This is a genomic window from Stenotrophomonas sp. RIT309 (assembly GCF_000632045.1).
In the GTDB taxonomy this organism is placed as follows: Bacteria; Pseudomonadota; Gammaproteobacteria; order Xanthomonadales; family Xanthomonadaceae; genus Stenotrophomonas; species Stenotrophomonas indicatrix.
In genome coordinates this window covers 1-113,256 of the sequence record NZ_JFYS01000001.1, presented here as the reverse complement: position 1 = coordinate 113,256, position 113,256 = coordinate 1, and the positions used below count along the sequence as shown (strand labels likewise).

Annotated in this window: 103 protein-coding genes and 2 pseudogenes (1 of these 105 only partly in view); 39 read left to right on the top strand and 66 right to left on the bottom strand. The window is 66.9% G+C overall.

Annotated features, from left to right (window positions below):
• Together BW38_RS0120370 and BW38_RS19860 are read left to right on the top strand one after the other, a co-directional pair.
• Window positions 1–346 carry the 3' portion of a hypothetical protein gene (locus BW38_RS0120370; RefSeq protein ID WP_032974634.1) on the top strand. Its footprint begins 236 nt before the window's first position, so the window shows 346 of its 582 coding nt (coding positions 237–582); its start codon lies beyond the left edge, outside the window; the stop codon is at window positions 344–346.
• Window positions 343–1,698: an AMP-binding protein gene (locus tag BW38_RS19860; protein ID WP_032974633.1), complete on the top strand. Its 1,356-nt coding sequence runs from the start codon at window positions 343–345 to the stop codon at window positions 1,696–1,698. Before BW38_RS0120370 ends, BW38_RS19860 begins: the two co-directional genes overlap by 4 nt.
• Before the next feature lie 10 nt (window positions 1,699–1,708).
• Here the strand turns inward: BW38_RS19860 and BW38_RS19865 are convergent, their stop codons facing one another.
• Complete coding sequence (locus BW38_RS19865; protein WP_051584830.1) at window positions 1,709–2,380, bottom strand: TraX family protein; 672 nt, start codon at window positions 2,378–2,380, stop codon at window positions 1,709–1,711.
• A 147-nt stretch (window positions 2,381–2,527) separates the two neighbouring features.
• Here BW38_RS19865 and pip point away from each other — a divergent pair, with 147 nt between their 5' ends.
• The 7 genes from pip to BW38_RS19900 all read left to right on the top strand — a co-directional run bounded on the left by pip (window position 2,528) and on the right by BW38_RS19900 (window position 9,989).
• Window positions 2,528–3,475, top strand: coding sequence for a prolyl aminopeptidase (gene pip, locus BW38_RS19870; protein ID WP_032974631.1), 948 nt, complete (start codon window positions 2,528–2,530; stop codon window positions 3,473–3,475).
• A gap of 265 nt (window positions 3,476–3,740) precedes the next feature.
• On the top strand, window positions 3,741–4,040 hold the full coding sequence (locus BW38_RS19875; protein ID WP_032974628.1) for a hypothetical protein: 300 nt from the start codon (window positions 3,741–3,743) through the stop codon (window positions 4,038–4,040).
• A 59-nt stretch (window positions 4,041–4,099) separates the two neighbouring features.
• On the top strand, window positions 4,100–6,859 hold the full coding sequence (mgtA, locus tag BW38_RS19880; protein WP_032974627.1) for a magnesium-translocating P-type ATPase: 2,760 nt from the start codon (window positions 4,100–4,102) through the stop codon (window positions 6,857–6,859).
• A gap of 25 nt (window positions 6,860–6,884) precedes the next feature.
• The gene (locus BW38_RS19885) at window positions 6,885–7,622 is read left to right on the top strand and encodes an MgtC/SapB family protein (protein ID WP_032974625.1); all 738 of its coding nucleotides are present in this window, start codon (window positions 6,885–6,887) and stop codon (window positions 7,620–7,622) included.
• Between the two features lie 162 nt (window positions 7,623–7,784).
• Window positions 7,785–8,843 carry an ATP-binding protein gene (locus BW38_RS19890; protein ID WP_032974624.1) on the top strand — a complete coding sequence of 353 codons (1,059 nt, stop codon included), beginning with the start codon at window positions 7,785–7,787 and terminating at the stop codon, window positions 8,841–8,843.
• The gene (locus BW38_RS19895) at window positions 8,836–9,477 is read left to right on the top strand and encodes a response regulator transcription factor (protein ID WP_032974623.1); all 642 of its coding nucleotides are present in this window, start codon (window positions 8,836–8,838) and stop codon (window positions 9,475–9,477) included. The genes BW38_RS19890 and BW38_RS19895 overlap by 8 nt, the downstream gene beginning before the upstream one ends.
• Window positions 9,474–9,989 (top strand): DUF1697 domain-containing protein, encoded by a 516-nt coding sequence (locus BW38_RS19900; RefSeq protein ID WP_032974622.1) that lies wholly within the window; start codon window positions 9,474–9,476, stop codon window positions 9,987–9,989. The genes BW38_RS19895 and BW38_RS19900 overlap by 4 nt, the downstream gene beginning before the upstream one ends.
• 23 nt (window positions 9,990–10,012) lie before the next feature.
• Here the strand turns inward: BW38_RS19900 and BW38_RS19905 are convergent, their stop codons facing one another.
• Window positions 10,013–11,191: a low temperature requirement protein A gene (locus BW38_RS19905; RefSeq protein ID WP_032974620.1), complete on the bottom strand. Its 1,179-nt coding sequence runs from the start codon at window positions 11,189–11,191 to the stop codon at window positions 10,013–10,015.
• A 14-nt stretch (window positions 11,192–11,205) separates the two neighbouring features.
• A complete protein-coding gene (locus BW38_RS19910; RefSeq protein ID WP_032974619.1) occupies window positions 11,206–11,472 on the bottom strand; it encodes a hypothetical protein in 267 nt (88 codons plus the stop codon).
• A 206-nt stretch (window positions 11,473–11,678) separates the two neighbouring features.
• Here BW38_RS19910 and BW38_RS19915 point away from each other — a divergent pair, with 206 nt between their 5' ends.
• The 3 genes from BW38_RS19915 to blaL1 all read left to right on the top strand — a co-directional run bounded on the left by BW38_RS19915 (window position 11,679) and on the right by blaL1 (window position 16,243).
• Window positions 11,679–12,212, top strand: a complete 534-nt coding sequence (locus BW38_RS19915; RefSeq protein ID WP_032974616.1) for an RNA polymerase sigma factor — start codon at window positions 11,679–11,681, stop codon at window positions 12,210–12,212.
• The gene (locus BW38_RS0120365; RefSeq protein ID WP_161763218.1) at window positions 12,209–15,280 is read left to right on the top strand and encodes a TonB-dependent receptor; all 3,072 of its coding nucleotides are present in this window, start codon (window positions 12,209–12,211) and stop codon (window positions 15,278–15,280) included. Before BW38_RS19915 ends, BW38_RS0120365 begins: the two co-directional genes overlap by 4 nt.
• A gap of 93 nt (window positions 15,281–15,373) precedes the next feature.
• Window positions 15,374–16,243: a L1 family subclass B3 metallo-beta-lactamase gene (gene blaL1 / locus BW38_RS19920; protein ID WP_032974614.1), complete on the top strand. Its 870-nt coding sequence runs from the start codon at window positions 15,374–15,376 to the stop codon at window positions 16,241–16,243.
• Between the two features lie 42 nt (window positions 16,244–16,285).
• On the opposite strand, the gene BW38_RS0120360 is transcribed toward blaL1, so the two are convergent.
• Complete coding sequence (locus BW38_RS0120360) at window positions 16,286–16,828, bottom strand: DUF411 domain-containing protein (protein ID WP_081794500.1); 543 nt, start codon at window positions 16,826–16,828, stop codon at window positions 16,286–16,288.
• Window positions 16,829–16,945: 117 nt separating this feature from the next.
• Entirely contained in the window at window positions 16,946–17,269 is a 324-nt protein-coding gene (locus BW38_RS0120355; protein ID WP_152543252.1) for a hypothetical protein, read from the bottom strand.
• Between the two features lie 110 nt (window positions 17,270–17,379).
• On the opposite strand from BW38_RS0120355, the gene BW38_RS19925 reads away from it, so the two are divergent.
• Window positions 17,380–17,814, top strand: a complete 435-nt coding sequence (locus BW38_RS19925; protein ID WP_032974609.1) for a hypothetical protein — start codon at window positions 17,380–17,382, stop codon at window positions 17,812–17,814.
• Between the two features lie 10 nt (window positions 17,815–17,824).
• On the opposite strand, the gene BW38_RS19930 is transcribed toward BW38_RS19925, so the two are convergent.
• Complete coding sequence (locus BW38_RS19930) at window positions 17,825–20,110, bottom strand: FdhF/YdeP family oxidoreductase (protein WP_032974608.1); 2,286 nt, start codon at window positions 20,108–20,110, stop codon at window positions 17,825–17,827.
• Between the two features lie 212 nt (window positions 20,111–20,322).
• Here BW38_RS19930 and fdhD point away from each other — a divergent pair, with 212 nt between their 5' ends.
• Complete coding sequence (gene fdhD, locus BW38_RS19935) at window positions 20,323–21,180, top strand: formate dehydrogenase accessory sulfurtransferase FdhD (protein ID WP_032974856.1); 858 nt, start codon at window positions 20,323–20,325, stop codon at window positions 21,178–21,180.
• Between the two features lie 28 nt (window positions 21,181–21,208).
• Here fdhD and BW38_RS19940 read toward each other — a convergent pair whose 3' ends face one another.
• The 8 genes from BW38_RS19940 to BW38_RS19970 form a co-directional block, all read right to left on the bottom strand.
• On the bottom strand, window positions 21,209–21,769 hold the full coding sequence (locus BW38_RS19940; protein ID WP_032974606.1) for a TetR family transcriptional regulator: 561 nt from the start codon (window positions 21,767–21,769) through the stop codon (window positions 21,209–21,211).
• Between the two features lie 4 nt (window positions 21,770–21,773).
• Window positions 21,774–23,306, bottom strand: coding sequence for an MFS transporter (locus BW38_RS19945; RefSeq protein WP_032974605.1), 1,533 nt, complete (start codon window positions 23,304–23,306; stop codon window positions 21,774–21,776).
• A gap of 125 nt (window positions 23,307–23,431) precedes the next feature.
• Window positions 23,432–24,154: a hypothetical protein gene (locus BW38_RS19950; RefSeq protein ID WP_032974855.1), complete on the bottom strand. Its 723-nt coding sequence runs from the start codon at window positions 24,152–24,154 to the stop codon at window positions 23,432–23,434.
• A 46-nt stretch (window positions 24,155–24,200) separates the two neighbouring features.
• Window positions 24,201–24,830, bottom strand: coding sequence for a DUF3299 domain-containing protein (locus BW38_RS0120350; protein ID WP_032974604.1), 630 nt, complete (start codon window positions 24,828–24,830; stop codon window positions 24,201–24,203).
• A complete protein-coding gene (locus tag BW38_RS19955) occupies window positions 24,820–25,362 on the bottom strand; it encodes a DUF3299 domain-containing protein (RefSeq protein ID WP_032974854.1) in 543 nt (180 codons plus the stop codon). The genes BW38_RS0120350 and BW38_RS19955 overlap by 11 nt, the downstream gene beginning before the upstream one ends.
• Before the next feature lie 8 nt (window positions 25,363–25,370).
• Window positions 25,371–26,624, bottom strand: a complete 1,254-nt coding sequence (locus tag BW38_RS19960) for an ABC transporter permease (RefSeq protein WP_081794499.1) — start codon at window positions 26,622–26,624, stop codon at window positions 25,371–25,373.
• Complete coding sequence (locus BW38_RS19965) at window positions 26,617–27,312, bottom strand: ATP-binding cassette domain-containing protein (RefSeq protein WP_032974602.1); 696 nt, start codon at window positions 27,310–27,312, stop codon at window positions 26,617–26,619. The genes BW38_RS19960 and BW38_RS19965 overlap by 8 nt, the downstream gene beginning before the upstream one ends.
• Window positions 27,309–27,842: a DUF2796 domain-containing protein gene (locus BW38_RS19970; RefSeq protein WP_032974601.1), complete on the bottom strand. Its 534-nt coding sequence runs from the start codon at window positions 27,840–27,842 to the stop codon at window positions 27,309–27,311. Before BW38_RS19970 ends, BW38_RS19965 begins: the two co-directional genes overlap by 4 nt.
• 32 nt (window positions 27,843–27,874) lie before the next feature.
• On the opposite strand from BW38_RS19970, the gene BW38_RS19975 reads away from it, so the two are divergent.
• Window positions 27,875–28,351 (top strand): MerC domain-containing protein, encoded by a 477-nt coding sequence (locus BW38_RS19975; protein WP_032974600.1) that lies wholly within the window; start codon window positions 27,875–27,877, stop codon window positions 28,349–28,351.
• A 53-nt stretch (window positions 28,352–28,404) separates the two neighbouring features.
• Here BW38_RS19975 and BW38_RS19980 read toward each other — a convergent pair whose 3' ends face one another.
• A complete protein-coding gene (locus BW38_RS19980; protein WP_032974599.1) occupies window positions 28,405–29,307 on the bottom strand; it encodes a LysR substrate-binding domain-containing protein in 903 nt (300 codons plus the stop codon).
• A 112-nt stretch (window positions 29,308–29,419) separates the two neighbouring features.
• Here BW38_RS19980 and dkgB point away from each other — a divergent pair, with 112 nt between their 5' ends.
• From dkgB to BW38_RS20005, 5 genes are read left to right on the top strand one after another with little or no spacing between them, the layout of a single operon-like run.
• Complete coding sequence (gene dkgB / locus BW38_RS19985; protein WP_032974598.1) at window positions 29,420–30,223, top strand: 2,5-didehydrogluconate reductase DkgB; 804 nt, start codon at window positions 29,420–29,422, stop codon at window positions 30,221–30,223.
• Between the two features lie 13 nt (window positions 30,224–30,236).
• A complete protein-coding gene (locus BW38_RS19990) occupies window positions 30,237–31,166 on the top strand; it encodes a TIGR03571 family LLM class oxidoreductase (protein WP_025874409.1) in 930 nt (309 codons plus the stop codon).
• Window positions 31,167–31,185: 19 nt separating this feature from the next.
• Complete coding sequence (locus tag BW38_RS19995; RefSeq protein WP_032974597.1) at window positions 31,186–32,124, top strand: cyclase family protein; 939 nt, start codon at window positions 31,186–31,188, stop codon at window positions 32,122–32,124.
• Entirely contained in the window at window positions 32,121–32,450 is a 330-nt protein-coding gene (locus BW38_RS20000) for a phenolic acid decarboxylase (RefSeq protein WP_032974596.1), read from the top strand. The genes BW38_RS19995 and BW38_RS20000 overlap by 4 nt, the downstream gene beginning before the upstream one ends.
• Window positions 32,451–32,474: 24 nt before the next feature.
• On the top strand, window positions 32,475–33,476 hold the full coding sequence (locus tag BW38_RS20005) for an aldo/keto reductase (protein WP_032974595.1): 1,002 nt from the start codon (window positions 32,475–32,477) through the stop codon (window positions 33,474–33,476).
• 14 nt (window positions 33,477–33,490) lie between these two features.
• Here the strand turns inward: BW38_RS20005 and BW38_RS20010 are convergent, their stop codons facing one another.
• The gene (locus BW38_RS20010) at window positions 33,491–34,384 is read right to left on the bottom strand and encodes a LysR family transcriptional regulator (RefSeq protein ID WP_032974594.1); all 894 of its coding nucleotides are present in this window, start codon (window positions 34,382–34,384) and stop codon (window positions 33,491–33,493) included.
• Between the two features lie 106 nt (window positions 34,385–34,490).
• Here BW38_RS20010 and BW38_RS20015 point away from each other — a divergent pair, with 106 nt between their 5' ends.
• On the top strand, window positions 34,491–35,234 hold the full coding sequence (locus BW38_RS20015; RefSeq protein ID WP_032974593.1) for an SDR family oxidoreductase: 744 nt from the start codon (window positions 34,491–34,493) through the stop codon (window positions 35,232–35,234).
• A 407-nt stretch (window positions 35,235–35,641) separates the two neighbouring features.
• Here the strand turns inward: BW38_RS20015 and BW38_RS20020 are convergent, their stop codons facing one another.
• Window positions 35,642–37,993 (bottom strand): GH92 family glycosyl hydrolase, encoded by a 2,352-nt coding sequence (locus BW38_RS20020; protein ID WP_032974592.1) that lies wholly within the window; start codon window positions 37,991–37,993, stop codon window positions 35,642–35,644.
• Window positions 37,994–38,455: 462 nt separating this feature from the next.
• On the opposite strand from BW38_RS20020, the gene BW38_RS20025 reads away from it, so the two are divergent.
• Entirely contained in the window at window positions 38,456–38,704 is a 249-nt protein-coding gene (locus BW38_RS20025) for a hypothetical protein (protein ID WP_025874402.1), read from the top strand.
• Between the two features lie 66 nt (window positions 38,705–38,770).
• Here the strand turns inward: BW38_RS20025 and BW38_RS20030 are convergent, their stop codons facing one another.
• Together BW38_RS20030 and BW38_RS20035 are read right to left on the bottom strand one after the other, a co-directional pair.
• A complete protein-coding gene (locus BW38_RS20030) occupies window positions 38,771–39,094 on the bottom strand; it encodes a thioredoxin family protein (RefSeq protein ID WP_025874401.1) in 324 nt (107 codons plus the stop codon).
• 5 nt (window positions 39,095–39,099) lie between these two features.
• The gene (locus BW38_RS20035; protein ID WP_032974590.1) at window positions 39,100–39,516 is read right to left on the bottom strand and encodes a host attachment family protein; all 417 of its coding nucleotides are present in this window, start codon (window positions 39,514–39,516) and stop codon (window positions 39,100–39,102) included.
• Window positions 39,517–40,103: 587 nt separating this feature from the next.
• Between BW38_RS20035 and proP the strand changes: the two genes are divergently transcribed.
• Complete coding sequence (gene proP / locus BW38_RS20040) at window positions 40,104–41,591, top strand: glycine betaine/L-proline transporter ProP (protein WP_032974589.1); 1,488 nt, start codon at window positions 40,104–40,106, stop codon at window positions 41,589–41,591.
• A gap of 49 nt (window positions 41,592–41,640) precedes the next feature.
• Here proP and BW38_RS20045 read toward each other — a convergent pair whose 3' ends face one another.
• From BW38_RS20045 to BW38_RS20085, 9 genes are all read right to left on the bottom strand, one after another.
• Complete coding sequence (locus BW38_RS20045) at window positions 41,641–42,261, bottom strand: hypothetical protein (protein ID WP_025874398.1); 621 nt, start codon at window positions 42,259–42,261, stop codon at window positions 41,641–41,643.
• A gap of 35 nt (window positions 42,262–42,296) precedes the next feature.
• Window positions 42,297–42,950: a hypothetical protein gene (locus BW38_RS20050; RefSeq protein WP_025874397.1), complete on the bottom strand. Its 654-nt coding sequence runs from the start codon at window positions 42,948–42,950 to the stop codon at window positions 42,297–42,299.
• A 3-nt stretch (window positions 42,951–42,953) separates the two neighbouring features.
• Window positions 42,954–43,295, bottom strand: a complete 342-nt coding sequence (locus tag BW38_RS20055; protein ID WP_025874396.1) for a type II toxin-antitoxin system prevent-host-death family antitoxin — start codon at window positions 43,293–43,295, stop codon at window positions 42,954–42,956.
• A 97-nt stretch (window positions 43,296–43,392) separates the two neighbouring features.
• Window positions 43,393–44,853, bottom strand: coding sequence for a porin family protein (locus tag BW38_RS20060; protein ID WP_032974588.1), 1,461 nt, complete (start codon window positions 44,851–44,853; stop codon window positions 43,393–43,395).
• A 90-nt stretch (window positions 44,854–44,943) separates the two neighbouring features.
• Complete coding sequence (locus BW38_RS20065) at window positions 44,944–45,708, bottom strand: Slam-dependent surface lipoprotein (RefSeq protein WP_025874394.1); 765 nt, start codon at window positions 45,706–45,708, stop codon at window positions 44,944–44,946.
• A gap of 56 nt (window positions 45,709–45,764) precedes the next feature.
• Window positions 45,765–48,875: a TonB-dependent receptor gene (locus BW38_RS20070; protein ID WP_032974587.1), complete on the bottom strand. Its 3,111-nt coding sequence runs from the start codon at window positions 48,873–48,875 to the stop codon at window positions 45,765–45,767.
• Window positions 48,876–49,149: 274 nt separating this feature from the next.
• Complete coding sequence (locus BW38_RS20075; protein ID WP_032974853.1) at window positions 49,150–50,103, bottom strand: FecR domain-containing protein; 954 nt, start codon at window positions 50,101–50,103, stop codon at window positions 49,150–49,152.
• An 82-nt stretch (window positions 50,104–50,185) separates the two neighbouring features.
• Window positions 50,186–50,689: an RNA polymerase sigma factor gene (locus BW38_RS20080; RefSeq protein WP_032974584.1), complete on the bottom strand. Its 504-nt coding sequence runs from the start codon at window positions 50,687–50,689 to the stop codon at window positions 50,186–50,188.
• 122 nt (window positions 50,690–50,811) lie between these two features.
• Window positions 50,812–51,738 carry a LysR family transcriptional regulator gene (locus BW38_RS20085; RefSeq protein ID WP_032974583.1) on the bottom strand — a complete coding sequence of 309 codons (927 nt, stop codon included), beginning with the start codon at window positions 51,736–51,738 and terminating at the stop codon, window positions 50,812–50,814.
• A gap of 150 nt (window positions 51,739–51,888) precedes the next feature.
• On the opposite strand from BW38_RS20085, the gene BW38_RS20090 reads away from it, so the two are divergent.
• From BW38_RS20090 to BW38_RS21065, 4 genes and pseudogenes are all read left to right on the top strand, one after another.
• Complete coding sequence (locus BW38_RS20090; RefSeq protein WP_032974582.1) at window positions 51,889–52,755, top strand: pirin family protein; 867 nt, start codon at window positions 51,889–51,891, stop codon at window positions 52,753–52,755.
• Window positions 52,756–52,824: 69 nt separating this feature from the next.
• Window positions 52,825–53,505 carry a hydrolase gene (locus tag BW38_RS20095; protein WP_032974581.1) on the top strand — a complete coding sequence of 227 codons (681 nt, stop codon included), beginning with the start codon at window positions 52,825–52,827 and terminating at the stop codon, window positions 53,503–53,505.
• A gap of 79 nt (window positions 53,506–53,584) precedes the next feature.
• Window positions 53,585–54,226: a hydrolase gene (locus tag BW38_RS20100; protein ID WP_032974580.1), complete on the top strand. Its 642-nt coding sequence runs from the start codon at window positions 53,585–53,587 to the stop codon at window positions 54,224–54,226.
• 80 nt (window positions 54,227–54,306) lie between these two features.
• Window positions 54,307–54,706, top strand: a pseudogene (locus BW38_RS21065) (OsmC family protein).
• Window positions 54,707–54,784: 78 nt separating this feature from the next.
• On the opposite strand, the gene BW38_RS20110 reads toward BW38_RS21065, so the two are convergent.
• From BW38_RS20110 to BW38_RS20135, 6 genes are all read right to left on the bottom strand, one after another.
• Window positions 54,785–55,114, bottom strand: coding sequence for a hypothetical protein (locus BW38_RS20110; RefSeq protein WP_032974578.1), 330 nt, complete (start codon window positions 55,112–55,114; stop codon window positions 54,785–54,787).
• Between the two features lie 96 nt (window positions 55,115–55,210).
• The gene (locus BW38_RS20115; RefSeq protein WP_032974577.1) at window positions 55,211–56,950 is read right to left on the bottom strand and encodes a putative porin; all 1,740 of its coding nucleotides are present in this window, start codon (window positions 56,948–56,950) and stop codon (window positions 55,211–55,213) included.
• A 42-nt stretch (window positions 56,951–56,992) separates the two neighbouring features.
• Entirely contained in the window at window positions 56,993–57,694 is a 702-nt protein-coding gene (locus BW38_RS20120) for a cell envelope integrity protein TolA (protein WP_051501606.1), read from the bottom strand.
• A 3-nt stretch (window positions 57,695–57,697) separates the two neighbouring features.
• A complete protein-coding gene (locus BW38_RS20125) occupies window positions 57,698–58,111 on the bottom strand; it encodes a biopolymer transporter ExbD (protein ID WP_025874382.1) in 414 nt (137 codons plus the stop codon).
• A gap of 10 nt (window positions 58,112–58,121) precedes the next feature.
• The gene (locus tag BW38_RS20130) at window positions 58,122–59,906 is read right to left on the bottom strand and encodes a MotA/TolQ/ExbB proton channel family protein (protein WP_032974576.1); all 1,785 of its coding nucleotides are present in this window, start codon (window positions 59,904–59,906) and stop codon (window positions 58,122–58,124) included.
• 37 nt (window positions 59,907–59,943) lie between these two features.
• Entirely contained in the window at window positions 59,944–61,566 is a 1,623-nt protein-coding gene (locus BW38_RS20135) for a ShlB/FhaC/HecB family hemolysin secretion/activation protein (RefSeq protein ID WP_032974575.1), read from the bottom strand.
• Window positions 61,567–61,767: 201 nt separating this feature from the next.
• Between BW38_RS20135 and BW38_RS20140 the strand changes: the two genes are divergently transcribed.
• Window positions 61,768–62,109, top strand: a complete 342-nt coding sequence (locus BW38_RS20140; protein WP_032974574.1) for a hypothetical protein — start codon at window positions 61,768–61,770, stop codon at window positions 62,107–62,109.
• Between the two features lie 7 nt (window positions 62,110–62,116).
• On the opposite strand, the gene BW38_RS20145 is transcribed toward BW38_RS20140, so the two are convergent.
• Entirely contained in the window at window positions 62,117–62,575 is a 459-nt protein-coding gene (locus BW38_RS20145; protein WP_032974572.1) for a general secretion pathway protein, read from the bottom strand.
• Window positions 62,576–62,691: 116 nt separating this feature from the next.
• Here BW38_RS20145 and gspH point away from each other — a divergent pair, with 116 nt between their 5' ends.
• Genes gspH through BW38_RS20160 form a run of 3 tightly spaced genes read left to right on the top strand, consistent with a single transcriptional unit; the run spans window position 62,692 to window position 64,108 of the window.
• Complete coding sequence (gene gspH, locus BW38_RS20150; RefSeq protein WP_032974571.1) at window positions 62,692–63,138, top strand: type II secretion system minor pseudopilin GspH; 447 nt, start codon at window positions 62,692–62,694, stop codon at window positions 63,136–63,138.
• Window positions 63,135–63,497 carry a type II secretion system minor pseudopilin GspI gene (gspI, locus tag BW38_RS20155; RefSeq protein WP_032974570.1) on the top strand — a complete coding sequence of 121 codons (363 nt, stop codon included), beginning with the start codon at window positions 63,135–63,137 and terminating at the stop codon, window positions 63,495–63,497. The genes gspH and gspI overlap by 4 nt, the downstream gene beginning before the upstream one ends.
• Window positions 63,494–64,108, top strand: coding sequence for a prepilin-type N-terminal cleavage/methylation domain-containing protein (locus BW38_RS20160; RefSeq protein WP_032974851.1), 615 nt, complete (start codon window positions 63,494–63,496; stop codon window positions 64,106–64,108). The genes gspI and BW38_RS20160 overlap by 4 nt, the downstream gene beginning before the upstream one ends.
• 371 nt (window positions 64,109–64,479) lie before the next feature.
• Here BW38_RS20160 and BW38_RS0120345 read toward each other — a convergent pair whose 3' ends face one another.
• The 15 genes from BW38_RS0120345 to BW38_RS20230 form a co-directional block, all read right to left on the bottom strand.
• Window positions 64,480–76,887 (bottom strand): filamentous haemagglutinin family protein, encoded by a 12,408-nt coding sequence (locus tag BW38_RS0120345; protein ID WP_032974567.1) that lies wholly within the window; start codon window positions 76,885–76,887, stop codon window positions 64,480–64,482.
• A 196-nt stretch (window positions 76,888–77,083) separates the two neighbouring features.
• Entirely contained in the window at window positions 77,084–78,277 is a 1,194-nt protein-coding gene (locus BW38_RS20165) for a substrate-binding domain-containing protein (RefSeq protein WP_025874374.1), read from the bottom strand.
• A 255-nt stretch (window positions 78,278–78,532) separates the two neighbouring features.
• A complete protein-coding gene (gene gspF / locus BW38_RS20170) occupies window positions 78,533–79,732 on the bottom strand; it encodes a type II secretion system inner membrane protein GspF (protein ID WP_032974565.1) in 1,200 nt (399 codons plus the stop codon).
• A gap of 7 nt (window positions 79,733–79,739) precedes the next feature.
• Window positions 79,740–81,182 carry a type II secretion system ATPase GspE gene (gspE, locus tag BW38_RS20175; RefSeq protein WP_032974563.1) on the bottom strand — a complete coding sequence of 481 codons (1,443 nt, stop codon included), beginning with the start codon at window positions 81,180–81,182 and terminating at the stop codon, window positions 79,740–79,742.
• A complete protein-coding gene (gene gspD / locus BW38_RS20180; protein WP_032974562.1) occupies window positions 81,179–83,554 on the bottom strand; it encodes a type II secretion system secretin GspD in 2,376 nt (791 codons plus the stop codon). Before gspD ends, gspE begins: the two co-directional genes overlap by 4 nt.
• The gene (gspM, locus tag BW38_RS20185) at window positions 83,551–84,045 is read right to left on the bottom strand and encodes a type II secretion system protein GspM (RefSeq protein ID WP_235189866.1); all 495 of its coding nucleotides are present in this window, start codon (window positions 84,043–84,045) and stop codon (window positions 83,551–83,553) included. The genes gspD and gspM overlap by 4 nt, the downstream gene beginning before the upstream one ends.
• Window positions 84,046–84,074: 29 nt before the next feature.
• On the bottom strand, window positions 84,075–85,241 hold the full coding sequence (gene gspL, locus BW38_RS20190) for a type II secretion system protein GspL (protein ID WP_032974560.1): 1,167 nt from the start codon (window positions 85,239–85,241) through the stop codon (window positions 84,075–84,077).
• Window positions 85,238–86,098: a type II secretion system minor pseudopilin GspK gene (gene gspK / locus BW38_RS20195; RefSeq protein WP_152543261.1), complete on the bottom strand. Its 861-nt coding sequence runs from the start codon at window positions 86,096–86,098 to the stop codon at window positions 85,238–85,240. Before gspK ends, gspL begins: the two co-directional genes overlap by 4 nt.
• Before the next feature lie 54 nt (window positions 86,099–86,152).
• Window positions 86,153–86,590 carry a type II secretion system major pseudopilin GspG gene (gene gspG, locus BW38_RS20200; RefSeq protein ID WP_032974557.1) on the bottom strand — a complete coding sequence of 146 codons (438 nt, stop codon included), beginning with the start codon at window positions 86,588–86,590 and terminating at the stop codon, window positions 86,153–86,155.
• A 57-nt stretch (window positions 86,591–86,647) separates the two neighbouring features.
• Complete coding sequence (locus BW38_RS20205; RefSeq protein WP_032974555.1) at window positions 86,648–87,232, bottom strand: hypothetical protein; 585 nt, start codon at window positions 87,230–87,232, stop codon at window positions 86,648–86,650.
• Window positions 87,233–87,351: 119 nt separating this feature from the next.
• A complete protein-coding gene (locus tag BW38_RS20210; RefSeq protein WP_032974553.1) occupies window positions 87,352–87,903 on the bottom strand; it encodes a hypothetical protein in 552 nt (183 codons plus the stop codon).
• A gap of 53 nt (window positions 87,904–87,956) precedes the next feature.
• The gene (locus BW38_RS20215; RefSeq protein ID WP_032974552.1) at window positions 87,957–88,937 is read right to left on the bottom strand and encodes a DUF4880 domain-containing protein; all 981 of its coding nucleotides are present in this window, start codon (window positions 88,935–88,937) and stop codon (window positions 87,957–87,959) included.
• A gap of 69 nt (window positions 88,938–89,006) precedes the next feature.
• A complete protein-coding gene (locus BW38_RS20220; protein ID WP_025874363.1) occupies window positions 89,007–89,537 on the bottom strand; it encodes a sigma-70 family RNA polymerase sigma factor in 531 nt (176 codons plus the stop codon).
• A 16-nt stretch (window positions 89,538–89,553) separates the two neighbouring features.
• Window positions 89,554–90,234, bottom strand: a complete 681-nt coding sequence (locus BW38_RS20225) for an STN domain-containing protein (protein ID WP_032974850.1) — start codon at window positions 90,232–90,234, stop codon at window positions 89,554–89,556.
• A gap of 148 nt (window positions 90,235–90,382) precedes the next feature.
• The gene (locus BW38_RS20230; RefSeq protein WP_025874361.1) at window positions 90,383–90,847 is read right to left on the bottom strand and encodes an Lrp/AsnC family transcriptional regulator; all 465 of its coding nucleotides are present in this window, start codon (window positions 90,845–90,847) and stop codon (window positions 90,383–90,385) included.
• 124 nt (window positions 90,848–90,971) lie between these two features.
• Here BW38_RS20230 and BW38_RS20235 point away from each other — a divergent pair, with 124 nt between their 5' ends.
• The 5 genes from BW38_RS20235 to BW38_RS20255 all read left to right on the top strand — a co-directional run bounded on the left by BW38_RS20235 (window position 90,972) and on the right by BW38_RS20255 (window position 95,063).
• Window positions 90,972–91,706 carry an AzlC family ABC transporter permease gene (locus tag BW38_RS20235; protein ID WP_032974550.1) on the top strand — a complete coding sequence of 245 codons (735 nt, stop codon included), beginning with the start codon at window positions 90,972–90,974 and terminating at the stop codon, window positions 91,704–91,706.
• Window positions 91,703–92,017 (top strand): AzlD family protein, encoded by a 315-nt coding sequence (locus BW38_RS20240; protein WP_032951659.1) that lies wholly within the window; start codon window positions 91,703–91,705, stop codon window positions 92,015–92,017. Before BW38_RS20235 ends, BW38_RS20240 begins: the two co-directional genes overlap by 4 nt.
• Window positions 92,018–92,134: 117 nt before the next feature.
• A complete protein-coding gene (locus tag BW38_RS20245; protein WP_032974549.1) occupies window positions 92,135–92,962 on the top strand; it encodes a hypothetical protein in 828 nt (275 codons plus the stop codon).
• Window positions 92,963–93,102: 140 nt separating this feature from the next.
• A complete protein-coding gene (locus BW38_RS20250; RefSeq protein ID WP_005409905.1) occupies window positions 93,103–93,531 on the top strand; it encodes a PAS sensor domain-containing protein in 429 nt (142 codons plus the stop codon).
• Window positions 93,528–95,063: a sulfite reductase flavoprotein subunit alpha gene (locus BW38_RS20255; RefSeq protein WP_032974548.1), complete on the top strand. Its 1,536-nt coding sequence runs from the start codon at window positions 93,528–93,530 to the stop codon at window positions 95,061–95,063. The genes BW38_RS20250 and BW38_RS20255 overlap by 4 nt, the downstream gene beginning before the upstream one ends.
• Window positions 95,064–95,562: 499 nt before the next feature.
• Here the strand turns inward: BW38_RS20255 and BW38_RS20260 are convergent, their stop codons facing one another.
• The 11 genes from BW38_RS20260 to moaA all read right to left on the bottom strand — a co-directional run bounded on the left by BW38_RS20260 (window position 95,563) and on the right by moaA (window position 103,669).
• Window positions 95,563–96,231 (bottom strand): ATP-binding cassette domain-containing protein, encoded by a 669-nt coding sequence (locus BW38_RS20260; protein ID WP_032974546.1) that lies wholly within the window; start codon window positions 96,229–96,231, stop codon window positions 95,563–95,565.
• The gene (modB, locus tag BW38_RS20265) at window positions 96,221–96,904 is read right to left on the bottom strand and encodes a molybdate ABC transporter permease subunit (RefSeq protein WP_025874355.1); all 684 of its coding nucleotides are present in this window, start codon (window positions 96,902–96,904) and stop codon (window positions 96,221–96,223) included. Before modB ends, BW38_RS20260 begins: the two co-directional genes overlap by 11 nt.
• A 3-nt stretch (window positions 96,905–96,907) precedes the next feature.
• Window positions 96,908–97,651 carry a molybdate ABC transporter substrate-binding protein gene (gene modA / locus BW38_RS20270; protein ID WP_032974545.1) on the bottom strand — a complete coding sequence of 248 codons (744 nt, stop codon included), beginning with the start codon at window positions 97,649–97,651 and terminating at the stop codon, window positions 96,908–96,910.
• Between the two features lie 19 nt (window positions 97,652–97,670).
• Window positions 97,671–98,447, bottom strand: coding sequence for a helix-turn-helix domain-containing protein (locus BW38_RS20275; protein ID WP_032974543.1), 777 nt, complete (start codon window positions 98,445–98,447; stop codon window positions 97,671–97,673).
• 69 nt (window positions 98,448–98,516) lie between these two features.
• On the bottom strand, window positions 98,517–98,882 hold the full coding sequence (locus tag BW38_RS20280) for a hypothetical protein (protein ID WP_032974542.1): 366 nt from the start codon (window positions 98,880–98,882) through the stop codon (window positions 98,517–98,519).
• On the bottom strand, window positions 98,879–99,376 hold the full coding sequence (locus tag BW38_RS20285) for a molybdenum cofactor guanylyltransferase (RefSeq protein WP_051584863.1): 498 nt from the start codon (window positions 99,374–99,376) through the stop codon (window positions 98,879–98,881). Before BW38_RS20285 ends, BW38_RS20280 begins: the two co-directional genes overlap by 4 nt.
• A gap of 312 nt (window positions 99,377–99,688) precedes the next feature.
• Complete coding sequence (locus tag BW38_RS20290; RefSeq protein WP_032974540.1) at window positions 99,689–100,168, bottom strand: molybdenum cofactor biosynthesis protein MoaE; 480 nt, start codon at window positions 100,166–100,168, stop codon at window positions 99,689–99,691.
• Between the two features lie 3 nt (window positions 100,169–100,171).
• Window positions 100,172–100,432: a MoaD/ThiS family protein gene (locus tag BW38_RS20295; protein ID WP_025874341.1), complete on the bottom strand. Its 261-nt coding sequence runs from the start codon at window positions 100,430–100,432 to the stop codon at window positions 100,172–100,174.
• Between the two features lie 2 nt (window positions 100,433–100,434).
• Complete coding sequence (gene glp / locus BW38_RS20300) at window positions 100,435–101,685, bottom strand: gephyrin-like molybdotransferase Glp (protein WP_032974539.1); 1,251 nt, start codon at window positions 101,683–101,685, stop codon at window positions 100,435–100,437.
• On the bottom strand, window positions 101,682–102,680 hold the full coding sequence (gene moaCB / locus BW38_RS20305) for a bifunctional molybdenum cofactor biosynthesis protein MoaC/MoaB (RefSeq protein WP_032974538.1): 999 nt from the start codon (window positions 102,678–102,680) through the stop codon (window positions 101,682–101,684). Before moaCB ends, glp begins: the two co-directional genes overlap by 4 nt.
• A gap of 8 nt (window positions 102,681–102,688) precedes the next feature.
• The gene (gene moaA, locus BW38_RS20310) at window positions 102,689–103,669 is read right to left on the bottom strand and encodes a GTP 3',8-cyclase MoaA (RefSeq protein ID WP_032974537.1); all 981 of its coding nucleotides are present in this window, start codon (window positions 103,667–103,669) and stop codon (window positions 102,689–102,691) included.
• A gap of 575 nt (window positions 103,670–104,244) precedes the next feature.
• Here moaA and BW38_RS20315 point away from each other — a divergent pair.
• The gene (locus BW38_RS20315; protein WP_032974535.1) at window positions 104,245–104,616 is read left to right on the top strand and encodes a hypothetical protein; all 372 of its coding nucleotides are present in this window, start codon (window positions 104,245–104,247) and stop codon (window positions 104,614–104,616) included.
• Window positions 104,617–104,750: 134 nt separating this feature from the next.
• Here BW38_RS20315 and BW38_RS0120340 read toward each other — a convergent pair whose 3' ends face one another.
• The 4 genes from BW38_RS0120340 to BW38_RS20320 all read right to left on the bottom strand — a co-directional run bounded on the left by BW38_RS0120340 (window position 104,751) and on the right by BW38_RS20320 (window position 111,277).
• Window positions 104,751–105,062, bottom strand: coding sequence for a hypothetical protein (locus tag BW38_RS0120340; RefSeq protein WP_032974534.1), 312 nt, complete (start codon window positions 105,060–105,062; stop codon window positions 104,751–104,753).
• 308 nt (window positions 105,063–105,370) lie between these two features.
• Complete coding sequence (locus BW38_RS21665; RefSeq protein ID WP_152543251.1) at window positions 105,371–105,673, bottom strand: hypothetical protein; 303 nt, start codon at window positions 105,671–105,673, stop codon at window positions 105,371–105,373.
• A gap of 667 nt (window positions 105,674–106,340) precedes the next feature.
• A complete protein-coding gene (locus tag BW38_RS0120335) occupies window positions 106,341–106,568 on the bottom strand; it encodes a hypothetical protein (RefSeq protein WP_032974533.1) in 228 nt (75 codons plus the stop codon).
• The gene (locus BW38_RS20320; RefSeq protein ID WP_032974532.1) at window positions 106,565–111,277 is read right to left on the bottom strand and encodes an RHS repeat-associated core domain-containing protein; all 4,713 of its coding nucleotides are present in this window, start codon (window positions 111,275–111,277) and stop codon (window positions 106,565–106,567) included. Before BW38_RS20320 ends, BW38_RS0120335 begins: the two co-directional genes overlap by 4 nt.
• A gap of 336 nt (window positions 111,278–111,613) precedes the next feature.
• On the opposite strand from BW38_RS20320, the gene BW38_RS20325 reads away from it, so the two are divergent.
• Window positions 111,614–112,045 (top strand): hypothetical protein, encoded by a 432-nt coding sequence (locus BW38_RS20325; RefSeq protein WP_032974849.1) that lies wholly within the window; start codon window positions 111,614–111,616, stop codon window positions 112,043–112,045.
• Window positions 112,046–112,083: 38 nt separating this feature from the next.
• A pseudogene (locus tag BW38_RS22185) lies at window positions 112,084–112,227 on the top strand (nuclear transport factor 2 family protein); the annotation flags it as partial.
• Window positions 112,228–112,347: 120 nt separating this feature from the next.
• Here BW38_RS22185 and BW38_RS20330 read toward each other — a convergent pair.
• Window positions 112,348–113,163: a helix-turn-helix transcriptional regulator gene (locus tag BW38_RS20330; RefSeq protein ID WP_032974530.1), complete on the bottom strand. Its 816-nt coding sequence runs from the start codon at window positions 113,161–113,163 to the stop codon at window positions 112,348–112,350.
• Window positions 113,164–113,256: the final 93 nt, after the last annotated feature.

Below are 113,256 nucleotides of genomic sequence, written 5' to 3'. Positions count from 1 at the left end.
GATGGCAGATGCGTACTGGAATGCACTGGATATCGCCCCGGAGGCGTGGATGCCCCTGTTCGCCGAAGCAGTGCCAGCGCTGGCGGCCAGTACCAGCGCAGACCGGTTCGTCTTCGATCCAGAGCGCCGCGAAGAACTGGTGCGCACCGTGGTGGCCCGGCTGGGCCTGCTGCCGCAGGGTGAAACAGCGGCCCAGGCGACCGATCGACTGGCCCGGGTCAGCGGCGTGGAACGGCAGCGCCTGCTCGATGCCAGCCGCGCCGCTGAAGCGCGCGCGCGTGCCATCCGCGAGGCCTTGGCGCGCAAGGCGGCCGAAGAGTCTGCGGACAAGTGGACCCGCGAGTGAGCCGCGAGCCGACCGATGCCGATCGCTATCCCACGCTGAGCGCGGCGGGCTTGGCGATGCTGCAGCAGATGCGCGAGCACCCGGCGGCGCCGATCTTCCGCAATGCCAGCGGCAACCGCCTGCTTGCCGATGAGGTGACGGCATTGCGTGGCTACGAACGGGAGATCATCTGCGCGCGCTTCGAGTGGACGCCAGGTCAACCGCCACCGTGGCTGCAGGCGCATGTGACCGAGGTGTTTGCGCAGGTGCCGTATTACCGCACGCAGGCGATGCCAGCCGCCTTCACCGACATTGCACCGGTCCACCGTGGCGACCTCGCAGCGGACATCGCCCGTTTCGTGCCAGACCCGGTCCCGCTGGAGCGGATGATCAATTTCCGCACCACCGGCACCACCGGCCATCCACTGGTACTGCCATCGCATCCGGTGGTGGCGGCACGCTATCTGGCCCATCACAAGCGCGCCTTGCAGCGCTTCGGCATCACCCTGGCGCACGGCCGCGGCCAGATGGGGGTGATGTTGCTGGGCATGCAGCAGCGGTGCTTCACCTATGTTTCGGTGACACCGACGATGGACGAATCCGGCCTGGCCAAGATCAACCTGCATCCCGATGACTGGCGCCATCCTGAGGACCGCGCACGCTACATCGACCAGATGCAGCCGGAAGTGATCGCCGGCGACCCGATTTCCTTCGCAGCGCTGCTGGAATTGCCCGTGCGACACCGGCCGCAGGCGCTGCTGTCGGTATCGATGGCGCTGTCTACGGGCCTGCGCCAGGCCCTGGCCGCGCGCTTTGGCTGCGCGGTGCTCGATCTGTATTCAATGAACGAAGCGGGCCCGCTGGCCGTGTATGACGATGCTGCCGGCGGCCACGTACTGCTGCAGCCGCGCATGTATGTGGAAATTCTCGGGCCCGACGGGACGCCGTTGCCGCCCGGGGAGACCGGTGAGATCACGCTCAGCGGCGGATTCAACTTCTGCCTGCCGCTGCTGCGCTACCGCACCGGCGACCGCGGCGCGCTGGCCATGGCCGGCGATACGCCGATGATCGTCGGCCTGCAGGGGCGACGTCCGGTACGCTATCTGACCGCCGACCAGCAGTGGATCAACAACATCGACCTGACCCATGCGCTGGCTGCGCTGCCGTTGTCACGATACGTGGTGCATCAGCACAGCGATGGCCGCGTTGCATTGTCGTTGCCACCTGCAGAGCTGGGCTACTCCGCCGAGGCGATCCGCTGCCTGCGCGCGGTGTTGCGAGGACAGCCGGTGGATGTCATTGCGCTGCAGCGCGAAGACAAGGTTCTGCAGTACTCCAGCGACGTAGCCGGGAGCAGTCCGCCGCCGCGATGAGTGCCGTGCGTCAGCGCAGCCATTGCGCATAGGCGGCCAGCACCGCCAGGTGCGCCACGTAATAAACGTAGAACGCCCAGCGCCATCGTGGCAGCCGCCACTGCACGCGCGCGGCCGCCAGCGCCAGCGGGATGGCCAGCAATGCCCATCCATTGCCATTGACCCAGCACAGCCCACCGAATCCGAACGCCAGCAGCCAGTAGGCCCGGTGGCGGAATGCGATCCAGCCCAGCATCACGAATGCCACGCCCACCCATTGGTAATCCGCGAAGAACGGCAGCAGCCCACCCGCCACCAGCAGCAACAGCTGCCGGTTATTGGCCAGCGCGTGCACCGCTACAGCGGCCAGGCCGAAGGTCAACAGGATGTTCAGCGGCAACCAGTGGCCGAAGGCCAGCATATGCAGGGGTTGCGCAACCAGGCCCCAAGCGGACAGGCGCCGTATCGACTTGCCCAGATCCGCCCCGGGCTGTGCCAGGTTGCAGGCCATCACCAGTGCGAACAGCGGGAAGGCGATGCGCCCCAGCTCGCTGACCACCGGTACATAGCCGCCGAAAACCACTTTGGCGACATGATCGCCGGTCATCGACAGCAGCGCGAGCCACTTCAGCAGCTCGCGGGCGCCGCTGCCGAGGGCGCTGCGCGCCGGGGAGTATCGTGCAGCGACGTCCTGCGCGCTCATGCCACCATCCTCTGCGTCCTGCAGGGTCGATATCGCCAGGAATCGGCGGCCTTACCCCTTGAACGCAAAGAATACTTGAACCTGGGGCGGATGACGCTGGTCGATGTGCCCCGCTATCCTTGTACTCCCTGCTTGTGAGGCACCGCCATGCGCACGCTGTACCCGCCGATTACCCCGTACCGCGAACACACGCTGCCCGTGGATGCACTGCACACCCTGCATGTCGAGGAGTGCGGCACGCCCGATGGCATTCCGGTGGTGTACCTGCACGGCGGCCCGGGCGCTGGCATCTCGCCCACCCACCGCCGCTTCTTCGACCCCAGGCGCTACCGCATCGTGCTGATCGATCAGCGCGGCAGCGGCCGCTCCACGCCCTTCGGCGAGCTTCGCGACAACACCACGCAGCATCTGGTGGCCGACATCGAGAAGGTCCGCCAACACCTGGGCATCGAGCGCTGGCTGGTCTACGGCGGGTCCTGGGGTTCGACCCTGTCGCTGGCCTATGCACAGGCGCATCCCGACCGCGCCACCGGGCTGATCGTGCGCGGCGTGTTCCTGGGGCGAGAGGAAGAGAACCGCTGGTTCGCCGAGCTCAACGGCGGTGCGCGCTGGATCTTCCCGGAGCGCTGGGATCGCTACCAGGCGCACATTCCGGAAAGCGAGCGCGGCAACATGCTCGACGCGTACTGGAAACGCCTGGACCACGCCGACGAAGCCATCCGCATCGCCGCGGCACAAGCGTGGCTGGGCTGGGAAGACAATGCCGCCACGCTGCTGCACGACGTCGACGCGGTGTCCGCTACCGATCCGCTCGATACGCTGGCCAAGGCACGCATCGAGGCCCACTACTTCCGCCACAACACTTTCCTCGAGCACGGCCAGCTGCTGCGCGACATTGATCGCATCCGCCATCTGCCGGGGGTCATCGTGCAGGGGCGCTACGACATCATCTGTCCGCCGCGCAGTGCCTGGGACCTGGCACAGGCGTGGCCGGAAGCCCGGCTGGAGATGGTCATCGCCGGCCACAGCGCCAACGAAGCGGCCACGACCGATGCCCTGGTGCGGGCCACCGACGCTTTCGCGGACCGCAGCTGAACAAAAGGGGCCAACGGCCCCTTTTTCTATACCAAGGTATAGCCGGGCTAACCCACGGGCCTCTAGGCCTGCTGAATACGAGAGCGGACAATAGCGCCACTGGCCAGTGACTGGCCGCCCCACGCGGAGACGTAGATGGATCCCGACCCTGCCGGGCGCAACGCGCGCCCCTGCCTGCCTACTTGTTCACTGCTGGCGACTGACGGCTGGTTCCTGTCCGTGTAAGCGATGGGAGCCCCGGGCAGCGCCTGCCCGGAGGAATCCCATGTCCTACAAGATTCTCTACATCACCGTGCGCCGCCTGATCGGTGAGCGTGATGTTTCCGGCCTGCGCAGCCTGCTGCTGCAGCACGGCCCTGTCCTGTTCGCCCGTTCGCTGGCCCTCGGCTCGCCACGGGTGGTGGCCGACGCACTGTCGCTGCTGCCGATCAGCGAGCGCATCAACGTGCTGCGCCACCTGCCCTACCCGCTGCGCGATGCGATGAAGCCGCTGTGCATCGGCGGCAGCCAACGCTTGCGCATGCAGCCCTGGTCGCCATCGGTGCTGGCCATGCGCCACGCCTGATACCCCCCTTCCGCTCCACGCGCCGGCTGCGCCCGGCGCCGCTCCAAGAGGACCTTCCCATGAGCCTGCTCAACGCCTGGTTCAACGCCTTCCTGCGCAGCCGTCGCGCGGGCAACCTGTTCGGTCGTCGCGCGATGCCCGAAGCCGGGTACGGCCTTGGCAGCACGCAGGCCGCGCCCACCGCGCTCACTGCTGGACTGCTCGCGCTTGCACAGGGCAGCGAAGCCGATGCGCTGGCCACCCTGCAGTCACATGTCGATGGTCTCAGCCCGCACGAGGCCGAAGAGCGCCTGCTGCGCTTTGGCCCCAACGAGGTCGATCACGAGAAGCCACTGCCGTGGTGGCGCCATCTGTGGCAGTGCTATCGCAACCCGTTCAACCTGCTGCTGACGGTGCTGGCGGCCGTGTCCTGGCTGACCGAAGACGCCAAGGCGACGGTGGTGATCGGTGCGATGGTGGTGCTGTCCACCCTGATCCGCTTCGTGCAGGAGGGGCGTTCCAACCGCGCTGCCGAACGGCTGAAGGCGCTGGTAGGCAACACCGCCCGCGTGCTGCGCCGCGCTGCGGGCACCGAGGCGGCGGAGGTGGCCGACCAGTATTTCGGCGCGCAGCTGCACAGCCGTCGGCCGGCACGGCTGCTGGACCTGCCGATCCGCGCTCTGGTACCGGGTGACCATATCGTGCTGTCGGCAGGCGACATGATCCCGGCCGACTGCCGCGTGCTCGCCGCCAAGGATCTGTTTGTCGCACAGGCGGCGATGACCGGCGAATCGCTGCCGGTGGAGAAGTTCGTGCAGCCGGGCAACGCCGACGCCGGCCTGATAGAACAGGCCAACCTGTTGTTCATGGGTACCAATGTGGTGTCCGGCACGGCAACAGCACTGGTGCTGGCCACCGGCAACACCAGCTATTTCGGCACCCTCGCCCAGCGCAGCAGTGCCAGCGATCGCGCGCCGACAGCGTTCCAGGCCGGGGTCAACAGTGTCAGCTGGCTGCTGATCCGCTTTGCCCTGGTGATGGTGCCGTTCGTGCTGCTGGTCAATGGCTGGACCAAGGGCGACTGGACCGAAGCATTCCTGTTCGCGCTGTCGGTGGCGGTCGGCCTGACCCCGGAAATGCTGCCGATGATCGTCACCTCCACCCTGGCCAAGGGCGCGGTGCTGCTGTCGCGGCGCAAGGTGATCGTCAAGCGCCTGGACGCGATCCAGAACTTCGGTGCGATGGAAGTGCTGTGTACCGACAAGACCGGCACCCTCACCCAGGACAAGATCGCGCTGGAGCGGCACACCGATGTGTTCGGGCAGGATTCGGAGGAGGTGCTGACCTTCGCCTACCTCAACAGCCACTTCCAGACCGGCCTGATCAACCTGCTGGATCGTGCGGTGCTGGAGCATGTGGAGCTGCAGAGCTCGCTGCGCCTGTCGCAGGACTACCGCAAGGTCGATGAGATTCCGTTCGACTTCGAGCGCCGTCGGATGTCGGTGGTGGTCTCCGAGCGCGAGGACCATCACGAATTGATCTGCAAGGGTGCGGTGGAGGAGATGCTGGCGGTGTGCAGCACCGTGCGCGAGAACGGCCGGGACATGCCGCTGGACGCGCAGCGCCTGGCCCGGGTGCGGCAGACCACCGAGGAACTGAACGAACAGGGCCTGCGCGTGGTGGCGGTGGCGATGAAAGAAACCGCCGCCAGCCAGACGGTCTACTCCCAGGCCGACGAACGGGATCTGACCCTGGTGGGTTATGTGGCCTTCCTCGATCCGCCGAAGGAATCCGCTGCTCACGCACTGCAGGCGCTGGCCGCGCATGGTGTCGAAGTGAAGGTGTTCACCGGCGACAACGAACTGGTCACCGCCCGGATCTGCGCCCAGGTCGGCCTGGACGCCGACACGATCGTGACCGGCCCGCAGATCGAGCGCATGGACGACGCTGCCGTGGCGCGTGCACTGCAGGAGCACCGCGTGTTCGCCCGCCTCACGCCCCTGCACAAGGAACGGCTGGTGCGCGAGCTGCGCGCGCAGGGCAAGGTGGTCGGCTTTCTCGGTGATGGCATCAACGATGCTCCCGCACTGCGCGCCGCCGATATCGGCATCAGCGTGGACAGTGCGGTGGACATCGCTAAGGAGGCCGCCGACATCATCCTGCTGGAAAAGAACCTGATGGTGCTGGAGGAAGGTGTCATCCAGGGGCGGCGCACCTTCAGCAACATGCTCAAGTACATCCGCATGACCGCCAGTTCCAATTTCGGCAACGTGTTCTCGGTGCTGGTGGCCTCGGCGTTCCTGCCCTTCCTGCCGATGTTGCCGCTGCAGCTGCTGGTGCAGAACCTGCTGTATGACATCTCGCAGATCGCCATTCCCTTCGACAACGTGGATGAGGAGCTGGTGCGCAGGCCGCTGAAGTGGAACCCGGCGGACATCGGCCGCTTCATGGTGTTCTTCGGTCCGATCAGCTCGATCTTCGACCTCAGCTGCTTCGCCCTGATGTGGTACGTGTTCGATGCACGCACGCCGGCCGATCAGGGCCTGTTCCAGTCGGGCTGGTTCGTGGTCGGGCTGCTGACCCAGACGCTGATCGTGCACATGATCCGCACGCCCAAGGTACCGTTCCTGCAGAGCATCGCCGCACCGCCGCTGCTGCTGATGACCGGGGCGATCATGGCCATCGGCGTGATCCTGCCGATGAGCCCGTTGGCCGGCTACTTCAAGCTGCAGGCACTGCCGGCCGGTTACTGGCCGTTCCTGGTGGCGATCCTGTTCGGCTATGCGGTGCTGACCACCGCGCTGAAGAAGCTCTACATCCGCCGCTACGGCTGGCAGTAAACGCACCGGCGCAGGGAGAACCCTCATGGACTTCAACCCCCACCTGCCCGCTTTCAACGCGGGCGCCACCCTCAGCTCGCTGATCAGCCTGTCCGTCGCCTTCGTGCTGGGTGCGCTGATCGGCCTGGAGCGGCAGTTCCGCCAGCGCACCGCCGGACTGCGCACCAATACGCTGGTAGCGGTGGGTGCAGCGGTGTTCGTCGACCTGGCCGTGCGCTTCCACGACCTGTACGGCGGGCCGCCGTCGCCACTGCACGTGGTGGCCTACGTGATCTCCGGCGTCGGCTTCCTCGGTGCCGGCGCGATCATGAAGGATGGCGCCCAGGTGTCGGGCCTGAACACCGCCGCCACCCTGTGGGGTTCGGCTGCGGTCGGCGCCTGTGCCGGCATCAAGCTGCTGCCTGAAGCGGTACTGGCTGCGGTGTTCGTGCTGGCTGCCAATACCCTGCTGCGGCCGGTGGTGAACCGCATCCAGCGGCAGCCGCTGCCGGAAGCGTTCAGCGAGGCCACCTATGCCATCAACGTGGTCTGCCAGCGTGAGCAGCAGGCCGAGGTGCTGGACCGGCTGCTGCTGTTGCTGGAGCAGGCGCAGTACCCGGTACGCGCGGTCGACCAGCGGCCGTTCGGCGAGCGCGATGTCGAGATCGAAGCGGTGCTGTACGCCACCACGGTCGATGGCGCTGAACTGGATGCGGTGCTGGCAACGCTGGCCGCCACGCCGGGCATGCTGCAGGGATTCTGGAACGCCAGCCTGGAGGAGTAGTGCCGGCCGCTGGCCGGCAACCTCATGAACTGCGGGAACACCCTGCAGGTGCCGGCCAGCGGCCGGCACTACCCTGCATCTCTCTGGCGCATGCCGACCAAGGTCGGCATCTGCTGAACAGCGCTTTGCTATCCTTTCCACCCACGCCAGGGAGCTATCCCGATGCCATCGCTGTCGCCCCGCCGCCCCCTGGTCGTGCTGGCCCTGATCATCGTGATGGCGGCCATCTTCCTGGTCGATACGGTTACCGACTACGCCGTTGCCGCTGCCTGCTTCTACGCTGCCGTCATCCTCGCAGCGTCACGGCGGCTGCCCGCACGCGGGCTCATCGCCCTTGCGGCGGTCTGCATCGGGTTGACCGGCCTCAGCTTCTTCCTGACCCGCTTCGGCACGTACCGTATCGGCCTGGTCAATTCAGCGATCGGCATGCTGGTGATCGGCATCACCACCTACCTGGCATTGAAGATGGAAGCGGCCAAGGCCGCGGTGCAGGATGCACAGGCGCGCCTGCTGCGGGTGGCCCGCGCCTCCACCGTCGGCGAGCTGACCACCTCCATCGCACATGAAGTGAACCAGCCGCTGGCGGCCATCGCCAGCAGCGCCGAAGCCAGCCAGCGCTGGTTGGCCCAGGAACCGCCGAACCTGGACAAGGCGCGCCAGACCATCGCCCGCATCGTCGCCGACGCCCACCGTGCCAGTGACGTGATTGCCCGCATCCGCGGCCTGACTCAAGGCGCCGCGCCAGAGCGCCAGGCCTTCGACCTCAACCTGGCCGTGGAGGAAATGCTGGCACTCTCGCGCAGCGAACTGGAGCAGCATGGTGTGACCGTGGCGCTGGTGCTGGGCAGCGACCTGCCACCCGCCCACGCCGATCGCGTGCAGGTGCAGCAGGTGATCGGCAACCTCATCCTCAACGCCGTCGATGCGATGTCGGACACGCCCGTAAGCGAGCGCAGGCTGTCCCTGCTGACGGCGTACGATGGCCGCAGCCACATCAGCCTGAGCGTGCGCGATCGTGGTGTCGGCCTGCCCTCGGAGCAGACTGCCCGCGTGTTCGATGCATTCTGGACCACCAAGGCGAACGGCCTCGGCCTGGGCCTCAGCCTGAGCCGCTCGATGATCGAAGCCAACGGCGGCCATATCCGCGCGGAACGACCGCCCGGTGGCGGCGCCTGCTTCATCTTCGAGCTGCCCACGGCCACGGAGGCTGCGCATGCGTAAAGCCACCACAGCACCTATGGAACCGTCACCGATCGTCTATGTGATCGACGACGACGCCTCGGTGCGCGCCGCGCTGGAGGACCTGCTGGCCTCGATGGGCCTGCAGGTGCGGGCCTTCGCCTCCACCGGGGAATTCCTTGCCCACCCGCGGGACGACGCTCCGTCATGCCTGGTGCTGGACGTGCGCATGCCTGGGCAGAGCGGACTGGATTTCCATCGCAACATGGCCAGCCACGATCTGCACCTGCCGGTCGTGTTCATCACCGGCCACGGCGACATCGCCATGGGCGTCAATGCGATCAAGGACGGCGCCATCGAATTCCTGACCAAGCCGTTCCGCGACCAGGAACTGCTGGACGCGATCCACAGGGGCATCGGGATCGATCGCCAGCGGCGCCGCGAGGGTGATGCGCTGGGCGCGTTGCAGCTGCGCTGGGGCACCTTGAACGCCGGCGAACGCGAGGTGGTTGCCGGCGTGGTGCGCGGTCGCCTGAACAAGCAGATCGCCGCCGACCTGGGTGTCAGCGAGATCACCGTGAAGGTGCGTCGCGCGCAGGTCATGCGCAAGATGGAAGCACGCACGCTGGTCGATCTGGTGCGCATGTATGACCGGCTGCAGGCCGCTGCGCCATGACCGCCTACGTGGCCCTGCTGCGCGCGGTCAATGTCGGCGGCACCGGCAAGCTACCGATGACCGAGCTGGTGCGGATGTGCGAGAACGCCGGATTCCGGGACGTCCGCACCTATATCGCCAGCGGCAATGCCGTGTTCAGCAGTACGCTCGACGAGGCGGGTGTGCGCGGCAGTTTGGCGAAAAGTCTGCATGCTTATGCGGGCAAGCCGGTCGGCGTGCTGGTGCGTACCGCTGCTGAGATGGCCGAAGTGGTCGCCCACAACCCGTTCAAGGACGCCGCCGGCAACCGTGTCGTCGCCCTGTTCATCGATGCAGCGCTGCCGAAGGACCCGCTGCAGGGCGTGACGGGTATTGGCGAAGAACAGCTCGCTCTCGGCAAGCGCGAGCTGTTCATCCACTACGGCGATGGCATGGCCGGTTCGCGCCTGCGCGTCCCCTTCGCAGCAAACGGAACCGGCCGCAACATCAACACCGTGAGCCGACTGGCGGCGATGGCTGCGGAGCTGCGCTGAGCTCAGGCCTGCCGGGCAGCCCCCTAACGGCGCGTCGCTGCAATGCTTCGCTTCAACCGTGTATCGGCCAGCCCCACCGCCAGCAGCACGATGCTGGTCAGCCACCCTGCCGCCAGCAGGTGCATCCATGGCAGCACGAAGCCGAGCACGACCAGAACCCCTGCCCCCACCAGGTGCGAGCGCGGCACGCGGCCGTAGACCGCCCGCTTGTACAGTGCGCTGCCCAGCAGGTAGATGAGCGGCCCTGCTGCCAGCATCGCGGCATACGCCAGGGTCACCGTCGCCTCCGGTTCGTCCATCACCAGGTCGTTGCCGACGGCGGTGGCGATGATGCCGGCGATCAGCAGCGCGTGCACGTAGTGGAAGTAGGCGCCGATGCGGCCCGGGTCGTCGGAACGGGTGATGGTGTCGGTGGCGTCGCGGCTGGAGATGCCGAAATACAGCCACCACATTGCGATCGTACCGGCAAAGGTCGCCAGCACTGCCGACACCACTGCGCCACTCCAGTGCTCCACCTCGCTCAGCACGCCGCCGGTTGCCAGCAACGTCTCACCCAATGCGACGATCACGAACAACTGGCAGCGCTCGGCCAGGTGCCCACCTTCGATGGTCCACTCACGGGTACGCGAACGGCCAAGGCCCGGAAACGCGAAACCGAACATCGGTGAGATGTACTCGCAGGCGACAGCCACCGCCCACAATGCCAGCCGCGCATTGCCCTCGACCGATGCACCGGCCAGCCAGAAACAGGCCGAAACGCTGACCCAGGCCAGCATGCGCCTGAAGTTGGCGGCCAGCGGGTGCGAGCGCCCTACTTCCAGCAGCACAAACAGCGTCCGCCCTACCTGCATCGTGGCGTAGGCACCGGCGAACATCCAGGCGCGACCGGCAAAGGCTTCCGGGATGGACGAAGACATCAGCAACGCCAGCAGCATCGTGACGAACAACAGGCCACGGATACGCGGCGCCTCCGGGTCGAACCAGTTGCTGACCCAGCACGCGTACTGCCAGCCAAGCCAGACCGCAAACCACAACACCAGCGTCTGCAGCACGCCCAGCAGGCCCAGGTGGTGCAGCAGGTGGTGGCTGAGCTGGGTGACCGCGAACACATAGACCAGGTCGAAGAACAGTTCTTCGTAGGTCACCCGTGCATGATGGCCGTCGCGACGACGCAGGGCAGGAAGACGGGGCGTTGCCGGCATCACGGATCCTCGGTTCAGCGGCCCAGCCGCCAGAAGATGGCACCGGCCACCAGCGCCGGCACGGCAAACACCAGCAGCAGGATCGGCAACTCCTCGCGCACCGTATAGCCTGCCCGGCTGACCCCCACCCACATGTTGGCCACCGATACCAGCAGCCAGGTGCCGATGAAGGCCAGCAGCGCCGTTGGCAGCTGAGGGCTGCTTGTGCTCCAGAGCCTGCCGAACAGCGCGAAGACGGCCAGCAGCAGGAACCCGCCGACGATCACCAGAAGCACGTGCATGGTCACTCTCCCCGATGGCTGCCATGCAGCCTATCTGCGGCCGAGTGTGCGCTGCAGAGGGTGATCGTGGATTCACTTTCCGGGCACCGCGAACAATCCCGTCGTCGCTCATCCGATAGCAAATGCGAACAGTTCCCATTACTATCGTGGCACCGCGCAGGGCTGGCCCTGCCTGGCACCCCTTCCTGCCTGCGCCGCTTTCCCGGATGTCCACGCCACCGCACCCCCCGCCACCTGTGCTGCCGTTGGTGTCCTCGCTGGTGCGCCACTACGACGATCTGGTGGATTACCTGCGCCGTCGCTTCGCCTCACCCGGGCTGGCCCGCGAGGTGGTGCACGACGTCTGCGTACGCCTGCTGGAGCGCCCCGAACCGGCCGGCGTGCGCCAGCCGATGGCGCTGCTGCGACGGATGGCGCATGACGCTGCGGTTGATCGTTGCCGTGCTGAAGACCTGCGTCGCCAGTGGGTGGAACCGCGTGCCGAACTGCCCGATGCGGCCTGCGAAGGTGCCGGCCCGGCCAGACAGGCCGTTGCCGCGCAGGAACTGGCACGGCTTGTCGACGTCATCCGTGCGATGCCCTGTCGACGCCGCCAGGTCTTCATCCTGCACAAGATCCATGACGTTCCGCAGGCTGCGGTTGCCCGCCGCATGGGGATCGGCCTGAAGGCGGTCGAGCGGCATCTGCGGTTGGCGATGGTCGATTGCCGGCAGGCGCTGCCGGTGAGGGCGCTGACGTGACAGCGCCCCCTCGCCCGCGCCCTCCACTCCCGGACAAGGCCGGCACGCCTTCGCCTGATCGTCTGCTGGAGCAACATCGGGACACCCTCAAGGCACTGTTCCCGGTACCCGATCCGGCGCAACTGTATCGCCCCCACCGCAGCCGGCAGATCGGCGGGGCTGCGCTCGGCCTGCTGCTGGTGGCTGGACTGGGCGGGCTTTACGCTGTCGATCCCGGCTGGCAACAGCACGATTACCGGACGGTCATCGGCCAACGTCGCAACGTGCTGCTGGCCGATGGCAGCCGTATCCAGCTGGATGCGGGCAGCCATCTGCAGGTGCGCAGCCATCTGCGTTCGCGCCGCGCGGTGCTGGTCTCCGGACGCGCCCGCTTCGACGTGGCGCCCTCGCGCTGGCGCCGGTTCCAGGTCGATGCCGGGCCCGTGCAGGTGCGCAACTACGGCACGGTGTTCGACGTGGAGCGACGCGGTGACCGCAGTGAAGTCCGCCTGTGGCGAGGCAAGGTCGGCGTGCGCGTTGCTGGCCGTGACGGCGAGCAGCACCTGCAGCCTGGCCAGCAGCTGCTGGCAGGGACAGGGCCGGTCCAGCTGCCGCAGCCGATCGCCACTGGCAGCGGGGAATGGACGCAGGGCCGACTGCAGTTCGCGCAGGCCCCGCTGGGCGAGGTGGTACGCAGCCTGACGCCTGCCCTGCTGGCCGTCAGCCTGTGCGCCGCCCTTCCGGCGGCGGCGCAGTCCACCCCCACGGCGGTGGACGTCCATCTTCCGGCCGCCCCGCTGCAACAGTCACTCAATGCGGTGGCCAGGCAGAGCGGCATCCAGCTGCTGTTCGCTGCAGACAGCGTTGCCGGCCGCCAGGCGCCAGCGCTGGACGGCCGCTATGCCCCGCGCGAAGCACTGCAACGGCTGATTGCCGGCCAGGGACTGAGCGTCGAGGAACGCTCGCCGGGCGTGTTCGTGATCCGCAGCGCGCTCGCTACGGCAGCTGCGGCGGCAAACACGGACCGCCCGCGCACTGCGCCAGCGCCGGCAGCCGCAACCTCGCTTGGCAGAGTGACTGTGTCGGCGTCCACCGCGCGCATGCCGCAGGGCGAGACCGCCATGCCAAACACCATCACCGTGCTCACCCGTGAGGACGTCCAGCAGCAGCTGGCATTGGGCTCGGATGTGTCACGCGTGCTGTCCTCGCAGATCCCGGCCTTCGCTCCGGCACGCGAGAAGATGTCCAACTATGGCGAAAGCATGCGCGGGCGCGGCATCCTGTACATGGTCGACGGCGTGCCGCAGTCAACCCCGTTGCGCGACGGCTCGCGTGATTCGCATACCATCGATCCGGCGATGATCGAACGCATCGAAGTGATCCACGGTGCCAACGCGCTGCAGGGCATCGGCGGCACCGGCGGCATCGTCAACATCATCACCCGCAGTGCGCCGAGCGAACCGGGTGCTTTCCTGCTGGACAGCAGCCTTTCGCTCACCGCCGCCTCGCCGCGCCGGCGCGATGATGACGGCCAGCGCGCTTCGGCACTGGTGGGCATCCGCGGCGAACAGTTCGACCTCGTGGCCGGCCTCGCCCATGAACGGCAGGGCCTGTACTACGACGGCGACGGCCGTGCGATCGGCACCAACGCGCAGGGCGAACTGATGGATTCGACCTCGACCAACATCTTCGCCAAGCTTGGCTGGAACATCGCCGAAGGCCAGCGCGTGCAGTTGATGGCCAATCGCTACGAACTGCGTGGCCTGGACAATTACCTGCCTGTGGATGGCAACTTCCGCACCGGTCGCCCGGCCACGTCGGTGCCCGGCGATACGCCGCTCGATCCGCCGATGAACCGCTCACGCTCGCTGACCCTGGACTACGGCAATGCCGATCTGTTCGGCGGCCAGTTCCTGGCACAGGCCTTCGCGGTCGATTTCGAAGGGCGTTACGGCGCCAGCCAGTGGGACCCTTGGGGCAACACGGGTGCCAACGCCGCCTGGGACCAGACCCAGAATGAATCAGACAAACGCGGCTTCAAGCTGACCCAGAGCTGGCGTCGCATCGGCGACACCTCGCTGGACGTGACCCTCGGGCTGGATGGCTTGCGCGATCGCACCCATCAGGTGCTGCTGGCCAGCGGCCTGAACTGGGTACCGCTGACCACCTATCAGAGCCTGTCGCCGCTGTTGCAGCTGCAGTGGTGGCCCACCGACCACGTCATGCTGTCCGCAGGCCTGCGTTACGAAAAGGGCGAGCTGGAGGTGGGCGACTACACCACCCTGCCCCGCTACGGCGCACGCAAGGTGGCCGGCGGCAAACCGACAATGAGCGAGGCGCTGCCGAACTTCGGCGCGGTCTGGTACATCAATGACCGTCTCAATGCCTACGCGTCGTATTCGGAAGGCTACACCGTTGCCGATGTTGGCCGCGTGCTGCGCGCGATCAATCGCGATGGCCAGCGCGTGGACAACCTGGTCGACCTGTCGCCAGTGGTGTCGGACAACCGCGAAATCGGGCTGGAGTATGACGACGGCCGCTTCAGCGGCGATATCGCGTACTACACCTCCGAATCCAAGCTGGGTTCGGTACTGGTCTATGACGCCGGCATCGATGCCTACAACGTGCAGCGCCAGGCCACGCGGGTGGAAGGCTTCGAGACCAACCTGCGCCTGCGCCTGGGTGACAGCCACCTCGGCATGGGCTATGCCCGCGCCAATGGCCGCTACGACGCCGACCTGGATGGTCGTCTGGAAAGCGACCTGGCAGGCGTCAACATCGCCCCGAACCGTCTGACCGCGTTCTGGGAACAGGGCTGGACCTCGCAACTCAGCACCCGTCTGCAGGCCAGCCATGCCTTCGATCGCGACTTCGACCTGCGCGGCGTGCCGGTGGCCAGCTTCAAGGGCTACACCACGGTCGACCTGGTCGCCCGCTATGCGTTGGGCAAGAGCAGTTTCACCCTGGGCGTGCAGAACCTCGCCAACAAGCAGTACATCACCTACTACTCGCAGACCACGCCATCCAACCCGAGCTATTTCGCCGGGCGTGGGCGAGTGCTTACGCTGGGGTGGCAGTATCGCTACTGAGACATGGCGCCTTATGGGTGCCATGAATTCTATGCGTGACGCGATGAAGGAGGCCCATGCTAGTTTCTGGGCCTCCTACATCGGTGCCCTCCCATGCGCTTGCAGACCCTCGCCATCACGCTCGCTGCCCTGCTTCCCGCTGCGGCCTCTGCCGCCGAACCGACGCTGCCGCAACTGCGTGCCTACACCGTTGATGCCTCCTGGCTGCAGCCGATGGCGCCGCTGCAGATTGCCGATCACACCTGGCAGATCGGCACCGAAGACCTGACCGCGCTGCTGGTGCAGACGCCGCAGGGCGCGGTGCTGCTCGATGGCGGCATGCCGCAGATGGCCGACCACCTGCTGCGCAACATGAAAGCGCGCGGCGTTGCGCCGCAGGATCTGCGCCTGATCCTGCTCAGTCATGCCCACGCCGATCACGCCGGCCCGGTTGCTGCGCTCAAGCGCAGTACCGCTGCGCAGATCGTCGCAAATGCCGAATCTGCGGTGCTGCTGGCACGTGGCGGCAGCAACGACCTGCACTTCGGCGACGACATCACCTATCCGCCGGCAACGGCGGACAGGATCATCATGGATGGCGAGGTGGTCTCGCTCGGTGGCGTCGACTTCACCGCGCACTTCGTGCCCGGCCATACCCCGGGCAGCACCGCCTGGACCTGGACCGACACCCGGGGCGGCAAACCGGTGCGCATGGTCTATGCCGACAGCCTGAGTGCGCCGGGCTATCAGCTGCAGGCCAACCCGCGCTACCCGCACCTGATCGAGGACTATCGCCGCAGCTTCGCCACGGTGCGCGCCCTGCCCTGCGACGTCCTGCTGACTCCGCATCCCGGCGCCAGCGGCTGGAACTACGCAGCGGGCACATCGGCAGGAGCCAAGGCAATGGCCTGCCAGGACTACGCCGACTCGGCCGAACGCAATTTCGACGCGCAGTTGAAGAAGCAACGCGAAAAGCAGCGTTGACCAGGCGCGGCGGCGATCCGCCGCCGCGCCCGCTACACCTTGTCAGCCACCCTGCCCGTGCTGTGCGAAAGGCTGGGTGCTGCCATCGGCCAGCACCAGCTCCACGGTATACGGCTGCACATGGCCATCAGGCATTTCCATGCCCGGTGATCCAGCCGGCATCCCCGGCAGCACCAGGCCACGTGCCGTCGGCCTTTCCTTCAGCAGGCGCTTGATGTCGCTGGCCGGAATATGGCCTTCCACCACGTAGCCACCGATCTCGGCGGTATGGCAGGACGCCTTGCCGGCCGGTACGCCGAGCCGTTGCTTGACCGGATGCATGTCATCGGTATCGCGTATCTCAACCGCGAAGCCGGCAGCCTTCAGGTGGTCGGCCCACACGCCACAGCAGCCGCAACTGGCCGTCTTGTGCACGATGGCCAACGGAAGCTCCCGGTCGATCGTCGCTCCGGCCGTCGCCTCGACCGCCGAGGCGGTTGCGGTTGCGGTTGCGGGCGCGGACACGGCCTCTTCGGAGGCACGCGCGCAGGCGGTGGCCAGCAGAATGGGGGTGAGCAACAGGCTCAGGGAAAGAATGCGGTTCATGAATCAGGTTTTCCTTTGCAATCGCAGGCGCGAGCGCCTGCCATCCACGCGACGGATGCGCGTGGGTCAAGTAGATGAGGGGTACTGCAGGACGGCAGGTACGCAACCTGCGCGCGATCAGGCGATCGGCGGACGAATCAGGTGAGGCAGCGCAGGCGCGGGATGAGCCGGCGCCAGCGCGTCGCCGGGCACTGCACGCAGCGGCCATGCAGCGAGGCTTGCCGATGTCGGCAGCATGGCCACACTCGTCGGCACACACTCGCAACCCTCGCTGCTGCACGCGGCTGCCTTCCTTTCATCGCAGCAGGCGGGCGTGACAGAGATCGCAGCGTCGGCGATCTCGTGGGGGCCATCGCAATGACCGCCGCCGGACTGACCGTTGATGCCGCCCGAGGCAAGCGCCAGCGCCGGTGCATTCAGCACCAGGGTCAGGAGCAGCATCAGTCGCAGCAGCAGGCCGGATATATCCACGGGATGATGATAGCCGACGCACGACGCGCCCGTCGCCGCTGCCTGCTGTCATCATGCATGACGTTCATTGGAGCTTTTCCATGCCTGCCCGCTGCGCCTCTGCTGCCCTCCTGCTGTCCGCGTTGCTGAGCCTTCCGGCCATGGCAGGCGAACGCCAATGGACCGTGCTTTCCAGCGGCGATGGTGACCACACCCATGAGCGCTGGCAGGTAAGCGGGACGCGGTTGCGAACGCTTCCCGCGTTCGACCCGGCACGCGCCGAGCCGCCGCTGTCGGTGCATCAAGCTGCGGCGGCAGCACTGGCCCACGCGCGCCTACGTTATCCCGGCGATGACTTCGTGGTCTCCGAGGTAAGCCTGCAGCGGTTCGCCGCCGGCGCTGCGCCGCAGAGCGAGGACGCAGCGCGCGGCTGGGTGTACCTGGTCAGCCTCGACTACAACGCCAAGGGCTGGACCCAGATGGTGCCGGTGCTGCTGGATGGCAGCATCGTGCTGAGCGACAACGAGCAATTGTAGGATCGGGGCCTCATGCGGGCACGTCGATCTGCGCGCGCATCCGTACCGGAATGGATTTCGCCGCTGGCGTACCGCTGATCCGATCGTAGTAGTCCAGCGGCAGCAGGGGGTTCAGCTCCGGATAGTAGCCCGCCAGCGCCCCGCGCGGCATCGGGTAGTCAAGCACGGTCAGGCCTTCGATACGCCGCGTCACGCCGTCGTTGCTGATCGTTTCCAGGCTTACCAGGGCTTCCTTGCCGAGCCCGCGCGCCAGACGGTCCTCGATGTTCATGAACACCACCATGCGGTCGTTGTACACGCCCCGGTAGCGGTCGTTGTAGCTGTAGATGGTGGTGTTGTACTGGTCGTGCGAACGCACCGTGGCCAGCCGCAGCATCTCCGGGTCATCGACTACCGTGTTCACTTCCAGGCCCGGCATGACGAGGATGTTGGCCTTGCCGTTCGGGGTCGGCCACACGCGCCTGCGCGGCGGAATATCCAGGTGGAAACCGTGCAGTGCCTGGATGCGCTCGTTGAAGCCGGCATAGATGTCCGGATAGACGGCCGCGATCAGGTCGCGGATCGGGCCGTAATCATGCATGTACGCGGCCCAGTCCACCTTGCTGTCCGGCAACGTTGCCATCGCCATCCGGCAGACGATCTCCACCTCCGGCACCACGTGGTCGCTGGCCGGCTCCAGCACGCCGCGCGACGCCGTCACGTTGGACATCGCATCTTCGATGGTGACGAACTGCTCGCCCTTCGGCGTGCGGATCCACTCCGAGCGCGCCACCACCGGCAGGATCAGCGCGTCGCGACCGTGCACGAGATGCCCCCGGTTGAGCTTGGTGGCAATACCCACGGTCAGTTCCAGTCTGCGCATGGCCTGGTAGGCGCGCTCGGTATCGGGCACGGCATGGATGAAGTTGCCGCCCATGCCGATGAACACCTTGGCGCTGCCATCGAGCATCGCCGCAATCGACTCGACCACATGGTGGCCGTGCTCGCGCGGCGGATCGAAACCAAACACCTGCTGCACGCGATCCAGGTAGCGCGCCGTGGGCTTCTCATCGATGCCGACGGTGCGGTCGCCCTGCACGTTGGAATGGCCACGGATCGGACCGATACCCGCGCCCGGCTTGCCGAAATTACCGCGCAGCAACAGCAGGTTGGCCACCTGCTGCAGCAGCCGCGACCCCTGCTGGTGCTGGGTCAGGCCCATGCCATAGCAGATGACCGTCGCCTGCGAACGGATGTAGATCTCCGCGCAGCGCCGGATCTGTTCCTGTGCGATGCCCGACACCCGCACGATCTCATCCCAGTCCTGCGCCAGCACGTCCTCGCGCAGCGCCTCCAGGCCAACGGTGTGTTCGGCCAGGAAGGCATGATCCAGCACTGACTCACCCTGGGCTTCGCGCTCGAACATCACCTTCATCATGCCCTTGATCAGCGCAAGGTCGCCGCCGATGCGGACGTGCACGAACTCGCTGGTGATCTCGGTGGAACCGAACGTGGCCATCTGCACCACGTCCTGCGGTTCGGTGAAGCGGATCAGGGCACGCTCCGGCATCGGGTTGACCGCCACGATCGGCACGCCGCGCTTGCGCGCTTCCACCAGGTTGCTCATCATCCGCGGCGAGTTGGTGCCGGTGTTCTGGCCCATCACGAAGATCGCCTCGGCGTGCTCGAAGTCGTCCAGCACGATGGTGCCCTTGCCCACGCCGATCACTGGTGGCAGGCCACGGCTGGTCGGCTCGTGGCACATGTTCGAGCAGTCCGGGAAGTTGTTGGTACCGAACTCGCGCACGAAGATCGAATACAGGAACGCCGCCTCGTTGGGCGTGCGGCCGGAGGTGTAGAACTCGGCCTGGTTGGGGTTGTCCAGCGCCTGCAGATGACGGCCGATCAGCGCGAACGCCTCGTTCCATTCGCAGGGCACGTAGTGATCGGTGGCGGCGTCATAGCGCATCGGCTCGGTCAGCCGGCCCTGCTGCTCCAACCAGCAATCGGTCTGCGCCATCAGCTCGGTGACGGTGTGCTGGGCGAACAGCTCACGGGTCACCCGGTGCTGGGTCGCTTCCCAGGCCAGGGCCTTGGCACCGTTCTCGCAGAATTCCAGCTTCTTGCGGTGGTCGGCATCGGGGAAGGCGCAGCTGGGGCATTTGAATCCGCCCGGCTGGTTCATCGCCAGCAGCGCCTTGGATCCTTTGCCGATCACGCTCTGCTGCAGCAGCACCTTGGCGGTCGCACCGGCGGCCCCCCAGCCGCCTGCCGGTTGGTTGTAAGGCTTGTAACGCGGCGGCTTCTGTTCGGACATGGTCGGGAACCTGCGTTGGTGGAGTGCCTGCCTGCAGTGCCGGGCTCGCGCCCGGCTGCCGTGGCCAGTCAAGCACACCGGCAACCCCAGCGCCATGGCCCGGCCCGGGTACAGCAGGCTGCCATGGCAACGGTTACCGCCGCGTCTTCACTGGATGGCTGCGCTATCCTCCGGGCGTAGCCTGCCCTTCTGCTTTGCCCAGGATGTGCCGCATGCCCGGATCGACGCTGCCTTCGCCCCCGCCCGTCGGCACGGCCCTGCGCACGCTGCAACGCTGGCGCAGCGCGGGGCAGGAGCAACGGGTCGATACGATCGCCGAAGAAGTACCGGTGGCGATGCGTTACAACGGCGCGGCCTTCGCGGTGATGATGGCCACGCCATGCGACCTGGAGGATTTCGCGCTGGGCTTCTCGCTCAGCGAAGGGTTGATCGAGCTTCCTGACCAGTTGCTGTCCATCCAGGTGCAGCCACAACTGGAGGGCATCGAGCTGAATATGAGCGTGTCCGCCGACGCCCCCGGCGCCGCACTGGATCCTGACAACGGGCGCCTGCTGCCGGGTCGCGGCGGCTGTGGGTTGTGCGGTGCACGCCAGCTGGAGGACGTGCTGCGTCCACTGCCTCCGGTAAAGGACCGCCGCACGTATCAGACGGCTGCACTGCAGCGGGCATTGGCTGGGCTGGCCCTACGCCAGCCGATGAATGCTGCCAGTGGTTCGACCCATGCAGCGGCCTGGGCCGATGCCAGTGGCCGCATCGGCTGGGTGCGCGAAGACGTCGGCCGCCACAATGCGCTGGACAAGCTGATCGGTGCACTGCACCACAACGAACACAGCATCGATGGCGGCCTGCTGGTGGTATCCAGCCGTGCCAGCTACGAAATGGTCAGCAAGGCAGCGCGCGCCGGTGCCAGCGTACTGGCCGCCGTCTCGGCCCCCACTGCGCTGGCCATCGACTTGGCCCGCAGTGCCGGCCTGTGCCTGGTCGGCTTCGCCCGCGAAGAAGGCTTCAACGTGTATACCCACCCGGAGCGGCTGCAGGGGGATGGCCTGCACGGGCATCCGCCTGCCTGACGGGTGCCCTCAGCGGATGGACTGGCTGCTACGCCTTGCGGGACCGCTCGGGAGAGAGCAGCCCGCCGATCCGTTCGGTCACCTGTGCGCGCACGTTCTCGTCCAGCTGGCCTTCGTACATGGCCTCGTAGATCCACAGGCCATCGGCGGCCAACCGCGCCACGAAATTATCCAGCGCCGCCGGGTCGTCGCTGCCGGCGGCCGGTGGCGAAGGCGCCCAGCGCTGCACCACCGGTGCCCACGGCCGCTCGCTGGGGAATTCGGGGTCCACCGAGTCCAGCATGAACATCAGCTCGGCCCGGGTGGCACTCTGCGCCGACACACGCACGAAGGTCTGGTAGCGCTCCAGCGTAGTGGCCTCGCCGGCCGACTTGCCCAGCAGCGCCTCCATCGATGCTTCCCAGCTCTGCACCAGGTGCTCGTCGATGCCGCGCAGCAACGCTTCGCGCGAAGGAAAGTGGTACAGCAGGCCTCCACGGGTCAACTGCGCCTCGGCCGCCACCGATTCAAAGGTGACCGCACGCACCCCGTCGCGGTTGATCACGCTGACGGCGGCGTCGAGGATGCGCTCGCGCTTGCTGGTTCTCATGCCGTTATTTTACGCGATCGGCGGCGCCGTCGCGGCCGCCGGCGCGTCCACGCAGCAGGCGCGCGATGATCACCGCGCCGGCCGCCAGCACCGCACTGATCACCAGCAGCACGATCTGGTAACCGCGATCGTAGGCCGCGGTGGCCAGCGCGAACCACTCGCCCAGCCCCACCTCACGCGCCACGTGCAGCGCCTGGGTGAAGCCCTCGCGCGCGGCGGCGGGAATACCCGAAGACTCCGGCAGGAACGCGCCGTACATCGCAGCGCTCAGGCTGCCCAGCAGCGCGACGGCCAGCAGGCCGCCGAACTCGTAGGACACTTCCTCCACCGACGAGGCCATGCCCGCACGATGCGGCGGCACGTTGTTGAGGATGGCGGTGGACGCCACCGAGATGGCAGCACCCATGCCGAAGCCGGTGATCGCCATGCCGGCCACCACCCAGCCCAGCCCATGCGGGAAGCCCAGCGCCACCACGCCCACACCTACCGCACCGGCCGCAAGACCGCCGCAGATCAGCGGACGCAGGCCGACGCGATGCAGCACGCTGCCGCCCAGCAACGCGCTGGGCAGGCTGCCCAGCGCCGCCACCGATACCAGCAGGCCCGCCTGCAACGGGCTGAGGCCGGCCACCAGCTGGAAACGCTGGGTGGTGAGCAGCTGCAGCCCGGCCATCGCAAACAGGGTGAACACCGCCGACAGGGTGCCGGCAAGGAAGGCCGGATTGCGGAAGATGGCGAAATCCAGCAGCGGATAAGGCAGCTGCTGCTGGCGGCGGCTGAAGGCGATGCCGGAGATGATCGCCAGCAGCAGCGAGACCGCGCCCACGCTGTACGAGGGCGGCGTGGCGATCAGCGACTTGATCGCCAGTACCAGGCCCGACAGCGCGGCCAGTGCCAGCAGCGAGGACAGCAGGTCCCATGGGCGGGTGCTGTCGCGCTGCCCTTCCGGCGCCAGCAGCAGGGTCGCGATGAAAGCGACCACCACCACCGGCACGTTGATGAGGAACACCGAGCCCCACCAGAAGTGCTGCAGCAGCAAGCCACCGATGATCGGCCCCAGCGCCGCACCGACGATGGCCACCGAACCCCAGATCGCGATGGCGATGTTGCGCTCGCGTTCTTCATGGAAGCTGAGCCCGATCAAGGCCAGCGTGGCCGGCATCATCGCCGCCGCACCCACGGCGAGGAAGGCACGCGCGGCGATCAGCTGCCCTGCGGTTGCAGAGAACGCCGCTGCCAACGAGGCGATGCCGAACACCACCAGCCCGACCAGGAACATCCGGCGATGGCCGATGCGGTCGCCCAGGGTGCCCGCCCCCAGCAGCAGGCCGGCCATCACCAGCGGGTAGGCGTTGATGATCCACAGCGCCTGCCCGGCACTGGCCGACAGCTCCTCGGTCAGGGTCGGCAGCGCGGTATACAGCACCGAGTTGTCCAGCGTGACCAGCAGCAGGCCGGCGGCAACGGTGAACAGCAGCGACCAGCGTCGGGCGCGCGACAGGGACGGAGCACCGTCCAAGGGCTGGGAGAGAGCCATGGGAACCTGGATGGGGAAGGAGTACATCCATAACTATACAGGACATCCTGTATAGTTATGAGGCTGCCAGTGAGACCCATTCAGCTGCCGGGAGGCGCAATGCTCCCTGCCTCATGACCCGGGGCCTACCTGCACTCCGCAGGCAAGGCAGCGACCGCCTGCACGATCGGGTCCTGCATGGCGCGTCCCACTGCGGCATCCAGCTCCCCCTGCAGATGGCCGTGCTGGCGCTGCATCTCCTCTTCGCACAGCGCACGCACCCGCGCGCGGGCGTTGCTGCGCAGCGTGCTGCAGCGCCAATCGCCCCCTCCGAGCGGCAGCACCGAATAGACCACGCTGTTGCAGGCGTTGCCGGCGCGTTCCGCCAACGGACGCGCGCCGAAGTCACGCGGCACACTGCTGCGCTGCGGATCGAAATAGCTGTCCGGGAAGGTGCGCGCGTACTGTTCAATGTCCACCTCGATAGTGCCGCCTTCGCCTGCCGGCACGCGCAGTGGCTGACCGCAGCCGGTGGCGTCGGCGCGGTGTTGGATGTACTGGTAGATGGGTCGGTCCAGGCTCGCATCCTGCGCGGTCACGGCGCTGACCGCCGCCAGCACCGGCAGCGACGCACGATTGGCCATGCGCGCCAGCACTCCCGCCTGCGCGGGTTCGCAGCGGTCGCGCAGTGTCGCCACCAGCAGGAACAGCAGGTCATCACGAAAGGCCTTGTCGGCCGCCAGGTGATGTTCGATGCGTGCCTGCGCTTCCGCCACTGGTGCGGGAAATGCAACGGCCGGTGGCGAGGGCGCGTGCGTTGCGTTCCACAGCAGCGCCACCCCGGTGCCTGCCAGCAGCAACACCACCATCAGCAGCGCGACGGTGCGTGCGCGGAGCCTCGTCATCGGGTGCTCGTCATCGGTTGATCGCGGAAAGCGTCGCTGCGGCAGCGTCATAGGACGCGCTGGCGATATCCGCCTCGAAGTGCTTCACCTGCAGGCGCCCTGACAGCCGGTAGGGATCCCACAGCGCGCCCATCGTGATGGGGCTGGCCAGGGTGACATGGATGATCTGGTTCGGCGGTGGCGGCGGCACGTGGATGCACGCGCCATAGAACGGCACGAACAGCAGTTCGTCCACCTGCCCGGCGTCGTTCATCGCCAGCGGCACCACATAGCCATCCAGGTCCAGCGCACGTCCGTCCACGCCATCGACCACCGCCGACGAGCCGAACTGCTGCGCACGTAGCGGGCTGGAGTGATCGATGGCCTGCCCAGGCAGCGAGCCCGAACCCGTATCGTCGATCAAGCCCCCCACCCCGTCCATGCCATTGCCACGCGACAGCCCGATCTGCGGCGGTGGACGCTGGAAGCTGTCCTCTTCGGGCATCAGCGCGTCCCAGCGGTCGATAACTGCAGACGCCGCCGCCGGCGACGCAGCGCCATTGCTGGCCTGTGGCGGTGGGACGTCCACGGCGGGCCGGCCACAACTGGCCAGCAGTACAGCGGCAAGCACACCGCCAAGCAGCTTCGCGCTACGGTTCATAAGGCCTCAGTTCGGCGTCGGCCATGCTGTAGGCGGAGCCGGCAAGATCATCGTCCACCCGCTCGGCGCGCAGCACGCCTGCCAGGAAGAACGGCGAATACATGTCGGGCATGGCGATCGGCCGCGGCAGCACCACATGCACGATCTGGTTCGGTGGCGGCGGTGGCACGTGGATGCACGCGCCGTAGTACGGCACGAACAGGAATTCGACCAGTCGGCCGTCTGCCGCGTTGGCCAAAGGCACCACGTAGCCCGGCAACCGCACTGCGCGATCCAGTACCGCGTCCACCGTACGGAACGTACCGAACTGGGCCATGCGCCGGTTGCCGTTGTGCTGCACCTCCGGCCCCTCACCGCGCTCGAGTGCTGCCAGTTCATCGCTGGGCAGCATCTGCAACCAGTCCAGTTCCTGCTCGCTTTGCGTGCCAGCATTGCTCTGTACCGGCGACGGCGGCAGCGCCTGCACACCGGTATCGGTCGGCCGCGTGCAGGCGGCCAGCAGCATTGCCGCAGCCAGCAGCAACCAGCGCACGCCCGCGCTCACGACGCAGGCGCCAGGCCATCGGCCAGGGTGCGCCGGTAGGCCAGCAGCGCAGGCAGCAGGCCGGCAACCGCGCTGATCAGCAGCACGCCGCCCACCCAGGCCAGTTCGCGCGCGTCCGGCCAGACGTGGGTGATCGACAGACCGAAATTGGCCAGCGCCCAGCTGCGCCCGGCCGCGCTGGCACAGGTCAGCACCGCCAGCGCCAACGCGCAGGCCATTGCTGCAGTGGCCACGGCCTCAACGACCAGCAGGCAGGCCACATAGGCCGGGCGCGCACCGGTGGCGCGCAGCACCGCCATCTCACGGCGGCGTTCCTGCAGCGTCGATACCAGCAGCGCCATCAGTGACACCATGCCCAGCAGCACCACCATCGCACTGATCAGCTGCAGCGCGCGCTCGGCAGTGCCCAGCGACTGCCATAGCTGCTGCAACGTCACGCCGGGCAGGATCGCCTGCAGTGCTTCGTCTGGATACTCATTGATGCTGCGCTGCACGCCGAAGGTGGCGATCCGCGAGTTCAGCCCGAGCATGAAGGCGGTGATGCTGGTCGGGGTCAGATCAAGCTGCCGTGCCTGTTCTGCGCTGACATGCTGGCTGCGCAACTGCACGCCGGAGCGCCAATCGACATGGATCGCTTCGATCGCCGGCAATGACACCAGCACGGACGAATCCACCGGCGTGCCGGTACGCTGCAGGATGCCGACCACGCGGAACGGCTTGTCGGCATGCGTGGCCAGCGTTACCGCACCAGTGCCATGGGCCAGCACGATCTCAGTGCCCAGGCCGATGCGCGCGGCCTGCGCAACTTCAGCGCCGACCACCGCGTCATACAGGTCGTCGAACGGCTGGCCCTGCGCGAATGCCAGCGCATGCCCTGCGCCATGCCGGTAATGTTCGAAATAACCGGCGGTGGTGCCGATCACCCGATAGCCACGCCAGGAATCGCCCAGCGACAGCGGCACCGCCCATTTCACCTGCGGCAGCGCGGACAGTTCCTGGTAGGACTGCCAGGACACGTTGTTGGTCGGGTCGCCGATGTGAAACACCGAGTACAGCAGCAGGTTCACCGGCCCCGAGCGTGCGCCCACGATCAGGTCCGTACCCGAGACGATGCTGGCAAAGCCTTCGTGGGCCTGCGTGCGGATGCGCTCCACGCCCAGCAGCAGGACCACGCTCAGGGCGATGACCAGCACGGTCAGGCTCACGCTCAAGGCGCGGCTGCGCAGGCTGGCCCAGGCCAACTCAAACATGTGCACCCCCTGCCCGGTTCAGATCACCCAGCGACACCACCTGGTCGAACAACGGCTGCAGGCGGTCATCGTGGCTGACCACCAGCGCGGTGGTGCCAGCGGCGCGGCACTGCGCGGACATCAGCTGCACGAACGCCGTGGCCGCTTCGGGATCCAGCGCCGAGGTCGGTTCGTCGGCCAGCAGTACCGCCGGGCGACCGATCAGGGCACGGGCAGCGGCAACGCGCTGCTGCTGGCCGACGCTGAGCGTGCCTGCCGCGCGCGGCATCAGTGCCGGATCGAGCTGCAGCGCACGCAGCAGGCGCGCGATTTCCGCGTCCAGCCCACCTTCAATGCGCGCGTTGCGCAATGGCGAAAAGCGCACGCCCAGGGCGATGTTGTTGCGCACGCTCAGGAACGGCAGCAGGTTGAACTGCTGGAAGATCACGCCCAGCTGGTCGGCACGGAAACGATCGCGCGCGGCGGCACCGAGCGTGTTCACCCGATGGCCGGCAACCCGGATGCTGCCGCTGGCCGGCAGCAGAATGCCCGCCAGCAGGCCCAGCAGCGTGCTCTTGCCCGAGCCGCTGGTCCCGCGCAGCAGCACGCTGCTGCCTGCGCGCACCTGCAGCTGTGCGATGTCCAGCACTGCACGGCCTGCGTAGCCGAACTGCACGCCCTGCAGGTCGATGATGGCATCGTCGTTCATGGCGCCAGCGGCACCCGCAGGCTGCCAGCAGTAACCACGCTGCGGCCTTGCCCGGTCGATGTTGCGGTGTTGACGATCACCTCGTGCAGCCCCGGAAACAGCGTAGGCAGCGGCAATGCCAGCCCGCGCAGTGCTGCCGGGTTGGCGCAGTGGTAGCGCAGTGCGGCGGTGAATCCAGCGTGCGTGTGCTGGCCTGGCTGTGCTGCCACAGCCACTGGCGCAAAGCCCTCCGCCGTCGCCTCGGCATGGTCCAACCGGCACTGCGCAGCGGTCGGCAACGTGACCCAGCTGCCGCTCTGCAGGATCGATCGCGCCCGCGCCAATGCGGCCTGTTCGCGGCTGTCGGCCGGCGGTCGCTCGAAATCGAGGATGCCGATGCCGGGCGCACGCAGTGCCAGTTCCAGCGTTCCCTGGTCCACGGCCAGATCGACATCGGCCTGGCCATGGACATGAGCACCGTGATGGCGCACGTCGTGGGCGTTCGCAGAATGGGCAGCAAGCAGCAGCAGAAGGGCGGCAGAACGTTTCATCGGGCGGCTCCGTATTGTTACTATGTAACATTATGGACCACATCCCGATCTCGCCCGCAAGGGCCCGCACCCAACCGCCAGCTTCGGCACGCTGGCATCCCCGTTTCGATCTGGCAGGCGCATGGCTGTCGCTGGCCTGTGCCGCGCATTGCGTGGCCCTGCCCCTGCTGCTGGCCTTCACGCCGGCGGCGATGATGGCGCTGCGCTCGTTCCAGCACCCTGGCCATGGCGCGATGACCGCACTGCTGGTGATGTCGCGCTGGGAATGGCTGTTCGCGCTGCTGGCCTCGTCGATCGCCCTGCTCAGCACCGCCGCCGGCCAGCGCCGCCATCGACGCGCCCTGCCGCTGTGCGTGGCCCTGGCAGGCGCGATCCTGTTGCTGTCCGCCTCGCTGTACCTGCCGTTGAATGAATCGCTGCTCTGGCACGGCGCTGCCACCGCCTGTGGTGGGGTGATGCTGGCCACCGCACATCTGCGCAACCGGCGGGCCCTGCGGCCCGCCGGCTGATGCCCGCTCACAAGCGGCGGCCTAGCGCGGGCTGTCCGCCGGCCACCAGGACGCTATTCGTCGAACGGGCGTTGACCCAGCGTCTGCGTCACGTGGTCGACGAAACAGGTGATGCGCGCGGCCAGCGCGGTGTTGCGGTAGTACACCGCGTTGATCGGCTGGCGGACCTCCTGGGTCTGCTTGGCGAACAGCTGTACCAGGCGCCCCTCGCGCCGGTCCTGGCGGGTCAGGAAATCGGACAGGCAGGCGATGCCCAGCCCGTTCACCGCCATCTGCCGCAGCGTTTCTCCGCTGGAAGATGCAATGGCCGGCTGGATCACCAATGGACCGCCATCGGCGTCGGGCAGCGGCCACTCGTTGAGTGAACCCGGATGGGTGAAACCCAGCAGCGCGTGCGCGCGCAGCTGCGCAATGCGGGTGGGCGTACCGTACTGCCGCAGGTACTCCGGGCTGGCGACCACGCGGATGCGGCTGTGGCCGATCGGCCGCGCATGCAGGGTGGAATCGCGCAGCACGCCGATGCGGAACGCCACGTCGGTGCGTTTCTCGATCAGGTCGGTGATGCCCTCGTTGGAGTTCAGCTCCAACTGCACCTGCGGATAGCGCTCGCGGAAGCCGGCCAGCAGCGGCACGATCACGTGCAGCATGAACGGCGTGGCCGCATCCACCCGCAATCGCCCTACCGGTTGTTGCCGGCGCGCCGCCATCTGTTCCTCGGCTTCGTCCACCGTGGCCAGGATCGTGCGCGCGTATTCCAGGAACGCCGCGCCCTCTTCGGTCAGCTCCAGCCGTCGCGTGGTCCGCCGCAGCAGCGTGGTCTGCAGCTTGTCCTCCAAGCGCGCCAGGGTGCGGCTGGTGGCCGAGATGGTCAGTCCCAGCACCTCGGCGGCGGCGGTGATCGAGCCGCTGTCGACCACGGCGACAAACGCCTTCAGCTCATCCAGGGTGGTTTTCATTCTTTACCTCGGCGCAAAAGCATTTCCCGTATACACGGCTTAATCTGCAAATGTAAAGCGACCAGACTGGCCCCCATCGGAGCACGCCGCTCCCTACCCAGCTGGAGTTCCCATGAGCCTTCCTTCCTTTGGCGTCGGCACGTTCCGCCTGACCGGCCAGACCGTCATCGATTCAGTGCGCAACGCCCTCGAGCTCGGCTATCGCGCCATCGACACCGCGCAGATCTACGGCAATGAAGCCGAGGTCGGCCAGGCAATCGCCGAATCCGGTGTACCGCGCGACGAACTGTTCATCACCACCAAGATCTGGGTCGACAACCATGCCGCCGACAGACTGCTGCCGAGCCTGCGCGAGAGCCTGGCCAAGCTGCGCACCGACCATGTCGACCTGCTGCTGATCCACTGGCCGGCACCGGGCAGCACGGTCGCGCTGCGCGAGTACATGACCGCACTGGCCGAAGCAAAGACGCTGGGCCTGACCCGGCATATCGGCGTATCCAACTTCAACATCGAACTGACCCGCCAGGCCATCGCCGTAGTTGGCCAGGGCCAGATCGCCACCAACCAGATCGAACTCAGCCCCTATCTGCAGAACCCGGCATTGACCGCTTTCCTGCAGGAACAGGGCATCGCGGTGACCTCCTACATGACCCTGGCCTACGGCAAGGTACTGAAGGACCCGGTGCTGGCCGCCATCGCTGACAAGCACCAGGCCACGGTGGCCCAGGTCGCACTGGCCTGGGCGCTGCAGCTGGGTTACGCCGTCATTCCTTCCTCGACCAAGCGCGAAAACCTGGCCAGCAACCTGCTTGCCCGCGAGCTGCAGCTGGATGCCGAAGACATGGCTGCGATCGCCGCACTTGAACGCAACGGCCGCGAAGTCGACCCGCCGGGCCTGGCGCCTGCCTGGGACTGAGGAGCACGCGCTGATGGCTACTGCGTTGACACGACTGCAGGCGGGCGGCTTCAGCATTGGCATTGAAGCGCCGCTGGACAACGACTGGACGCCGCTGGGCGAACAGGCACGACGCATTGCGCGCCGCCTGCCGGGCGAACCGGACCTGCAGCAGCACGCCGACCTTGCCAGGCTGGCCGACCGCCTCGGCTTCCGTGCGCTGTGGGTGCGCGACGTGCCGGTGTACGACCCGGCATTCGGCGATGCCGCGCAGGTGTTCGAAGTGTTCACCTATCTCGGCTACCTGGCCGGCATCACCGAAGAGATCCTGTTGGGGACCGGCGCGGTGGTGCTGCCGATCCGCGAACCTCTGCTGACGTTGAAGTCGGCACGCAGCGTACAGCAGCTCAGTGGCGATCGCCTGCTGCTGGGCGTTGCCAGCGGCGACCGGCCGGTGGAGTACCCGCTGTTCGGCCGCGACTTCGACACCCGTGGCACGCGCTTCCGCGAGCAGATCGGGCTGCTGCGCGAAGGCACCGCTGCACGACTGCCGCAGGGGTTGGAAGTACTGCCTGCCGATGGTCGGGCGCTGCCGCTGCTGGTGGCCGGCCTGGCGCAGCAGCAGCCGGCCTGGATCGGCGCACATATGGACGGCTGCCTGGCTTACCCCGGCACGCCCCAGGAACATGCCCACCGCGTGGCGGCGTGGCGCGCGGTAGCCGGCAACAAACCCTATGCAAGCTTCATCCACCTGGATCTGCTGGAACGGGCCGACGCACCGCTGCAGCGTTGGCGCTTCGGCCTGCGCGGCGGCCGCAATGCGCTGCTGGCCGAACTGCAGGCGATGCAGGCCGCCGGCGTCGATCACATCGGCCTGCAGTTCCGCCGCAACGAACGGCCTTTGGCCGACACCTTCCACGAAATCGCCGAGTACGTGCTGCCGCAGTTCGCGGCGCATGCGTGACCGGCACTGGAGCCCCGCAATGAACATCACCTCCCTGGCCCTGCTTGCACTGGCCTCGCTCCCGCTGCCCTCCGCCGCTCTCGCTGCGGACTGGTATCCCTCGGTATACGGCGCCAACGATGAGATCGGCGCGGCCAACCTGCTCACCGCCGATGTGGTCAAGCAGGCGGTGTCGCTGGTGAAGACCGGCAAGACGTATCCGCTGGCGGTACCGGTGGACAAGAACCTGCCCGCCTTTCGCCATCGCAGCTTCCGCCTGTACAACGTGCAGGTCGGGCAACAGGCCGGCAAGTCATTGGGCCCGAACAGATTCACCTTCAACGATGAACTGGTGAACGCCTGGACCGGTGTCGGCACCCAGCTCAACGGCATTGGCCACATCGGCATCGACAACGTCTACTACAACGGCAACAAGGCCGCCGACTTCGTCAGCGTCGATGGCGTGCGCAGGCTGGGCGTGGAGAAGGTGCCGCCGCTGGTCACACGCGGCGTGGTGCTGGACATGACCGCGTACTACGGCAAGGCCATCGTGCCCGGCGGCACCGAGTTCAGCGTCGCCGACATCCAGGCCGTGCTGAAGCAGCAGCACCTGACCCTGCGCAAGGGCGATGTGGTGCTGTTCAACACCGGCTGGCTGGAGCTGATCGGCAAGGACAACACGCAGTTCCTGGAGGTCGAGCCGGGCATCGGCATGGACGCGGCGAAGTGGCTGGCCGACCAGGGCATCGTCGCCTTCGGCGGTGACACCTGGGCCTCGGAGGTCTACCCCAATCCGCACGGCGCCGACGAGTTCCCGGTGAACCAGTACATGCTGGCCAAGCGCGGCATCTACAACCTGGAACTGATCGACAGCCGCGCGCTGGTGCGCGACAAGGCCTGGGAATTCCTGTTCGTGCTCGGCCAGCCGCTGTACGTCGGCTCGACCCAGGTCAACATCAACCCAGTGGCGATCCGATGAGCGACGCCCCGCCGATGTTTGCCGGTCGCCGGTTCCGGGTCAGCTATGACCGCCTGGCCGCCGACAACCGCTACAGCGCTGATGGCCATCGCGTGCACTACGCCATCGTCTCCGGTATCTATGCCGGTGCCCACGGCGAAGCCAGCTGCGAGTGGCGGCAGGTTACCGAGGGCATCTATGCCATTTCCTGGCAGGAAGCCGACGGTGCCACCGTGGTGCACGTCGATGACTTCCTGCACGGCCATTCGCTGGCGTGGTTCACCGCCACCGACGGCCGCTTCCACCACATGCAGGGCACGCTGCAGGCGCTGCCCCCGCACGACTGAATGTCCCTTCCCCACGAGATTCCCATGCGACTTTCCATTCCCTCGCCCATCGGCTTCGGCACCGCACCGTTGGGCAACATGTACCGCAACATTCCCCAGCAGGAGGCGCTGGATACCGTCGAGGCAGCCTGGCAGCAGGGCATCCGCTACTTCGACGCCGCACCGCTGTACGGCGCTGGCCTGGCCGAACTGCGCCTGGGCGAGGCCCTGCAGCGTCACGACCGTGATGCCTATGTACTGAGCAGCAAGGTCGGCCGCCGTGTGCTGGACGAGGTGGAAGACACCACCCGGCGTGACCTTGGTGAGAAAGGCGGCCTGTTCGAGCATGGCCTGCCCAACCGCATCGTCTACGACTACAGCGCTGACGGCACCCTGCGCGCGATCGAGGAGAGCCTGCAGCGCCTGCGTACCGATCGCCTGGACATCGTCTGGATCCATGATCCGGCGCGTGACTTCCATGGCGATGCCTGGAAGGAGGTCTTCCAGCAGGCGATGGACGGGGCCGCCGTGGCGCTCACCCGCCTGCGCGAGGAAGGTGTCATCAGGGCCTGGGGCTTGGGCGTCAACCGCGTGCAGCCCTGCGAGATGGCGCTGCAGCAGGCCGACCCGGATGGCTTCCTGATTGCCGGGCGCTACACCCTGCTCGACCACGAAGAGGCCCTGCAGCGGTTGATGCCGGACAGCGTTGCACGTGGCGTCGGCATCGTGGTCGGCGGGCCGTACAACTCCGGCATCCTTGCCGGCGGCGCGCATTACGAATACCAGACCGCCACGCCAGAGGTGCTGGCCCGCGTGCAGGCATTGCGCGACGTTGCGGCAGAACACCAGCTGGACCTGCGCGCCGCCGCGCTGCAGTTCTCGCTGGCGCACCCGGCAGTGGCAGCGGCGATTCCCGGTGCAAGCCGTCCCGAGCGCATCGCCGAGAACCTGGGGTTGGCCGGGGCGACGATTCCCACCGCGTTCTGGCAGGCATTGCGCGACCGCCAGCTGGTGTCATCGCACGCGCCGCTGCCCGGTCTGGGTTGAGCGGCAGGTCGGCGTCAGCCTGCGTGCTCGAACACAGCCGCCACCCAGTCGATGAACACCCGCAGCCGCGGCGATGGCGTACGGTTGCGCAGATAGACCAGGCTGACCGGGCTCGGTGTGGGTGGCATCCCGGGCAACAGCTCCAGCAACTGCCCGCGCGCGATGTAAGGGTCCATCCGGTAGCGCGGTGCCTGGATGATGCCCAACCCGGCCAACGCGGCACCGAGGAAGGCGTCGGCACCGGACACCCGCACGCGTGCCGGCAGCGGCACGTGGCGAACCTGCCCGCCCTGCTGGAACTCCAGCGGAATGAGCTGGCCGGTGGCGCTGGAACGGTAGCCGACCATCTGGTGTCCCGCCGCCAGCGACGCGATGCTCTCCGGCCGCCCGTGTGCCTGTACGTAAGCGGGCGACGCCACCGTGACCTCGCGCAGCAACGCCAGGCGCCGTGCGGCCAGATCGCTGTCGGCCAGGGTTCCCACGCGGATGGCCCCGTCCACCCCCTCGCGCAGCAGGTCGACATAGCGGTCGCCTTCGCTGACCTCCAGTTCGATGTTCGGGTACCGCTGCAGGAAATCCGGCAGATGCGGAAACAACAGGTGGCGCCCCAGCGTACCGTGCACCTCGATGCGCAGCGGCCCGCGTGGCGGCACGTCACGGAACGCGGCTTCGGCATCGTCCATGTCCGCGATCAGGCGCAGACAGCGGCCGTAGAAGGCCTCGCCTTCCAGCGTCGGCACCACCACGCGCGTGGTCCGGTGCAGCAGGCGCACACCCAGACGCTGCTCCAGTGCTTTGATCGCGTCGGTCACCGTGGCCCGCGGCAGCCCCAGGTCTTCGGCGGCACGGCTGAAGCTGCGGCGCTCGACGATCCGCACGAACGCACGCAGGGCGGTGAATCTGTCCATTATTCGGGCGACCGGATGATGTTTCCGGATTATCCATGATTATCCGCGACGGCGGAGAGACCAAGATGGCCGTGCGCCATGCCGGCGCGCCCTTCTGGAATCTGCCATGACCTCCTCTGCTTCCCGCTCTGTCGCCCTGGTCACCGGGGGCTCCCGTGGCATCGGCGCGGCCATCTCGCGCCGTCTGGCCGCCGACGGCCATGCCGTGGTGATCAACTATGCCGGGCGCCGTGATGAGGCCGAAACACTGGCTGCCGAATTGACCGCCAGCGGAGGGCACGCCATCGCCCTGCAGGCCGATGTCGCCGACCCGCAGGCCGTGCACGCGCTGTTCGACGCCATCGATGCACGCTTCGGTGGCATCGATGTGGTGGTCAACAGTGCCGGCGTGCTGCAGTTGGCCGCACTGGCCGACAGCGATGATGCCCTGTTCGACCGTGTGATCGGCATCAACCTCAAGGGTGCATTCAATGTGCTGCGCGAGGCCGCGCGGCGCGTGCGCGACGGTGGTCGCATCGTCACCCTGTCCACCAGCGTGGTTGGCATCAAGCTGGAAAACTACAGCGTGTATGCCGCCAGCAAGGCCGCGGTGGAGACCATGGGCGCGATTCTCAGCAAGGAACTGCGTGGGCGCGGCATCACCGTGAACGCGGTGGCGCCCGGGCCGACCGCCACCGATCTGTTCCTGGACGGGAAGTCGCCGGAACTGATCGATCGGCTGGCGAAGATGAATCCGTTGGAGCGGCTGGGTACGCCGGAAGACATCGCCGGCGCGGTAGCGTTCCTGGCCGGTGCCGATGGCGGCTGGATCAATGGCCAGGTGCTGCGGGCCAATGGTGGTATGGTGTAGCAGCGTGCCAACCAAGGTTGGCATCTACCAGATCACGCCACATCGGTAGTCGCCCACCATGGGGCGCGCGCGGCATGCCAACCAAGGTTGGCACCTACCAGATCACGCCACATCGGTAGTCGCCCACCTTGGTGGGCGCGTGGCATGCCAACCAAGGTTGGCACCTACCAGATCATGCCACATCGGTAGTCGCCCACCTTGGTGGGCGCGTGGCATGCCAACCAAGGTTGGCACCTACCAGATCACGCCACATCGGTAGTCGCCCACCTTGGTGGGCGCGCGGCATGCCAACCAAGGTTGGCATCTACCAAGGGTGCCTCAATGCGGTGTGCGCGGTTCCGGTAGACGCCAACCTTGGTTGGCGCCGCCCCTCAACCGCCGGGCATGGCCCGGCGCTACCGTGGGTGTTACCGGCTCATCGAATACGGTGCCTGCGCTCCCTGCCCCGGCCAGTCCTTGTTCGGTTCGGCCTGCATGGTGAAGTGCAGCTCGCCACCGGCCAGGATCTCATCATGGCGCAGGAACGTGCGCTGCAACGGCGTGCCGTTGAGGGTCACGCTGCCGACATAGGTGTGCTTGTCGTCCAGCCCTTCGGCCACGATGGTGAAGGTCTTGCCGTTGGGCAGCCGCATTGCGGTCTTCGGCAGGAACGGGCGGCCGAGGATGTACTCGCCCGAGCCCGGCGCTACCGGGTAGAAACCCAGCGCGGTGAACACGTACCACGCCGACATCTGGCCCACGTCATCATTGCCGGCCAGGCCATCGGGACGATCGGCATACTGCGTGTCCATGATCTGCTTCAGGCGTGCCTGCGTGCGCCACGGCTGGCCGGCATGCGAGTACAGGTAGGCCACGTGGTGGCTGGGCTCGTTGCCATGCGCATACCAGCCGATCAGGCCGGTGATGTCTTCCATGTGCTCGAAGATGGCCGGATCGACCTTCGCGTTGAACACTTCATCCAGGCGCGCCAGCAGTCTGTCGCTGCCACCATGCGCTGCGGCAAGGCCGGCCACATCCTGCGGCACGTACCATGAGTACTGCCAGGCATTGCCTTCGGTGTAGTCGGTGCCGTAGCCACTGGCGCTGGGGTCGAACGGCGTACGGAAGCTGCCATCGCGTTTGCGCGCACGCATGAAGCCGGTGTCCTTGTCGAAGGCGTTGCGCCAGTTGCCCGCGCGCTTGTCGAAGGTTGCGGCCACATCGGTCTTGCCCATCGCCTGCGCCATGCGCGCGATGGTCCAGTCATCGAACGCGTATTCCAGCGTCTTGCTGGCTGCTTCACCCTCCTCGTCGATCGGCACGTAGCCCAGCTCACGGTACTGGGCGATGCCATCGTAAGGGCCGTAGTTGGCAGTCTGCACCATCGCCTTCAGGGCCTTGTCCGCGTCGAAGCCGCGAATACCCTTCACGTAGGCATCGGCGATCACCGGCACCGCGTGGTAGCCGATCATGCACCAGTCTTCCAGGCCATGGAACGACCACACCGGCAGCATGCCGTAGGGACTGTGCTCATGATGGGCCAGCATGGAATTGACGAAATCGCTGTTGCGCTTCTCCGGCTGCACCAGGGTCAGCAGCGGGTGCAGCGCCCGGTAGGTATCCCACAGCGAGAACGTCGAATAGTTCGTGTAGCCCTTGGCCTGGTGCACGGCGTTGTCAGCGCCGCGGTACTGGCCGTCGGCATCCATGAACAGCGTCGGCCCCAGCAGCGTGTGGTACAGCGCGGTGTACGCGCTGCGACGCGCGTGTTCCGGTGCGTCGATATCCAGCACCGACAACGCCTGCGTCCACTCCTGCTTCGCCTGCGCGCGCACACGGTCGAAATCGAAGTCGGCCACTTCGGCATCGAGGTTGGCGATGGCGCCCGCCTCGCTGACCGGCGAAATGGCCACCTTCACCACCAGCGGTGCATCCAGCTTGCCGAAGTCGAAGGTGCCCACCAGCTGCCGCCCCTCCATCTGTGCGCGCTGCGCCGGGTCCTTCTCGCCCGGGGGCGCAAAGCCCTTGTAGACGATGTCCTGTTCGGTGTTGTGCAGCGCGTGGCTGGCCAGCGGCCGCGAGAAGCGCATCGCGAAATACAGCTGGCGGCCGGCGGCCCAGCCACGCGTCTCGCGGAAGCCGGTGATGGTGCCATCGCCACGCACGCGTACCCGCGACCACAGGATCTTGCCCGGGTAGTCATACATGCTGGTACGCATGTCCAGCAGCACCTTGGCTTCGCTGCCCTTCGGGAACGCATAGCGATGCACGCCCACGCGGGCGCTGGTGGTCAGCTCGGCGCGCACCTTGTAGTCGTCCAGGGTGACCGCGTAATAGCCCGGTTCGGCCTTCTCGTCATCGTGGCGGAAACGCGAGGCGTAACCGCTGCGTGGCTTTTCGGGGTCGCCGCGCTCCAGGCCAGGGTTGCCGGTGAACGGCATCAGCAGGATATCGCCCAGGTCGGAATGACCGGTGCCGGAAAAGTGCGTGTGCGAGAAACCGACGATGCTGCTGTCGTCGTAACGGTAGCCCGCCGCCCAGCCGTAGGCCTTCTCGCGCGGCTGGATGCGCGTGTCCGGGCTGAGCTGGACCATGCCGAACGGCACCGTTGCGCCGGGGTAGGTATGCCCCTCACCGCCGGTGCCAATGAAGGGATCGACCGAGGCATAGGCCTTGTCGGCAGCGGTCCTGGCCGGGGCGGCCGCAGCCAGGCCGGAGGCGAACATCGCCGTGGCGGCGACAGCGATCAGGAGACGACGGTCCAGCGTGGGCATCGGCATTTGGATCGATTCAGGTGGTGGTCAGATCCTAGCACCGGGCTGGCGGTGTCGCATGCTGCAGTGCGGATGCCGCCTTCAACGCATGCATCTGCAACCGATTGGATGGATCGACACAGGAATTGAAGGGATGCTGCCAGGGCTGGCAGACCCATTTCGATGCGAATGCGTAAGCAATTGTCGGAATGGGCCCTAATGAAACAACTCAGCCCGTAAATGGAGACGTCCAGATGCAATGCCGGGTGGAACAGACCGCCAATGCGTGTGCAGGATATCCGCGCAGCGCGAACACCGCTGCCGGGTGTGGAACCCCGGAATGAGCTACGAGAGCTGCTTGCCGTGACTGCGGCGGGCGGTGCGCGGCGGCCGCATGGCCCTCCGGCTTTTCTCGTAGCTCAGCCGAAGTTCCAACCCCGCACCGCCCGCCACCCTTGCGGTGGCCACGTCCCCTCAAGGAGCCATCGCATGTCGCATGAACCGCCCATCCTGACCCCGGAAATGGAATCCCTGTTCTTCCGCATCGAGCACGCCCTGAACACCGCCGAGGGCATGGCGATGATGATCGGCGAGAACGAACCGGCCGACCCGCAGGCGCATCTGCGCCCGGGCTACAGCCTGCAGAAGATCACTGTTGCGATGATGGCGTTGAGCCAGCATGGCCGGCGATTGCTGCATGAACTGCGCGAGCAGCATGTGCGGGTGACGCTGCATTGAAGCGGACATCGCCGGGGAAATGAGCCGAGCGTGGCTCGGCTCCATGGAGGCCACTCAAGAGGCCACTCAATCGGGCAGCGCGCTTTGCAGTGTGGCGAGATCTGCCGCATCCACCGGCCGCACCACGCGCGCCACTTCCGTGCCATCACGCAACAGGATCACGGTGGGCCACAGCTTCACCTGGAACGAGCGGCCCAGCGGCTTGCCCTTGCCGTCTTCGATCTTCCAGTGCGGCAGATCATGTGCCTCGACGAAAGCCTGCAGTGCCGGTTGCGCGGCCTGGCAATGGCCGCACCACGGTGCACCGAATTCCAGCAACAGCCAACCGGCCTGCGCATCCACCTCCGCGCGGGCCGGCTCGGCTGCCACATGATCACGCATGAAGGGCATGCCGGTTACGCCTGCAGCGTGCGCTGGATGTCTTCCAGCGGCGCGTTGGTGAGATCCTTGGCGATGTCGGCCAGCAAGCGAGACTGCGTCTCCTTGTGCAGCAACGGACGGATGCGGCCCAGCGTGGTGGGATCGGCAATCAGCACCAGATGCGCATAACGGTTGTTGAGCGCGTCTTCATTGAGCTGCTCGGCCACCTGCTTGGCGAAGGTCGCCTCGTTGAGCTGCGAGATCGACATGTCCTTGGGCACCGCACCGGATGGCCCCTGACCGGACACACCCTGTTCGCTGATGTCCTGCAGGCGCAGCTCGCCTTCCTGTTTCAGGGTGAGCTTGTGCTCGTTGCCGACGTTGGTGAACACGCGGGCCGAGCCACCATCGGCGACGATAACCAGGGTGCCTTCGGGAATGCGACGGGTCATGCGTTACTCCTTGCGTTGGTTCGTGGCCACCGTAAAAGCCGTGGCGTGAGCGAGGCGAGCACAACATGTTCATTCGATGTGCGTGGGTCATGTGCATGAACAGGCATCATGGAACGCTGCGTTCGTACTGGCGCGATTCTCGGCACGCTCACACTGTAACCGTTATCATGAACGCATGATCGACATGACCCACTGCACGTCAGCACCTGTTGCTGGCCTGCGGGAAGCACTGCCGACCGGCGCTTCGCTTTCCATCATTGCCTCTCCCTCGCCTTTCCATCGCCTCGCGCTGGATCCCGGCGGATGACGCCTGCGGGCCCTGCCCCGCCTGTTCCCTGCGCCTGCCCCACCCGCGCGTGCGCTGACACGTAATCGGACCCATCCGTTCGTCCTGCATGTCGCTCTGCGTTCTGGCAGCGGGCAATGCGTGTTGCGTGCGCGGCGTTTCATCGCACACGCCTTTCGCCCCCTTCCGGGTCTTCCATCCGATGCCCCTGCGCCTGCTGCGCCAGCATCGCCGTTTCCGAATTCCGGGACATTCGTACCGCCCATTCCAACGCCATTTCCATTCTTCCAAGGGAGTCCCCATGCAGGACAACTCCGATGCCCATGCCCATTTCGGCTGGTTCAAACGCCGCCGCCATCTGAAGGTCGACGAGATCACCGTTGTCGACAAACCCATGCTCAAGCGCGCCGTCGGCGCCGCTGCACTGGGCAATGCGATGGAATGGTTCGACTTCGGTGTCTATGGCTATCTTGCCGTCACCATCGGCCAGGTGTTCTTTCCCTCCAGCAATCCCACCGCGCAGGTGATTGCCGCGTTCGCCACGTTCACGGTGGCCTTCCTGGTACGCCCGCTGGGCGGCATGGTCTTCGGGCCTCTGGGCGACCGCTACGGGCGCCAGAAGGTACTGGCCTTCACCATGATCATGATGGCATTGGGTACGTTCGCCATCGGCCTGATTCCCTCCTATGAACGCATCGGCATCTGGGCGCCGGTGCTGTTGCTGCTCGCCCGCGTGGTGCAGGGCTTTTCCACCGGCGGCGAGTACGGCGGCGCGGCGACCTTCATCGCCGAGTACTCCACCGACCGCAACCGCGGCCTGATGGGCAGCTGGCTGGAGTTCGGCACGCTGGGCGGCTATATCGCCGGTGCCGGTACGGTGACTGCACTGCACATGCTGTTGAGCAGCGAGCAGATGCTGGACTGGGGCTGGCGCATTCCGTTCCTGGTGGCCGGCCCACTCGGCCTGCTGGGCCTGTACATGCGCATGCGGCTGGAGGAAACGCCAGCGTTCCGCGCGTTCGCCGAAGAGGCCGACAAGCGCGACCATGAGCGCCCCGGCCTGGTCGACCTGTTCCGCGTGCACGGCCGCCAGCTGATCGTCTGCATGGGCCTGGTGCTGGTGTTCAACGTGACCGACTACATGCTGCTGACCTACATGCCCAGCTACCTGAGCGTGACCATGGGATATGCGGAGAGCAAGGGCCTGCTGCTGATCATCATCGTGATGCTGGTGATGATGCCGTTGAACATCGTGGGTGGCCTTTTCAGCGACAAGCTGGGCCGGCGGCCGATGATCATCGGCGCCTGCATCGCGCTGCTGGTGCTGGCGGTGCCGAGCCTGCTGCTGGTGGGCAGCGGCAACGACGGGCTGATCTTCCTTGGCCTGATGCTGCTGGGCCTGGCGCTGGTGTGCTTCACCAGTTCGATGCCGTCCACGCTGCCGGCGCTGTTCTATACGCCGGTGCGCTACAGCGCGCTTTCCATTGCGTTCAACGTGTCGGTGTCGCTGTTTGGTGGCACCACGCCACTGGTGACTGCCTGGCTGGTGGAACGCACGGGCGATCCGCTGGTACCGGCCTACTACCTGATGGGCGCGGCGGTGATCGGCCTGATCACGATGATCTTCGTGAAGGAAACCGCCGGCCTGCCGCTGCGCGGTTCGCCGCCGGCCGTGGGCTGCGACAAGGAGGCGGCTGCGCTGTTGAAGAGCGACGCACCGGTCACGGTGGACCGCGCCCTGCCGCCGTTGCCGGACGTGGCCGAACCGGAACAGGTGACCCCGGCCTGAGTGGCTGCGGTGGCGCCAGGCATTGCCTGGCGCTGCCGTCAGCACAGGGCTAGTCGGCGCGGGTCAGCTTGCCCGGGCTCCAGCGGTACACCCAGGCATGCTGACCTTCCGGTGGGCAGGCCACCTTGCCTCGCACGCACAGCTTCGAACTGCGGGTGCTGTTGAAGGTCACGCGGATACGGTCACCGTCCATGGTGATCGTTTCCATTTCGCCGGGGATATGCACGCTGGCGTCATCGGCGTAGCCCGAGGCGCGGATCAACGCGTAGGTTTCGTCGTCATAGGCGGATTTGCCGGGTGACGTGGCCTGGCCCCGCGCATCACCTTCGGCCAGCGGGGTCATCACCACCAGCTCGTTGAGCTGCATCGCGCTGCCGGTCTGGGTCGCGGTGTAGAGATAGATGATCTCCGGGCGGCCGTCGCCATCAAGGTCGGCATTGCCGGCCCACAGCGGGCGGTAGTCGTACTGGCTGTCGGTGCCCGGGTGCAGGCGCAGCGATGCCTCGGCGGTGCGGCGTGCCTTGTCGTAGCTCATCGGCTCGTTCGGCGCCTCGACCTTGGCATCGGCCGGCGTTGCATCCTGAGCCAGCAGCGGTGCCGCCACCGTCAATGCCATGGCCGCCACCAGCGCGCGCAGGCCAGTGGCCTGCCAGTGCTTCCGCTCGTACATCCGTGTTCCTCGATCAATGAATCTGCGGGCTCGGATCATCGCACAGGCGGGCCGGCAAGCGGCGTACTGTCGGCATGCAGTTCCATCGCGCGCATGACGATGGGCTTGGCCCAGTCCGGGGTGTGCAGCAGCTCCACCACCGACACCGGATACTGCAGGCCCTGGCGATCCAGCGCCAGCACCGGCAAGGGGGCAACACGCCCATAGCGATCGGCCGGCGCGCTGTTGTCATACACATGCAGTTCGGCCAGGTGCGGCATCAATGCCAACAGGTTCTCGCGCGCGGAATCGAAGCGTGCGCGGATCTTGTCCTGCGGGATGTCGTGGCCACCGCCAGCAACGCGGGCCGCCACGCGGGCAACATGCAGTTCGACGGTGGCCAACCCGCAGAACCAGATCGCCACATCATGCTGGCTGCAGGCCTCGCGCAACAGGCGCGGAATGGTGTTGCCGCCCAGGGTGGTTTCAAAGGCGAAGTCACTGCCGTCGGCGATCGCCTGGCGCAGTCGTCGTGCGCCCTCCTGCCACGCTTCGGCGTTGGCGTCGGCCAACGGCCAGCCCGCCTCCACCAGGCGCCGGGTGAAGCTGTCCGGGTTGTACCAGCCCAGGCCGTCGGCCTCCAGCCATGTGCCGAGCAGCGAACTCTTGCCGGCGCCATTGACGCCGGCCAACGCCAGGATCCGCCCCATGATTCAGAGCGGACGGCCGAGCGCGACCTTGTGGCCGCGGCGGATCGGCTTGCCCATCACCTTGCCCAGCCCCTCACCCTGCTGCAGCCCGGCCAGCGCCTGGTCGAACTCGCTGCGCAGGCGCGAGAGCACGTCGCTGCGCTCTTCGCTGTCGCTGCCACTGGCCCTGGCCAACAGCTCCTGGTAGGTCTTGATGTCCACGATCACCGCCTCGGGGTGATTGTGGTTGGTGATGACCAGCGCCTGCTTCTCGCGCACGGTACGCATCAGGCTGGGCCAGCCACGGGTCTTGACCGAGGATGCCGGGGCCTTGTCCAGGCCGGGCAGGTCGAGCGGGAGGGTCATGGCACGGCTCCAGCGGAAGGATATGTGGCCACTATACCCAATTTGGCCAAATTGGGGATTAATGGACTGCCCCCGCCTTTGCGCCGCGCCCGACGGCTCAGAACGCCCGTTCCCATTTCAGGCTCAGCAGACTGCGGTCGTGGCTGTACAGCCAGTCCACGTTGCTGTCGATGCGTGCGTAACGCAGGCTCAGGCTGGGGATCAGCCCAGCCACGGCCAGGCGCTCGCTGCGCACGATGGCGATCAGGTTCTGCTCGCTGTCCTGCCGACGCGCCTCCAGCAACGGGCTCCAGGCATCGTAGTCACGCTCACGCAGCGACACGAACACCGTGGCCGTGGTGCCGCTCCACTGGCGCGCTGCGCCCAGGCGCAGGCCGCGTTGCCGGTAGCCATTGGCGGGATCGGCGGCGCTGCTGTCACTCAGGTCGACCCCGGCAAACACCGTCCAGCGCGGGTTGAGCGCGCGGAACCAGGTGGCATAGATCGCCGCCAGTTCACCGTCGTAGTTGCTCGCCACGCCCTGCTGTCGATAGCGCTGGCGTTTCCAGTCGGCTTCCAGCTTCAGCAGGCTGCGCGCATCTGCGGCGAACTGCCATTCGCCATGCATGCCGGCACCGCCCTGCAGCGCGTGGTTGCCGAGTCCCTGGTAATCGTAGCTGGGCGCCAGCAGCAAGGTATGCCGTGCGCTGCGCCAGCTGTAGCCGGCCTGCACGCTGGCATTGAGCTCGTTGTAGTCGCTGTGCCCACGCCACGCCTGGCCGAACGCCAGCCCGCGCAGGTACAGCCCATGGTGGCCGGCCAACGGCAGGCGCCGTTCCAGGCTGCCGTCGTAGTCCAGGCCGAACGCTGCCTGTGCATCGGGCAACCGGCGTTCGATGAAGCAGGTGGTGCCGTCACCAAACAGGCAGGTGCGGCTGGCCGAACTGCGGTTGACGTTGTCGCTCCAGGCGGGGCCGGCGGCGATGCCACCCTTCCAGCGCTGGCGTGCATGCAGGGCCTGCAGGTAGCCGTCCACCCGCGTACGCACGCCCGCCGTTGCAGGGTCGCCGCCAGCGATGCCGGCTGCGATCGCCTCGAACAGGGCGATGGCATCGCGGTCGCGCTGGTCTTCGGCATACACACGCGCCAGTTCCAGCCGCGCCGGCAGGAAGTCCGGCTGCGTGGCGAGCACGGCCTCGTATTCGGCCGCGGCCTTGCCGTGCTGGCCACCCACGCGCGCCAGCGCACCCTGCGCGTAGTGGCGCAGCAGCGGATCGTGGCCAGGCAGTTCGATGTACTCGGCAAGGAAGGCGGCCGCGGCCTGCCATTGCTGGTGCTGCAGCGCGAGATAGAGCGCCTGGCCGAGGTCGTCGACAGTGCGCTCCACGCGGTACTGCTGGCCGTCGAGGGTGATGGTCGGTCGCTCGTGTTCGGCCTGGCGCAGGCGCTGCTGGTCCTGCTGCTGATGACGCAGCTCGCTGCCCTGTTCGAGCACACGGCGCAGGTCATCCTGCTGCGCGTGGGCAACGTTGAGCGGCCAGGCCAGCAGCAGGACGACAAGAAAGAGAAGGTGGCGCATGTTCGATCCGGTTGAAGCACTATCGCGGGCCGAAGCAGGGACTGGCGGATCGCGGCTTGTCCCTGCCCTGCCCCGTCAGGGGCGTGGCGATCAGTTCTTGCTGCCGCCGAAGGCGGTGTCGTACTGGCTGTTGCCGGCGAAGGTGGCGATGCCGGCCAGGGTGGCGGCGTTGGCACCGAAGAACTGGCCCTGGGTGCTGCCCGACACCGAGCCGTTGGCCACGGCCGTGCCTGCGAAGGACGCATTGGCGCTGTTGATGGCAGCGTTGACGCCCACGGTCAGGCCGCCACCGGCGATCTGGCCGCGCAGGGTGCCGGCACCGAAGTCGGCGCGGAACGCACCGGTCAGCAGGTTGCTGCCGTTGAACTTGTTCAGGCCCGCCACGCTGTAGGTGGCCACGCCTGCCGGCAACGTGGTGCCTGCACGGTCACCAGCGAAATAGACCTGGCGGTTGTTGAAGCCACCGGCGGCGCCATCCTTGGACCATTCACCAAACCAGACATCGCCGCTGCCCACCTTGACGAAGTTGAAGTGGCCCATGCCGGCGTGGTTGCCCGGGGTGCCGGTGATCGGCATGGCCAGGGTGCGCACGGTGGTGCCGTTGACGGTGGTGGGTGCCGAATAGGCGCTCAGGCCCTGGAAGTCCACGCGGGTGCCACCGGACACGGTGCCGACGCCGATGCCGGCCTTGCCAGCGACGTGCGGGCCACCGTTGACCTGCGATTCGCCGACATTGACGTTCAACTGCGGATCGGTGACGGCGCTGGCGGCGCCGACGATATCGGCAGCATGGGCGGCACCGGCCAGGGCCAGGCTGGCGGCCACGGTGAGCAGGGAGCGGGAGAACATTTTCATGGAAAAACTCCTTGGATTGAGGGAACTACAGGTACAACGCTTGAATCGGTGAGGCGTCAGAAGCGCGCGGTGACTGCGAGCTTGAGGGTGCGACCGGGCGCCGGCAGCGTGGAGCGCGTGGCCGGGTCGACGTAGTAGCGGTTGCCGAGATTGCTGCCGACCAGTTCGACGCTGGCGTGGTCGTTGAAGCGCCAGCGCGCATAGGCATCCACCGTGGTGATGTTTCCCCAGGTGAACGGCACGTTCTGCCACAGCAGGCTGCTGCCGCCGGCCAGCAAGCGGTCGCGGTAGGCCTGCAGGTCCGGGTTGTGGTGACGCTGGTAGTGCACGATGCGGCTGCCCAGTTCCAGCCGCTCGTCGAACAGGCGGGTGCCCAGCGACAGGTTCACCGACAGCTTCGGCACGGCCTGGGTCAGCAAGTAACCACCGACGAAGCCATCCTGCACGCAGTTGGGCACCAGGCCGCGGTTGGCATCCAGCTGTACTGCGGTGCTTTCGTCGCACACTTCGTTTTCAAGGGCGCGGGCGATGCCCAGGTCGCTGAAGAAGCGGCGGTTGTCGAAGCGCGCCTGCAGCTCAATGCCGCGCAGGGTCTGCTTGTCGATGTTGTCGAACAGGAAGTACGCATCGCGCTCGATCACATCGCGGGTTTTCTGCACGTAGTAGCTGAGCTTTACGTCCGCATCGGCGGTGCCGTCGAACAGCGCAGAGAGGTTGTGCACATAACCCAGCTCGTAGTTGTAAGCGTGTTCGGGCTTGAGCGGATACAGCGGATTGAGGCTGCTGGAAAACGCGATGGTGCTTTCGAACATGCTGGGGAAGCGCTTGGCCTCGGTGTAGCGGGCATACAGGCGCGCAGCAGGCGAGAAATGCACGGTGGCCGAGAACGTGGGCAGCCAGGCATGGTCGCGGCGGCGGCTGTTGTGCGCCTGCACCGCCTGCCCCTGCACGGCGTTCTGCACCCGGCAGGTCTGGTCGGTACCGAGCACCATCGGCAGCAGCCCGGGGATGGCGGCCACCTGGCCGTTGAGGCACGGGTTGCTGGCTCGCGTGTAGTTGCCATCGGCATCCGCTGCCCAGGCGATGCTGTGCTCCACCGGCACCGGCGTTTCGTACTTGCTCAGCAGGTTCTTCAGCAGGTCGTCGACCAGCGAGCCCATGCCGATGCTTTCCCAGAACTCACGCTCCGATTCGATCGCATCGATCTCTCCCTGCAGGCTGGCGGGGCGTGGTGGCAGCTCATTGACCCGGTAGCGCGCCTCCTTGCTGCCGACACTGCGGGTCAGCAGCTCCGGATGCGCCTGCAGGAAATCGTCGAACGCCCAGTAGCGGCTGTAGCGCACACCGGCGTTGAGGGTAAGGAACTCGACCGGCCGCCATTCCAGGCTCAGGTAGCCCTCGCCTTCCTGGCGCCGGCCGGCGCGCGGGTACATGCGCCAGCCGTCGGTTACGCCGAAGTACGGATCGCCCGAGCGCAGTGTTTCGTACTGCCAGTTGCCACCCACGGTCAGGTCAAGCGTGGAATGCAGGCCGAAGCGGTTGCTCAGGGTCAGGCCGGTACGGTCGTTGCGGGCATTGGCCAGCGCGGTGTTGCGCAGGATCGGACTGCGGCTGGAATCCCAATCGGGGTTGCCCGAGGCGAAGTTGGGGAAGCCACCGGCGGTGTAGGTATCGCTGTTGGTTTCGGTTCGCCACAGGTTGGCGCGCAGGTCGAGCCAACGACTGCCGGCCGGCTGCCAGCGGTATTCCAGGTTCCAGGCATCGGAATCGACCCGGCTGAGCGGCCACTGAATGCGCCCGTAATCCGGTGCGGACAGGATGCGCGAGGGCATGATCTCGCCATAGTGCGAAAGCGTGTGCCGCCAGGTGGCCTTGAGCTGCTGGTCGTCGGTGATCTGCCAGGTGGCCTTCAGCAGCCACGACTCCTGTTCGCTGGACGTGTTGGGCACTTCATCACCCGGCTTGAAGTAGCGCGCCAGCGTGGTGATGTAGTCGATGCCCTGGTATTCGTACTGCTCGCGCGGGTCCTGGTCGTAGTACGCACTGCCCTTGCTGCCGGAGAAATAGTTGCCGCGCTTGCGCCACGCGTAGGCGGCCATCACGTCCACCCGCTCACCGCGCCAGCCCAGCGCCAGGCGCCAGGCCTGGTCATCGCCATCGAACGGGTTGTCACCACTGCGCGATTTCACTGGCACCACCAGGGTGCGGTCAGCATAGGGCGAGGCCGGCGACGACTGCGGGAACCCCTCCACCGTGCGGTAGTCCTCGCCGGTGTGCAGCCGTGGCAGGCGCGGCGAGACCGCATTGCTGCTGCCTTCGATCTTCAGCTCCCCGCCGAAGCGCTCGCCGGCCGGCACGATGTCGTCGACGTCGAGGGTCTTGATGACCATCGCTCCGCCGATACCGCTGTGTACATCGCGCACCAACGCTGGCCCCTTGATGACCTGGATGCCACCAATCAGGTTGGGATCGATGTAGTTGCGGTTGCTGACGCCGTTGTAGCCCCGCCATACGGTCAGTGCCTGCTCGCCGCCGTCGATGCTGACCGGCACCCGTCCCGGCCCCTGGATGCCGCGGATGTTGAGGTCCAGCGCGCCGCTGTTGCGGGCGTCGCCGCTGAACACACCGACCAGGTCCTTGACCACGTCGGCCGGGTTGGCGCCGCGATAGCGCTCCACCCGGTCGCGACCGGAATAGGCCGTACTCAGGTCGAGCGCGAACACGTCGTCGTATCCCCAACGATCACGTGTTTCGCCACCGTCGGCCTGCAGGCGCCCGCCCACCTTCAGCGTGTCGGTGACCACCACCCCGCCGTCATCGGCGGCGGCCTGCAGGGTCCAGGTACCGCCCGGCTCCTGCTGCGCGCGCAGGCCACTGCCCTGCAGCAACTGGTCCAGTGCCTCGGTGGGGCTGTACTGGCCCTGCACTGCGCGCGAGCGCCGCCCTTCCACCAGATCGCTGCGGAACACCACCTGCACCTGCGACTGGCGACCGAAGCTGCGCACTGCGTCGGCCAGAGCTTGTTCGGGGATGGCATACGCGCGCACGGAGGCGGTAGCGGCCTGGGCGCGGGCGGTCGGCGCCCAAGCGAAGGGAACCAGTGCCGTGGCGATGGCCAGGGCGAGGATGGTGGCGCGGCGATGACGGGCGGATGCCGGGAACGGCATGAACGGTGACTCCTCAAGGTGGCGGGACCGTGCGCACGTCGGGTGCACGCGGTTCGGTTGGCTTGAGAAGAAACGCGGTTTCGCTCTGGCTATACCACTAGAGACAAGGTGGGATCGGATCTGCCCACGGTTTTTCTTGTTGATCGACAGATCATCCACGCATGGCGTGGATCTACCACGCACCCGAGTAGATCCACGCCATGCGTGGATTAACACGAATCACGCCAATAGATCCACGCCATGCGTGGATGAACTCACCCGCTACCCCGTGGCATCACCACACCAACAACGCGCCGCCCGGCAGGCGCTGGCTGCGCAGACCGGCCTGCTGGGCCACTGCGGCAATCGCCGCATCCGGCTGCTGCAGGTGGAACAACCCACTCACCGCCACCTGCGCGCCCTGACCGTGCAGAACCCAGACCGGCGCACGCCGATAGCGGGCAAGGCGCTCGATCGCCTGTTGCGCAGGCAGATCATCAATGACGATCTCGCCGCGTCGCCACGGTGCGATGGCCTCCACATCGGCCAGCTGCAACGGCTGCAGCCAGCGGCCATCACGGAACGCGCGTGCCTGCCCCGCCTGCAGCCGCTGCGCGGCGACATGACCCGGCCTGATCTCCACTTCGCCCTGGCTGACCTCGGTGGTCACCACGGCATCCTGCAGTGCAACGCTGAACGCCGTGCCGATGTCACGGATCTCGCCACCGCCAGCCTCCACCCGGAACGGTCGTGCTTCGTGCGCCACCTGGAACCAGGCCCTGCCACGCAGCAACTGCAGGCGGCGCTGGCCGGCGCTGAAATCAAGCGCCAGCGCGCTGCCTGCATCCAATATGGCAGTGCTGCCATCCTGCAGCTGCACCGTGCGCGGCGCGTTGTCGCTGCGCACGTCGCTGCGGACCAGCAGCCACGCGTGCGGCGCCGCTGTTACCGAAAGCAGCAGCACCGCCGCACTGGCCAGCAGCCAAGGCAGTCGACGACGCGGCTGCAGCAGCCGCAGCGCGGGTTCGGCTGTCAGCTCCGGAAGCGCAGCCAGGACATCCGGGCCGGCGGCATCCAGGCCTTGCCAGAAGGCCTGCTGCTGGCGCCAGGCATCGGCATGCCGGGGATCGGCCTGCAGCCAGCGTTGCAGGGCGCGTTGCTGGCGCTCCGGCAACCGGCCCGCATTGCACCGTATCACCCAGCGCAACGCCTGCCTGGCCTGACGCGGCGAGGGTATGGACGTAGTCATGATTGTGGCCTGCGGCACCACCAACGGGTGCGCCTTACAGTTGAGACAACGGCGAGCGGCATCTGCCCACGGCACATGCCGGTCATGCGCGGCTTCCCCGCTGGTGCTGCTGGATGAGCAGGGCCGCGCGCAGCACGTACTTGCCCACCACGCTCTTGGAAATACCCAGGCGCTCGGCGATCTCGCGTTCGCTCAGCCCCAGGTAGCGGTTGAGCACGAAGCACTCGCGCACCTGCGGCGGCAGCGCCAGGATGGTCTGGCTGATCTCGCGCAGCTGGGCCTGGTCCAGCGCCTGCGCCTGGCCATCAGTGCTGGCATCGGCCAGGTCGCTGGCGTACTCCGCCATCGCCCGCCGTTCGCGTGCGTCGGCCTGGCTGCGGTTGAGCGCGTGGTGGTAGGCCATGCGGTACAGATACCCGCGCGGTTCCAGGATCGGCGGATCGCCGGGCACGCTGCTGGCCTTCAGATAAAGGTTCTGCAGGGTGTCCTCGGTACTGGACGGGTCGAGGTAGCGGGCAATGAAGCGGGACAACGCACGGCGCTCGCGGATCAACAGCTCGATCAGCGCCAGGGCATTGGGAGACATAAGTGCCAAGGCCGGACCGGGGAATGATGGGCGTGATGGCGACGGTCCGGACCGGGAGTGTAGGCGGCAACCGCCGATCCTGCACCCCCGGTCATCCGCCACGCTGCGCGCACGGCCTGGATCTACGGCTCTTCCAGCGCCTCGAAACGCTCGGCCAGATAGTCGATCAACGCGCGTACCGCCGGCAGCAGGCCGCGCCGCGACGGGAACACCGCATGCACGATGCCGTGCCTGGGCTGCCACTGCGGCAGGATCGGCACCAGCGCGCCGCTGGCCAGTTCGTCGGTGATCATCATCCGCGGCAGCATCAGCACGCCGACACCCGCCACCGCCGCACTGCGCAGGGCGATCATGTCATCGCTGACCAGCCGCGGGCGGTGGTGCACGCTGGCCTGCACCTGCTCAGGCCCGGCGTATTCCCAGGCATGCACCTGGGCGGGCGATGCCAGGTCCACGGTCGGCATCATCGCCAGATCAGCCGGCACTTTCGGCGTACCCATGCGCTTGAGCAGGGCCGGGCTGGCAGCGGTGCACCAGATGCGGCGGGCCAGCACGCGCACCACCAGATCGCTGTCCTCCAGCGGTGGCGGGCGCACGCGGATGGCCACATCCACGCCCTCGCCCACCACGTCCACGCGCCGGTTGGTGGCATCCAGCTGCAGGGTCACCTGCGGATGCAGGGCCAGGAAGTCAGCCAGCATGGCGCCAATGCGCGCGTGCAGCAGTGCGATCGGACAGGCCAGCCGCAGGGTGCCCCGTGGCTCGGCACGCGACAGCGCGATGGCCTCCTCGGCCGCTTCGGCCTCCACCAGCATCGCCTTGCAGTGCCGGTAGTAGTCCTGGCCGATCTCGGTGACCGAGAAGCGGCGGGTCGAACGTTGGATCAGGCGGACACCCAGCCGCTCCTCCAGCAGGGCGATGCGGCGGCTGAGCTTGGACTTGGGCATGGCCAGCGCGCGCCCGGCCTGCGAGAAGCCGCCATGCTCGACCACCATGGCGAAGTAGAACAGGTCGTTCAGATCGCAGCGGCGGATGTCGGCGATGAACACGGGACGATCTCCTGCGGCCCTTGCTGGGCCTCCATCGTTCACGAAATAGGACTATGACGGCAAATTCTGCCGACTACCGGGGCCATTGTCACGTCGATATCGTCTCCGCAACGAAAAACAGCGACCGGTTGCCCCGGTCAGGAGATCGCCATGAAGCGTGTCACCGGTACCTACAGCGCCCCCCGCCCGCACTGGGTGGGCGACGGCTTCCCCGCCCGTTCGATGTTCTCCTACAACACCCACGGCCAACACCTGAGCCCGTTCCTGCTGCTGGACTACGCCGGGCCGTACAGTTTCCCGCCCAGCGAGACCCCGCGCGGGGTCGGCCAGCATCCGCATCGCGGCTTCGAGACGGTCACCATCGTCTACGAAGGCGAAGTGGCCCATCGCGACTCGACCGGTGCCGGCGGCACCATCGGCCCGGGTGACGTGCAGTGGATGACCGCTGCCTCCGGCATCCTCCACGAGGAATTCCACACGCCGGAATTCAGCAAGCGCGGCGGCACCCTGGACATGGTGCAGCTGTGGGTCAACCTGCCCGCCAAGGACAAGATGGGCGCACCGGGCTACCAGACCCTGCTCGATGCGCAGATTCCTTCAGTGGCCTTGCCCGACGGTGCCGGCCGCGTACGCGTCATCGCCGGGACATTCGATGGCCATGCCGGCCCGGCCCGCACGCATACCCCGATGGACGTGTGGGACATCCGCCTGCTGCAGGGCCAGCACGCCGAGCTGCCGGTGGCCGACGGCCGCACCCTGGCGCTGGTGGTGTTGAAGGGCACGGTGCGGATCAACGGTGGCCAGGCAGTCGGCGAAGCACAGCTGGTGACCTTCGACCGCAGCGGCGAAGACGTGTTCATCGACGCCGACAGCGACGCCACCGTGCTGCTGCTCAGCGGCGAACCCATCGACGAGCCGGTGGTGGGCTATGGCCCGTTCGTGATGAACACCCAGGCCGAGATCAGCCAGGCCGTCAGCGATTTCAACGGCGGCCGCTTCGGCCAGATCGCGCACTGATCCACTGCATTGCGGCGGGCAACCGCCCGCCGCATTCCGGGCCTTCGCCCCCTCCCCAGGAGACTGACCATGAGTACCCCCGCCAACTTCAACGGCGCCCGCCCGGTGATCGACCCGGACAACGCCGCGATGCTGCTGATCGACCACCAGAGTGGCCTGTTCCAGACCATCGGTGACATGCCGTTCACTTCGGTACGCGCGCACGCCACCGCCCTGGCGAAGATGGCCACGCTGGCGAAGATGCCGGTGATCACCACCGCGTCGGTACCGCAGGGGCCGAACGGCCCGCTGATCCCGGAGATCCATGACGCCGCACCGCATGCGCAATACGTAGCGCGACGGGGCGAGATCAACGCCTGGGACAACCCCGAATTCGTCGCCGCGGTGAAGGCCACCGGCCGCAGCCAGCTGATCATTGCCGGCACCATCACCAGCGTCTGCATGGCCTTCCCCTCCATTGCCGCCGTCGCCGACGGCTACCAGGTGTTCGCGGTGGTCGATGCCTCCGGCACCTATTCGAAGATGGCCGAGGAAATCACCCTGGCGCGCGTGGTGCAGGCCGGTGTGGTGCCGATGGATACCGCTGCGGTCGCCTCGGAAATCCAGCGCACCTGGAACCGCGAGGACGCCCAGCATTGGGCCGCGATCTACACGCAGATCTTCCCCAACTACCAGCTGCTGATCGAGAGCTACCAGAAAGCGCAGGACGTGCAGAAGAACCACGAGCAGCTGGATTCGCAGCGTAGCTGAGCCGCTGCATCCGCGGCGATTTCCGCCTGCCGGCACGCCGCCGGCACCACCGCAAGCCAACCCCGACCAGGACACCCCCATGGCCAGTGAACCGATCCGCGACCCCGTCAGCGACCACCTGCTGACCCCGCAGAATTCCGTCTTCATCATCATCGACTACCAGCCGGTACAGGTGAACTCCATCGCCTCGATGGACCGCCAGCTGCTGGTCAACAACATCGTCGGCACTGCCAAGGCGGCGGTCGCCTATGGCCTGCCGATCGTGCATTCGACCGTGAACGTGCAGACCGGCCTGAACAAGCCGCCGATCGCGCAGCTGCGCAAGGTGCTGGGCGACTACCCGACCTACGACCGCACCACCATCAACTCCTGGGAAGATGTCGAGTTCCGCAAGGCGGTGGAGGCCACCGGCCGCAGGAAACTGATCATGACCGCGCTGTGGACCGAAGCCTGCCTGACCTTCCCCGCGCTGGATGCGCTGAAGGAAGGCTATGAGGTCTACGTGGTGGTCGACGCGGTGGGCGGCACGTCGCTGGCCGCGCATGATGCCGCGCTGCGCCGCATCGAACAGGCCGGCGGCCAGTTGATCAGCGTGACGCAGCTGTTCTGCGAACTGCAGCGCGACTGGGTACGGGCGGAGACCGTGCCGGCCTTCATGAATCTCTTCATCGAAACCGGTGGCACGGCCGGCATCCAGTTCTCGTACGATCGTACCGAGTGATTCCTTGGCGGCTCCGGCTCCGGCTGGCGCCGCCTTTTCCTGCAACCGAGCATGGCTCGGCCCTACAACCGGGAATTCCCATGGCCTACGCACGCATTGTTTCGACCGCCGACAACTACCTGCACCACATCAGCAACGGCCACTTCGATGTCGCGGCCGATGAACCCGCTTCACTCGGCGGCCAGGGCAAGGGCTTCGCCCCGTTCGACCTGTACCTGGCCTCGCTGGCCGCGTGTACCGCCATCACCCTGCGCATGTACGCGCAGCGCAAGGGCTGGGAGCTGGGCGAGTTCCACGCCGAGCTGCGTTCCGAACGTGATGCGGATGGACGCTTCCATGTGCACCGCGTGCTGCATTCCACCGCCGAGCTGAGCGATGCGCAGTGGCAGCGCTTGCTGGAGGGTGGTGGAAAAGACCCCGGTGACGCTGGTGATGCGCGAAGGTGCACGGATCACCAGCGAGCGCGGGGCTGCTGCCTGATCGCCGGGCATGGCCCGGCGCTACCGGAGGAGCCTGGCGCCATCAGGTAGCGCCGGGCCATGCCCCGCGGCCCTGGTTTCAACGCCGCGAATGCAGCACGGTGCGCTGGCGCATGGCGTTGAATTCCTGTTCGACCTGCTGGATGTCTTCGGCCTGGAAGCCGGCGGCATCGAGCAGCTGATCGGCCGCGGCGGCAGCCAGCGGATCATCCTCGCGCTGGCGCCAGCAGCGTGCCGGCAGGAAATAGCCGACCTCGCTGCGCCCGCGCATGATGACGACCGGCCGTCCTGCATACAGCAGGAATTCGGCCAGGTGCTGGCGCAACCCCTCCACCGAGACATAGGCCGGCCCGATGCCCAGTGCCTGCGCGGCGGGCTCGGAACTCTCGAACAGTTTACGACGGCTCATCCACTCCTCCTTTGTGCAACGCGTGGTCTCCTTTCCTAGACGGGCGCATTGCCGCGCCCCCGCCACACGTGTCGTGACTGTGGTCACGCTGTCCGATCAGAAACCGGTATTGAACTCCAGCTGGAACACGTCGATCGACAACGGCGGGCCCGACACTTCCTTGGCCGCCATCCACTTGCCGCTGATCCAGCTGCGGGCGTCCAGCGCATAGGCGCCGCCCACGTAGTAGCCGCGCGCATTGGTGCCGCCCAGGTGGAAGTTCGGATCGTTGTAGGCATCGGGCAGTGCATCGGCCTCGATCCGCTTGTAGCCCAGCAGGGCCTGCCACTGCCCCTTCTCCTTCAGCTCGGTGGCGCCGAAGGTGGCTTGCAGCATCCAGGCGGTGTCGCCACTGCGGAAGGTGTCGATGCTGGCACTGCCACCGGCACCGTAGTTGTTGACGATGCCATTGTTGGCCCGCGCGAACATGGCCCGCTTGTCATAGGCCAGGTTGCGGATGTAGTCCGCCTCCAGGCGCATGCCGATGTCCTGCGCAAGCTGTGTATCCCAGCGCAGGTTGAAGGTCGCAAGGCGGAAGGCAGAAGCCAGGCCCACGTACTGCGGCGTGGGCGTGTTGGCCGGATCCAACGGGTTGCGGGCGATGTCGCGGATCAGCATCAGGGTGTTGCCCTTCTGCATGAACGCCGGCCGCGACCAGTCGGTATCGCAACCGACCGCGCCGGCGTACAGCGCGCAGGGAGACGACAGGCGACCACTGATGTTCTTGAAATCGTAGTAGCCCAGCGCCGCACGCAGGCTGTTGTCATCGTTGAAGCGCCAGTTCACCCCCACCTGCGCACCGGACAGCCACTTGTTCTCGTTGGGCGTCTTCACCCGACTCTGGCTGGGCGCGCTGTCGGAGGTGTACTCCAACGGCACCACCGCCAGGTTGCCGAACAGGCCGACGTCCTCGGCGAGGTCGTAGCTGAGATTGGCCGCCAGGCCGTCGAAGTTCAGATCGTTGGAGAACAGCGTGTCACTGGTCCAGAACGGATTGCCGAAGCGTCCGCCGCGCACCGTCACCCAGTCGGCCGGGCTGTAGGCCAGCCATGCCTGGTCCAGCCACACGTCCTTCTTGCCCAGGCCACCGCCAAGCTGTTCGGTGGTGGACACCGGCCCGTTGCTGCTGCCGCTGGCCAGGCGCACGCCTGCGGTGGTGTGCTGGCCGATCGTCGCTTCGATGCCCAGGCGTGCGCGGATGCGCCACAGATTGCGGCGGTCCTGGCGGGTGTTGAGCAGCGGCGGCAGCTGCAGGTTGGTGTTGTTGTTGGTATCGAAGCCGTTGCCGGCGTTCACCGAGGCCCAGTTGGTCTCGATGTCGCTATTGCGCTCGGAGTAGAAGCGCGATTCGCTGCGCACACGCATGTCACCGCTGACCTTGATGCGCTTGGTCCACTCGGCCACCTCGTTCGGCGCGGCCCAGCCCTCGGCTTTGGCCTGCGCCATCACGTCCTGGCGTACCTCATCACGGATGCCATCGCGCACGCTCTGCGGCACGTACGGCACACGCACATCACCGGCTTCCAGCGCCACCCCACCGCTGCTGGCTGCGCTGACCGCGGTGCCGCGTTGCGCAGCCGCCGCTTCTGCTTCGGCCTGCACCAACAGGGCCTGGCCGTCTTCGGGCTTGAGCGCGCCGCTGGCGATCAGCCCCTTGATCAACTTGACCATGGTGGTTTCGGCAGCCATCGCACCGGCCGGCGCGGCCAGGCTGAGCAGTACGGCGCAGCACAGCAACGCCCGTCGGGCCGGCCGTGGGCGGCGGGATGCGGTTCGAGCGCGGTCGTGGTCGTTCATCACGGTTCTCATCGAAAGAAGGGAAATCACGGAAGTCATCGGTCACGCGCCGGGACGGCGCCCCTGGATCAGCACGCGCGCGGGGAAATCCAGCGACGCTGGTGGCATCTGGTCGACCTTGCCGATCTGTCGCAGTGCTTCAAGCACGGCCACGTCGGCCTCTTCGTTGCCGCTGCCACGCACCAGCTCGACCTTCTCCAGCCGGCCATCGGGCGCCAGCCAGACATTCACCTGCAGCTGGAACGCCAGGCGCTTGACCCGCGCATCGCGCGAAATCGCCTGCTGCATCAGATAGCCCAGGTAGCGGCCATAGCTGGCGTTGCCGGCACCGCCGCGGCCAACGCCGGACGAGCCACCGCCGCTGCCCGACTGGATGCCGAAGTTGTCTCCACCGGCCTGTGCATCGGCGTCCATGGTCACCGGGTCGGCGTTGTCCGGCGTCGGCGTCGGTTCTTCGGCCGGCGTTGGCTGTTCCAGCGGCTCCGGCTCGGGCACGGTCTCTTCCGGCGGCGTCTCCGGCTCAGGCGGCTTTTCCGGTGGTGGTGGTGGAGGCGGCGGCGGTGGTGGCAACGCCAGCATCGGCGGCTGCACCACCGGCCGGCGGGTGCTGGCGGTGTCCTTGAACAGCAGCCACCACACGGCAACACCCAGTACCAGCAGCGCCGCCAGCACCAGCGCGATCGTCACCAGCAACTGGCGTCCGCGCGTACCGGGCTCCTGCAGGGGTGGTCGATGACCGGCCATGCCTCAGCCCTGCGCCTTGCCGGTGACCAGGCCGACCTGGGCCAGCTCCAGCCGGCGCAGCAGATCCAGCACCTCGACCACGCGTGCGTACTGAACCTGCGCATCACCGCGCACGATCACCGGGAAATCCGGCGAGGTTGCCCGTTCGGTGCGCAGGCGGTCCTCCAGCTCGGTCATCGTCACCGGGTAGGCATCCAGGAACACCTGGCCACTGGGGTCGATGGTGATCGCCTTGGTCTTGGGCTTCTCCAGTGCGGTGCTGTTGCTGGCCTTCGGCAGGTTGACCTCGATGCCGGGAATGGAGGCGTTGCTGGTCAGGATGAAGATCACCAACACCACCAGCAGCACGTCGACGAAAGGCGTCACGTTGATGCCCTTCTCGCGCTTCTTGATGCCGAACTTCGCCTTGTAGCCCATGGCCGGCCCCTCAGCCCTGGACCACGGCCGGGCCGCGCCCGTCCTGCTCTTCGGCCAGGCGGGCGGCGAACTCGTCGATGAACACCGCCATGTCGGCGCCGATCGCTTCGGCGCGTGCCCCCAGCCAGTTGTAGCCGAACAGCGCAGGAATCGCGACGCCCAGGCCGGCGGCGGTACACAGCAGCGCTGCCGCCATGCCCGGGGCCACCGAGTTGATGTCCACCGCACCGGCCATCGCCGCCACCACGAACACCAGCATGATGCCGATCACGGTGCCGAACAGACCGACATACGGTGCGCCCTCGATGGTGGTCGACAGCCAGTTCATGCGCCTCGCCATCGCTTCCTGTTCGCGCACCATCACCGCATCCATCGACGCGCGGATGGCGGCGATGGTGGCCGCGCTCAGGTAGCCGGAGTTGCCATCGCGCTGATGACGCTGCTGCATTTCATCGATGGCCACCTGGTAGATGCGCCACAGCGAGCCATCGTGCATCGCCGTCGGCACCTTGCCCTGCCGGTCCATCTCGGACAACGTGCGCAGCGGCACGCCGGAGAGCTTGCTGAAGCTCTCGGTGAACACCGCATTGGCCTTGCTGGTGCGGCCGAAATGACGGCTCTTGGCGATCATGATCGCCCAGGACAACAGCATCATCAGGCCGAGGATGGCGACCACCACCCAGGCGTCGAACGGCATCGCCTTGAGGATGAAGGCGAAGTGGCTCTGCCCGGCCGACTGCTCGTCGGCGCCGTAGCTGATCAGGCGCGAATCGGCGCCCTGCGCGGTGGCATCGGCCAGCAGCAGCGCCGCCGGGCGTGCTACGCGTGAGATGCGCAGTTCATCCAGCGCGCCATCGAAGTTGGCCAGCGGTTGCGCCGCGCCCGGCGCATCGGCACCCACCACCGCTGCGGTAGTCAGTGCCGGCAGCTCACCACTGAGCTGGGCCACCACGCGACCGTTCAGATACAGCTGCAGCGACCCCTTCTCGGCGGCAAGCGCAACATGCGCCCACTGCCCTTCCGGAATCGGCTGCGCCGGCGTGCTGCGTTGACCGTTGAGCTGCACGAACGGCACCCTGTTGTCGATACCTACCACCAGCTCGGCGCTGCCATCGCGGCGCGCATAGATCGCCTGCGCGGTGGTCAACGCGCCCGGTTTGATCCAGGCAGAAACGGTAAGCGGCGCACCCGCCTCCTGTGCCAGCGAAGCACTGGCCGGCAGCGGCAGTGGACCAGCGCCCAGCTGCACGCCACGCCCGATCACCGTGCTTTCCGCCGCAGGCACCGCCGCGCCGGCCGTGTTGCCGTAGGCCGTGGTATCACGCGCCGGCGCATTGGCCTCGGCAAAGTGGTAGACCAGCGTGTAGTCCGGATCGAACACCTGCTGGCCGTTGCCGCTGGCCGGTGCCTTCGCATTGCCGTAGTACATCCAGATCGTCTGCGGCGCGCTGGCGGTCAGTGCCGGAACGTCCACCCAGACCAGGGCCAGGCCCAGGTTCGGGTCGAACTGCTCGATCTGATGGGCCAGCACGGTGCGACCGTCGGCAGAAACGAAACGCAGGTCGTTGCCACCCTCCTGGGTGCCATCAAAACCGAAGTTCCCGGTATGCAGGCGCAGCAGCAGCGGCGTACGCCCGGGGTTGCCGGTCAACCCCGCGCCCTGTGGGCCTGCGTCGACGGTGATCGGCTTGCGGTACTTCCATTCGGCCTGCCACCAGTTGGCATCGGCCGCGGCGGCGGGCAGCGCGATCAGCGCAGCCAACAGCAGCAACATTCGGGAAAGCAGACGGTCCATGCAAAAGGTCTCCGGAGAACGCATCTCAAGGGAAGGGTCAGTAGCTGGTGCTGATGTTGAAATGCAGCCGCGGGTCGTCCTTGCGCGTGACCGGGCCATCGGCGTAGGGCCAGGCGTAGTCCAGGCGCAGCTGCAGGTGTTCGCCCAGGCGCAGCTGCGCGCCCAGCCCGACCGACGCCAGGTTGTACTTGTCGCGCTGTTCCGGCAGCGGCTGACGCAGGCGCAGGTAGGCCGCGTCGGCGAAGCTGTACAGCCGCAGGTCGGTACCGCTCCACAGCGACCACGCCGGGGTGCGCCATTCCAGGTTGGCCAGGCCACCGTAGTCGCCGATCGCTTCGGCCGACAGGTAGCCGCGCACGGTGTACATGCCGCCGGCGGCGAACTGTTCGGCCGAGACCAGCGGTGCATCGGTCGCCTGCAGCGAGCCGCGCGCATACCACTGCCAGTCGTTGCCGAAGGTGTGCGTGTTGGAGACATCGGCCTTGAACGCCACGAAACTCGGATCGGCCCAGTAGCGCTTCTGACCGAAATCGGTGGCGTTGCTGCCGTAACCGAACAGACGCCGGGTTCCCGCCACCAGCTGCGTGTTGATGCTCAGCTGATCGTGCTCGCCCTGGCGCACGCCGACGAAGGCCAGCGTGACCGGTGCGTACTTCAAGGGCGTCTTCAGGCTGTCCTTGCCCATCTGCGTGTCTTCTTCGGTGTCCTTGAAGTCCACGCCGAGGCTGAGCTGGCGCCACCAAGCGCTGCTGCCCGGCAGGCGGTAGTTGAGCTTGAGACCGATCGAATGACCGTTGCCGATCACGTTGGTGCCGGTGCCCGTGCCTGCGCCGCCTTGCCCGCCGGCATTGAGTACGCGGCTGTCGGACTTGTAGCCCGATGCTTCCAGGCTCCACGGCGTGCCCTCGAAGGGGACCGTGTAGGACGCGGAGAACACCTTGGCCTGGTCGGTGTCTTCCGGCGCGATGAACACGCCGATGCTCGCGCTGTGTCCTCGCCGCCACAGGTTGTCGTGGGCCAGCGATGCACTCAGGCGCAGCTTCTCGGTATCGGCGCTGTGGTCGTTGTTGAGCGCCGCACTGGCACGCCAGGGCGACTTCTCTTCCACCTGCAGGTCCACATCCATGGTGCCCGGCACCTGGCCTTCGCGCACCAATGGCATCACCTGGCGGCGGCCCCCTTCGTTCAGCGCCGTCAGTTCCTTCTGTGCCTGGTCGAAATCGGGCACGCGCCCTTCAGCCAACGACGGCACCCGCTCGCGGATGCGCTCGGGTGAGTCATGGCGGGCACCGACCACGCGCAGCTGGCCAATGGGCGTCTGCTGCACCTTCAGCAGCACCACGCCCGCGTTGACCTGCTGCTCGGGCAGCTCCACATAGACCGATTGGTAGCCGGCCTGCTGGTACAGCGCGTTGACTGCATCGCGCGCCTTCTCGACATCGGCGAGCGTTTTGCCGGGGCCGAGGAACGGTTCGACCGCGCGCTCGATCTGGCGCGCATCGAGCACGGTGTTGCCGCGCACGATGTACTCGTTGATGTTCACCGTGGGCGCTGGCGCGGCGTCCTGCGCGAACGCTGGAGACGGCAGCGAGGCCAAGGCCAGCAGCAAGGGATGCAGGCGCAGCGGAAGGCGAACGGCACGGCACGGAACGGGAGTCATCGAAGGCATCGCGTCGTATCGAAGGGAATGGCCAGGGAGCGGCGCGTGGGTCTACCAACAGGACGTGCAGGCCGCGTCAAAACCGCCAACAGTTTTGTGACAGCACTGTCATCTGTTGACGATGCTGAAACAGGCGCAGGCGGACACTTCGCCTGGCACACGTCTTCATTGCAAAGCGCTTGCTGCCTCGGGTGATTCAGGATGCACACCACTCTGCTTACGCCAAACCGCCCTGCCCTCTGCCTGACGTTGGTTCTGGCTCTGGCTTCGCCCTGGGCGCGGGCCGACCAGGCTGCCAAACAGGCAGATGCAGCGCCATGCATCGAAGTACAGGTCAATGGCGAGCGCATCCCCGCCTGGGACTGCCTGCAACGCAAGCTGGCGCCGGCAGAGAACAACGCCCTCCATCCCAATCTTCCCGAGGCCGAGCGCTTGATGCGCAAGCCCGGCAACCAGTTGCTGCAGTACAACCTGGAGGGCACGCGGCAGCGCATGGGCGATGCGTTCGGGCGTTCGGTGGTGCCGCAGCGTCCAGCGCGCTGAGCCGTGTTCAGTGCCGCCCCAGCGCGGCGGGAACGATGCCATCGGTGGGCAGCGGCGGCAGTTCGGGCACGGGCAGCGAGCGCGGTTGTCCTGCCTGCTGCAGTTCAACCGCGTTCGCGCTGATTGCTGCCAATACGGTAGATGGACCAAGCCGCTGCCCCGGCGCATAGGCCTGGGCAGGTGCCCTATCCACCGACAGCAATGCCAGTGGCGCCTGCCGCCCTGCCATCACCCCCAGCACGGTCACCTCGGTCTGTACTGCACCTGGCGAAAGCAGCCGCACCAGCGGTGCGCTCGCAGCGTCGTCGAAGGCCGGGGCAGCGGGTACGGCGATCTGCACCGTGGCGGCGGAAACGCGAGCCGGCGCCATGAACAGGGCCATGCCCCAGTATCCCGCCACGGTCAGCAGCAGCATGGCCGCCAGCAGGGTCAACGTGCGATTGCGATCCCAACGCCTGCCGTCCATGTTCCGCACCTTCGCCAGGTTCCTGTGCGGCCACGCTAGCAGCTGACGCTGACGCTTTTGTTTCATCATCCGCGCCTACGCTGGCAGGTATCGGCAAGGACGGGAAGCGATGTGCGATGCAAGGCAGACCACGCGGTTTCACCCTGATCGAACTGATGGTGGTGCTGGTCATCATCGGCATCTGCACGGCGGGTATCGGCCTCGGCCTGGGCAGCCTGCTCGACCCTGCGCGGCAGCTGCGCCAGGAATCGGAGCGGCTGGCGCAGCGCCTGCAGGTCGCTCGCGATGAAGCACGCATCGATGGTCGGCCCATCCGCTGGCAGGCCAGCGCAGAAGGCTATCGCTTCAGCCGCCGCGACGGCGAAGGCTGGGTCGAGCTGCGGCGCGATGACCTGCTTCGCCCCCAGCAGTGGCAGACCCACGGCATGAAAGTGGAGCCGACGGCCGTCATCGAATTGAGCCCCGAATGGATCGGCGTGCCGTGGGAGCTGACGTTGTCGCTGGACGGGCGTCGACTGCGTCTTCGTGATGATGGCAGCGGACAATTGCAGGTCCTGCAGTGAAACGGCAGCAACACGGATTCACGTTGATCGAGGTGCTGATCGCGTTGGCCATCGTGGCCATCGCATTGGCGGCGGTGATGCGCTCGGTGGCGGTGGCGACCGATGACCAGTCGCGTCTGCGTGACCGTCGGCTGGCCCTGTTGTGCGCGCAGGACCGCTGGCAGGAGCTGCGTCTGTCCGCACAGCCTCCCGGCGATGCGCGCCTGCTGTGCCTGCAGGGGCGCACCCGCTTCCTGGTGCAGCAGCACCTGGGCAGTGGCGCCGACGGGCAACCGCAACTGGAGCTGAGCGTGGTGGCCGAAGATGCACCGGAACAATCGCTGACGCGCCTGCAGTTGCCTTGGACGCCGGCGCCATGAAACGCGCGGCGAGCGGCTTCACCCTGATCGAAGTGATGATCGCCATCACCATCATGGGCGTGCTGGCGGTGATCTGCTGGCGCGCACTGGACAGCGTGGCCAACAGTGACCAGCGCCTGCGCCAGGCCGATGCCGAGACCAGCACGGCGATGCGGGTGCTGCAGCAGTTCCAACGTGATATCGAGATGCGCGCTGACGATGCGCTGATGAACGGCGCGGTGCGACCGGCCGATCAGCCTGCGCGGCTGTTGCCGCCGTCGTTGACCAGTGAGCGCCACCCCGATGGTGGCTTCACGCTGGAGATCACCCGCAGCGTCGGCAGTGATGGGCTGCAGTGGCAGCGCGTTCGCTGGTGGCGGCAAGGCAGCACGTTGTGGCGCGCCAGCGGTGCGCCTTCCGATCACTATCCGCTGCCTGCGCCCGAGCCAACGCGCGGGTTGCTGGTGGCACGTGATGTGCAGCGCTTCGAGGTGCGGGCGTGGCAGCCAAGGGTGGGTTGGGCGATGCTGCCGAGCCAGGGGGAGGTTTTGCCGGCTACCGGTCTGGAGTTGCGGTTGGGGTTGCGTGATGGACGCGGGCCGTTGAACTACCGGCGGGTGTTGGCGCTCTGAGGCGCATCCACGCATGACGTGGATCTACTGCCAAGCCTGCTCTGGTGGGTGCCGACCGTTGGTCGGCACTGAAGCTGACCCAGCCATCCACGCATGGCGTGGATCTACTGAGAGGCATCCACGCGTGGCGTGGATCTACTGAGAGGCGTCCACGCATGGCGCGGATCTACCGCCCTCCTGCCGCCGGGCGCTGTCCCGCGCCCGGCGGCGCCGTGTCGGTGGTCCTCACCGCTGATGGCTGCTCCCTGCCCTCGGTGCCGTCCTGGCTGGGGCCGCCACCGTTCCCTGGCAGCTGGCCCGATCCTGTGTTCTGCGCGTGGTGGGTGCGGACCTTGATCCACACCGTTCCTCCATCCACGCATGGCGTGGATCTACTGCACCTGCTGCTTGCCTGCGTCTGCCCGGGCCTGCGGGAACTGGAAGGCGCTGTTGACGTCGTAGCCCGTGGCGGCGGCTGTGTTTCCGCGCGTTGGCGGATCGATGCTGCTGCTGGCACTGCCGAAGCCCAGGATCTGCACGCTGATCACCGACGGCTGGTTGCGCCGCGCATCGTCCTGGCTCTTGCGCATCACGTCCTGTGCGGCCTGGCTGGCGCTGTTGGCCGCAGCGCTTGCCGACGCGAGCGCGTTGACGTTCACCGAGGCCAGTACCGGCAGGCCCTTGCTGTCGCCCTGCACCTGGATATTGGCGGCGTTGAGCACCTGCAGTGCCGCCAGGTTGATGTTGCCCGACACGCGGATACCCGCCTCGCCGGCATCGATGGTGCCCAGCGGCGCGATCAGGTCGACATCGCCAGGTGCCACTTCGGCGATCGGGTTCAACGTTGCGATGCCGGCGCCGCTGGCCGGTGCCTGCGGCGACAGGATCACGTTGCCCCAGGTGTCGTAGACCCGACGCGGCGGGGTGTACAGCAGCGTGGTCTGCGAGCCACGGCCGGCGTTGATGTCGCCCTGCTCGGACCACGCCAGGATGTCACCACCAAAGGTGGTCATCACCCGCGACAGGCCCAGCAGCACGCTGTCCTGGCTGAACAGACGGATGTCGCCCTGGCCCTGGGTGACCAGGCCCGCGCTGGCCGGAGGTACCACGCCCTGCACGCCCACCACGATCTGCCCGCCTGGCGCCATCAGCTCGATGTTGCCACCCGCTTCGGTGCGCACACCGGAGCCGCCATACATCACGATATCGCCAGTACGGTTGATCGTTGCGCCATTGGCATCCTTGTCCGGCATCAGCGTGGCGATCGCTTCGCGCCCGCGCAGGTAGGAACCGAAGCGCGGCCCTTCTGCATTGGTGTACTCACGACCACCTTCGCGCAGTTCAGCGTAGTAGACCTGGCGCAGGAAGATGCGCTGCTGCTCCTTCGGCAATGCGTCGAACACGGCCAGCGCATCCAAGCCTTCGCTGGATGTACCGAAGCGCTGCTGCAGCCACTGCTTCAGTTCCTTGTCATAGATCTTCACCGCCTTGCCGGGCTGCGAAGCCAGCGATTGCGCCGGGTCGGCGAGCGCGGCCGGATCCAGATAGCGTGCGCGCAGTGCATCGAAATCAAGATGCTGGTTGCCTGCGGTCACCGCAATGCTCGCACCCGGCCGGGTGTCACCCTGCACGATACCGCCGAGGCTGACGATGCTTCCCGCCTCTTCCTGGCGCAGCTGGCGGCCGGCGCTGACCTCGACATTGCCGGGGCCGGCCACCGTCAGATTGCTGCGGATGATGTCGCGGCCCGCGTCGATCCCACTGATATCGGTACTGCTGGTGTTGAGCGCGGTAACGTTTGCATTGATGACATCGCGACCGGCGCGCAGCTGTACTGCCGAGCCCGCTTCGTACCAGTCGAACACGGTGCGCCCGTTGTTCCCCGTATCGCGCGACAACTGCCGCCTGCTGCCGCTGCCCAGCCCGATGATGTCGCCGGCCACGGCATAGAATCTGCTGGCTACAGTTGGGGTAGTTGGTAGCAGCGCGCCGAGCGCTGTATTGGGACCGAACGCGAAATACGGCAGCACGGCCTCAGGGTCGGCCCTGCCCCCGTCCACGGATACGTTGCTGCGCACGGTTCCGGCATTTCCCGGCCCCCGCGCGATGAAGCCCGGATCGAACGGGCCCGGAACGCGGGCATCACTGCTGGAGCGCACAATCTGGGTGGCCTGTTCGGCAGCCAGGATGGATCCTCCTGCCAGCACCTCCAGTCGACCCGACGCCGAGGGCGCCAGCAGGATGACATCCTGGGCACCGAGGGTGGCGCCGCTCGCCCGCAGACTGGCGAGATTGATGTTGCCGGAGGCCGCCACGGCGCTGAACCGGGACGGATACAACCAGTAGTTGAGGATGACGTCACCATCGCTGGGGCTGATGTCTATCACCTCCCTGCCCTGGTTGCTTCCGCTGGCATGCTGCGTGCCGACCAGGCCCGGCGAAAGGTTCCCGCCTGCCGAGAACAGGTCCAGTGCGGTGCGTTGTGTCCACAGCGAGAACCAGCTCGAGCCCGACGCGTGGCTGCCATCGTCCAGCAGGATATCGTTGAAATTGGCCACCGGCACCCGCCCGGGGTCGGCCGCACTGCCCAGCACCACATCGCCGCGCGCCTGCACCAGTGCGGTGGAATCGCCCAGGATGAGCACCGGCCCCGCCATCGCCACCGGGGCGTCGGCCACGAACGGATTCTTCAGCCCCAACGTTCCGTAGCTGCTCTGTATCGCACTGACACCACCAATGCGCGCCGCCTGCAGCAGTGTGCTGCCGCGTAGATTGGTCACGGCGCCATTGAGATCCAGATCCTGCAGGAAACCTTCGGGCTGCTGCGCGCTCGCGCGCAGGCCGGGGTTGAGCGCTCCGCCGCTTCGCAGCGTCAGGTCGCCGCCCCCCGTCAGATGCAGCTCACCGTCGCTGACGCGTCCGGTCGACCCGACCGCAGCGACGATCGCGCTGGAATGGGGCGCCGTCAACAAGCCCAGGGCATTGCCCATCGGCGAGATCACGCCCGAGTGGCGGCCGGCTTCCAGGGACAGATTGCCCCCACCCAACGTGCCGAAGCCGGTGAAGCCGACCATGCGGGGCGTCGCGTCCAGTTCGGCGCCGACGGTGCTGTAGGTGCCAAAGTTGATCCACCAGCTGGTTGCTGTGGTCTGCACACCTTCCGTCGTGCCCGAACCCTGCCGCCACAGCCAGCCTCCCACCGCGGCACTGGAATGCCCGGCCTGGTCACGTTGCGCCGTGCCCGATTCGGAGCGGCCGGTCCAGACATCGCCGATGATGTCGCGCCCCGCTTCAACACGCAGATTGCCGCCCTGGTCCGGGTACCACGCCTGGTAGCCGGCGATGGCCGCGTCATAGGATCCGGAGGCCTGCGTCGCGCCGAGCAGCGCGGTGTTCATCGGTTTCGGCGCACGTGCCGCGTTGAAGCGCGCGTCGTTGCCATCGCCCAACAACGTCGGCGCACCTGCGGTGTACACGCCGAAGCCGGACTTCATGCGAACGTCCTGCGCGGCCAGCAGTGCCAGATCACCCTTGCCGGTACGCAGCACGCTCCAGGCCGGTGCCCCCAGCCGCTTGCCATAGGTCGTGACTTCCGTCAGCGTGCCGCCGCCATAGCAGTAGCCCATTGCCGCGCAGATCTCTTCCTCCGACATGCCCATCTCGGCACCCAGTTCCGAAGCCGGGCGGCCGACCCAGGATTCATCGCCCCACCATGCCAGCGAGCCTTCCTTGTCCACCAGGCGCGGCGCGGGGCCGCAGAAGGAGCCTGCACCACAGATCTCCGCCTCGGTGGTCCCGATGATCTCGGCCACCTCGGCAGGTGACTTTCCGGCCAGACTCTCATCGCCCCACCAGTACAGAGAACCCTCCAGATTGACGATGCGATCACCCTTCCATTCTGTCGTCGTGGTTACTGTCCCGATGGTGCTGTAGTGGCTGTCGGCCAGCACGATGCTGCCGTCACTTCCCCAGCGGCGGGTACGCGGATCGGCGGCGGTCGTATCGGCACCGGCCACTGCGGTCAGATCCCACGACGTGGTGCCGTCGGGCAGCATCGCCGCCAGCGCCCAGTTGCGCCCCTGGCGCCCGCTGGCATCGGCCGTTCGCAGCTTCACCGGCGCATCGCCGGCCAGCTCCACCTTGGTCATCGACGGGATGATCGCACCGGCATGCAGGTCCAGTGCGCCGGAGAGCTTCATTGCCATGGGCAGGGCGACACCGGCCGGCCACACCTGTGCGGCCACCGGCGCCGGCGTACGCAGGCGGAAGCCGGCACCCAGGCGGGCACCGGACTGCAAAGCCAGCGCCTGTGCCAGCACGGTACCGGCCGCCATCACCTGCCCGCTGCCTGTCGTCACGGCCGCGCCCAGAACGGTACCGGCGGGCAGCAGCAGCGGCCCGGACAACACCATCTCCGCCGGCAGCACGGTTCCCGCCGGCAAGGTTACGGCCTCGAAGGGCAGTGCATAGTTCAGCGTGGCGCCGGCACGGAATTCGGTGCCGCGCTGCAGCTGGACACCCTCACCGGGCACGATCAGGTCGCCGCCGAACGCAGTGTTGGGCGTACCGCTACTGCGCCCTTCCAGCAGCACCCAGCCGTCCTCATCGGGATTGGCCGGGGGCGGCGCGAAGCCGTCGTTGATGCTGCCGTAGACATTGATATCACCCTCGGCACGCAGCACCAGCGTGGCCGACTCACCGAACCCGCGCCGTGCCGGATCGGTCCGGTTCGACTGCGGGCCGTAGCGGTAGCCGGACAGATCGATATCGTCGGCCACGACCAGATCGCCACGCGGATTGTCGCTGCTGGTCCGCGCCACGATCTGCACGCCGGGGCGAAGGCGGTAGCTGCCCAGGGCAGCAGTGCGCTGCTGCAATCCTGCATTGGCCAGCGCAGCGTTCATCCATTGGCTGTTGTCCGGGTCCACCACCGTGTCCAGCCACCGCTGGTTGATCACCTGCGGACGATGGCCATGCACGTCCGGAGCGCTGGCCAGTGGCGCCGAATCATAGCTGCGGAAGGCGTTGACCTGGAGGTCGCCGGCACCGGCGATGCGGAGTCCGCTGGCCACGGCGATCGCTGCGTCGTTGCTGCCCACGCGTGGCACGTTGAGCTTGATGCTGCCGCGTGCGCGGCCATCGTTCTGGCCCGGGCCGCTACCCGCGGCCACCGAGGTGCCGGCGCGCAGGTCCATCGAGGCGGTCGCGCCCAGCTGCAGGCCGCCACTGGCCGAGGTCAGTTCGATCATCGCCCGGTTCGGGCTGTCGATGATCTTGCCGTAGCTGTCCACGCGCAAGGCGCTGCCATGCGCGTCCAATGTGCCGTCGATACGCAGCACATCGCGGGCGGACAGGCGGATGCTGCCGACCTGTTCGCCACTGGCATCAATGCGGCCATTGACGAGCAGGCTGCCACCATCGACGCTGATATCAACGTTGCGTGCCTTCACTTCATCGCCGATCACCAGGTCGCCTACGCTCAACTGGAACGTCCGGCCACCGGTAATGCCGCCGGCGGTAAGCCGGGTGTTCAGGCCGGAGAAGTCCTGCAACTGGCGTGCACGCACTACCAGCTCGCCGCCGTCGTAGGGCACTTCAGTGCCACCGGCGTCGTAGCGGCCGCTGGCTCCGCCAAGCAACGTGCCTGCCAGATCCACACGGCCGCCCTGCGCGCCCAGCGCAGCGACCGTCAAGCGGCCGCCGCGGTTGTTGCGGGCGGAAAGATCGATGCGCGACGCCGCGTCGGCAACGATGTCACCGTCACGGCTCGACAGCGCTACGTCGCCGCCCCAACTGTACTTGTCCACGTCGAACAGGCTGACCTTCCGCCCCGCCATGTCCAGCACTGCATTGCTGCCAAGCGCCACGCCCTGGCGGGCATTGGCTTCGAACCGGCCGGACGCCAGCGCCACCCGGCTGTCGATCACAACGCGTTCGGCCGTGATGGACAACTCCGCACCCAACGCATCGCTGCCCGCGGTTGCCGCAGCACCGCGCAACTGCACCGTACCGCCATTGCGGATTGCCAGCTGCGCGCCCGCACTGCCGGTCAGCAGCGGGGTAACGATATCCAGCGCGCCGCCGCTGAACTGCCAGCCGCTGCCTGCCACGTAGTCGCCCTGCCGCTGGAAGACATCCAGACTGCCCTTGCCGGAGAACAACATGCGATCCGATGCTGCCAGGGTAACGCCGGCGAAGCCGAGCACCTGGCGATCCGCGGCCACCGACGAGCTGGGCCGGGTGAGGGGCGCACGCCCCAGCTCCAGCGCCCTTGCATTGATTTCCAGCTGCCCTTGGCCAAGCCGGCCCACCATCGCCTCGCCGGCCGGCTGGGTCTGCTCACCGCCGGGCAACGTGGTGCCGGCCAGCGTACCGTCCCAGACCAGCGTATCGGCGAAGATGCGCGCGCGATCGGTCGCGGTTCCGTAACCGTGAATGGCCGGTGCGCCCAGCACCAGGCTGCGCAGGCTGCTGCGGCCGGTTGCGCCCTCACGGGTGTCGAGGTCCACGCTGCCGAAGACATTGATGGCATCGCGCGCGGTCAGGCTGAGGGCCTCCAGCGCCGGCGCGCCGGTGGCGGTGTTTCCCCGCAGCAATCGCTGCAACACCTCCTGGTTCATGGTCATGCCGACCGGCAGGCCGCCGGCCGCCGATGCCGCCGCAATGGCCTCGGCGCTGCCGAGATTGAGCGCCGACATGCCCAGGCCGAGCTGGCGCGTGCCGTAGCTCACCGAATCACCAATGTTCAAGGCACCGTCGGTGACCACATTGATGCTGCCTGCCGACAGCAACCGGGTCTGGCCATTGCAGTCCACCACGCATCCGCCGATGTCGATCGCCACCGGACCTGCGGCACTGCCGCCCTGCGCACTGAGCGCCGTCAAGCGCTGGTTGGACACGGCAAGCAGGCCGCCCGACACCAGGTAGGGCGCCGTGGGCTGCGCAACTCGCGACGGATCGGCCCCGGTCAAGGTGTCGATCGCAGCGCCCTGCTCGATCAGGATCCCCTTGCCTCCGAAGGCGGCCGACAGCAGCACTTCCTGCGCCGTCAGGGTGACGCCGTTGCGCACCACGATGTGCCGCGCGCTGCCTTCCAGCGAATAGGTCGTCGCGTCACGTCGCAGCACGCCGCCAATCAGCATCGTTTCCGGGCGGAACGCATTGAGCGCGGAGTCGAAGATGGTTGCACCGCTGCCGCTGCCGCTGCCGGCGCTGTCGCCTTCGGTGGCAATCTCCAGCACCGCGCCATCGGAGGTGCGGAGGTTGACCGAAAGCGTGCCGCCGCGCCCGTCATTGCTGCCGGCGTTGAAATGGGACAGGCCCTGGAAGATCGCGGCTGGCACGGCCGAACGTCCTGCGCCGTCGCCCAACACCAGGTTGAGGTTGCCGGCGTCGGTCGGCCGCCAGCGCAGCGCTTCGCCACGCCGCTCGGCCACGCCCTGCACGAACGCGCTGTAGGCGGTCTCGTTGTAGCTGGCATGGCGGCGCACCACCTCCGCCGGCGTCAGCACCAGATCGGTGAGCAGCGGTGAGACACCACCGCCCAGGCTCTGCGCCTGGTGTCCACTGACGCGCCAGGAGCCAGTGCCGGTCGCCACTGGCTGGCGGCTGCCGACGGCGCTTTCGGCGCCAACTTCGACGCGGAATGCGCCCTTCTGCAGAGCGTAGCTGGCCGGCAGCAACGTGTAGGTTCCCGCCGGAAGGCCGGGAACACCGGCGGTTATGATGATCTGTTGGCCAACGCGCGGATCGGCACTGCCGTCAGCGGTGCCCAGCGGCGCCTGCGTGCCCGAGCGTCCCGGCATGATCGCGTAGACCGCATTGTCACTGCCGCTGAAGCGGTAGCGCGGGTTCGCATCCGCCAGCGCATGCCGCAGGATGTCCACCGAGCCACCGCGCCCTGCCACGAACGCGGCACCGGACAGCTCGCCTCCGCCGGACACATCCAGCACGCTGCCCGCCGCGCCACTGAAGGCATTGGCCACGATGTCGATACCGATCGGGATGCTGATCGAGCCGGGGCCCAGTACATCGAAGTCGGCATCGTTGCGGCGCCAGCTCACACCGTCCACGGTGCCGCCAAAGGGCAGCGCCAGCCCGGCGCCACTGATGGAGGTCACGCTGCCGGCAAGCAGATCGACACGGCTGGCACGATTCGAGTTGAACTCGTTGCCGCCCAGCTGCACGCGGCCCCACGGCGCCTGCACCGTGCCGCCCTGCACCACCGTTGCCGCCACCAGCTCCAGGCTGCCGAACGCAGAATCCGGTGCCGGTTGCGCGCCGCCCGCAATGCCATGGATGCGCAGCACGGCGTCTGGGTTCTGCCAGGACGGCATTCCCGAGGGACCGATTTCGGGAACGCCGGCCACGATGCGTCCCTGGGCCCTGGCCGCAGGGTACAGGCGTGCGGCGCTGATATCGATCGAACCCGGGCTTGCCAGCGTGGAGATTCGTGAAGTGCTGGCGACTGGCGCCAGCATGCGGATGTCGCCGCTGCTGCGCAGCCCGACCTGATCAAAGCCGGCCAGCCAGGTGACGTCGCGCAGGTCGATCAGATCGGCGTCCACCTCCAGGCGATGCTGCCGACCGGTATCGAACGGTGCCTCCAGCGGGCGCAGCGTGCCTTCCCCGGCCGGCTGCCACCAGCGCCCCTGCGCAAGGCGGACATACGGCGCGGCCAGTTGCAGGCGGCTGCCCGCGCTGTTGCCCGGGACGAAGCCTAGGTAACGCTCGTTCACGCCTTGCAGGCGCAGGCTCTGGTCCATGCGCAGATTGACATCTCCCTGGGCGCGGATATCGCCAAACAGGGCCAGATGATCGAAACCACCGGCCTCGACCTGCTCCACCGACAGTGCCGCATGGCCGTATTCAAGGCGTGCAGGCAGGCTCGCCGTCTGCGCGGCGTGCTGGGTCAGCGAGATCACCCGCGGCGCCAGCACGTCCTTACCGTCTGCCGTTCTGCCGTAGGTGCCGCCACCGAAGGCAACACCAAGGGTGCCACCGCGCGCACCGTCGCCGCCCGCCGCTGCATCCAGTTCGCCGTGCAGGTACAGGGCATTGCCCGCACGCAGCACGATGCTGCCGCCATCGCTGTCGACCCGGGTACGCGCGCTGCCATCGATATCGAGCAGCGCCGAAGCACCGGACGCATCCAGCCGTGCACCGCGCTCCACCACCACGAAGGTATCGGGCGGCAGGTGGCGCACGTTGTCCTGGTCCTCCCAGTCCAGCGCCCCCCCGATCTCGATGGTTCCGCCCTTGCGTACCTGCCCGCGCAACGTCCTGCGCGCGTCGGGCAGGGAAACGGTGTCGCCACTCACGTCAAGCAGTGCGCCATCGGCGATCGTCCACTGGCGCTCGCGGCGTGCATCGCCGCGTACGCCCGACGGATCGAATGCCTCGTCCAGGCGGATGCGCCCGCCGGCCGCCTTCAGACTACCGGCCACAGTCAGGTTGCCGGCGCTGAACAGTTCGATCGACTGGCCCGGGTCGACCTCGATCCTGGCCCCCTTGCCAACGCGCAGGTCGGCCGTGGACAACAGATGCCCGGCGCGCAGCGTCAGGCTGGCGCCGCCACGCTGCGACACGCGTCCGCTGGCTGGATCGGCCTCATACAACGATGGCGTCCAGGCCTGCACACCCTGCTCGCGGGCCAGTGCCTGCTGTGCGCCCTCGGCCAGCCGCAGCGCCGGTCGTTCCACCTGCAGCTGGGTACCCTCTTCGACCGTCAAGCCGTTGTGACCGGCGATGTCATAGCCGGCAAAGCCACTCTTGAACAGCGCTTCCTGCAAGTGCAGCGACGCCGCCGATGCGTCCGTGCCAGGCGCGCCGATGGCCACCGCACCGCCTGTTGCCAAAGTGAAGTTGCCGCTGCCATTGCCGAGCGCGCTGAAGCGTGCGTCCTTGCCGATACGCAGCCGGCCACTGCCGTCGGTGGCGACCTCGGTGCTGGCCGCGAGCAGGCTGACACTGCCCCCCTTGCCCACGCGCCCCTTGCCATTGGCATCGATGACACCACCGGCATCCACCGAAATCCGTGCGCCCTCGCCCACGTTGATGTCGTGGCTGCCGTTGAAGCGCAGCTGTCCACCGTCGATCCACGCCTGTGCGGGACCGCCTTCCGGCGCGGCAAGCGCGTTGCTCCAGCCGCCGCCAAGATCGATCCGCGCGCCCGCCGCAACATCGAGCGCGCCGCGCCCGGAGGACAGCAGGGCCGTCGGCCTGCCGAGCACCAGAAGCAGGTTGCCGGCCTCCACCTGGCCGCCGGCAATCTGCACCGTTCCGCCGAGGCTGACGCGGCTTGCGGCAAGGCCAAGCCGGCCGCCCTCCTGCAACCTGAGCGTGCCATCCAGATCGATGCGGCCGGCCGAAGCGAGGTCCACCTGCCCCCAACGCTGGGTGCTCAGGACCTCACTGTCCAGCCACACGGTATTGCGTTGTGCTTCCCCGACCGGCGCCTGCAGCGTCCACGGCCGGGTGTCGGCCTGGAGCTCTCCGATGCGGACCTGCGAATCGAACACTGCACTGCGCCCGGTGTTGTCGAAACGCCCAAGCCAAAGCTGGGCGTTGCGGGCCGCCGCCGTCTGCGCCTGCGCGTACCCGTCCTGTCCCTGGTCTGGGCGGCGCGTCTGCTGCACGCCCTGGAAGGCCACCGTATCCACCTGGCCCTGCAGGACGGCCGTGGGCGCCGAGATCAACAGGCGGCCGGCGTCGCGTCCCACAGTGTAGCCATTGTCGAAGCGCTGGCCAGGGGCGACCAGTGGATTGCGGAAGGATTCGGTGACCCCCCAACGCTCCTGCTTCAGTTCGTAGCCCTGGTACAGACCGTCGTACAGCATCTCCGCCGGCGCATCGTCAAGCCGGTACAACTGGCCATCGCGCCCACGCAGCCAGCTCTGCTGGACCACGCCGGACTGCACGTCCAGGCTGCCACCGGCCAGATTGATGCGCGAACCGGCGTGGCTGACCACTTCCTTGCCTGCCAGCTGGACGGTGCCGCCCTGCGCCGCCCATTCGCTGATCGAATGCCCCTGATTGTCCAGGTAGCCACCCACTTCCAGCAGGCCGCCGCCGGCATACCAGCGCGTACCTTCATAGCCACCGGTACCGGCGCCAACTTCGATCAACTGGCGGCGGTCGATCCACACCTCGCTGCTGATCAGCTTGCCGCTGTCACGGTTGTCCGGCGAATCGCGCAGCTCGTTGCCCTGCACCTTCACCTTGACGTTGTTGCTCTCCATCGCCACCTGCACGCCCACCGCACCGGAGACGTCCACGCGCGCGCCATCATCCAGGTAGCTGCGCCGGCTGGCGTCGGCGATCACCTGGCCGCCGGTGGCCACCGCCAGCGAGCCGGCCTGGAAGTTCACATCGCCGCCGGAGACGACTTCGATGCGTGATTGCTCCCGGCGGTCCTGCAGCCGCGAGAGATTGTCGAAGGTGCCACTGTTGCTGGCGGCACGAAGCTTGTCCTGCTCGGCCGATTCCCTGATGAGGGCGTCGCGCTGGCTGTCAAGCGCGGTGCTCTTGCCATCATCTTCGATCAGCACTGCCGTCGTCGAACCCGTGGCCAGGGTCACGCTGCCCTTGCTGTCGGAGGACGAACTCAGCAGATGCACGGTGCCGCGCTGGTTCAACGTCGTTGTGGCCACCGCCACGCCGGCCTGTTCGACCGTGCGGCCGGCAAGAGTGACGTCGCCCTCGCGCGCCTGGATCAGACCGCTGTTGCGAACGCTGCCGGCCGTGCTGTCGGTGACGAAGCGCGGCGCGATCTCATTGCCCCGCGTGGTCGAAGCCGTGTTCTGCGCCGTGCCCACGCCGCGGCGGATCACGAAGCTGTCGCCGGCCGCCAGCTGGGTCTGGCCCCTCCGGGTTTCGATCTGGCCCGCATTCTCCACGCTGTGGCCGGCCAGCAGCACATAGCCTCCGCCGCGCGTTGCGCTGGTGGGCTCATGCGTGGTGATGCGCGCACCACGTTCAACCATGATCTTGCCCACCGCATCGGTCAGGGCGGACGTGTTCGCATCAACGCTGTACAGACCGTTGTCACGGAACTGCGCGTCGCTGATACGTGCTGCAGCGGCCACCAGGTTGCGGACGTTGACCTGGCTGTTGTTGCCGAACACCACGCCGTTGCGGTTGGCAACGAACACCGTGCCATTGGCCTTCAGCTGGCCGAGAATCTGACTGGGCCTTGCGGCCGGATCATTGACCCGGTTCAACACGGCCCAGTCAGCTTTCTGCAGGAAATTCAGCGTGGTGTTGCTACCGATGTTGAAGGTTTCCCAGTTCAGGATCGCCTGGTCGGCGGTCTGCTCGATGCTGACCTGCACCCGGCCGTCGGCGCCCTGCGACTGGGTCGCTTCGCGGGCGTTGATCCAGCCACGGGTCAGCGGATTCTCGTCCACCTTCAGGCCATCCTTGCCCAGCCCATCGGCCACCACGAAGCCCGCCTCGCGTCGCGCCTGCCGGGCCTGCTCCTGCATGCGCTGCTGCAATGCGATGGCCTGCGCGGCCGTGCCGAGGTTGTCGATCGACTGCTGCAGCTTCTGTCGCGCCGCATCCTGCTGTTGTGCAGGCAGCTGGAACTGGATCGGCGCGCCATTGGGCATACGGCCACTCTGTGCTGCCGCACCTTGGGCGGCGCCGCGGTCGGCGAACCAGCCGGGGCTGAAGGCCTGCTGCGCCTGGCTGGCAGGAGCGACCACGCTGCCCAGCGCCACGGCCACGGCCCAGGCCATCGGGTGGCTGCGCCAGAGGGAGGCGGAGAAACGGGCGGCGGGCGAATGCGGGTGCGACATCGGGGACCTCGTCAACCTGATGGGCCGCGTCGGCCGCGGCGAGTACGAAGGGGGCCTGCGTAACGCATGCCCTGCACCTGATAGACGGTGGCCGCGGCGTGAAGACGACAGCTCAGCGCGGATGCGGTGCCACCACGAAGGAAAGCGCCGGCATTTCGGCCGGCGCTTCGATCAGCAGGTGTTGCCTTGCAGACAGTTACAGCGGACGGCCGATGCTGGCGCAGGTGCTCGGGTTGTTCACGGCGCCAGCATTGCTGGCAGTCGCGAAGCGGGCACGGACCGCATCACGCCAGGCCTTGGTCAGCGGGATGAACTTGTGCGCGCGGATGGCCGCATCGTTCGGGCCCTGCTCGACGCCGGCGACCACGACACTGCCGTAATGGCGGGTCAGGAAGCCACGCACGTTGGCGCCGACAGTGGCGTTCTTGTAGCACTGGCCGAACACGAAGTTGGTGTAGCCAGCGATCGGGTAGCCCGCGCTCGGGTTGCCGAACACCGGCACCCAGTTGGCGGGATTTTCAGCAGCGGCGCCGGTCGGCGGAGCGGCGGTTTCCAGGGTCGCCTGCACGCTCACTTCATCCGGCGAGAAGGACTTGACCTTGGCCACCTTGGTGGCATCGGTCAGGCTCGGGATGACGTCCGGGCCAACGTAGCCGATGCGGCCGTCAACGGCGTACACCGCGTTGTACAGCGAGGTGCCACCGGTGGCCGGCGCGGCGATGAAGTTCGACGGCACGGTGGTGAACAGGTTGGCGAAGGTCGACTGCACCGAGAACGCCGGCACGCCGTTGGTCAGCTTCAGGGTGGTGCCGGAGACGTCCGCCGGCTGGCAGGCGCTGGTCAGGAAGCGGGCCAGCAGCTCGCTGGTACCGCTGCTCTCGCCACGGTAGACAACCTGCAGGGCACCGGTACGGCCCGAACCAGCCAGCTGGCTCCAGTCATTGATCTTGCCCGAGAAGATGCCGCAGATCTGGGTGACCGACAGATCAACCGCCGAACCGGCCTTGTTGAACGGGATGGTGACCGAGGTGGCGACCGACGGGATCTGCACCAGCGCGCCGAAGCGGTTGGCATCGCCAGCCACGTTGTAGGTGCTGTTGTAGGTGCTCAGCTCGGTGCTGCTCAGCACCGAATCGCTGCCGGCGAAATGCACGGTACCGGTGGTCGAGAACAGCGCCGAGTTGTTTTCCAGGAAGGCCTTCTTGCCGGTGCCCGAGCCGGTCACGGCGTAGCTGAAGTTGGCCGGCAGGATGCTGTCGGCCTGGCCCTTGTAGAGGTCGGCCGGCAGCGAAGCGCCGCCGCCGGTGACAGCGGTCTGGGCCGACGCGGCACCAGCAGTGGCGAGCAGCGCGGTAGCAACCAGCGCGGCCAGGGTCTTGTACTTGGTCATGATCTTCTCCTGAAGGGTTTACTGCGAAGGTGAAACACCAAGGGAGGAACGGTCACTACACGCCTGCTGCCGCCGAGGGCCTCCCAGCCCACTCTGCGGCGACACGGACATGCTGGTCGCCGCCGATGACAGGCCGCTTAAGAAACCTGTGGAAGATCGAGAAAAGGTGTGGAGGATTGTGTGGAGAATCGAAAGCCTGCGGCGCTGCGCGCTCGCCGGGCATGGCCCGTCGCTACCCGTGATGCGCTTCGCGCATCACTGCACCAGCTGGTTCATTTCCATGATCGGCATCAGCACGGCCAGCACGATGGTCAGCACCACGCCCCCCATCACCAGGATCATCGTGGGCTCCAGCAATGCAGTGAGTGCCATCGCGCGGCGTTCAATCTCGCGTGAGATGGTCTGTGCAGCGCGGTCGAGCAACGGTGCCAATGAACCGGTCTTCTCGCCACTGGCCACCAGATGCACCAGGATCGGCGGATACACTTTCTGCACCTTCAGCGCAGCGCCAAGCGAAGTACCTTCGCGCACGCGTGCGGCCACATCATCGGCACAGCGCGCCAGCAGCGCATTGCCCAGTGTCTGTCGTGCGGCGTCCAGTGCGCGCAGCAAGGGCACACCGGCATCAAGCAGGATCGCCAGTGTCGATGCGAAGCGTGCGCTGTTCACGCCCAGCACGAAGCGCCCCACCATCGGTACGCGCAGCAGCAGGGTGTCCCAGCGCAGGCGAAGATCCGGCCGCCGCAGGGCCACCCGCCAGCCCACCACCAACGCGCCGATACCGATCCCCGTCCATGCACCCCACGCGCGTACGAACGCACTGGCCGCCAGCATCACCTGGGTCAGCATCGGCAGCGTCTGGCGCGCCTGCACGAACGCAGTCACTACCTGGGGAACCACGTAGCTGAGCAGGAAGATCACGATCGCCACCGACACCAGGCTGATCGCCGCCGGGTAGATGAACGCCGTCAGCACCTTCGCCTGCAGCGCATTGCGCTCTTCGATGTAGTCGGCCAGGCGCTCCATCACCCGCGCCAGATCGCCGGAATCCTCGCCGGCACCCACCAGGGCACGATAGATCGCGGGAAAGTCGCGCGGCCGCGCTGCCAGCGCCACGGTCAACCGTTGGCCGGCGCGCACATCGGCACGCACCGCCGTGAGTGCCTGCGCAACGTGCGGGCGTTCGGCCTGCTCGATCACGGCGCTCAATGCGCTTTCCAGCGGCAGGCTGGCGGCCAGCAGGCTGGCCAGTTGCCGCGTGGCCCAGGCCAGTTCGCCGGCCGACAGCCTGCGCGTGCCCCAGCCACTGCCAGCATTGCGTGCGGCTGATACCTGTACCGGTGTCAGCCCACGCCCGCGCAGTTGCTGGCGCACGCCGCGCGCGTTGTCGGCGTCCAGCTGTCCCTTCTCGATGCGCCCCTGCGCGTTGGCGGCCTGGTAGTCGAACAGTGCCATGCGCGCCTCAGTCGTCGCCGGTCACGCGCAGGATCTCCTCCAGCGTAGTCACCCCGCTGTCGACCCAGCGCTGCCCGTCCTGGCGCAGGGTGCGCATGCCGGCGCGCCGCGCGGCCTCGCGCAGCGCAGGTTCGCCCTGCCCTTCATGGATCAGTGCCCGCACGCGCTCATCCACCACGAACAGTTCGTGGATACCGGTGCGCCCGCGGTAGCCGCTGTTCGCACAGGCGGGGCAGCCTACGGCCCGCCACACGGTGCGGCCCTCGGCATCCACTTCGGCACGCCGGCACTGCAGGCACAGCCTGCGCACCAGCCGCTGCGCCAGCACGCCACGCAACGATGAGGCCAGCAGGAAAGGTTCCACGCCCATGTCCGCCAGTCGGGTCACCGCCGAAATCGCATCGTTGGTATGCAGCGATGCCAGCACGCCGTGACCGGTCAGCGACGACTGCACCGCGATCTGCGCCGTTTCCAGGTCACGGATCTCGCCGATCATGATGGTGTCCGGGTCCTGGCGCAGGATCGCGCGCAATGCGGTGCCGAAACTCATGCCGATGCGCGCGTTGACCTGGATCTGGCCGATACCGGCAAAGTCGTACTCCACTGGGTCTTCCACCGTGAGGATGTTGCTGGTGCTGCTGTCGAGCTGCCCCAGTGCCGCATACAGCGATGTGGTCTTGCCACTGCCGGTGGGCCCAGTCACCAGCACGATGCCATGCGGCTGCCGGATCAACCCGGTGAAGGTGGCCAGCGTATCGTCGGCCATGCCGAGGCGTTGCAGCTGCAACCGCCCGGCATCCTTTTCCAGCAGGCGCAGCACCGCCCGTTCGCCGTGCCCGGTGGGCACGGTGGAGACGCGGATATCCAGCGGCCGGCCACCCACGCGGATCGCAATGCGCCCATCCTGCGGCAGGCGCTTCTCGGCGATATCCAGGTGGGCCATGATCTTGATGCGCGAGACCAGCGCCGCGTGCAACGCACGTCGTGGCTGCACCATGTCACGCAGGGTGCCATCGACGCGGTAGCGCACCACCGAATGGGTTTCGAAAGGTTCGATGTGCAGATCGCTTGCACCGTCACGCGCGGCCTGTGCCAGCAGGGCGTTGATCATGCGGATCACCGGCGCGTCGTCCTGTGCATCCAGCAGATCGGTCACCTCGGGCATGTCCTGCATCAGCCGGTCGAGATCGACTTCACTTTCGGCCGCGCCGACCAGTGCAGCGGCATCGCCACCGTCACGATACTGCTCGCCCAACCGCTGCTGCCAGGCCGCCGCATCCAGCACCTGGAACGGCAGCGGCCCATGCCGGCGGCGCAGTTCGGCCACCGCCCAGGCGGCGGTCTCGGCAGTTCCCAGCAGAACCGGCGCGCCGCCTGCTTCGGCCAGCATCACGCCGTGGCTGCGCACCCAGGCATACGGCAGCGCTGGCGGCGGCGTGGCCATGCTCATGGGCCGATGACCAGTTCCGGGGTGTAGCCCAGCCCGCGCAGCTGCTGCAGCGCCGGGTCGAGCGTGGCCGGGTCGCGTGCCACCCGCACCCGCAGTCGCTGTCCGGTTTCGCCCGGCGTGGTTTCGGCATAGGCCTGCAGGCCAAGCGCGCGCACCTGTGCCACGGCCTGCGTGGCACGCGCTGCATCCAGCCCCTGCGCGAACTGCACCACCTGCACAGTGCCCTCGCTGGCCGGATACAACGCCGCAAGGCTGCCGTTCTGCAGCGGCTGGCCCTGTCCATCGCGCGCATTGCCCTGGCCGAGCACAGACAGGTCCTGCGGTGGCAGCTGCGGCGCCGACAGCGCCGGCAATGCCCAGCTCTGCACCGGCTGCGCGCCGGCCTGTGCATTGCGCATGTAGTCGTAGCGGTCGCGGGTCAGGCGCTGGCCGGCAGCCGGGTCACGCACCACGTGCGGGCGCAGGAACACCATCAGGTTGGTCTTGGCGCGCTTGCGGGTGTCACTGCGGAACAGTGCGCCCAGCACTGGAATCTTGCCCAGGCCCGGCACCGCATCACGGCCATGACTGACGCTGTCTTCCAGCAGGCCGCCCAGCACCATGATCTGGCCGTCATCGAGCAGCACGCTGGTGTCCAGCGCGCGCTTGTTGGTGATGATGCCGGCGCTGCCCGAGCTCTGCGCATCGATGCTGCTGACTTCCTGGTAGATGTCCAGCTTCACCGTGCCGCCCTCGGAAATCTGCGGGCGCACCCGCAGCTTCAGGCCCACGTCCTCGCGTTCGATGGTCTGGAACGGGTTGTTGCTGCCACCACCGCCATCGGTCACATAGCGGCCACTGACGAAGGGCACGGTCTGCCCGACCATGATGCTGGCCGCCTCGTTGTCCAGCGTCATCAGGTTCGGCGTGGAGAGGATGTTGGCGCCGCCTTTGCTCTGCAGTGCGTTGGCCAGCGCCTTCATGTTGAGGATCTGGCCCACGCCCGGCAGGTTGATCGTGCCGTCGATCACGCCGACGTTCAGCCCGTCCTTCGGCAGCACGTCGAGCGTGGTGCGCGCGGTGGTGTTCAGCCCACTACCACCGGTGGTGCCGCCGAAATGGGTGCCACCGAAGGTGCGGCCGTTGCCCAGCATCCATTGCACGCCCAGTTCGGCAGCGTCGGTCTGGTTGACCTCCACGATCAGGCTCTCCACCAGCACCTGCGCCCGACGCTGGTCCAGCTGGTCGATCACCCGCCGCAGGTTGCGGTACACCGGCTCCGGGGCAGAGATCAGCAAGGTGTTGGTGGCGATGTCGGCCTGCACCGAAATGCCGTTCTGGCTGAAGCCGGTGCTGCCGGCATCGGTCGGTTCGCGACGGCCGGGATCAAGCCGCGGCGATTCCAGCGCATTCCCTTTGTTCTTGCCCTGTGCAGGCTGCGGCGGCGGGCTGGCATTGCGGCTGGTCTCGCCCGGCAATGCAGTGATGCCGTCGCTGCTGCCCATTGCCGGCGCATCGCTCTGCCCTGCCACCACGCCCCGCAGCACCCCGGCCAGCTGCGTGGCCTGGGCGTTGCGCAGGTACACCACATGCAGGTTGCCGGACTCGTCCTGGGCCTTGTCCAGCTTCTCCACCAGCTGCCGCGCCAGGCGCGTGCGGCCCGGGCTGCTGGAACGCAGCAGCACGCTGTTGCTGCGCGGGTCGGCCATCACCACCACCTTCTGCGCCGGCTCCGCGCCCTGCGCATCCAGCAGCGGTGCGACCATCGCCGCCACGTCCACGGCAATGCCCTGCTGCAGCTTCACCACGTCGGTGTCCATGCCGGCCGGTGTATCCACGCTGGCGATGACCCGCGCGATGCGCTCCAGGTTGTCGGCGTAGTCGGTGATGACCAGCGTGTTGTTGCCGGGGTTCGCGGTGATCGGATTGTCCGCGGTGATCATCGGCCGCAGCACCGCCACCAGCGCTGCGGCACTCTCGTAGCGCAGGGAAAACGTGCGCGTGGCTATTTCGCCGCCCGCGCCACCGGCACCAACGCGGCCGCCCAGCAGCTTGGCATCCGCCTGCGGCACCACCCGGCTGACACCCCCGCTTTCAACCACGGCAAAACCGCGCATGCGCAATGCACCCAGCAGCAGCTGGTAAGCCTGCACACGGCTGACCGGCCCATCGGAGACCACGGTCATCTTGCCGCTCACCCGGGGGTCGACCAGGAACTGGCGGCCGGTGAAGCGTGCCGCCATGCGCAGCACCCCACCGATATCGGTGTCCACCAGGTTCAGCTGCACCGGTTCGCCATTGGCGTCCTGCGCCTGCACCGGCGCCGGAAGATGGGCCAGGCCCACCACCAGTGCCAATGCCGCGCTGCAGCCCAGGCTGCGCATCGCCTTCATGGATGGCCACCGCCCTGGGCGGCCATCACGATGTTTCCGGAAATCCGTGCCGCCGGCATGTTCGCGTCCCCTGTCCGTTGCAGTTGCAGTTGCTGCAGTTCGATGGCCGGGTCGGCCAGCAGAGGCAGCAGCCAGTTCCAGAGCGCATCGGCGGGCACACTGCGTACCTGCAGGTGCCAGCGCCCGTCGCGCGTTTCGATATGCAGGCTGCCCGCCAGGCCGGCAGCGGTGATCTGTTGGCGCAGGCCTGCAAGTGTCGGCCGCCGGCCTTGCGCCTGCTGCTGTTGTTCACGGGCGCGCAGCAGCGGTGCAAGTGCTGCCGCCTGCGCCTGCAGCCGTGGAAGCTCAGCCTGCCAATGGCTGCGCTGCTTAAGCAGCGGCTGCAGCCAGCCCAGCCACAGTGCGGCCGCCGCTATCGCCACAGCCATCAACAGCAGCATCGCGCGCTCGCGCGCCGCCAGCCGCTGCCAACGCTGCGACAGTCCGCGCACGACGCCCGCCGGCCGTAGTTCCGATGCGGTCACGGAGCAGTCCCGCTGCTGATCCGCAAGCGGCCACCGGCTTCGTGCGCAAGCTGCAACCCCTGTGCCTGCATCGCCTGCTGCCAGCGCTCCAGCCGTTGCGCGTCCTCGGCCAAGGCTTGCGCGTCGGCATCCAGCTCCATCTCCAGCTGGCCCGGCTGATAGCGCAGGCTGCGGACCTGGCCAGCCAACTCGGGGATGGCCTGCAGCACGCTGGCAACCTGCTGCTGCACGGCGGGAAGTGCCCGTGGCACTGCCGGCACCGCCAGTGCCCGCCGCGCCTGCACCACCGGATCGACCACATCGTGGATCTCGGGGAAGTGCGTGCTGAACTGCCGCGCCATGTCATGCTGCAGGGCTTCACCCTCGCTGTGCCAGCGCGACACCTGCAGTTGCAGGCCCAGTGCAGCCAGCACCGCCGCCGCCAGCGCAAGACCGATAGCCAGGCGTGGCGCACCTGCACCCGAGGCCGGCAACGGCAGTGACCAGCCAGGCAGCGGACCGCTGCACTGCACCGCCTGCGTCAGCACGCTGGCCGGCAGACGCTCGGCCCAAGCGGGCGGCACGGCATCGATCCACTGCACTGCCTGCACCCCGGCCTGCTGCAGGCGCACGGCCAGCACCTGCATCACCGAGGCCAGGTCACGCCCACCGCACCACTGCACGAAGCCACGATCACGGCCACAGCGGACCAGCACCTGATCACCACACAGCTGCAGGGTGGCCTGCCCGACCGCCCACGGCAGCAGCAAGGGCGTTGGGTGCAGCGCCTGCAACTGCAGCCCGCACTCCTGCAGCTGCTGCTGTACGCGCGCAATCGCCTGCAGGCCAAGCCACGCCACCGCCACCGTGCCATCGGCCGCCTGGGTGCCATGGCCCAGCGCCACCTCCTGCAGATCATCCAGCAGCATCGCTTCCACTTCACCCTGCAGGGCCGCCTGCAGGCGTCGCCCGGGCAGCGGCGGCAGCTGCAGCTCAAGCAGGATCAGGTCCTGCGGATCAAGGCTCGCATGCACCCTCGCCTGCGGAAAGCGCTGGCCCAGCGTCGACAGAGGGTCGCTTCCCGTGGCCAGCACGCGGTCCTTGTGCAGCTGCGACCACTCCACCGCGCTGTCCCCATCCAATCGTTCCAGCGCCGGCAGGCGCACTCTCAGCTGCAGGCTCATGCACCGATCCTTGTCCATACCCGTTGCACACGCACGCTGTCGTCACGGTACTCGCGCCAGATCAATGCGCGGAAATCCACCGATGCGCCGTCTGCCTGTACCTGGCCTACCGCCAGGAACCACTCGCTGTGGATACCCAGCGGCATCAGCGCCATCTGTTCGTTGCTCAGCTGCAGCCGGTTGGCGATGTCCCCGCGGTTGAGCAGCCAGTGGCCACGATCGCGCTCGCCCAGCAGCGCCTGCAGGCGCCCGGCATCCACCCCCGGTGCAACCGCCTGCAGTACGGCGATATCACCTGTATTGGCGTTGACCAGGGTCTGCGCTGGCAGCACCACCGTACGCCGCGCCAGTGCCTGTATCGCCACCGGATCAGCGCCTGCCAGCACCTGTTCAATCAGCGACTCACGCGGCAACGGTGCCCGCGCCTGCCGATCGCCATCGCGCAGGCGCGACTGGACCTGCGTTGCGGCGCTGGCACAGGCCGCGCGGGGCAGCCCCTGCCCCACACACAGCGAAGTGAACGCACGCAGTGCCTCTGCGGCAGGCTGGCCGTCAGCCAGCAGCGTGCGCAGGTTGAACCTCGACTGCGCGTCCACCAGCTGCAGGTGCACCGGCAGCGGCGCCTGCAGCTGCACCGGCCGCGCCCAGCGCCCGTTGCCAACGGTAGTCAACTGCTCGCGCGCGTCGTCACGCAACTGCTGCGCCGCGCGTTCCAGCGTGACGTCCACTGCCATGCGTACCTGCATGCGCAGCTGGTCGCTGCGTACCGCACGCAGCTGTGCGGCCTGCCGGGTCAGCAGCGCAGTGGCGATCACCGCCACCAGTGCCACCACCAGCATCGCCACGATCACCGCCATGCCCTGCTGGCGGGTAAACGCACCTGGAATGTTCCGGCGTGCCATTGTCCGGCCTCACAACTGCCAGGAGCCGATGTCCGCGTTGCCGGCCTCACCGCCGGGCTTGCTGTCGGCCCCCAGCGAGAACACGTCGATATCGCCGTGCGCGCCGGGGTTCTGGTACTGGTAGGGGTGCCCCCACGGGTCATCCGGCAGGCGGTCGAGGTACGGCGTGACCGGCATCGCGCCGCTGCCCTGCGGCGGTCTCAGCAGCGCCTGCAGCCCCTGCCCGGCACTGGGGTAACGCCCATTGTCCAGCCGGTACAGCTTCATGGCCTGCATCAGTGCGGCGATGTCCTGGCGTGCCGCCACCACGCGGGCCTGGTCGGGGCGATCCATCAGCCGGGGCACGATCAGTGCAGCCAGAATGCCGATGATGACCACCACCACCATGATCTCGATCAGGCTGAAGCCCTGCTGCCGAGCCCTGCGACCACCCATCTGCATTGCCATTGTTCCGCCCTCATCATCCTGGAAGAGACCGCCGCCCCATGGTCAGCGGCGCATGTGTCAGTACGATAAACATCCTGCGGAAATCGGCCGTTCCTGCAGCCGATCACCCACACGGCGCGCATTCCCCACGCAGGCAGCGTCCACCAGCGACGACGGAACGCGCGCAAGCGTTTCCTCCACGCAGCGCTGCAGCACTGGCGCGGCACACGCCTGCAGCAGGCGCATGCACTGCAGGGGCGACCAGGCCATGCCATGATCGAAGCCGATGAACTGCCGGTACACCTGGTGATAGCGAAGATCGTCGTGCAGGCGCTGCACGCTGCCAGGGGCGCACAGCGCGATCAGCAGCACCGCACGTTGCACCATGCGCATCTCCGCGCTCTCCTGCGCAAGCGTGGCCAAGGCCGCTTCAGGCCACGGCTGCAGGCATGCGTCCAGCGCCTGCCGCAGCAGCATCAACGGATGGCCGCTGACATCCAGCGCTGACCACCTTGCCGCATCGGCCCAGGCATCGCTGGACAGCATCCACACCCACGGCTGCCCATAGCGCTGCACATTCACTGGGGCGTGCCGCGCCTGCTCCAGCGACTGGCTCAGGTGGCGGTCCAGCTCCAGCATGCTGATCCTGCGACTGTCGTTCATCGGCGTCGCCTGCGCTCCGCGACGCGGGAGCGTCGTACTCTGCAGAAGACGTCAGCAAGGCAGCCGAAGCGACAGCACGAATGCGATGTTGAGCAGTGCGTGGCAGCATCGCGGGAATGTCACCGCAACGTCATCCTCCTGCAGGCTTGCAGGTCCAGGCGCGGCGCCTCTCCGCCACACCGCCGGGCCAGCACGACAACGTCGCTGCGCTGCGCGAATGCCGCCAGCGCGTGCATCGCGTCCGCGTCATCCAGCAGCGCCGCCGTCGCCGCCGGCAGCAGTGGCAGCTGCCATCCCTCCATCTGTGCATCGCTGGCGGCCACGAACCAGTGCCACAACCGGTGGTAGCGCACGTGATCGTGAAGTGCCGCCAGACCCTCGATGCCGTGCATGGCCATCAGCAACAAGGCACGTGCCAGTGCAGCAGCAGGCAGCATTCCCGATTCCGAAAGTGGCAGCGCCTGCCGCTGCAACCGCAGCAGCATCGCCAACGGATGGTCCTGTGGCTCGAACTCCAGCAGCACCGCCTGCTGCCGCCACTGCGGGTCGGACACCACGCATACCCACGGCGCGCCATAGCGGTGCACCATCAGCGGCCGCCGCTGGGTGGTTTCCAGCAGCGCCGACAGATTGCGGCGCAGATCCAACACACCGATGGTCTCGTTGCGCATCCTTGGCCTCTCCATGCATGCAGCGGGCGTGCGCGTCGCGCGCAGCCAGGGTCTTACCCCAAGACGGCAATTCCACCGGGAAAGCGACGCAGGCCGAGTGACAGCGTCTGCCCGAGCTGCTCCAGTGCGGCATCCGGATCATCAATGCGGAAGCGACCACTGACCGGCGCCCGCGCCAATGCGGATTCGCCCAGCAGCACCTTGCCGCGCCGGTAGCGGTTGATCTCGGCCACCACCTCACGCAGTGGCGCGCGGCGGAACACCAGCATGCCTTCGGTCCAGGCGCTGACTTCGGCCGCCACGGCTTCGGCCACCACGCCACTGAGGCGCTCGTCATACACCGTCTGCTGGCCGGCCTGCAGCTGCAGGCGACCTTGCGGATGCTCGATGCGCACGCTGCCGCGCAGGCAGGTCACGCGCACCTGGCCGTCGGTGTTGCGCACATCCAGGCGTGCTGCGCCCTCGTCGGCCACCAGGCAACCCGGCCCGGCGAACAGCGCCAGGCGCGCTCCCGCAGCGGCCTCGATCGCCGCCTGTCCCTGCACCAGCTCGAAGCCTTCACCCTCGGCATCACTGCGCCGGCGCAGGCTGCTCTGCGTATCCAGCTCGATCTTCACGTGCGGCGTCGGCGCAATCTGCAGCCGCTCGCCGGTACCGGTATGGAAATCGGCGGTCATCGCCGTCACCGAAGGCCACAGGCCCAGTGGCGGGTGCAGCGCAGCCACCACGGCCAGGCTCGCCGGCGCTGCCACAGCCGCACCCAGGAATGCACGCCGGCTCCAGCGTTGTGCCGGGGTTGCCGCTTGCGGCTGTCGTGCGGCGGCAGGCAGCTGCTCACCGGCCAGGCGTACCTGCTCCCATTGCCGTTTCGCGCGCGCAAAGGCGTGCCGATGGCCGGGATCGGCCTCGCACCATTGGCGGAATTTCCTGGCATCGGCCGCAGTGGCTTCGCCCGAGGTCAACCGTACCACCCACGCGTGGGCCTGGCGCTCCACGGCGTCGAGCGGGCGGTGCGGTTGGTCGTCAGCGTCCATGAGGGCTCTTGCCGTCCCCGCACGCTGCGGGGTTCTGCTCGGCGTCAAAGTGTAGACGGATGCCGTGCCTCAGAACCGCACCTGCCGTCCCTGCCCGCTGCGTTCGGCCAGATAATCCTGTGCGGCTTTCAGCTCACGCTGCACCAGCCGCAACGACACGCCCAGGTGCTCGGCCACATCGCGCTGCTGCAGGCCGTCCACGCGGATCGCCAGCAGTATCCGGCGGCGGCGCTCGGGCATCCGCTGCAGCAGGCCGACCATGTCTTCCAGCGCCATCTCCTGCTCGGCCGCCTGTGCCGGCCCCGGGCCGGGATCGGCCATGTCCATCAACGTATCCACTTCTTCCAGGCTCAGCAGGCGATGGTCGGCGCGCTGGCGGTCGATCACGGTGTTCATCGCCATGCGCAGCAGGTACGCCGCTGGGTTCTGTACCGGGTCCAGGCGATCGCGACGCGTGCTCAGGCGCATCCAGGTGTCCTGCAGCGCGTCGCCGGCCAGCTCTTCCGAGCCCAGCTTGCGCACCAGGCGGCGCTTCAGTTCGTCGTACGCGCCCAGCAGATGGTCCATCAGGTCTACCGCCCCAGCCGTGCTGTTGCTCATGTTCGATTCCTTGACGTCATGGTTGGGGCGGGCGCCGGCCACAGTCGTGGCCCGCGCTGGAAGGACGGATCTGCAGGGTCACCGGCTGCGGCAGCGCGGCAGCATCGGCGTCCAGCCGCAGCGCCTGCATCGCCTGCAGAAGACGCGCATCGCGGCGGGTGCTGCCGCTGCCGGCAAGCAGTTCGGGTTCCTGCACCTGGCCGTCGTTGGCAATGCGGAAGCGCAGCGTCGCCGCATAGGCGCCCGGTGCAAGGTCAGGGTCGCCACAGAACGCAGTGCGCAGCCGCTGCTGCAGGTCGCCGAAGCGGCGACGCTGCCCGAGGTCGTTGGCCACACCGGTCGCAGAGGCCTCGGCAGCGGCGCGTGCGGCGCGGCGCAGGACCACGCGCTGCGCGCCGATCAGCTCGGCCTCGACACCCGTATCCTGCAGCACCACCTGCAGCGCCTGCAGTGGCGGCAGGCTGGCCTGCAGCGGATGGCTGCTGCGGCCCGTGCCGAGGTCGCCGGGATACATCACCGACCAGCCGCTGACGACGCTGAAGCGCTCGACCGCCTGTTCCAGCGGCTGCGCGGGAATGTCATAGGCGCGGATGTCGTCCTGTGCGGCGGCAGCGAAGGCGAACAGCAACCCGGCGGCGGCCGCCACCCTCCAACGTCTGATCGCATGCTGTCCATTCAGCCCCCTGACGTAGAACACATGACCCTCGGCAGCGACATCAGCTGCAGCGGCGAAGCGCGGTGCGACCAGGCGGGTCGACCTGCGCACGGCCGGCAAGCGGGTCAAACCGTAGCGGCGTCACGTGTCATTGCGATGACGGCGGCGCGCAGGGGACGCGCCGGGCCGTTCAGACCGGCAGTTCAGTGGTCTGCTTGATCCGCTGCATGGGGATTTCGGTCTTGGTGTTCTGCACCCCGGCGATCCGGTTGAGGTGCTGTATCTGGAACTGCCGGTACGCATCAAGGTCGGCCACCGCCACCCGCAGCAGGAAGTCGCAGTCGCCCGCCATCAGATGGCATTCAAGCACTTCCGGGAAGGACTTGATGCTGTTGATGAAGTGGTTGGTGGTGTCTTCGTCCTGGCCACGCAGCCACACGCGGACGAACACCGTGAACCCACGCCCGATCCTCGCCGCGTTGAGCAGGGCCACGTAGCGATCGATGTAGCCGCCCTCTTCCAGCAGGCGGACCCGGCGCAGACAGGCGGACGGCGACAGCCCCACCTGTCGCGAAAGCTCCAGGTTCTGCAGGCGACCATCGCGCTGCAGGGCGTCGAGGATGCGGCGATCCAGGTTGTCGAGCTGGTACTGCATGAAATTTCACCCATCAGGCTGATGGCCGCATGATATTCCACATTTCGTCGGCTCAATGGCATCAACGCAACCCGATTTCGTGATCGGACCGTTAGCATGGGCCACCCCCACCCGTTGTTGATCCATGGACGCCCGAACCACCCTGCCCCTGCCTGATCCCGCGTGCGACACCGCACCGCGCGCCGAATTCCTGCGCGGCCTGCGCGCCGCCGTGCCGGTGATGATCGGCTTCATTCCTTTCGCCCTGGTGCTCGGTGCCCAGGCCGCCCAGAAGGGCCTGTCGGTGCTGGAAGTGCCGCTGATGACCGGCCTCAACTTTGCCGGTGGCTCTGAATTCGCCGCGGTCGAACTGTGGACTTCGCCGCCACACATCGCGCTGATCGTAGCGATCACCGCGCTGGTCAACAGCCGCCACCTGTTGATGGGTGCCAGCCTGGCGCCGTTGCTGCAGCACCTGCCGCGCCGTCGCGTGCTGCCGGCGCTGTTCTTCATGTGCGATGAAAGCTGGGCACTGGGCGTGGCCGATGCGCGCCGTCGCGCACTGGGCTTCAGCCTGTCCTACTACCTCGGCGTGTCGGCCGGCCTGTACACCGTGTGGGTACTGTGCACCGCGCTGGGCGCGATCGTCGGCCCACTGCTCGGTGACATCCACGCCTATGGCTTCGACATGGCCTTCCCCGCCGTGTTCCTGGTGTTGCTGCGTGGCATGTGGCAAGGCATGCGCGCCGCCCGGCCATGGCTGGTCAGCCTGGTGGTGGCAGCGGGCACCTACCTGCTGGTGCCCGGCGCCTGGTACGTCGCCAGCGGCGCGCTGGCCGGTCTGGCCGCTGCGTGGCTGCTGGCCGAGGACGCCGCATGATCTTCAACGGCCTGATCCACTGGACCTCGGTGCTGACCATCATCCTGATGGCCGCCGCCACCTATCTCACCCGCATCATCGGTTTCCTCGCGCTGCGCAACCGCACCCTGGGCAAGCGCGCGGTGACGGTGATGGAAGCCGCCCCGGGCTGCGTGCTGATCTCGGTGATCGCCCCGGACTTCGTGGCCGACAAGCCGGCCGACCTGGCTGCACTGGCGATCACGTTGCTTGCGGCCACGCGGCTGTCGATGCTGCCGACGGTGCTGATCGGCGTGGTATCGGCGGGTGTGCTGCGGTATGTGATGGGGTGAGCGCCAGAGGACAACCGGCGCCGACCATCGGCTTCCCTATGCAACACGTCTGATTGTGCGTGCGCCGGGGCGTCTGCAAGGATGCATCCACCGCCTTGGAAGGGTGATCTCCTGCAGATGGAATCCTGGTTGCGGCACGCCACGGGCGCAGCAGCGCTGCTGCTCTGCGCCAGTGCGTGCAATACCCTCGATATTCCCCCGCGAGATAGTGTCGGCGCGGACGGAGGGTTTGCCACGCGCCTGCGCGGAGCGCCCTTGCAGCTGAGCGTTGGCACCGCATCGGTACTGCGCGGCCAGGAGAGTTCCGAGCAGACGACGCACTCGCACACTTGCCAACGGGAAACAATCGAAGTGATGGTGCGCTGGGTCGAACCCAGCCTATCCACTGACCAGGCCGTGATTCTATGCACTGCCGCCGCGCACGCCGCGAGACAACCGCTCCATGCCGCAGGCCTGAACGATACACCGGTCCGCTACCAGGTCACGATCGTCAGCGACGGCGGCGGCATCTGGCAACAACCTGCCAGACCAGTCCGACCAGAACTGGTGGTGGCGTTCTGGTTTCCCGCTGGCGACGACGCTGCTGCACTGCGTGCGCGCGTAATCTCCACCACCGCGCACGAGTTCCACCATATCGCCACCGCGATGGCAGGCCAGCGCCGATGGGGAGCGCACCGGGAACCGGAGGCCTACCTCGCCGGGGCATGCGCGCTGCTGGCGATTGAACGTGAGCTTCGGCGCGAGCAGCTACCTGGCCGCCATGATCCCCGCGCTGACAGCCTGCTGCCGGCGGCTGCACAGCGCTCTGGAAATGCCGGCAACGCGATGGGCCAGTCGTTGCAGGCATTCTTCAGCGGGGATCGTATCCAACGCGATGACGAAGAAGGGCGCGCACTGCTACGGCACTGCCACCACACCATCGGATTCCCCGCCATCGCCCACTAGCGCCGCCCCTCCCTGCGACAGCCGGTCGCAGCCCCCTCCGGGCACACGCTTGACCTATATCAATCCGCCCCACGCCACGGGCGCGTATCTCTATGCAGGAACCCAATACGCCGGCGTCACCGGCATCCAAAGGACCTGCGATGAGCTACACCCCCGACAACGCCCAGCTGCTCAACGCCATGCAGAACGTGATGGTGATTTCCACCACCGACCTGCAGGGCAACATCACCTATGCCAACGACCTGTTCTGCACGCTCACCGGGTTCGCGCGCGAGGAACTGATCGGCCAGCCGCACAGCATCGTCCGCCATCCTGACGTACCCAAGGCCGTCTACAAGGACATGTGGGACACCATCAAGGCCGGCAAGACCTGGACCGGCATCGTCCCCAACCTTGGCAAGGGCGGCGTGCTCTACGTGGTCGACACCACCGTGCAGCCACTGTTCGACGCCGATGGCAACATCACCTCGTACATCAGCATCCGCCGCGTGGTGAACGACCTGATGCAGAACTACGACCTTGTCGAGTTCAGCAAGGAAAAGTTCGACGACTTCTACGAGGCTGCGTGAACGCCATCCCCACACGCAGGCCCATCAGCCGGCTGCTGGTGGGTTTCGCCTCCGAGTCGGGCAACGCCCGCGCCCTGGCCCAACGCCTGGGCGCGGACCCGGAACTGCAGCCGCATGGACCGCAGGTCCTGCCGTTCAATGACATCGATGTGGCCGGCCTCGGCCACGGCGATGTGCTGCTGGCCATCTCCAGCTCGTTCGGCGACGGCGAGCCACCGGCCAATGGCGAGCGCTTCTTCGAGTCGCTGCGACAGGCGCCCGCCCTGCCCGGACTGCGCTACGCGGTGTTCGGCCTGGGGGATACCGGCTACCCCAGCTTCTGCGGTTTCACCAAGGCGCTGGATGCAGCGTTGAGTGATCGTCAGGCGCAGCCACTACTGCACCGTGTCGACGCCGACCTCGGCTACGAACAGTTCTTCCAGCAGTGGCGGCCGGTGCTGGGCCAGGTACTGGACGGTGATGCGACCGCCGGCCAGGATCTGCGCCTGCAGGTGACGGCTTACGGCGAAGACAACGCGTTCGCCGCCGGCATTGTCGAACGGCGCCGACTGAATCACAGCACCCCCGCCGCCTGGCACCTGCAGCTGGACATCGCGGGCAGCGGCATGGCCTACCGGGCCGGCGACACCCTGCATCTGATTGCAGAAAACGATCCTGCGCTGCTGCAGGCTCTGGCCAGCTGGTATGGCGATTCCAGCGCCGTCGACGCGCTGCGCGACCGCGAACTGCGCCTGCTCAGCAAGGGCGTACTGCGCGAACTGGCCAGGCTGGGGGGTAGCGACGTACTGAAAAGCCTGCTGAAGATCAGCCAGAAACGCGAACTCGACGCCTACCTGCATGGCTTGGACCTGCTGGACGTGCTGCAGGACCACGCCACCCCGCAGTCGGTTCCGCTGGCGCGATTGCGCGAGCTGCTATCACCCTGCCTGCCGCGCGCCTACTCGATTGCCTCGCATCCGCGCGATGACCAGCTGAGCCTGTGTGTACGCGAAGTGCGCTACACCCTGCGTGGCCGCGAACGCTTCGGCACCGCCACCGGCAGCCTGCTGCAAGGCGGCGACACGGCGCGTGTGTACTGCCGCTCCAATCCGGGCTTCCACCTGCCCGAAGGCGGCAACGCACCTCTGCTGCTGGTGGGCACCGGTACCGGCATCGCGCCGCTGATGGGCCTGATGCAGGAACTGCAGGCAACCGGCGATGCGCGGGAGGTCCATCTGGTGTTCGGCGAGAAGCACCGCGAGCATGACTTCCTGTACCGCGAGCAGTTGCAGGACTGGCAGGCGCGTGGCGTACTGGCCAGCCTGCACACGGCGTTCTCGCGCGATGCTGCGCAGAAGGTCTATGTGCAGCATGTGTTGCAGCAGCAGGCCACGCAGATGCGGGAAGTGCTGGCCCGTGGCGGCCACATCTACCTGTGTGGCAACAAGAGCCACCTGGAAGGTGCGATGCGCGAAGCCATCGACGCGATCGGCGGCGAAGGCCATTGGGATGCCCTGCGCGGTGAGGGCCGCACCCACTGCGAGCTGTATTGAACCGTCCCTACGACGCTGCCGGCCAGCGGCCGGCACTACCCGCGTGGATGCACAGCGCGCCAGGATATGGCTCGCCAAGACCGCCGCGTATCAACCATCGACGACGCGCCCGTCCACCACGCGCGCCACCTGCTGGCCGAACACCGCCACATCCTGATTTGAACCGTCCCTCGGGTAGTGCCGGCCGCTGGCCGGCTGCTCTTCGCACTACGGCGCTGCCGGCCAGCGGCCGGCACTACCCGCGTGGATACACGGCGCGCCAGGATATGGCCCGGCACCAACGCCGCGCGTCATCCGCCGACGACGCGCCCGTCCACCACCCGCGCTACCTGCTGGCCGAACACCGCCACATCCTGATTTGAACCGTCCTTCGGGTAGAGCCGGCCGCTGGCCGGCTGCTGTTGGCGCTACGAAGCTGCCGGCCAGCGGTCGGCACTACCCACGTGGATGCACAGCGTGCCGGTGTCCGCCGGGCATGGCCCGGCACGACCGCCGCGCGTCATCCGCCGACGATGCGCCCGTCCACCACGCGCGCCACCTGCTGGCCGAACACCGCCACATCCTGCGGATCGTGGCTGATCAGCAGCAGCGGAATACCGGTTTCATCCAGCACGGTTTCCAGCTCCTGGCGCAGGTGCTGGCGCAGGTCGTGGTCGAGCGCTGCGAACGGTTCGTCCAGCAGCAACGCCTGTGGCCGGGTCACCAGTGCACGCGCCAACGCCGTGCGCTGGCGCTGTCCGCCGGATACCTGTGACGGCAGCAGATCCGCCACATGCTCGATCCGGAATGCCTGCAGCCACTGCTCCACTGCCTCGATACGGGTGCCGCGCGGTGGATTCAACCAGCCCCGCTGCAGCCCGAACGCCACGTTCTGGCGCACGCTCAGGTGCGGAAACAGCGCGTAGTCCTGGAACACATATCCCAGGCGACGACGCTGCGGTGGCAGATCGACCCCTGCTCCCGCATCGAACAGTGTCTGCCCGTGCAGGCGCACATGACCATGCTCCGGGCGCAGCAGGCCGGCCACCGCTTTCAGCGTCAGGCTCTTGCCGGCACCGGAAGGCCCGAACAGCACCACCTGCCGCTGCGTGCACTGCAGTGCTACGTCCAGCTCGAACGTCTGGCCGGACGCCTGCAATCGCCGCTGCACCTGCAGGTCAAGCCACATCGCGCAGCTCCCGACGGCGCCCACCCACCAGCCGCGCGGCCAGCAGCAGGATCACGATGCACACCACCGACGTCAGGATCACCAGCGCATTGGCCTTGCCATCCTGCCCCGCCTGCACCGCTTCATAGATGGCGATCGACAAGGTCTGCGTGCGGCCCGGAATGCTGCCGGCCACCATCAGCGTGGCGCCGAACTCACCCATCGCCCGTGCGAACGCCAGCAGCAGGCCCGCCAGGATCCCGCGCCATGCCAGCGGCAGGGTGATGCGGAAGAACACCGCCGCTTCGGACACGCCCAGCGTGCGCGCGGCCTGCTCCAACTGGCCGTCCACTTCCTCGAATGCAGCGCGTGCCGGTTTGAACACCAGCGGAAACGACGCCACCGCAGCAGCGATCACCGCCGCCTGCCAGGTAAACACCAGGTTGATGCCGAACCACGACTGCAACCAGGCGCCGATCGGGCCATTGCGCCCGATCAGCACCAGCAGGTAATAGCCCAGCACCGTCGGCGGCAGCACCATCGGCAGGGTCAGTATCGAATCCAGCAGTTCCCGACCGGGAAAGCGCCGCCGCGCCAGCAGCGCGCCAAGCGCCACGCCGGCAACAAGATTGATCGCCGTGGCCCAGCCGGCCACCTTCAACGACAATCCCAGTGCGCTCCAGTCCAGGTCCATCCGTCAGGGCTTGCCGAACCCGTGCTTGTGCAGGATCGCCTGGCCCTGCGCCGAGCGCACGAACGCCGCGAAGCGCCTGGCTTCCACCGGCTGCGTGCTGGCCTGCACAACCGCCAGCGGATAGGCGATGCGTCCGGCAACCGGAACCTGGAACGCGCGCCGCACGCGATCAGGCATTGCCTGCGCGTCGGTGGCGTAGACAAACCCCGCATCCACCTCGCCCCGCGCCACGTAATCCAGCGACTGCCGCACATTCTGCGTACTGATCACCTTGCCCTGCACGGCCGGCCACAGCTTGGCAGCCTGCAGCGCGCCCTGCGCGTAGCGGCCCACCGGCACGCTGTCCGGGTTGCCCACTGCGATGCGCTGCACGCCGGCACCCGCCAGATCGGCCAGTGCGCGCGGCGGCGCCTTCGCCTGCGGTGGCACGACCACCCACAACGCGTTCACCGCAAAAACCTCACGCGTACCGGCCGCCAGCAGCTTCTGCTGCGCAGCCTGGTCCATCGTTGCTTCATCGGCCGAAGCGAACACATCCACCGGCGCGCCGCGCGCGATCTGCTGCAGCAGTACGCCGGAAGCGGCAAAGTTGAAGTCGACCCTGCTGCCCGGGTTCGCCTTCTCATAGGCTGCGCCCAGCTCGCGGAAGCTTTCGGTAAGGCTGGATGCCGCCGACACTGTAAGTTCGGCCGACCACGCCGGCAGCGCAGCCACCATCCCCAGCAACAACACGCCCAGCGTCTTCATATCGGCTCCTTGTCCGTGTTCAATCCGTTTCGGAATCCCTGGCCACGGCCAGCGCCGCCAGCCGCTCGGGTTGCAGCAGCAGCATCTCACGTTGGTTGACTGCGATGACACCCTCATCGCTCAGCCGCCGCAGCACCCGGCTGACCGTCTCCGGCGCCATCCGCAGATAATTGGCGATCTCGGTGCGGGCCATGGTCAGGTTGAAGCGGGTCGCGGAAAAACCACGCCGCGCATAACGCGCCGACATATCCAGCAGGAACGCCGCCATCCGCTCCTCGGTGCGGTGGTTGGCCGCCAGCGTGGCGACCTTGCCGATCTCCGCGCTGAGCAGGCTGAACAGCTTGGCCTGCAACCCCGGCATGCGGGTGGCCAGCAGGCTCAGCTTGGGGAACGAAATGCGGCACAGGTGCACCGTATCCAGTGCCACCGCATTGCAGGGGAAGCGCGAACCGTGAATCGCGTTGAGCCCGATCACCTCGCCCGGCAGAGCAAAACCCAGCACCTGCTCGTTGCCCTGGCTGTCGTCGACGAAGGTCTTGACCATGCCTGCGCGCACAGCGGCGATGGAATCGAAGGCCTCACCCGCACGGAAGATGTATTCCCCCGCATGGAACGGCCCCACGTGGTCTACCAGCACATGCAGTTCGCCCAGCGCCGTCTTGTCATAGCCCTGCGACATGCAAGCATCGGAGAAGGCACAAGTGCTGCAGAAATGCAGCGCGTCGCCATCATCGGCGGCGGCAGGATTCGGCGTGGCCCGGCCGGGGCGCGGCTGAGGGGACGGAATCGAAGACATTACGGCAACGCTCGAACGGAAGCATCCATCATACGGCACGGCCCCATCGCCTTCCGTGCACTGCACGGGTCACGCCGCTGGTGACGTGCCGCGCCGGCCTGCGCCGCGCTGGCGCACGCTGTCGCGCACATCCACATCGAACTGCAGTTGCAGCGTGGTGCCGTCGTCCAGATACAGCGCAAAGGCCAGTCCATCGCGGCATGGCAGGCGCCCAGCCAGGTCCTCCACGGAAGACCGGGGCAATACCAGGCGGCAATCGGTGCCGCTGTCGAGCAGCACCGCGCTTTCGCCGCCGTGCAACGAAACGGCCGTGCCCCAACCGCCGCTGCCACCGAACCGGGTCAGGTTCTCCACCGTTTCACCGGCCAGCAGCGTGGCCAGCTCGGCCTCGTCCAGGCGCAAGCGCATTGTCTGTTCCTGCAACTGCACCTTCATGAGGCAACGTCCTCCCATTGGGTGGGGGTATTGCAGTTGACCAGGGCGCCTTCATCGGCATGGGCCAGGCGCAGGGTCTGCGCGTCCAGCCGGTGTTGCAGGGCCTGCAGGGAGCGCGGGCCGAGGGGATCGTGGATCATGTTTTCGAGGATCGTGCGGCTTTCATTGGCTACATTAAACAGCATCGGAAGCGGATGCCCGTCAAAGATCGTGCAAGCGCCGCTGTGCCGGTCACGCAGCTGCTGCAATAGCTCCGGGGTCAACCGGGGTGTATCCACCGGCACCACCCAGGCAGGGCCATCGGGCATCTGCATCGCCACGCTGTACAGGCCACCCAGTGGCCCGCAGCGCGTGATCTGGTCCGGCACGCCGCCGAACGCCGGATAGCGTCCGCTCACCCAGACCCGGTCTGCCCCGGCCAGCCGCAAGGTGCCGCGCATGTGCTCCAGCAGGGTGCGCCCCTGCCAGGGCAGCATTGCCTTGTCGCGGCCCATCCGGCTGGACAGGCCGCCGGCCAGCACGATGCCGGCAATGGGCGTTTTCACGCGGGAAACCCGACCACGCCATACGTGGCCGCTCCTGTCGGGCGCGAGGGGAAGGCCCCATCCACGCATGGAGCAACCGTGCAGGTACGCCTCAATAGATCCACGCCATGCGTGGCTGCTTCTGCCAAGCGCGAGGGGAAGGCGCCATCCACGCATGGAGCAACCGTGCAGGTACGCCTCAGTAGAGCCACGCCATGCGTGGCTGCTTCTGCCAAGCGCGAGGGGAAGGCGCCATCCACGCATGGCGTGGATCTACTGCCGTCAGTGGTGATCATGCGCCGGTTCACCATCGGCGTGGCACAGCGTGCAGCCTTCGCTCCACTCGCTGTCGCCGTCCTCGTAATGTTCCTGCTTCCAGATCGGGCACTGGTGTTTCACCGCCTCGATCAACTGCCGGCACGCGCGGAACGCCTCATCACGGTGCGGGCTGCCCGCAGCCACCACCACCGCAACATCGCCAATGCCCAAGCGGCCCTTGGCATGCGCCACATACAGCTTCAGCTTCGGCCCGAACGTCGCTTCGATCTCCGCCGCAAAGCGCTGGATCTCGTTCAGCACCAGCGGTTCGAACAGGTCATAGGTGATGCCGGTCACCGGCCGCCCCACATTGAAGTCGCGCACCTTGCCGATGAACACATCTATGCCGCCGAATGCCGGGTCGGACACCGCCGCGATGCCTTCGGCCGGGTCGATGGCGTGCTGCGCACGGTCCACCACCTTTGCCGTCACGTTGCTGCTCATGGCTCAGCCCCCGCTCACCGGCGGCAGGATCGCCACCTTGCCATCGGCAGGCAGCGCCTCGTGGTCACGCAGCACGCGCTGCTGGTCGGCAAAGGCAGAATAGTCCAGCAACCCGGCGCGGAAACCGGGAAAGCGCACCGGCAACAGCTCACGCAGCGCCTGGCGCAGATCGGCCACCGTGCCACCGGCCACCTCCAGCGCAATCTCGCGGCTGTCATCCAGATCGGAAAACGCACCGAACAACTGCAGATTCACCTGTTTCATCGTCACTCCTGGGTTGCCAGCTGCAGCGGGTCCTGATGGCCCCAGCCCTGCACACGCACCGGTGTGCCGGCCGCGACGAGGTCCCCCTCGCCCTCCAGCACCACCCAGGCGTTGGCCTGCAGCATGGATTTCAAACGGAACGATTCCTGCCCAGACAGCACGCGCGCGCTCAAGCGCCCCTGCGCGTCCACGTCCACCCGCGCACGCGCGTGGAAGCGCAGGCCCGGCGGTTTGCGCACATCGGCCTGCAACGGCAGCTGCAGCAGCGGCTCTGCGGCCAGGCCCAGCAGGCGGCGCAGCACTGGTTCAACGAAGAAACGCTGCCCCACCGCCGCCGACACCGGGTTGCCCGGCAGGCCGAAATACAGCGCGCCATCGGGCAGCACTGCAAACAGCAGTGGCTTGCCCGGGCGGATCGCCACCTTGTGGAACACGATGCGGGCGCCGCGGGCGCGCAACGCATCGGGAATGAAGTCGTAGCGGCCGGCCGACACCGCGCCGGTGCTGATCAGCACCTTCGCACCCGCAGCCAGCGCGTCGTCCAGCACCGCATCGAAGGCAGCCACGTCATCGCCCACCGTGCCCTGCCACACCACCTCGGCACCGGCGGCCTGCAGGCGGGCGATCAGGTAGGGCCGGTTGCTGTCACGGATCTGTCCGGAGTCCAGCGCCTGCGCCGCTTCGGTCACCAGCTCCTTGCCAGTGGCAATGACAGCGACCTTCGGCCGTGCCACCACCGCCACCTCGGCCACACCGATGGCGTGCAGCAGGGTGCGTGCATTGATGTCCAAGGCCTGCCCGGCCTGCAGCACGCGCTCGCCTTCTTCCACGTCCTGTCCGCGCAGGCGCACGTTCTGGCCAGGTTTCACCCCGCTCTTCAACGCAATGCGGGTCGGGCGACCCTGCTCGCTGGCAAGGATCTCCACGTTCTCGATCGGCACCACCGTATCCAGCCCAACCGGCATGCGCGCGCCAGTCATGATTTCCCATGCACCGTCGCCGCCCTCGGCACCGGCGTCGCCCGCCGCCTGCCAGCCCTGCACCACAAATTCGGTATCGCTTTCGAACGGCGTGCCATTGGCGCGCAGCGCGAAGCCGTCCATCGCCGAGTTGTCGAACGGCGGCAACGACTGCCCGCTGATGATGTCCGTGGCCAGGATGCGACCCGCAGCCTCATGCAATGCCAGCCGCTCGGCCGGCAGCGGTGCAGCCGCTTCCATCAGGTGCTGCAGCGCTTCGCTGTAGGCAATCATGCGTGGCCACCGCCATCGACCATCGCCAATGCGTGGCCCAGCACCGGCGCCAGGATGTCCAGGCACTGCGCGGCCGCACGCGGGCTGCCCGGCAGCGCAAACACCAGCATGTCATCCAGCTGCACCACCTCGGCCCGGCTCAGCCAGGCCATCGGCGTGTGCTGCGCACTCAACGCGCGCACCATCTGCGCCAAGCCGTGCACCGGTCGCGCATTCAACGAACGCAGCGCCTCCGGGGTCAGGTCGCGCGGGCCAAGCCCGGTGCCGCCGGTACACAGGCACAAGCGCACGCCCTCGCCCGCCAGCGCACGCAGGCGGCCCGCCAGCGGCTCGATGCCATCGGGCAATACCTCGGCAGCCACCACCTCGCCACCGAGCGACTGCAACCCGCTCACCAGCTTCGGGCCGGACTCGTCGGCATAGCTACCCTCGCTGGCGCGATCGCTCAGGGTGATCACCGCGCAGGCCGCGCCGTTCAGGCCCTTCGGCGGGCGCGGCCTGAAGCGCGCGCGCTCGCCCTCGTCCATGCCGTCGGGATGCAGCCACAGGCCGCGCTTGCCGCCCTCCTTGAACAACAGGCGGATGCCCTCGATGCGCAGCGCCGGCTCCACCGGCTTGCTCAGGTCGTACAGGGTCAGCAGTGCCGCGTTGACGCCGGCAAGCGCCTCCATCTCCACACCGGTGCGGGCCTCGCTGGCGCACTCGCACCACACGCGTATCGCCTGCCGCTCCGGCACCGGCGCGCAGTACACCTGCACCAGTTCCAGCGGCAACGGGTGGCACAGCGGCATCAGCATCGAGGCCATCTTGGCGCCCTGCAGCCCAGCAATCTCGGCCATCACCAGCGCATCGCCCTTTGGCAACCGGCGCTCGACAATCAGCGGGTAGGCCACTGGCCCGGCATGCAGCTCGCCCACCGCCACCGCGCGGCGGCGGGTAATACGTTTGTCGCGCACATCGGCCATGTGGAAGGCCGCCTTCAGATCACCCGGCATCGTGTTCCTCATCCTCCAATCGAAGCCAGGTGCGGAATCAATCCGGTCTGGCCCTGGTGCAATCCGTGCCCGGCCGCTTTCAGGCCAAGCTGTGTGGTGATGCGTGCCAGCAGCGCGTCCTGGTCGTCGTCGCTCTGCAGCAGCGGGCGCAGCGGCACGCCGAATTCGCCGAACAGGCACAGCCGCAGATCGCCCTTGGCGGTCACCCGCAGGCGGTTGCAGCCCTTGCAGAAGTCACGCGAGTACGGGGCGATGATGCCCACCGTGCCGCGATGCTGCGGGTGGCTGAACTCGCGCGCGGGGCCGGCATCGTCCGCGCGCGGGCGCTCGTGCCAGCCAGCGGCCAGCAGCTGCTCGATCACCACGTCGGCGCGCAGATGGTGGCGCTGGAAATAGGCTTCGTTGTCGCCGGTACGCATCAGTTCGATGAAGCGCACGCTGAAAGGACGGTCGCGCAGGAAGTTCATCCACTGCGGCAACTCATCGTCGTTCAGGCCGCGCAGCAGCACCGCGTTGAGCTTGATGGCCGGCAGGCCCAATGCCTGTGCCATCGCCAGCCCCTGCTGGATTTCCGGCAGGCGGTCGTGGCCGGTGATGGTCCTGAAGCGCTCGCGCTGCAGGCTGTCCATGCTTACGTTCAGCGCGGTCAGGCCGGCCCGGTGCCAGCCGGGAAGGCGCCGCGGCAGCAGCGTGCCATTGGTGGTGATGGCCACCTTGCGGATGCCCGGCACGGCCGCCACCGCAGCGATGATCTCGTCCAGGTCCTTGCGCAGGCTGGGCTCACCCCCGGTAAGGCGGATCTTGCTCATCCCCAGCATGGCAAAGGCGCGCACCAGGCGCGCGATCTCGTCCACCGCCAGGAAGCGCGGACGGCCGTCGGCCTGGTAGCCATCGGGCAGGCAATAACTGCAACGGAAGTTGCAGGCCTCGGTCAATGACAGGCGCAGATACGGGAAGCGGCGTCCGAACCCGTCGGTGAGTTGGCTCATGGCTGTTTCACTCCTGAGCCCACCATGCCGCTGGGCGCCTGAACAGGTTGTCGACCCGAGCCCTCAGAGTGCGCCGGGGCGCTGAAAGCGTCAACCCGGAGCTCGACTGCGGTGGCGCTGAAGGGTACAGCCTTCAACCCTGTCGTTTTCGAACCGGCCGCTACGTCCCGCTTCTTCACCCAACCACGACACCTGTCGCAGATTGCCTGGTCGCGGTGGGTCATCGCGGCAGCCAGCAGTGCCGGTACTTAACAGCGTGGTTCAATGCCGAAAGCGTCTCCAATCGTGAGCTATTTGCAACTCTTCTGATTGGCATTGCACAGCGACGCGGGCTCAGATGGCGTGCCACCGAAAACGGGTGGCCGGGTTTCGAATCCCGTGTTGACCTTGAGTGATTGCGCTTGCCAGTCGGCGTCCACATTCCGTGGCGCCGGCTGGCAATCCGTCTGCCGGCTATGGCGGGCGGTGCGTGGGGGCGTTCGCGCCCGCCGGCTTGAGGTCAACCCGGATTCGAACCACGTACCGTCCGCCACCTCTGTGTGGCGGCTACCGATTGCCTTGCACGGAGCCATGCCATGAACGGATCTGACCTGCCCCATCTGCACGCCTACAGCGACCCGGCCAACGCCGATGACCTGGCAGAGGCCGTGCACCCGGATGCGAACACCTTGAGTGCCAACCTGAGACGCATCGGCAAAGGCGCCGCCGCCGACGGGCAGCCCTGGCCAGAGCGACACCAGCTGCCCGGGCGCTGCATGGCGCTGGCCGATGCCGATTGCGCATTGGCCGGCTTGCGGGTGGTGCAGGAGGTACTGCTGGCGGCGGAGCGAACCCGGCAGAACGGCGAGCCCGAGGACTACGTGGGCGACCGGGTGATGGAGGGGCTGATGCTGGCGTGCCTGGCGTTGAGTGCGCAGGCTGTGGGGCGGTTGCAGGTGGAGGGGTGAACGGGACTCGCTTGGAATGCACCTTGCGCCTCCAGGTTCACCAGCGAACGGGAAAAAGCCCACCGGTACTGCAGCCCCCCCCCCCCCCTTTGTCTCGCGTGTTACTCCGTCTCAACAACAGCATTGCCCCACGCTCACTCGCCTGTTGCTCTCTTTCCGGATAGAGCAACCAGAAAGATCAGAACAAGGACGATGCATACCGCCAGGTTGAACAAGAGGATGGGGCGTATGGCGAGGTAGAGCTCACCAACTCCCACAGAATAAGAACCATGATTGGACTGCGAGCCTAGCGCTCTTGCAGTGATCTGAATCCACACAAGCGAAGCTATTTGAACAACAGCGATTCCAATCGCGGAGAACAGCCGTCTGGTAGGAGTTCTGCCGACCATTGCGACATACGCGAGCACCGAGAGCGCCGCATAGAAAACAACCAACATCCAAGTCATCACCGCTTCCGTTCGGAATTCTCCGCCCTCATGCAACCCGTGCTCGCTGGGCCTTCATCAGGCCTTCCTTGGTACGCGGAAGCTAATGTGCCTCGCCTTGGCAAACGCCGGTCTGCTCCCTTCCGCTTCTGGCATGAACCGCTGCACGCCGCCCCGCAGCTGGGAACGCCCAACCTGTCAGCCTTGGGGGGCTTGGTCATTTCCGGGATCGACAGCTGAGCCGGCCGCACGTTGAGCAGCGCTGCTCGTACTCCTTGATGCACGATGGCTTGCAGCACTACGCCGGCGTCCGTGGAACCGAAAAGCCTTCATCGTTGACGCCGTTTCTTTCCTGACTGGGCTGATGGACTTTCGCGCAGCCCTTGTCGGATCGCGATATCCAACGCTACTGCCGCCGCGACGAAGCACATCGCCGCGACGGACCTCTCATAGGCCAATTGGCCAAAGTACTGCTGAATCGCAAATCCAAAACCACAAAGTCGACCGCACAGCGTGCCGCTATTGTTGATTCCAAACTTCAGAACCAAGACGCCCATGAAGGCAGCCAGACTGCAGAATACCAAGCCCGGAAAGAAGACGAGGGGGCGCCAAGCTCGCTTTGATTTCGACATCAACGGCTCCAATGCGGTCGTGGCAGTGCTGGGGGTTTCCTTTGGCGTGACACACTTGGCCGAGGCGACCCTCGCGTCATAGCTGTAGCCCACACTAAGATTAGGGCATGGCTAGGCGATTCGGACCAAGCGGGTAAGCGCATCGTAGCGATTAGTAACACTGCGCGGGTCGGTGGCGATCTTGCTATTCCCGACGGCGTCGACGGCAAAGCTGTTCGCACCACTGCCCGGGCTGACCCGGCCAGTCAGATCACCGAAACCGCTGGAAGTTCAGGTGGCGCGCAACCCCTTCGGGACGGTGACCTAGATGATCTGGTCCCATGCGCCGTACTGGTCGTACTGGCTGTGAATTTCCGCCTTCACGCCGCCCACGTCCTGCAGGGTCTGAGCCAGCCTGTTCAGCGGGTCGAACTGCTAGCGGCTGACACTCCGCAGGGGACACGCACTTATATTCAGAGTGCTGAACACGGCCCTTCAAGTCGAACGACTGCGTCGCACCGTAATTGGCTCCAACGCCTGCGCCGATGATACCGAGAGTTCCCGATGCCTCTGCGTAGACTCCTACTCCGTTGGCAGACTCACATGAGTCGGCAGCTTTCTGATCGGGGCTTCCACCCATAGGATCGAATGAGAACCCGCCGCCTACGCCGATACCAGCCCTGATAGCTCAAAGTCCCCAGAAGCCATCCCAGATCAAGCGCCACCAAGATTTGGTTGTTCGGGCCACTTCACTTGGCTTTCTTGTGAGAGCCAAAATGACCCAAATGGTGCTTCCGCCCATGATGATTAGCCCAATCAACGTCATCAGCGCGGGGCTTATGTGCCTATAAAACCACCAGCCCAGGAGGATCAGGATCATCAAAGCAACATAGCGGAGCAGCAATCCAGTTTTCATAGTCCTATGGTTCCTACTTCCTGCAAGAATTCACTTGGCTTATGGACAGCCTCCTTAACGTGCTTCTCCATAATATCAATCCAAAAAGGCTCACCAGGGTCATCTGACTCAGTTCCCCAAGGCAACAAACCCGAGTATGTCTTCAGGACGTCGCCCCTTGAATAATTGCTACTGTCTTCACAGGCTGCCTCCGCCCACTGCTGCTCGGCGCGAGCCCACGCCTTCTGGCCACTAGTGATGTTCCAGACGCCCAACCCAATACTTGCGGAGCCCGGTGCGGCGGTCACTACTGCACCCTCCATGCCAAGTCCTCCAGCGATCCTCAGCGTACCTGAAGCAAGCAAGCGCCCAGCGTTGATGGCATTCCCAATTGCGACGGCTGTCTTGTGCACGTTCCTTAATCCCAACGGGTCTATCAAGCTAAGTGAGTTTCCGCCAGCGTATCCGTAGGTGCTGATTCCGCCTCGTAACCCAATCGGATCACTCTGCGAATACCGCCCCACTGCCGGGTCGTACTCCCGTTGGTAGTTGTAGAACAACCCACTCGCATCCGTCGCCTGCTGGCCCGGGAAGCGCAGCGCCAGCTCGAACGCCACACCGTCGCCATCCGGGTCGGCACTCGTAATCTGGTTGCCGAACACTTCGCTCTTGTTGCTCCACTCCCAGATCGAGACGTTCCGTACCGGGTCGATCACCACGCGCGGCGTACCCAGATGATCCGGCTGGACGTAGGCCAGCTCCGGTACGCCGGCGCTCGGCACATTGATCAACGCCACCGGATAGTTGTCCAGCCAGATCGCCTGCTGCTGCGCCTGCCCCGTGGCCGAGTAGTTGCCCACCCACTGCCCTGCCTCGTCATACAGGGTAATCTGAGCCGCACCACCGGCCGGGGTACGCAGCACGCGCTCACCGCGATGGTTGTAGGCGTAGCTCTCCAATGTGGCGTTGCCCTGCTTCACTGCGTTCATGCGGTTGGCATCGTTGTAGGTGAAAGCCTTGCTGCCAATGCTGGTGGTGTTGCCCGATGCGTCGTGATTCCGCACCTCGCCATCCACCGCAGTCAGCCGGTGGCTGGTGGCCGGATAGGTGTAATTGGCGGTTCCTGCCGAAGTGGTCAGCGAGATGCGGTTGCCGGTTGCGTCGTAGCCGTAGGTTTCAATCGGCGTGCCGGTCGTACCGTCCTGGGTCTGGGTCAGGCGGCCGAGCGCGTCATAGGCGTACTTGGCCAGCACTTCGGACCCTGCTCCATTCTTCAGCTCGATGATCGAACCGACCGGATCATAGCCATAGCTCAGCGATAGCCCGCCTGTTGCCGGGTCATGCACGGCCTGCTGGCGGTAATCCAGGTCCAGTGGCCGCTGCAATTGACGCCCGTTGCCGTAGGTCCACCCTGACGCCGGGCCGAAGGCCGCGTAGGTCACGTTGTTCACCACGATCTGCCGCGACTGCCCAGGGCGGGTCAGGCCGATCTCACTGACGCGCCCCTGGGTATCTCGCACGTAGTCGGCCACGCTGCCGTCCGGGTAGGTCAACGCGGTCAGGCGGCCGGACTTGCTGTAGGCATAACGCAGCGTGCTGACGACGCCGTTGACGGTCTGCACCTTGCGGGTGACCTGGCCGAAGCGGTCATGGCAGTACTGGGTGCTGCCATTCGCGTGCAACACCTGCCCCAGGCGCCCCTTGGCAAAGCGCTCGTCGGCGGCGCAGGCAGCCGGTGCCACGTCATAGCTGTAGCCCACGTCCAGATTGGGGTCCGGATAGGCGATGCCGATCAGGCGGTTGAGCGCGTCGTAGCTGTAGGTAGCGGTGAGGCCCCGCGCATCGGTGGCGGTCTTGCGGTTGCCAGCCACATCAACGGTGAAGCTGCTGGCGCCACTGTCCGGACTGACCTGTCCAGTCAGATCACCGAAACCGTTATAGGCATAGGTAGTGTGCAGGCCCTTCGGGTCAGTCACCTGGGTGACCTGGTCCAGCGCGTTGTACTGGCTGCGGATTTCCGCAGCAACTCCTCCCACGTCCTGCAGGGTCCGCGCCAGCCGGTTCAGGGGATCGTACTGCTGGCTGGAGACGCGCTGCAGGGCGTCGGTTACCGTCTGCGGGTTGCCGTTTGCATCGTAGGTGAAGCCAGTGGCGTGGTTGCCGGCGTCTTTCAGCGCCGTAAGCTGGCCAATCGTGTTGAAGGTGCGTGCCAGGGTGCGGCGCAGGGTGCCGCCTGCATCCAGAGTGTCCTCCTTCAGGCGATTGCCGGCATTGTCCAGCGTGTAGTGGACGGTGTTGCCGGCGTTGTCCTCGATGTCGGTCAGTCGTTGTGCAGCGTCATACACGTAGGTCACGCTGTTGCCATCGGGCTCGGTGATCTGCTGCACCTGGCCGGTGGGCCAGTAGCTGATGTGGGTGGATCGATCATCGGCGGTAGTGGCTCCGCGTACGGTCACCGAGGTGGGCCAGCCCCGGGCATGGTAGGCGTAGTCGGTGACCACGCCATTGGCATCCTTCACCGACAACGGTCGCCCGTAGGCGTCGTAGGCCAACGTCTCCACCGTCTGACCAAGTGCATTGGTGACGCTGCGCAGGTCGCCCTTGCGATAGGTGCAGGCCCCATTGGTCGCGCACCCTGCGTCGTCTGCGGCGTAGTAGGCATAGGTGCTGACGTCGGCCACGTCGGTGCGCGCGCCATCCACGCTCTTCAGCAGCCCCTCCACGGGGCAACTGCCCGCCGCGGCCACATCCGCAGCCTCGCAATAGGTATATGTGGTCGTACGCGTCTGCCCGGATGCCAGATCCTTCAGGGTCACGCTCACCGGTTGTCGGCGCGGGTTGTAGGCGGTACGCGTCTCACGCTGACCGATGGTCGTCGCCAGCACCGCGTTGGTCACACTGTCGCGCACGGCCTGCACAACACGCTGTTCAGGCAGGCCCACCGCATCGGTGATGGTATGGGTGTTGACCGGTCGGCCCGTCACCGCGTCGACGCCTTCGCTATATGTGTGCTTGGTCTGGACGCCGCGCCGGTCCGTATAGGTATCCAGACGCCGGCGGAAATCGACCGCGCCGTCATAGTAGGTGCGGCTGACCGAACCCTGGGCATCGGTCGTGCCCGACACCTTGCGGGGAGGTGCGCTGTCGCCACCGGCTGTCAGCGTGTAATCGGTCTGATGGCCCAATGCATCAGTGACCACCGCACCGCCATTGGGGCTGTAGGCAAGGGTTACGCCATCAGCGCCACCCGCGTGCTGGCTCGAAATGACGCGACCGATGGTGTCATAGGTGAAGGTGCTGTAGCGGCGCCCATCCTCGGCGGTAATGCCGGTCAGGTGCTGGGGGAAATCCAGATTCTCGTAGTGATAGGTGCGCACCCCGCCGCCCGCGTACGTGACGGTAGCGACCTGCCCGTGCGCGGTATAGGTATAGCTCGCCTGCGGTACGCCCGCGACCAGAACGGAGCTGATCAATGCTTCGTAGTCGTTGGACTGATAGACGAATTCAAGCGTACGGCCGCTGCTGTGCACGACGGCAGCGAGGCGCTGGCTATCGTCATAGATGAAGGTGAGCGACGTGCCGTCCACAAAGCGCTTCACGGCGAGCCGGCCCGCATCGTCGAATGTCGAAATGGCGTCGGACGCGTACAGCGTCCAGTTTCCATTCTGGACCAGGCGATCGCCACTGCTGTCGGCGGCCTCGTAGACCTGGCCGATCTTCTTGAAGGCGCGCTGGAAACCGGTGGCTTCAACGATGCCTGCGCCGCCCGCCCCATCCAGTGCGAGCTGGGCACCTAGCGAGTGTGTCCAACCGTAGCCGAAGCCTCCGGACGAGGTGGATATTCCCGAATGGTAGTAGCGCGTCAGTGCAACCCAGCCCAGATCGAAGTCCTGCGCGATCTCGTACTTCTCACCGGTCTTCACGTCGCAGGGGTTGCCTACGGTGCCAGTGCACGGAGGCTCCTGCGATGCCGGAGTGCTGGAGGGGTTCGGGCTCATGCCACTCATGGCGCTGTTACCCGAGGTCGGGCAATTGCCGTTCCCGCCATCCTTGTCGCACTGCGTCGTCTTGGAGGTGATGGTTGCTACGAACTCTTCGCTGACGCAGGCTTCGTGCTTGTTGGACCACTGGGTGAGGGGGACCGGGCAGTTCAGACGCCGGGTCCGCGTCATATGGGCATCGCTTGGGTAGGGCGTGCACGGCGACTCGGCTGTGTTGTCGCCGGTCATGTATATCACTTCAAAATCACGTGTCTCGATGGTTCCTTCCATGTCCGGGCTGAGCGCATACCACTCGCTTGTAGGCGTAACGGCTGCACCCGGGCATACAGGATTGAACGCCTTGATATCGGCGAGATAGGAAGCAACCATCGCCTCTTCTGTCGGGAATATAGCGGTACTCAGATACGACCAATCAGGGTCGGAGGGCTGGGACTTGCCCATCCAGTACGTGATTGAGGTATTTCCCTCCAGGTCCACGACCTTCGACTTGATCGAATTGACGGACTGCCAACCGAACTGGAGCTCAGGCGGGAACGGACTCGGCGCGGGCAGGCTCTTGATCGCCTGCACTGCCTCCTGCTGAGTCTTGTACTGGGTCGAATTCCCGCTTGGCTGGGAGATGCGCCAGGTTGTCTTGCTCTCCTGCGCCTGCGCGGCAAGGGGGGCCGCGCAGCCAAGCGCGGCCATCGTCAGCGCCACACACACCAGCTTCATTGTCCGTTCGAACATCCGTGTTCTCCTTCCTGGGCGAATACCGCGCCGGGAGGGACGAAGGCGCACGGGCGGTTCACCGCCCTATCGCGCCCTGCTTCGGATCGTCCCTGTTCCGGAATGCGGCAACGCCGCACGGGGCAGTTATCGCGCAAGCCCATTACATAATCAAGTCAAGCCGTGGGATGTCGGTCACGATTATCGATATCGGCAACGCCCCTCCCTGGTGATCAGAGTACTCCCCCAAACTGCTTCCAGTCTTCATTGGTGCTAGCGTGCACCGTCAAGCCAGTGATGCAAGGATGCGCTGCAGGATCGTCTATGACGCCGACATTACCTCCATTTTCAGACCGCATGAGGCTGTTCCTCCTCTTCGCGCTCTGCTTGATACTCATCTCCTGCGATCTGGATCTGGTGATGGACAGCTCCTACGCCACGAAGCAGGAAGCCGTCGACGCCGAGATGATTGCCAAGGGCTGGATTCCCGCGTGGGTGCCCGAGGAGGCGACCGACCTGCGTGAGGTGCACGACCTCGATTCAAACGTGAGCGCGCTTGCCTTCAGCAAACCACGCAGCAAGCAGTTGCTGTTGCCGCCCGGTTGCCGGCCCGTCAACCACAGCGCTACCCAGCCGGCGCTGTTCAATCGAAGCTGGTGGCCGAGTGAGACCGCTCTGAAGCGCTCCTATATCTTCTTTCGTTGCGAGCCCGAATTCGGCAAGTCGATCTTCGTCGCAACAAGCGGAACCGGCGATCATGTGCTCTTCTGGCGCACGTACGCTCGCTGATGCGCATGCCCGCCCTCCCCTGCAACCCGACACTACAGATGCACACTCCAGGAACGGTCCTCACCACCCTCGCCCTTTGCCTGTTGCCCAGCCTTCCGGTCTACGCAGAGCAACGCACGCCTGCCGATGTGGAAGCGATCGAACAGGTGATCGAGTCCTTCCGCACCTCGCTGATCAACAAGGGCTGGTCCGCACCGAGCGGGGCTGGAAGATCTTTTCGGTGATCTATTCGATACGTGACAAACGCAGTTCCGCAGAGAGCTGATGCGCCCTTTCAGCAAATCAACGTCAGCCAGTCACCATCAACCACCACGCGCAGCTGAATCCTGATCCCGCAACCGCGCCGCAAAATACCGCGTGGGCGATTGCCCCAGCGCCTTCTTGAACATCGTGATGAACGCCGTCACCGATTCATAGCCCAGGGTTTCAGAAACCCGCTGCACCGCCGCGCCGCCTGCAAGCTCGCGAATGGCAACCAGCAGATGCAGCTGCTGCCGCCAGCGCCCGAACGACAGTCCGGTTTCCCGATCAATCAGCCGCGTCAACGTGCGCTCACCCAACGCCAGGCGTTTGGCCCACTCGCTGATGGTGCTGCGGTCGGCCGGATTGGCTGACAGCGCCGCAGCCAGCGCGCGGATCTTGGGGTGGTCACTCACCGGCAGGTACAACCGCTCGGCCGGCATCTGCACCAGTTCGTCCAGCAGCACTCGCGCCAGGCGATCGGTGTGCCCACCGCGCGGGTAGTCCTGCGGCGCATCGGCCAGGTGCAGGATCATCTCGCGCACCATCGGCGAGATCGACAGCGTCACGCAGTGCAGTGGCAGGTCGACAACGCCCGGCTCGACGAACAGATAGCACAGGCGGGCGTTGGCGGTGGCCCGGTTGCTGTGCGGCATGCTGCCCGGAATCCACACGCCGCACTGTGGCGGCACGATCCACAACGCATTGGCCACCTCGCAGGTCACCGCGCCATGAAGTGCCAGGATCAGCTGTCCCTTGCGGTGGTCATGCACTGGAATCTCGGCATCGTGGTCGGCCACCTGCAGGCGGCTGGCCACTGCCGGCCGATCCGTCGCGTCCGGGTCCAGATCAAAGCCAGGCAGTGAAATGCGAGTCATTCTCGATGACCGGATTCAGCGATAGACTGACATTCTAGCGAAATTCGGCGACGGGGCTCGCTGAATACGATGGCGCCATGCACATCCCCGCCC

What these genes read in the sequence shown, in the direction of transcription:
- BW38_RS0120345 (WP_032974567.1), bottom strand. Translation starts at nt 76,887, where the DNA reads ATGTCGCACCCGCATTCGCCCGCCGCCCGTTTCTCCGCCTCCCTCTGG.
- BW38_RS19980 (WP_032974599.1), bottom strand. Translation starts at nt 29,307, where the DNA reads ATGAAAACCACCCTGGATGAGCTGAAGGCGTTTGTCGCCGTGGTCGAC.
- BW38_RS20320 (WP_032974532.1), bottom strand. Translation starts at nt 111,277, where the DNA reads ATGTTCGAACGGACAATGAAGCTGGTGTGTGTGGCGCTGACGATGGCC.
- BW38_RS20230 (WP_025874361.1), bottom strand. Translation starts at nt 90,847, where the DNA reads ATGCAGTACCAGCTCGACAACCTGGATCGCCGCATCCTCGACGCCCTG.
- BW38_RS20215 (WP_032974552.1), bottom strand. Translation starts at nt 88,937, where the DNA reads ATGGACGCTGACGACCAACCGCACCGCCCGCTCGACGCCGTGGAGCGC.
- gspH (WP_032974571.1), top strand. Translation starts at nt 62,692, where the DNA reads ATGCAAGGCAGACCACGCGGTTTCACCCTGATCGAACTGATGGTGGTG.
- BW38_RS20000 (WP_032974596.1), top strand. Translation starts at nt 32,121, where the DNA reads ATGAGCGACGCCCCGCCGATGTTTGCCGGTCGCCGGTTCCGGGTCAGC.
- BW38_RS19875 (WP_032974628.1), top strand. Translation starts at nt 3,741, where the DNA reads ATGTCCTACAAGATTCTCTACATCACCGTGCGCCGCCTGATCGGTGAG.
- BW38_RS20115 (WP_032974577.1), bottom strand. Translation starts at nt 56,950, where the DNA reads ATGAACGACCACGACCGCGCTCGAACCGCATCCCGCCGCCCACGGCCG.
- BW38_RS20290 (WP_032974540.1), bottom strand. Translation starts at nt 100,168, where the DNA reads ATGAGCAGCAACGTGACGGCAAAGGTGGTGGACCGTGCGCAGCACGCC.
- BW38_RS20035 (WP_032974590.1), bottom strand. Translation starts at nt 39,516, where the DNA reads ATGACCCGTCGCATTCCCGAAGGCACCCTGGTTATCGTCGCCGATGGT.
- BW38_RS20315 (WP_032974535.1), top strand. Translation starts at nt 104,245, where the DNA reads ATGAACGGATCTGACCTGCCCCATCTGCACGCCTACAGCGACCCGGCC.
- BW38_RS20145 (WP_032974572.1), bottom strand. Translation starts at nt 62,575, where the DNA reads ATGGACGGCAGGCGTTGGGATCGCAATCGCACGTTGACCCTGCTGGCG.
- BW38_RS20020 (WP_032974592.1), bottom strand. Translation starts at nt 37,993, where the DNA reads ATGCCGATGCCCACGCTGGACCGTCGTCTCCTGATCGCTGTCGCCGCC.
- BW38_RS0120360 (WP_081794500.1), bottom strand. Translation starts at nt 16,828, where the DNA reads ATGAACCGCATTCTTTCCCTGAGCCTGTTGCTCACCCCCATTCTGCTG.
- BW38_RS19865 (WP_051584830.1), bottom strand. Translation starts at nt 2,380, where the DNA reads ATGAGCGCGCAGGACGTCGCTGCACGATACTCCCCGGCGCGCAGCGCC.
- BW38_RS20275 (WP_032974543.1), bottom strand. Translation starts at nt 98,447, where the DNA reads ATGTCTTCGATTCCGTCCCCTCAGCCGCGCCCCGGCCGGGCCACGCCG.
- BW38_RS19900 (WP_032974622.1), top strand. Translation starts at nt 9,474, where the DNA reads ATGACCGCCTACGTGGCCCTGCTGCGCGCGGTCAATGTCGGCGGCACC.
- BW38_RS19965 (WP_032974602.1), bottom strand. Translation starts at nt 27,312, where the DNA reads ATGAACGACGATGCCATCATCGACCTGCAGGGCGTGCAGTTCGGCTAC.
- BW38_RS20025 (WP_025874402.1), top strand. Translation starts at nt 38,456, where the DNA reads ATGTCGCATGAACCGCCCATCCTGACCCCGGAAATGGAATCCCTGTTC.
- BW38_RS20240 (WP_032951659.1), top strand. Translation starts at nt 91,703, where the DNA reads ATGATCTTCAACGGCCTGATCCACTGGACCTCGGTGCTGACCATCATC.
- BW38_RS19885 (WP_032974625.1), top strand. Translation starts at nt 6,885, where the DNA reads ATGGACTTCAACCCCCACCTGCCCGCTTTCAACGCGGGCGCCACCCTC.
- BW38_RS0120350 (WP_032974604.1), bottom strand. Translation starts at nt 24,830, where the DNA reads ATGAACCGTAGCGCGAAGCTGCTTGGCGGTGTGCTTGCCGCTGTACTG.
- BW38_RS0120355 (WP_152543252.1), bottom strand. Translation starts at nt 17,269, where the DNA reads ATGCTGCTCCTGACCCTGGTGCTGAATGCACCGGCGCTGGCGCTTGCC.
- BW38_RS20050 (WP_025874397.1), bottom strand. Translation starts at nt 42,950, where the DNA reads ATGGGGCGGATCCTGGCGTTGGCCGGCGTCAATGGCGCCGGCAAGAGT.
- BW38_RS19905 (WP_032974620.1), bottom strand. Translation starts at nt 11,191, where the DNA reads ATGCCGGCAACGCCCCGTCTTCCTGCCCTGCGTCGTCGCGACGGCCAT.
- moaCB (WP_032974538.1), bottom strand. Translation starts at nt 102,680, where the DNA reads ATGCCGGGTGATCTGAAGGCGGCCTTCCACATGGCCGATGTGCGCGAC.
- BW38_RS20260 (WP_032974546.1), bottom strand. Translation starts at nt 96,231, where the DNA reads ATGTGGCTTGACCTGCAGGTGCAGCGGCGATTGCAGGCGTCCGGCCAG.
- BW38_RS20280 (WP_032974542.1), bottom strand. Translation starts at nt 98,882, where the DNA reads ATGAAGGTGCAGTTGCAGGAACAGACAATGCGCTTGCGCCTGGACGAG.
- BW38_RS20045 (WP_025874398.1), bottom strand. Translation starts at nt 42,261, where the DNA reads ATGTACGAGCGGAAGCACTGGCAGGCCACTGGCCTGCGCGCGCTGGTG.
- BW38_RS20060 (WP_032974588.1), bottom strand. Translation starts at nt 44,853, where the DNA reads ATGCGCCACCTTCTCTTTCTTGTCGTCCTGCTGCTGGCCTGGCCGCTC.
- BW38_RS20250 (WP_005409905.1), top strand. Translation starts at nt 93,103, where the DNA reads ATGAGCTACACCCCCGACAACGCCCAGCTGCTCAACGCCATGCAGAAC.
- mgtA (WP_032974627.1), top strand. Translation starts at nt 4,100, where the DNA reads ATGAGCCTGCTCAACGCCTGGTTCAACGCCTTCCTGCGCAGCCGTCGC.
- BW38_RS19895 (WP_032974623.1), top strand. Translation starts at nt 8,836, where the DNA reads ATGCGTAAAGCCACCACAGCACCTATGGAACCGTCACCGATCGTCTAT.
- blaL1 (WP_032974614.1), top strand. Translation starts at nt 15,374, where the DNA reads ATGCGCTTGCAGACCCTCGCCATCACGCTCGCTGCCCTGCTTCCCGCT.
- BW38_RS20065 (WP_025874394.1), bottom strand. Translation starts at nt 45,708, where the DNA reads ATGAAAATGTTCTCCCGCTCCCTGCTCACCGTGGCCGCCAGCCTGGCC.
- BW38_RS21665 (WP_152543251.1), bottom strand. Translation starts at nt 105,673, where the DNA reads ATGTCGAAATCAAAGCGAGCTTGGCGCCCCCTCGTCTTCTTTCCGGGC.
- BW38_RS19930 (WP_032974608.1), bottom strand. Translation starts at nt 20,110, where the DNA reads ATGTCCGAACAGAAGCCGCCGCGTTACAAGCCTTACAACCAACCGGCA.
- gspD (WP_032974562.1), bottom strand. Translation starts at nt 83,554, where the DNA reads ATGAAGGCGATGCGCAGCCTGGGCTGCAGCGCGGCATTGGCACTGGTG.
- BW38_RS20110 (WP_032974578.1), bottom strand. Translation starts at nt 55,114, where the DNA reads ATGAGCCGTCGTAAACTGTTCGAGAGTTCCGAGCCCGCCGCGCAGGCA.
- BW38_RS19990 (WP_025874409.1), top strand. Translation starts at nt 30,237, where the DNA reads ATGGCTACTGCGTTGACACGACTGCAGGCGGGCGGCTTCAGCATTGGC.
- BW38_RS20075 (WP_032974853.1), bottom strand. Translation starts at nt 50,103, where the DNA reads ATGACTACGTCCATACCCTCGCCGCGTCAGGCCAGGCAGGCGTTGCGC.
- BW38_RS20295 (WP_025874341.1), bottom strand. Translation starts at nt 100,432, where the DNA reads ATGAAACAGGTGAATCTGCAGTTGTTCGGTGCGTTTTCCGATCTGGAT.
- modA (WP_032974545.1), bottom strand. Translation starts at nt 97,651, where the DNA reads ATGAAGACGCTGGGCGTGTTGTTGCTGGGGATGGTGGCTGCGCTGCCG.
- BW38_RS19940 (WP_032974606.1), bottom strand. Translation starts at nt 21,769, where the DNA reads ATGAGAACCAGCAAGCGCGAGCGCATCCTCGACGCCGCCGTCAGCGTG.
- gspG (WP_032974557.1), bottom strand. Translation starts at nt 86,590, where the DNA reads ATGGCAATGCAGATGGGTGGTCGCAGGGCTCGGCAGCAGGGCTTCAGC.
- BW38_RS19950 (WP_032974855.1), bottom strand. Translation starts at nt 24,154, where the DNA reads ATGGTGGTGTTGCTGCTGGCAGGCACCGGGGTGGCGCTGCTGTGGAAC.
- BW38_RS0120335 (WP_032974533.1), bottom strand. Translation starts at nt 106,568, where the DNA reads ATGAAAACTGGATTGCTGCTCCGCTATGTTGCTTTGATGATCCTGATC.
- BW38_RS20030 (WP_025874401.1), bottom strand. Translation starts at nt 39,094, where the DNA reads ATGCCCTTCATGCGTGATCATGTGGCAGCCGAGCCGGCCCGCGCGGAG.
- BW38_RS20125 (WP_025874382.1), bottom strand. Translation starts at nt 58,111, where the DNA reads ATGGGCTACAAGGCGAAGTTCGGCATCAAGAAGCGCGAGAAGGGCATC.
- BW38_RS20160 (WP_032974851.1), top strand. Translation starts at nt 63,494, where the DNA reads ATGAAACGCGCGGCGAGCGGCTTCACCCTGATCGAAGTGATGATCGCC.
- BW38_RS20245 (WP_032974549.1), top strand. Translation starts at nt 92,135, where the DNA reads ATGGAATCCTGGTTGCGGCACGCCACGGGCGCAGCAGCGCTGCTGCTC.
- BW38_RS20165 (WP_025874374.1), bottom strand. Translation starts at nt 78,277, where the DNA reads ATGACCAAGTACAAGACCCTGGCCGCGCTGGTTGCTACCGCGCTGCTC.
- BW38_RS19945 (WP_032974605.1), bottom strand. Translation starts at nt 23,306, where the DNA reads ATGGCTCTCTCCCAGCCCTTGGACGGTGCTCCGTCCCTGTCGCGCGCC.
- BW38_RS20325 (WP_032974849.1), top strand. Translation starts at nt 111,614, where the DNA reads ATGAGGCTGTTCCTCCTCTTCGCGCTCTGCTTGATACTCATCTCCTGC.
- moaA (WP_032974537.1), bottom strand. Translation starts at nt 103,669, where the DNA reads ATGAGCCAACTCACCGACGGGTTCGGACGCCGCTTCCCGTATCTGCGC.
- BW38_RS20210 (WP_032974553.1), bottom strand. Translation starts at nt 87,903, where the DNA reads ATGCGCAACGAGACCATCGGTGTGTTGGATCTGCGCCGCAATCTGTCG.
- BW38_RS20205 (WP_032974555.1), bottom strand. Translation starts at nt 87,232, where the DNA reads ATGAACGACAGTCGCAGGATCAGCATGCTGGAGCTGGACCGCCACCTG.
- BW38_RS20140 (WP_032974574.1), top strand. Translation starts at nt 61,768, where the DNA reads ATGCACACCACTCTGCTTACGCCAAACCGCCCTGCCCTCTGCCTGACG.
- BW38_RS19925 (WP_032974609.1), top strand. Translation starts at nt 17,380, where the DNA reads ATGCCTGCCCGCTGCGCCTCTGCTGCCCTCCTGCTGTCCGCGTTGCTG.
- BW38_RS19975 (WP_032974600.1), top strand. Translation starts at nt 27,875, where the DNA reads ATGGACCACATCCCGATCTCGCCCGCAAGGGCCCGCACCCAACCGCCA.
- BW38_RS19915 (WP_032974616.1), top strand. Translation starts at nt 11,679, where the DNA reads ATGTCCACGCCACCGCACCCCCCGCCACCTGTGCTGCCGTTGGTGTCC.
- BW38_RS20010 (WP_032974594.1), bottom strand. Translation starts at nt 34,384, where the DNA reads ATGGACAGATTCACCGCCCTGCGTGCGTTCGTGCGGATCGTCGAGCGC.
- BW38_RS19910 (WP_032974619.1), bottom strand. Translation starts at nt 11,472, where the DNA reads ATGCACGTGCTTCTGGTGATCGTCGGCGGGTTCCTGCTGCTGGCCGTC.
- fdhD (WP_032974856.1), top strand. Translation starts at nt 20,323, where the DNA reads ATGCCCGGATCGACGCTGCCTTCGCCCCCGCCCGTCGGCACGGCCCTG.
- proP (WP_032974589.1), top strand. Translation starts at nt 40,104, where the DNA reads ATGCAGGACAACTCCGATGCCCATGCCCATTTCGGCTGGTTCAAACGC.
- BW38_RS19960 (WP_081794499.1), bottom strand. Translation starts at nt 26,624, where the DNA reads ATGTTTGAGTTGGCCTGGGCCAGCCTGCGCAGCCGCGCCTTGAGCGTG.
- glp (WP_032974539.1), bottom strand. Translation starts at nt 101,685, where the DNA reads ATGATTGCCTACAGCGAAGCGCTGCAGCACCTGATGGAAGCGGCTGCA.
- BW38_RS20005 (WP_032974595.1), top strand. Translation starts at nt 32,475, where the DNA reads ATGCGACTTTCCATTCCCTCGCCCATCGGCTTCGGCACCGCACCGTTG.
- BW38_RS20100 (WP_032974580.1), top strand. Translation starts at nt 53,585, where the DNA reads ATGGCCAGTGAACCGATCCGCGACCCCGTCAGCGACCACCTGCTGACC.
- BW38_RS0120340 (WP_032974534.1), bottom strand. Translation starts at nt 105,062, where the DNA reads ATGACTTGGATGTTGGTTGTTTTCTATGCGGCGCTCTCGGTGCTCGCG.
- gspK (WP_152543261.1), bottom strand. Translation starts at nt 86,098, where the DNA reads ATGGCGGTGATCGTGGCGATGCTGGTGGTGGCACTGGTGGCGGTGATC.
- BW38_RS19970 (WP_032974601.1), bottom strand. Translation starts at nt 27,842, where the DNA reads ATGAAACGTTCTGCCGCCCTTCTGCTGCTGCTTGCTGCCCATTCTGCG.
- BW38_RS20220 (WP_025874363.1), bottom strand. Translation starts at nt 89,537, where the DNA reads ATGAGCAACAGCACGGCTGGGGCGGTAGACCTGATGGACCATCTGCTG.
- BW38_RS20135 (WP_032974575.1), bottom strand. Translation starts at nt 61,566, where the DNA reads ATGACTCCCGTTCCGTGCCGTGCCGTTCGCCTTCCGCTGCGCCTGCAT.
- BW38_RS20285 (WP_051584863.1), bottom strand. Translation starts at nt 99,376, where the DNA reads ATGGGCCGCGACAAGGCAATGCTGCCCTGGCAGGGGCGCACCCTGCTG.
- BW38_RS20015 (WP_032974593.1), top strand. Translation starts at nt 34,491, where the DNA reads ATGACCTCCTCTGCTTCCCGCTCTGTCGCCCTGGTCACCGGGGGCTCC.
- gspE (WP_032974563.1), bottom strand. Translation starts at nt 81,182, where the DNA reads ATGAGCATGGCCACGCCGCCGCCAGCGCTGCCGTATGCCTGGGTGCGC.
- BW38_RS20090 (WP_032974582.1), top strand. Translation starts at nt 51,889, where the DNA reads ATGAAGCGTGTCACCGGTACCTACAGCGCCCCCCGCCCGCACTGGGTG.
- BW38_RS19890 (WP_032974624.1), top strand. Translation starts at nt 7,785, where the DNA reads ATGCCATCGCTGTCGCCCCGCCGCCCCCTGGTCGTGCTGGCCCTGATC.
- dkgB (WP_032974598.1), top strand. Translation starts at nt 29,420, where the DNA reads ATGAGCCTTCCTTCCTTTGGCGTCGGCACGTTCCGCCTGACCGGCCAG.
- BW38_RS20080 (WP_032974584.1), bottom strand. Translation starts at nt 50,689, where the DNA reads ATGTCTCCCAATGCCCTGGCGCTGATCGAGCTGTTGATCCGCGAGCGC.
- BW38_RS20120 (WP_051501606.1), bottom strand. Translation starts at nt 57,694, where the DNA reads ATGGCCGGTCATCGACCACCCCTGCAGGAGCCCGGTACGCGCGGACGC.
- BW38_RS20130 (WP_032974576.1), bottom strand. Translation starts at nt 59,906, where the DNA reads ATGGACCGTCTGCTTTCCCGAATGTTGCTGCTGTTGGCTGCGCTGATC.
- pip (WP_032974631.1), top strand. Translation starts at nt 2,528, where the DNA reads ATGCGCACGCTGTACCCGCCGATTACCCCGTACCGCGAACACACGCTG.
- gspL (WP_032974560.1), bottom strand. Translation starts at nt 85,241, where the DNA reads ATGAGCCTGCAGCTGAGAGTGCGCCTGCCGGCGCTGGAACGATTGGAT.
- modB (WP_025874355.1), bottom strand. Translation starts at nt 96,904, where the DNA reads ATGGACCTGGACTGGAGCGCACTGGGATTGTCGTTGAAGGTGGCCGGC.
- gspF (WP_032974565.1), bottom strand. Translation starts at nt 79,732, where the DNA reads ATGGCACTGTTCGACTACCAGGCCGCCAACGCGCAGGGGCGCATCGAG.
- BW38_RS19995 (WP_032974597.1), top strand. Translation starts at nt 31,186, where the DNA reads ATGAACATCACCTCCCTGGCCCTGCTTGCACTGGCCTCGCTCCCGCTG.
- BW38_RS20070 (WP_032974587.1), bottom strand. Translation starts at nt 48,875, where the DNA reads ATGCCGTTCCCGGCATCCGCCCGTCATCGCCGCGCCACCATCCTCGCC.
- BW38_RS20235 (WP_032974550.1), top strand. Translation starts at nt 90,972, where the DNA reads ATGGACGCCCGAACCACCCTGCCCCTGCCTGATCCCGCGTGCGACACC.
- BW38_RS20095 (WP_032974581.1), top strand. Translation starts at nt 52,825, where the DNA reads ATGAGTACCCCCGCCAACTTCAACGGCGCCCGCCCGGTGATCGACCCG.
- BW38_RS20055 (WP_025874396.1), bottom strand. Translation starts at nt 43,295, where the DNA reads ATGACCCTCCCGCTCGACCTGCCCGGCCTGGACAAGGCCCCGGCATCC.
- BW38_RS20330 (WP_032974530.1), bottom strand. Translation starts at nt 113,163, where the DNA reads ATGACTCGCATTTCACTGCCTGGCTTTGATCTGGACCCGGACGCGACG.